Source organism: Kitasatospora sp. NPDC059408 (assembly GCF_042751525.1).
Taxonomy (GTDB): domain Bacteria; phylum Actinomycetota; class Actinomycetes; order Streptomycetales; family Streptomycetaceae; genus Kitasatospora.
The window spans coordinates 1-104,219 of sequence record NZ_JBHYWI010000030.1 but is presented as its reverse complement, the minus strand read 5'-3'; the positions used below and the strand labels follow the sequence as shown (position 1 = coordinate 104,219).

The 104,219-nt window shown below is 72.2% G+C and carries 116 protein-coding genes and 1 riboswitch; of the genes, 48 read left to right on the top strand and 68 right to left on the bottom strand.

Annotated elements, in window-relative coordinates:
• From ACFXDE_RS21490 to ACFXDE_RS21455, 8 genes are all read right to left on the bottom strand, one after another.
• Window positions 1-657, bottom strand: a 657-nt coding sequence (locus ACFXDE_RS21490; protein WP_380496449.1) for a Wzz/FepE/Etk N-terminal domain-containing protein, incomplete at its 3' end; no start/stop codon positions are given.
• A 67-nt stretch (window positions 658-724) separates the two neighbouring features.
• Window positions 725-1,840: a glycosyltransferase gene (locus ACFXDE_RS21485; protein ID WP_380496448.1), complete on the bottom strand. Its 1,116-nt coding sequence runs from the start codon at window positions 1,838-1,840 to the stop codon at window positions 725-727.
• Window positions 1,837-2,700: a polysaccharide deacetylase family protein gene (locus tag ACFXDE_RS21480; protein WP_380496447.1), complete on the bottom strand. Its 864-nt coding sequence runs from the start codon at window positions 2,698-2,700 to the stop codon at window positions 1,837-1,839. The genes ACFXDE_RS21485 and ACFXDE_RS21480 overlap by 4 nt, the downstream gene beginning before the upstream one ends.
• The gene (locus tag ACFXDE_RS21475) at window positions 2,690-4,411 is read right to left on the bottom strand and encodes a lipid II flippase MurJ (RefSeq protein ID WP_380496446.1); all 1,722 of its coding nucleotides are present in this window, start codon (window positions 4,409-4,411) and stop codon (window positions 2,690-2,692) included. The genes ACFXDE_RS21480 and ACFXDE_RS21475 overlap by 11 nt, the downstream gene beginning before the upstream one ends.
• Before the next feature lies 1 nt (window position 4,412).
• Window positions 4,413-5,720, bottom strand: coding sequence for an O-antigen ligase family protein (locus tag ACFXDE_RS21470; protein ID WP_380496444.1), 1,308 nt, complete (start codon window positions 5,718-5,720; stop codon window positions 4,413-4,415).
• 6 nt (window positions 5,721-5,726) lie between these two features.
• Window positions 5,727-7,250 (bottom strand): sugar transferase, encoded by a 1,524-nt coding sequence (locus ACFXDE_RS21465; RefSeq protein ID WP_380496442.1) that lies wholly within the window; start codon window positions 7,248-7,250, stop codon window positions 5,727-5,729.
• 333 nt (window positions 7,251-7,583) lie between these two features.
• Window positions 7,584-8,738 carry a glycosyltransferase gene (locus tag ACFXDE_RS21460; RefSeq protein ID WP_380496440.1) on the bottom strand — a complete coding sequence of 385 codons (1,155 nt, stop codon included), beginning with the start codon at window positions 8,736-8,738 and terminating at the stop codon, window positions 7,584-7,586.
• A gap of 151 nt (window positions 8,739-8,889) precedes the next feature.
• Window positions 8,890-9,330: an SRPBCC family protein gene (locus ACFXDE_RS21455; RefSeq protein ID WP_359961043.1), complete on the bottom strand. Its 441-nt coding sequence runs from the start codon at window positions 9,328-9,330 to the stop codon at window positions 8,890-8,892.
• 112 nt (window positions 9,331-9,442) lie between these two features.
• On the opposite strand from ACFXDE_RS21455, the gene ACFXDE_RS21450 reads away from it, so the two are divergent.
• Window positions 9,443-10,339 (top strand): HipA family kinase, encoded by an 897-nt coding sequence (locus ACFXDE_RS21450; protein ID WP_380496437.1) that lies wholly within the window; start codon window positions 9,443-9,445, stop codon window positions 10,337-10,339.
• Here ACFXDE_RS21450 and ACFXDE_RS21445 read toward each other — a convergent pair.
• The 4 genes from ACFXDE_RS21445 to ACFXDE_RS21430 form a co-directional block, all read right to left on the bottom strand.
• Window positions 10,336-10,713 (bottom strand): hypothetical protein, encoded by a 378-nt coding sequence (locus ACFXDE_RS21445; protein WP_380496435.1) that lies wholly within the window; start codon window positions 10,711-10,713, stop codon window positions 10,336-10,338. The genes ACFXDE_RS21450 and ACFXDE_RS21445 overlap by 4 nt on opposite strands.
• Window positions 10,714-10,890: 177 nt before the next feature.
• Entirely contained in the window at window positions 10,891-12,381 is a 1,491-nt protein-coding gene (locus tag ACFXDE_RS21440; RefSeq protein WP_380445116.1) for a S8 family serine peptidase, read from the bottom strand.
• A 220-nt stretch (window positions 12,382-12,601) separates the two neighbouring features.
• On the bottom strand, window positions 12,602-13,717 hold the full coding sequence (locus ACFXDE_RS21435) for an amidohydrolase family protein (protein ID WP_380496433.1): 1,116 nt from the start codon (window positions 13,715-13,717) through the stop codon (window positions 12,602-12,604).
• 3 nt (window positions 13,718-13,720) lie between these two features.
• On the bottom strand, window positions 13,721-15,133 hold the full coding sequence (locus tag ACFXDE_RS21430) for a glutamine synthetase (protein ID WP_380496431.1): 1,413 nt from the start codon (window positions 15,131-15,133) through the stop codon (window positions 13,721-13,723).
• 473 nt (window positions 15,134-15,606) lie between these two features.
• Between ACFXDE_RS21430 and ACFXDE_RS21425 the strand changes: the two genes are divergently transcribed.
• The 9 genes from ACFXDE_RS21425 (at window position 15,607) to ACFXDE_RS21385 (ending at window position 27,176) form a co-directional block, all read left to right on the top strand.
• Window positions 15,607-17,382 (top strand): 3-hydroxyacyl-CoA dehydrogenase family protein, encoded by a 1,776-nt coding sequence (locus tag ACFXDE_RS21425; RefSeq protein WP_380496429.1) that lies wholly within the window; start codon window positions 15,607-15,609, stop codon window positions 17,380-17,382.
• 200 nt (window positions 17,383-17,582) lie between these two features.
• On the top strand, window positions 17,583-18,503 hold the full coding sequence (locus ACFXDE_RS21420; protein ID WP_380496427.1) for a TetR family transcriptional regulator: 921 nt from the start codon (window positions 17,583-17,585) through the stop codon (window positions 18,501-18,503).
• Between the two features lie 387 nt (window positions 18,504-18,890).
• Window positions 18,891-20,228 carry a crotonyl-CoA carboxylase/reductase gene (gene ccrA / locus ACFXDE_RS21415; protein WP_380445121.1) on the top strand — a complete coding sequence of 446 codons (1,338 nt, stop codon included), beginning with the start codon at window positions 18,891-18,893 and terminating at the stop codon, window positions 20,226-20,228.
• A 10-nt stretch (window positions 20,229-20,238) separates the two neighbouring features.
• A complete protein-coding gene (locus tag ACFXDE_RS21410; protein ID WP_380496425.1) occupies window positions 20,239-22,269 on the top strand; it encodes a protein meaA in 2,031 nt (676 codons plus the stop codon).
• Window positions 22,270-22,312: 43 nt separating this feature from the next.
• The gene (locus tag ACFXDE_RS21405) at window positions 22,313-23,275 is read left to right on the top strand and encodes an HpcH/HpaI aldolase/citrate lyase family protein (protein WP_380445123.1); all 963 of its coding nucleotides are present in this window, start codon (window positions 22,313-22,315) and stop codon (window positions 23,273-23,275) included.
• 4 nt (window positions 23,276-23,279) lie between these two features.
• Window positions 23,280-23,783 carry a MaoC family dehydratase gene (locus tag ACFXDE_RS21400; protein ID WP_045704019.1) on the top strand — a complete coding sequence of 168 codons (504 nt, stop codon included), beginning with the start codon at window positions 23,280-23,282 and terminating at the stop codon, window positions 23,781-23,783.
• Window positions 23,784-23,936: 153 nt separating this feature from the next.
• On the top strand, window positions 23,937-25,139 hold the full coding sequence (locus ACFXDE_RS21395; RefSeq protein WP_380445124.1) for an acyl-CoA dehydrogenase family protein: 1,203 nt from the start codon (window positions 23,937-23,939) through the stop codon (window positions 25,137-25,139).
• Between the two features lie 479 nt (window positions 25,140-25,618).
• On the top strand, window positions 25,619-26,311 hold the full coding sequence (locus ACFXDE_RS21390) for a phosphatidylserine decarboxylase (RefSeq protein WP_329926306.1): 693 nt from the start codon (window positions 25,619-25,621) through the stop codon (window positions 26,309-26,311).
• Window positions 26,298-27,176 carry a CDP-alcohol phosphatidyltransferase family protein gene (locus ACFXDE_RS21385; RefSeq protein WP_380445125.1) on the top strand — a complete coding sequence of 293 codons (879 nt, stop codon included), beginning with the start codon at window positions 26,298-26,300 and terminating at the stop codon, window positions 27,174-27,176. Before ACFXDE_RS21390 ends, ACFXDE_RS21385 begins: the two co-directional genes overlap by 14 nt.
• Window positions 27,177-27,260: 84 nt before the next feature.
• On the opposite strand, the gene ACFXDE_RS21380 is transcribed toward ACFXDE_RS21385, so the two are convergent.
• The 3 genes from ACFXDE_RS21380 to ACFXDE_RS21370 all read right to left on the bottom strand — a co-directional run bounded on the left by ACFXDE_RS21380 (window position 27,261) and on the right by ACFXDE_RS21370 (window position 31,249).
• Window positions 27,261-28,583 (bottom strand): hypothetical protein, encoded by a 1,323-nt coding sequence (locus ACFXDE_RS21380; RefSeq protein ID WP_380449099.1) that lies wholly within the window; start codon window positions 28,581-28,583, stop codon window positions 27,261-27,263.
• 662 nt (window positions 28,584-29,245) lie between these two features.
• Window positions 29,246-30,334, bottom strand: coding sequence for an alpha/beta hydrolase family protein (locus ACFXDE_RS21375; RefSeq protein WP_380496420.1), 1,089 nt, complete (start codon window positions 30,332-30,334; stop codon window positions 29,246-29,248).
• Window positions 30,335-30,553: 219 nt separating this feature from the next.
• The gene (locus ACFXDE_RS21370; protein WP_380445240.1) at window positions 30,554-31,249 is read right to left on the bottom strand and encodes a helix-turn-helix domain-containing protein; all 696 of its coding nucleotides are present in this window, start codon (window positions 31,247-31,249) and stop codon (window positions 30,554-30,556) included.
• Window positions 31,250-31,500: 251 nt separating this feature from the next.
• Window positions 31,501-31,645, top strand: a riboswitch (cobalamin riboswitch).
• Window positions 31,646-31,746: 101 nt separating this feature from the next.
• Between ACFXDE_RS21370 and ACFXDE_RS21365 the strand changes: the two genes are divergently transcribed.
• The 7 genes from ACFXDE_RS21365 to ACFXDE_RS21335 are packed head-to-tail and all read left to right on the top strand — an operon-like array spanning window position 31,747 to window position 39,360.
• Complete coding sequence (locus tag ACFXDE_RS21365; protein WP_380496418.1) at window positions 31,747-32,709, top strand: cobalamin biosynthesis protein; 963 nt, start codon at window positions 31,747-31,749, stop codon at window positions 32,707-32,709.
• Window positions 32,706-34,226 (top strand): cobyric acid synthase, encoded by a 1,521-nt coding sequence (locus ACFXDE_RS21360; protein ID WP_380445238.1) that lies wholly within the window; start codon window positions 32,706-32,708, stop codon window positions 34,224-34,226. Before ACFXDE_RS21365 ends, ACFXDE_RS21360 begins: the two co-directional genes overlap by 4 nt.
• A complete protein-coding gene (locus ACFXDE_RS21355) occupies window positions 34,223-36,313 on the top strand; it encodes a putative cobaltochelatase (RefSeq protein ID WP_380496416.1) in 2,091 nt (696 codons plus the stop codon). Before ACFXDE_RS21360 ends, ACFXDE_RS21355 begins: the two co-directional genes overlap by 4 nt.
• A 5-nt stretch (window positions 36,314-36,318) precedes the next feature.
• Entirely contained in the window at window positions 36,319-36,924 is a 606-nt protein-coding gene (gene cobO, locus ACFXDE_RS21350) for a cob(I)yrinic acid a,c-diamide adenosyltransferase (RefSeq protein ID WP_359960992.1), read from the top strand.
• Window positions 36,925-36,928: 4 nt separating this feature from the next.
• Window positions 36,929-38,296, top strand: coding sequence for a cobyrinate a,c-diamide synthase (locus tag ACFXDE_RS21345; protein WP_380496414.1), 1,368 nt, complete (start codon window positions 36,929-36,931; stop codon window positions 38,294-38,296).
• Complete coding sequence (gene cpt, locus ACFXDE_RS21340; protein WP_380496451.1) at window positions 38,293-38,856, top strand: chloramphenicol phosphotransferase CPT; 564 nt, start codon at window positions 38,293-38,295, stop codon at window positions 38,854-38,856. Before ACFXDE_RS21345 ends, cpt begins: the two co-directional genes overlap by 4 nt.
• Before the next feature lie 33 nt (window positions 38,857-38,889).
• On the top strand, window positions 38,890-39,360 hold the full coding sequence (locus ACFXDE_RS21335; RefSeq protein ID WP_380496412.1) for an OsmC family protein: 471 nt from the start codon (window positions 38,890-38,892) through the stop codon (window positions 39,358-39,360).
• A gap of 33 nt (window positions 39,361-39,393) precedes the next feature.
• Here the strand turns inward: ACFXDE_RS21335 and ACFXDE_RS21330 are convergent, their stop codons facing one another.
• The 3 genes from ACFXDE_RS21330 to ACFXDE_RS21320 all read right to left on the bottom strand — a co-directional run bounded on the left by ACFXDE_RS21330 (window position 39,394) and on the right by ACFXDE_RS21320 (window position 42,267).
• Window positions 39,394-41,046 (bottom strand): serine/threonine-protein kinase, encoded by a 1,653-nt coding sequence (locus tag ACFXDE_RS21330; protein ID WP_380496410.1) that lies wholly within the window; start codon window positions 41,044-41,046, stop codon window positions 39,394-39,396.
• A 117-nt stretch (window positions 41,047-41,163) separates the two neighbouring features.
• Complete coding sequence (locus tag ACFXDE_RS21325; protein WP_380496408.1) at window positions 41,164-41,619, bottom strand: hypothetical protein; 456 nt, start codon at window positions 41,617-41,619, stop codon at window positions 41,164-41,166.
• Window positions 41,620-41,697: 78 nt separating this feature from the next.
• Window positions 41,698-42,267, bottom strand: coding sequence for a MarR family winged helix-turn-helix transcriptional regulator (locus ACFXDE_RS21320; RefSeq protein WP_380496406.1), 570 nt, complete (start codon window positions 42,265-42,267; stop codon window positions 41,698-41,700).
• 75 nt (window positions 42,268-42,342) lie between these two features.
• Between ACFXDE_RS21320 and ACFXDE_RS21315 the strand changes: the two genes are divergently transcribed.
• Entirely contained in the window at window positions 42,343-43,299 is a 957-nt protein-coding gene (locus ACFXDE_RS21315; protein WP_380496404.1) for an EamA family transporter, read from the top strand.
• Between the two features lie 63 nt (window positions 43,300-43,362).
• Here the strand turns inward: ACFXDE_RS21315 and ACFXDE_RS21310 are convergent, their stop codons facing one another.
• From ACFXDE_RS21310 to ACFXDE_RS21295, 4 genes are all read right to left on the bottom strand, one after another.
• Window positions 43,363-44,133, bottom strand: coding sequence for a hypothetical protein (locus ACFXDE_RS21310; protein ID WP_380496402.1), 771 nt, complete (start codon window positions 44,131-44,133; stop codon window positions 43,363-43,365).
• A 91-nt stretch (window positions 44,134-44,224) separates the two neighbouring features.
• Window positions 44,225-45,232 carry a TolB family protein gene (locus ACFXDE_RS21305; RefSeq protein WP_380445243.1) on the bottom strand — a complete coding sequence of 336 codons (1,008 nt, stop codon included), beginning with the start codon at window positions 45,230-45,232 and terminating at the stop codon, window positions 44,225-44,227.
• Window positions 45,233-45,318: 86 nt separating this feature from the next.
• Complete coding sequence (locus tag ACFXDE_RS21300) at window positions 45,319-46,629, bottom strand: MFS transporter (RefSeq protein WP_380445228.1); 1,311 nt, start codon at window positions 46,627-46,629, stop codon at window positions 45,319-45,321.
• 5 nt (window positions 46,630-46,634) lie between these two features.
• Window positions 46,635-47,540, bottom strand: a complete 906-nt coding sequence (locus ACFXDE_RS21295) for an alkaline phosphatase family protein (RefSeq protein WP_380496400.1) — start codon at window positions 47,538-47,540, stop codon at window positions 46,635-46,637.
• 285 nt (window positions 47,541-47,825) lie between these two features.
• On the opposite strand from ACFXDE_RS21295, the gene ACFXDE_RS21290 reads away from it, so the two are divergent.
• Both ACFXDE_RS21290 and cobC read left to right on the top strand, forming a co-directional pair.
• Window positions 47,826-49,052 carry a cobalamin biosynthesis protein gene (locus ACFXDE_RS21290; protein ID WP_380496398.1) on the top strand — a complete coding sequence of 409 codons (1,227 nt, stop codon included), beginning with the start codon at window positions 47,826-47,828 and terminating at the stop codon, window positions 49,050-49,052.
• Window positions 49,049-50,101, top strand: a complete 1,053-nt coding sequence (cobC, locus tag ACFXDE_RS21285) for an Rv2231c family pyridoxal phosphate-dependent protein CobC (protein WP_380496396.1) — start codon at window positions 49,049-49,051, stop codon at window positions 50,099-50,101. The genes ACFXDE_RS21290 and cobC overlap by 4 nt, the downstream gene beginning before the upstream one ends.
• A 12-nt stretch (window positions 50,102-50,113) precedes the next feature.
• Here the strand turns inward: cobC and ACFXDE_RS21280 are convergent, their stop codons facing one another.
• Together ACFXDE_RS21280 and ACFXDE_RS21275 are read right to left on the bottom strand one after the other, a co-directional pair.
• A complete protein-coding gene (locus ACFXDE_RS21280; protein ID WP_380496394.1) occupies window positions 50,114-50,929 on the bottom strand; it encodes an MOSC domain-containing protein in 816 nt (271 codons plus the stop codon).
• On the bottom strand, window positions 50,926-51,312 hold the full coding sequence (locus ACFXDE_RS21275) for a hypothetical protein (protein WP_380496392.1): 387 nt from the start codon (window positions 51,310-51,312) through the stop codon (window positions 50,926-50,928). Before ACFXDE_RS21275 ends, ACFXDE_RS21280 begins: the two co-directional genes overlap by 4 nt.
• Here ACFXDE_RS21275 and ACFXDE_RS21270 point away from each other — a divergent pair.
• Window positions 51,311-52,909 (top strand): recombinase family protein, encoded by a 1,599-nt coding sequence (locus tag ACFXDE_RS21270; protein ID WP_380496390.1) that lies wholly within the window; start codon window positions 51,311-51,313, stop codon window positions 52,907-52,909. The genes ACFXDE_RS21275 and ACFXDE_RS21270 overlap by 2 nt on opposite strands.
• A 144-nt stretch (window positions 52,910-53,053) precedes the next feature.
• Here ACFXDE_RS21270 and ACFXDE_RS21265 read toward each other — a convergent pair whose 3' ends face one another.
• The 9 genes from ACFXDE_RS21265 to ACFXDE_RS21225 all read right to left on the bottom strand — a co-directional run bounded on the left by ACFXDE_RS21265 (window position 53,054) and on the right by ACFXDE_RS21225 (window position 60,793).
• Window positions 53,054-53,275 (bottom strand): hypothetical protein, encoded by a 222-nt coding sequence (locus ACFXDE_RS21265; protein ID WP_380496388.1) that lies wholly within the window; start codon window positions 53,273-53,275, stop codon window positions 53,054-53,056.
• Between the two features lie 144 nt (window positions 53,276-53,419).
• Window positions 53,420-54,016: a hypothetical protein gene (locus ACFXDE_RS21260; protein WP_380496386.1), complete on the bottom strand. Its 597-nt coding sequence runs from the start codon at window positions 54,014-54,016 to the stop codon at window positions 53,420-53,422.
• 12 nt (window positions 54,017-54,028) lie between these two features.
• The gene (locus tag ACFXDE_RS21255) at window positions 54,029-54,205 is read right to left on the bottom strand and encodes a hypothetical protein (RefSeq protein ID WP_380496384.1); all 177 of its coding nucleotides are present in this window, start codon (window positions 54,203-54,205) and stop codon (window positions 54,029-54,031) included.
• A 58-nt stretch (window positions 54,206-54,263) separates the two neighbouring features.
• Window positions 54,264-55,319: a hypothetical protein gene (locus ACFXDE_RS21250; protein ID WP_380496382.1), complete on the bottom strand. Its 1,056-nt coding sequence runs from the start codon at window positions 55,317-55,319 to the stop codon at window positions 54,264-54,266.
• A 186-nt stretch (window positions 55,320-55,505) separates the two neighbouring features.
• A complete protein-coding gene (locus ACFXDE_RS21245; RefSeq protein ID WP_380496380.1) occupies window positions 55,506-55,883 on the bottom strand; it encodes a hypothetical protein in 378 nt (125 codons plus the stop codon).
• A gap of 159 nt (window positions 55,884-56,042) precedes the next feature.
• Window positions 56,043-56,489, bottom strand: coding sequence for an endonuclease domain-containing protein (locus ACFXDE_RS21240; RefSeq protein WP_380496378.1), 447 nt, complete (start codon window positions 56,487-56,489; stop codon window positions 56,043-56,045).
• On the bottom strand, window positions 56,479-58,338 hold the full coding sequence (locus ACFXDE_RS21235; RefSeq protein WP_380496375.1) for a DNA polymerase: 1,860 nt from the start codon (window positions 58,336-58,338) through the stop codon (window positions 56,479-56,481). Before ACFXDE_RS21235 ends, ACFXDE_RS21240 begins: the two co-directional genes overlap by 11 nt.
• 11 nt (window positions 58,339-58,349) lie before the next feature.
• A complete protein-coding gene (locus ACFXDE_RS21230) occupies window positions 58,350-59,888 on the bottom strand; it encodes a phage/plasmid primase, P4 family (RefSeq protein ID WP_380496370.1) in 1,539 nt (512 codons plus the stop codon).
• Window positions 59,885-60,793, bottom strand: coding sequence for a toprim domain-containing protein (locus tag ACFXDE_RS21225; protein ID WP_380496368.1), 909 nt, complete (start codon window positions 60,791-60,793; stop codon window positions 59,885-59,887). The genes ACFXDE_RS21230 and ACFXDE_RS21225 overlap by 4 nt, the downstream gene beginning before the upstream one ends.
• A gap of 134 nt (window positions 60,794-60,927) precedes the next feature.
• On the opposite strand from ACFXDE_RS21225, the gene ACFXDE_RS21220 reads away from it, so the two are divergent.
• Window positions 60,928-61,125: a hypothetical protein gene (locus tag ACFXDE_RS21220; protein ID WP_380496366.1), complete on the top strand. Its 198-nt coding sequence runs from the start codon at window positions 60,928-60,930 to the stop codon at window positions 61,123-61,125.
• A 160-nt stretch (window positions 61,126-61,285) separates the two neighbouring features.
• Here ACFXDE_RS21220 and ACFXDE_RS21215 read toward each other — a convergent pair whose 3' ends face one another.
• The 19 genes from ACFXDE_RS21215 to ACFXDE_RS21125 all read right to left on the bottom strand — a co-directional run bounded on the left by ACFXDE_RS21215 (window position 61,286) and on the right by ACFXDE_RS21125 (window position 75,441).
• Window positions 61,286-61,690, bottom strand: coding sequence for a hypothetical protein (locus ACFXDE_RS21215; RefSeq protein WP_380496363.1), 405 nt, complete (start codon window positions 61,688-61,690; stop codon window positions 61,286-61,288).
• The gene (locus tag ACFXDE_RS21210; RefSeq protein WP_380496360.1) at window positions 61,690-61,869 is read right to left on the bottom strand and encodes a hypothetical protein; all 180 of its coding nucleotides are present in this window, start codon (window positions 61,867-61,869) and stop codon (window positions 61,690-61,692) included. Before ACFXDE_RS21210 ends, ACFXDE_RS21215 begins: the two co-directional genes overlap by 1 nt.
• Window positions 61,866-62,042 (bottom strand): hypothetical protein, encoded by a 177-nt coding sequence (locus tag ACFXDE_RS21205; protein WP_380496358.1) that lies wholly within the window; start codon window positions 62,040-62,042, stop codon window positions 61,866-61,868. Before ACFXDE_RS21205 ends, ACFXDE_RS21210 begins: the two co-directional genes overlap by 4 nt.
• 3 nt (window positions 62,043-62,045) lie before the next feature.
• Window positions 62,046-62,345: a hypothetical protein gene (locus tag ACFXDE_RS21200; RefSeq protein ID WP_380496356.1), complete on the bottom strand. Its 300-nt coding sequence runs from the start codon at window positions 62,343-62,345 to the stop codon at window positions 62,046-62,048.
• An 86-nt stretch (window positions 62,346-62,431) separates the two neighbouring features.
• On the bottom strand, window positions 62,432-63,184 hold the full coding sequence (locus ACFXDE_RS21195; RefSeq protein WP_380496354.1) for a hypothetical protein: 753 nt from the start codon (window positions 63,182-63,184) through the stop codon (window positions 62,432-62,434).
• Window positions 63,185-63,268: 84 nt separating this feature from the next.
• Entirely contained in the window at window positions 63,269-64,066 is a 798-nt protein-coding gene (locus ACFXDE_RS21190; RefSeq protein WP_380496352.1) for a hypothetical protein, read from the bottom strand.
• A 75-nt stretch (window positions 64,067-64,141) separates the two neighbouring features.
• Complete coding sequence (locus ACFXDE_RS21185; protein ID WP_380496350.1) at window positions 64,142-64,339, bottom strand: hypothetical protein; 198 nt, start codon at window positions 64,337-64,339, stop codon at window positions 64,142-64,144.
• A complete protein-coding gene (locus ACFXDE_RS21180; protein WP_380496349.1) occupies window positions 64,336-64,887 on the bottom strand; it encodes a hypothetical protein in 552 nt (183 codons plus the stop codon). Before ACFXDE_RS21180 ends, ACFXDE_RS21185 begins: the two co-directional genes overlap by 4 nt.
• Window positions 64,888-65,011: 124 nt before the next feature.
• Window positions 65,012-65,650: a hypothetical protein gene (locus ACFXDE_RS21175; RefSeq protein WP_380496347.1), complete on the bottom strand. Its 639-nt coding sequence runs from the start codon at window positions 65,648-65,650 to the stop codon at window positions 65,012-65,014.
• Window positions 65,651-65,834: 184 nt separating this feature from the next.
• On the bottom strand, window positions 65,835-66,110 hold the full coding sequence (locus ACFXDE_RS21170) for a hypothetical protein (RefSeq protein ID WP_380496345.1): 276 nt from the start codon (window positions 66,108-66,110) through the stop codon (window positions 65,835-65,837).
• Window positions 66,111-66,151: 41 nt separating this feature from the next.
• A complete protein-coding gene (locus ACFXDE_RS21165) occupies window positions 66,152-66,394 on the bottom strand; it encodes a hypothetical protein (protein WP_380340841.1) in 243 nt (80 codons plus the stop codon).
• Complete coding sequence (locus ACFXDE_RS21160) at window positions 66,394-68,217, bottom strand: LysM peptidoglycan-binding domain-containing protein (RefSeq protein ID WP_380496343.1); 1,824 nt, start codon at window positions 68,215-68,217, stop codon at window positions 66,394-66,396. The genes ACFXDE_RS21165 and ACFXDE_RS21160 overlap by 1 nt, the downstream gene beginning before the upstream one ends.
• A gap of 88 nt (window positions 68,218-68,305) precedes the next feature.
• The gene (locus tag ACFXDE_RS21155) at window positions 68,306-68,827 is read right to left on the bottom strand and encodes a hypothetical protein (protein ID WP_380496340.1); all 522 of its coding nucleotides are present in this window, start codon (window positions 68,825-68,827) and stop codon (window positions 68,306-68,308) included.
• Window positions 68,824-69,999, bottom strand: coding sequence for a hypothetical protein (locus ACFXDE_RS21150; RefSeq protein WP_380496338.1), 1,176 nt, complete (start codon window positions 69,997-69,999; stop codon window positions 68,824-68,826). The genes ACFXDE_RS21155 and ACFXDE_RS21150 overlap by 4 nt, the downstream gene beginning before the upstream one ends.
• A complete protein-coding gene (locus ACFXDE_RS21145) occupies window positions 69,999-71,159 on the bottom strand; it encodes a hypothetical protein (RefSeq protein WP_380496335.1) in 1,161 nt (386 codons plus the stop codon). The genes ACFXDE_RS21150 and ACFXDE_RS21145 overlap by 1 nt, the downstream gene beginning before the upstream one ends.
• A 14-nt stretch (window positions 71,160-71,173) precedes the next feature.
• A complete protein-coding gene (locus tag ACFXDE_RS21140) occupies window positions 71,174-72,184 on the bottom strand; it encodes a phage distal tail protein (protein ID WP_380496332.1) in 1,011 nt (336 codons plus the stop codon).
• Window positions 72,185-72,386: 202 nt separating this feature from the next.
• The gene (locus tag ACFXDE_RS21135; protein ID WP_380496330.1) at window positions 72,387-74,552 is read right to left on the bottom strand and encodes a hypothetical protein; all 2,166 of its coding nucleotides are present in this window, start codon (window positions 74,550-74,552) and stop codon (window positions 72,387-72,389) included.
• A gap of 50 nt (window positions 74,553-74,602) precedes the next feature.
• Entirely contained in the window at window positions 74,603-75,139 is a 537-nt protein-coding gene (locus ACFXDE_RS21130) for a hypothetical protein (RefSeq protein ID WP_380496327.1), read from the bottom strand.
• Window positions 75,100-75,441: a hypothetical protein gene (locus ACFXDE_RS21125; RefSeq protein ID WP_380496325.1), complete on the bottom strand. Its 342-nt coding sequence runs from the start codon at window positions 75,439-75,441 to the stop codon at window positions 75,100-75,102. The genes ACFXDE_RS21130 and ACFXDE_RS21125 overlap by 40 nt, the downstream gene beginning before the upstream one ends.
• Window positions 75,442-75,794: 353 nt before the next feature.
• On the opposite strand from ACFXDE_RS21125, the gene ACFXDE_RS21120 reads away from it, so the two are divergent.
• The gene (locus tag ACFXDE_RS21120; protein WP_380496323.1) at window positions 75,795-76,007 is read left to right on the top strand and encodes a hypothetical protein; all 213 of its coding nucleotides are present in this window, start codon (window positions 75,795-75,797) and stop codon (window positions 76,005-76,007) included.
• Here ACFXDE_RS21120 and ACFXDE_RS21115 read toward each other — a convergent pair.
• The 6 genes from ACFXDE_RS21115 to ACFXDE_RS21090 are packed head-to-tail and all read right to left on the bottom strand — an operon-like array spanning window position 75,992 to window position 79,100.
• Window positions 75,992-76,591 (bottom strand): hypothetical protein, encoded by a 600-nt coding sequence (locus ACFXDE_RS21115; RefSeq protein WP_380496321.1) that lies wholly within the window; start codon window positions 76,589-76,591, stop codon window positions 75,992-75,994. The two genes, ACFXDE_RS21120 and ACFXDE_RS21115, sit on opposite strands and share 16 nt — an antisense overlap.
• 20 nt (window positions 76,592-76,611) lie before the next feature.
• Entirely contained in the window at window positions 76,612-77,040 is a 429-nt protein-coding gene (locus ACFXDE_RS21110) for a hypothetical protein (RefSeq protein WP_380496319.1), read from the bottom strand.
• Window positions 77,037-77,294: a DUF5403 family protein gene (locus ACFXDE_RS21105; RefSeq protein ID WP_380496316.1), complete on the bottom strand. Its 258-nt coding sequence runs from the start codon at window positions 77,292-77,294 to the stop codon at window positions 77,037-77,039. Before ACFXDE_RS21105 ends, ACFXDE_RS21110 begins: the two co-directional genes overlap by 4 nt.
• A 10-nt stretch (window positions 77,295-77,304) precedes the next feature.
• Window positions 77,305-77,688: a hypothetical protein gene (locus ACFXDE_RS21100; protein WP_380496314.1), complete on the bottom strand. Its 384-nt coding sequence runs from the start codon at window positions 77,686-77,688 to the stop codon at window positions 77,305-77,307.
• Window positions 77,685-78,113, bottom strand: a complete 429-nt coding sequence (locus tag ACFXDE_RS21095; RefSeq protein WP_380496311.1) for a hypothetical protein — start codon at window positions 78,111-78,113, stop codon at window positions 77,685-77,687. Before ACFXDE_RS21095 ends, ACFXDE_RS21100 begins: the two co-directional genes overlap by 4 nt.
• A 9-nt stretch (window positions 78,114-78,122) precedes the next feature.
• Entirely contained in the window at window positions 78,123-79,100 is a 978-nt protein-coding gene (locus ACFXDE_RS21090) for a P22 phage major capsid protein family protein (RefSeq protein WP_380496450.1), read from the bottom strand.
• A 228-nt stretch (window positions 79,101-79,328) separates the two neighbouring features.
• Between ACFXDE_RS21090 and ACFXDE_RS21085 the strand changes: the two genes are divergently transcribed.
• Window positions 79,329-79,487 carry a hypothetical protein gene (locus ACFXDE_RS21085; RefSeq protein WP_380496310.1) on the top strand — a complete coding sequence of 53 codons (159 nt, stop codon included), beginning with the start codon at window positions 79,329-79,331 and terminating at the stop codon, window positions 79,485-79,487.
• Window positions 79,488-79,526: 39 nt separating this feature from the next.
• Here the strand turns inward: ACFXDE_RS21085 and ACFXDE_RS21080 are convergent, their stop codons facing one another.
• Window positions 79,527-80,000, bottom strand: a complete 474-nt coding sequence (locus tag ACFXDE_RS21080) for a hypothetical protein (RefSeq protein ID WP_380496307.1) — start codon at window positions 79,998-80,000, stop codon at window positions 79,527-79,529.
• 230 nt (window positions 80,001-80,230) lie between these two features.
• Between ACFXDE_RS21080 and ACFXDE_RS21075 the strand changes: the two genes are divergently transcribed.
• Complete coding sequence (locus ACFXDE_RS21075; protein WP_380496305.1) at window positions 80,231-80,419, top strand: hypothetical protein; 189 nt, start codon at window positions 80,231-80,233, stop codon at window positions 80,417-80,419.
• A gap of 82 nt (window positions 80,420-80,501) precedes the next feature.
• On the opposite strand, the gene ACFXDE_RS21070 is transcribed toward ACFXDE_RS21075, so the two are convergent.
• The 3 genes from ACFXDE_RS21070 to ACFXDE_RS21060 are packed head-to-tail and all read right to left on the bottom strand — an operon-like array spanning window position 80,502 to window position 84,434.
• Window positions 80,502-81,392: a hypothetical protein gene (locus tag ACFXDE_RS21070; RefSeq protein ID WP_380496302.1), complete on the bottom strand. Its 891-nt coding sequence runs from the start codon at window positions 81,390-81,392 to the stop codon at window positions 80,502-80,504.
• The gene (locus ACFXDE_RS21065) at window positions 81,313-82,773 is read right to left on the bottom strand and encodes a phage portal protein (protein WP_380496300.1); all 1,461 of its coding nucleotides are present in this window, start codon (window positions 82,771-82,773) and stop codon (window positions 81,313-81,315) included. Before ACFXDE_RS21065 ends, ACFXDE_RS21070 begins: the two co-directional genes overlap by 80 nt.
• Window positions 82,773-84,434, bottom strand: a complete 1,662-nt coding sequence (locus ACFXDE_RS21060) for a terminase (protein WP_380496298.1) — start codon at window positions 84,432-84,434, stop codon at window positions 82,773-82,775. Before ACFXDE_RS21060 ends, ACFXDE_RS21065 begins: the two co-directional genes overlap by 1 nt.
• A 149-nt stretch (window positions 84,435-84,583) precedes the next feature.
• Here ACFXDE_RS21060 and ACFXDE_RS21055 point away from each other — a divergent pair, with 149 nt between their 5' ends.
• Window positions 84,584-84,796, top strand: coding sequence for a hypothetical protein (locus ACFXDE_RS21055; protein WP_380496296.1), 213 nt, complete (start codon window positions 84,584-84,586; stop codon window positions 84,794-84,796).
• A 261-nt stretch (window positions 84,797-85,057) separates the two neighbouring features.
• Here the strand turns inward: ACFXDE_RS21055 and ACFXDE_RS21050 are convergent, their stop codons facing one another.
• The 3 genes from ACFXDE_RS21050 to ACFXDE_RS21040 are packed head-to-tail and all read right to left on the bottom strand — an operon-like array spanning window position 85,058 to window position 85,971.
• Complete coding sequence (locus ACFXDE_RS21050; protein ID WP_380496294.1) at window positions 85,058-85,288, bottom strand: hypothetical protein; 231 nt, start codon at window positions 85,286-85,288, stop codon at window positions 85,058-85,060.
• Window positions 85,289-85,300: 12 nt separating this feature from the next.
• Window positions 85,301-85,651 (bottom strand): hypothetical protein, encoded by a 351-nt coding sequence (locus ACFXDE_RS21045; protein WP_380496291.1) that lies wholly within the window; start codon window positions 85,649-85,651, stop codon window positions 85,301-85,303.
• Window positions 85,648-85,971: an HNH endonuclease gene (locus tag ACFXDE_RS21040; protein WP_380496289.1), complete on the bottom strand. Its 324-nt coding sequence runs from the start codon at window positions 85,969-85,971 to the stop codon at window positions 85,648-85,650. The genes ACFXDE_RS21045 and ACFXDE_RS21040 overlap by 4 nt, the downstream gene beginning before the upstream one ends.
• Before the next feature lie 574 nt (window positions 85,972-86,545).
• Between ACFXDE_RS21040 and ACFXDE_RS21035 the strand changes: the two genes are divergently transcribed.
• The 16 genes from ACFXDE_RS21035 to ACFXDE_RS20960 all read left to right on the top strand — a co-directional run bounded on the left by ACFXDE_RS21035 (window position 86,546) and on the right by ACFXDE_RS20960 (window position 93,847).
• Window positions 86,546-86,827 carry a hypothetical protein gene (locus ACFXDE_RS21035; RefSeq protein WP_380496287.1) on the top strand — a complete coding sequence of 94 codons (282 nt, stop codon included), beginning with the start codon at window positions 86,546-86,548 and terminating at the stop codon, window positions 86,825-86,827.
• A 31-nt stretch (window positions 86,828-86,858) separates the two neighbouring features.
• On the top strand, window positions 86,859-87,089 hold the full coding sequence (locus tag ACFXDE_RS21030; protein WP_380496284.1) for a hypothetical protein: 231 nt from the start codon (window positions 86,859-86,861) through the stop codon (window positions 87,087-87,089).
• On the top strand, window positions 87,086-87,919 hold the full coding sequence (locus ACFXDE_RS21025) for a hypothetical protein (RefSeq protein ID WP_380496282.1): 834 nt from the start codon (window positions 87,086-87,088) through the stop codon (window positions 87,917-87,919). Before ACFXDE_RS21030 ends, ACFXDE_RS21025 begins: the two co-directional genes overlap by 4 nt.
• Before the next feature lie 52 nt (window positions 87,920-87,971).
• Complete coding sequence (locus ACFXDE_RS21020; protein ID WP_380496280.1) at window positions 87,972-88,151, top strand: hypothetical protein; 180 nt, start codon at window positions 87,972-87,974, stop codon at window positions 88,149-88,151.
• A gap of 46 nt (window positions 88,152-88,197) precedes the next feature.
• Window positions 88,198-88,506, top strand: coding sequence for an antirestriction protein ArdA (locus tag ACFXDE_RS21015; RefSeq protein ID WP_380496278.1), 309 nt, complete (start codon window positions 88,198-88,200; stop codon window positions 88,504-88,506).
• Window positions 88,507-88,606: 100 nt separating this feature from the next.
• Entirely contained in the window at window positions 88,607-88,939 is a 333-nt protein-coding gene (locus ACFXDE_RS21010) for a hypothetical protein (protein ID WP_380496276.1), read from the top strand.
• A gap of 92 nt (window positions 88,940-89,031) precedes the next feature.
• Window positions 89,032-89,451 (top strand): hypothetical protein, encoded by a 420-nt coding sequence (locus ACFXDE_RS21005; protein WP_380496274.1) that lies wholly within the window; start codon window positions 89,032-89,034, stop codon window positions 89,449-89,451.
• Window positions 89,452-89,513: 62 nt separating this feature from the next.
• A complete protein-coding gene (locus ACFXDE_RS21000; RefSeq protein ID WP_380496272.1) occupies window positions 89,514-89,759 on the top strand; it encodes a hypothetical protein in 246 nt (81 codons plus the stop codon).
• Window positions 89,756-89,989, top strand: a complete 234-nt coding sequence (locus ACFXDE_RS20995; protein WP_380496270.1) for a hypothetical protein — start codon at window positions 89,756-89,758, stop codon at window positions 89,987-89,989. The genes ACFXDE_RS21000 and ACFXDE_RS20995 overlap by 4 nt, the downstream gene beginning before the upstream one ends.
• Entirely contained in the window at window positions 89,986-90,135 is a 150-nt protein-coding gene (locus ACFXDE_RS20990; protein ID WP_380496268.1) for a hypothetical protein, read from the top strand. Before ACFXDE_RS20995 ends, ACFXDE_RS20990 begins: the two co-directional genes overlap by 4 nt.
• Window positions 90,136-90,173: 38 nt before the next feature.
• Window positions 90,174-90,644 carry a hypothetical protein gene (locus ACFXDE_RS20985; protein ID WP_380496266.1) on the top strand — a complete coding sequence of 157 codons (471 nt, stop codon included), beginning with the start codon at window positions 90,174-90,176 and terminating at the stop codon, window positions 90,642-90,644.
• A gap of 89 nt (window positions 90,645-90,733) precedes the next feature.
• Window positions 90,734-90,916, top strand: coding sequence for a hypothetical protein (locus ACFXDE_RS20980; RefSeq protein WP_380496264.1), 183 nt, complete (start codon window positions 90,734-90,736; stop codon window positions 90,914-90,916).
• A gap of 50 nt (window positions 90,917-90,966) precedes the next feature.
• A complete protein-coding gene (locus ACFXDE_RS20975) occupies window positions 90,967-91,458 on the top strand; it encodes a hypothetical protein (protein ID WP_380496261.1) in 492 nt (163 codons plus the stop codon).
• Window positions 91,459-91,550: 92 nt separating this feature from the next.
• Window positions 91,551-92,240 (top strand): hypothetical protein, encoded by a 690-nt coding sequence (locus tag ACFXDE_RS20970; protein WP_380496259.1) that lies wholly within the window; start codon window positions 91,551-91,553, stop codon window positions 92,238-92,240.
• Between the two features lie 75 nt (window positions 92,241-92,315).
• Window positions 92,316-92,795, top strand: coding sequence for a hypothetical protein (locus ACFXDE_RS20965; RefSeq protein ID WP_380496257.1), 480 nt, complete (start codon window positions 92,316-92,318; stop codon window positions 92,793-92,795).
• 221 nt (window positions 92,796-93,016) lie between these two features.
• A complete protein-coding gene (locus ACFXDE_RS20960; RefSeq protein WP_380496255.1) occupies window positions 93,017-93,847 on the top strand; it encodes a hypothetical protein in 831 nt (276 codons plus the stop codon).
• A gap of 712 nt (window positions 93,848-94,559) precedes the next feature.
• On the opposite strand, the gene ACFXDE_RS20955 is transcribed toward ACFXDE_RS20960, so the two are convergent.
• Entirely contained in the window at window positions 94,560-95,114 is a 555-nt protein-coding gene (locus ACFXDE_RS20955) for a GNAT family N-acetyltransferase (RefSeq protein WP_380496253.1), read from the bottom strand.
• Window positions 95,107-96,366 (bottom strand): hypothetical protein, encoded by a 1,260-nt coding sequence (locus ACFXDE_RS20950; protein WP_380496250.1) that lies wholly within the window; start codon window positions 96,364-96,366, stop codon window positions 95,107-95,109. The genes ACFXDE_RS20955 and ACFXDE_RS20950 overlap by 8 nt, the downstream gene beginning before the upstream one ends.
• Window positions 96,367-96,662: 296 nt before the next feature.
• Between ACFXDE_RS20950 and ACFXDE_RS20945 the strand changes: the two genes are divergently transcribed.
• The 5 genes from ACFXDE_RS20945 (at window position 96,663) to ACFXDE_RS20925 (ending at window position 100,790) form a co-directional block, all read left to right on the top strand.
• Window positions 96,663-97,187, top strand: coding sequence for an ATP-binding protein (locus tag ACFXDE_RS20945; RefSeq protein WP_380496247.1), 525 nt, complete (start codon window positions 96,663-96,665; stop codon window positions 97,185-97,187).
• Window positions 97,188-97,473: 286 nt separating this feature from the next.
• Complete coding sequence (locus ACFXDE_RS20940; RefSeq protein ID WP_380496245.1) at window positions 97,474-97,611, top strand: hypothetical protein; 138 nt, start codon at window positions 97,474-97,476, stop codon at window positions 97,609-97,611.
• A gap of 81 nt (window positions 97,612-97,692) precedes the next feature.
• Entirely contained in the window at window positions 97,693-99,504 is a 1,812-nt protein-coding gene (locus ACFXDE_RS20935; protein ID WP_380496243.1) for an albusnodin/ikarugamycin family macrolactam cyclase, read from the top strand.
• The gene (locus ACFXDE_RS20930; RefSeq protein ID WP_380496241.1) at window positions 99,491-100,231 is read left to right on the top strand and encodes a lasso peptide biosynthesis B2 protein; all 741 of its coding nucleotides are present in this window, start codon (window positions 99,491-99,493) and stop codon (window positions 100,229-100,231) included. Before ACFXDE_RS20935 ends, ACFXDE_RS20930 begins: the two co-directional genes overlap by 14 nt.
• Window positions 100,221-100,790: a GNAT family N-acetyltransferase gene (locus tag ACFXDE_RS20925; protein WP_380496238.1), complete on the top strand. Its 570-nt coding sequence runs from the start codon at window positions 100,221-100,223 to the stop codon at window positions 100,788-100,790. The genes ACFXDE_RS20930 and ACFXDE_RS20925 overlap by 11 nt, the downstream gene beginning before the upstream one ends.
• Before the next feature lie 82 nt (window positions 100,791-100,872).
• Here the strand turns inward: ACFXDE_RS20925 and ACFXDE_RS20920 are convergent, their stop codons facing one another.
• Window positions 100,873-101,148 carry a hypothetical protein gene (locus ACFXDE_RS20920; RefSeq protein ID WP_380496236.1) on the bottom strand — a complete coding sequence of 92 codons (276 nt, stop codon included), beginning with the start codon at window positions 101,146-101,148 and terminating at the stop codon, window positions 100,873-100,875.
• 199 nt (window positions 101,149-101,347) lie between these two features.
• Between ACFXDE_RS20920 and ACFXDE_RS20915 the strand changes: the two genes are divergently transcribed.
• Window positions 101,348-104,179 (top strand): ricin-type beta-trefoil lectin domain protein, encoded by a 2,832-nt coding sequence (locus tag ACFXDE_RS20915; RefSeq protein WP_380496234.1) that lies wholly within the window; start codon window positions 101,348-101,350, stop codon window positions 104,177-104,179.
• The last annotated feature ends 40 nt before the right edge of the window (window positions 104,180-104,219 follow it).

Below are 104,219 nucleotides of genomic sequence, written 5' to 3'. Positions count from 1 at the left end.
GGCCGTCCGGGCGGGGGCCTCCTCGGTCCGCGGGCGCGGAGCGCTCGGACCGGTAGCCTCCGGGGCTTCCGGGACCCCGGAGGCGACGGGCGCCTCGGCGTCGCCGCGGCGGCGGGTCATCATCACCAGCGCGCCCAGCAGCAGCCCGGCCGCGCCGCCGACCGCGACGTCCAGGCTGCCGGACGGCGTGGTCGGCTTGTCCGGCGCGGCGGCCGGTGCCAGCGTGACCAGCCGGACACCGGTGTCCCTGCTGCTCGTGTTGGCGAAGGAGACCAGCGAGCGGGCCACCGCGTCGGCGGTCTGGGCGGCCTCCTGGGCCCGGGTGCCGGTCCCGGTGATCTCGATCATCGGGGCGTCCGGCGAGGTCGTCCCGTGCACCAGGTTCCCCAGGTCGGTGAGGGTGTGCCCGGTCTCGGCGGCGGCCGCGGCGAGCACCTGCGGCTGGCCGGCCAGCCGCCCGTACGCCTGGGCGAAGTTGGTCGCGGTGGCGGCCTCCCCCGCGTTCTGCGGCACCACGAGCACGTAGGCGCTGGCGGAGTACGAGGGGTGCGCGACGACGGCGTACCCGGCGCCGGCCGCGGCGCCCAGCGGCACCGCGAGCGCCACCGGCCACCAGCGGCGGACCAGGCGGCGGGCGCTTCGGCGCGGTGTGGTCATGGGTGTGACTCCTTGGAGATCAGGGCCGCACGCACGGCGGCCCTTCGGTGAGCGGGCCGGTGGGCCGTCAAGCGCGCGCCAGGCGGTCGTAGAGGGCACCCAGGTCGGCGGCGACGCGGACGATGTCGTAGTGGCCGACCGCCGGGGGGTGCGGCAGCGGGCCGGCGGTGTGGTCGTTGAGGTGCCGCAGCTCGCGCAGCGCGGTCGCGAACGCGGCGGGCTCGGACGGGATGCGGCGGGCCTGCGGGGCGGCGCTGGGCGGCAGTTCGTCGAGCGCGGGGCAAGCGCTGTGCCGCACCGGCAGGCCGGCCGCGAGCCCCTCCAGGACGCCGAGGCCGAAGGTCTCCTCGGTCGAGGGGGCGGCGAGCACGTCCAGTGCGGTCAGCAGCTCCGGCACGTCGTCGCGTTCGCCGGTGAGCACCAGCCTTTCCCGGACGCCCAGTTCGGCGGCCAGCCGCTCCAGGGCGGCGCGCTCCGGGCCCTCGCCGATCAGCACCAGCCGGGCGTCCGGGTCGAGTTCGGCGAGCGCCTCCAGCAGGACGCCGAAGCGCTTGCCCGGTACCAGGCGGCCGATCCCGCCGACCACCCAGCTCCCCTCCGGCAGGCCGAGTTCGGCGCGCAGCCGGCGCCGGGCGGTGGCCCGCTCGCCGTCCGGCCGGCGGAAGCGCGCGGCGTCGATGCCGTTCGGGATCAGCTCGACCCGGGCCGGCGGGACGCCCCACGCGTGCAGCGTCTGGGCGACCTGGCGGGAGACCGCGACGGTGGTGGTCCCGAGCCGCTCGGCCACCAGGTAGAGGCCCTTGACGCCGCGCGTGACCGGGCGGCCCTCGATCACCCCGGCGTGCAGCGAGTGCTCGGTGGACACCACCGCACGGACCCCGGCCAGTCGCGCCGCGAGCCGGCCGTACAGCTGCGCCCGGTAGAGGTGGGTGTGCACGAGGTCGTAGCGGCCGCTGCGCACCAGCCGGACCAGCCGGGGCAGCGCGCCGAGGTCCCGGTTTCCGCGCATGTCGAGGTGGTGGACGGTGAAGCCGTCGGCGCGCAGGGCGGCGGCGACCGCGCCGGGGTTGGTGAGGGCGAGCACCTCGCACTGCTGGTGCGGCGGCAAGTGCCGTAGCAGCAGCTGGAGTTGGCGCTCGGCACCGCCGGAGGCGAGGCCGGTGACGATGTGCAGGACCCTCACCGTGCCGCCCTCCGGAGGGCGAGCCGGGCGCGGCGCAGCTCGGTGACGGTGTCGCGCAGCCGGTGCCGGCCGCGCTTGGCGCGCAGCCGCCAGGCGCCGTCGCGGTCGCCGACGTAGCAGCGGGGCAGCGCGAAGCGGCCGGTGAGCGGGGAGTGGGCGATCGCCACGGCGTAGTCGTAGCCGGCGTCGCGGACGGCCAGGGCGGCGGGCAGGTCGACGTCGCCGTACGGGTAGCAGAAGCCGGTGACCGGGCCGCCGACGACCTCCTCCAGGAGCCTGCGGCTCTCCCGGGTCTGGGTCGCGAGGACGTCGGCGGGCAGGCCGGGCAGCGACTGGTGACCGAGGCCGTGCGAGCCGATCTCCCAGCCGGCGGCGGCGAGTTCGGTGACCTCCTGGACGGTGAGGAGTTGCTTGCGCGGGCCTTCGGCGTCCCAGTCGTTGGCCCGGCCGAGCAGGTCGGCGACGACGTACGCGGTGGCGGTGAAGCCGTACGCCTGCAGAATCGGTACCGCGTGCCGGGCGAAGTCGGCGTAGCCGTCGTCGAAGGTGAGTCCGACGAGCTTGTCGTCCCGTCCGGCGGCGCGGGCCCGCATCAGCTCGCGGACCGAGACCCCGCGCCGGCCGCGCCGGTGCAGCCAGGCGATCTGTTCGGCGAACCGCTCGGGGTTGACGGTGAGCCGGTAGGGGTCCTCCTCCTCGACCGCCACCGAGTGGTACATCAGGATCCACGGCGAGGTGGAGCCGGGGCCGGGCGGTTCGCCGATCGGGCTGCGGCTGCGGGGCAGTCGCGCCCGGTGCGGTGGGGCGTCGGTGGCGCCCGCCTGGGCGGCCGAACGGACGGTTCCCCGTTCAGTGTCCATGGGGAAGCTTCCCTTCATCGGCGACGGTTGGCGGGTTCAGGACCCGGACGGCGGCGAGGACCGGACCGCGGACCTCCCTGGCACCGAGGCCGGTGCCGAGGGCGGCGAAGGCCAGCGCCACGGCCAGCCCCCCGAACACGGTCGAGAGCAGGGGGTCGGCGGTGAGGCCGGCCGCGCAGGTGCCGAGCGCGGTGGCGCCGGCGGCGGCTGCCAGCAGCCGGCCGTGGCCGCCGAGCACCCGGCGCAGCCGCAGCGGGATGCCGCGCAGCACGAGGCCGCGCAGCAGCAGGGCCGCGGTGGTGGTGATGCCGGCCGCGTTCCCGGCGGCGAGGCCGAGCGCGCCGAAGCGGGGTGTGGCGAGCAGGCCGACGGCCACGGTGACGGCGAGGCCGAGCAGCATCGCGGCGACCGGGTACCAGTCGAGCAGGCGCCGCCCCCCGTCGTCGGTGCCCGGCTCGTCGGCCCGGCGCACGACGGGGCGCAGCGAGAAGTACGGGCGGATCATCACGCCGATCAGCGCCTGGGCGGGCAGCCCGAAGCTGTAGACCCGGATGACGGCGGCGGTGGCGGCGGTGTCCTGCGGGCCGAAGGCTCCGCGCTGGAAGAGCAGTGAGACGACCGAGGGCGCGCAGGCCATCAGGAACGCGGTGCCGAGCAGGACGACGGCCGCGGCCTGCCCGAGGTCCTTCTCCACCCGGTCGCGGGCGGTGGTGAGGTCGCCGGCCGCGAGCGCGCGGGCGACCAGCGGGAAGGTGACGGTGCAGATCAGGATGCCCGCCGTCATGGCGAGTTGGGAGACCTTGGCGGCGTAGTTGAGGTGCGAGATGGTGCCGGGCGGAAGTGCGGAGCCGAGGTAGCGCTCGACGAACACCTGGGACTGGCGGGTCAGGGTGAAGGCCGCGACCGGCAGCAGGGCGAACGGCATCAGGACCAGGGCGTGGCGCGAGCGGCCGGAGCGCGCGGCCCGGCCCGTCCGCAGCCGGCGGGCGAACGGGGCGACGAGCAGGACGGCCATCAGGGCGCTGCCGACCGCGACGCCGACGGCGGCCGAGCGGACGCCGAGGAAGGCCTGGCAGCTCAGCATCACGGCCAGGATGCCGACGTTGTAGGCGACGTAGATGCCGGCCGGCGCGGTGAAGCAGTGGTGGGCGCGCAGCGCGGCGGCGAGGTAGCCGGCCACGCCGAACGGCAGCACGGTGATCGCGGTGATCCGGGTGCAGGACACGGCGAGGGCGGGGTCGCCGAGGCCGGGGGCGAGCAGTTCGACGAGCTGGGGCGCGCCGATCGCGGTGCCGAGGGCGAGGGCGCTGAGGGCGAGCAGCAGCCACGGCAGGGTGGCCCGGACGAGCTGGCGGACCGGGTCCGGGCCGTCCGGGCGCTCCTCGCGCAGCACCAGGGCGAGGGCGAACGCGGGCACCATGAGGAAGGACATGGCGTCCTCGATCAGCAGCGGCGCGGCCGTCTCGGGCACCGTCCAGGAGACCAGGAAGGCGTCGGTGCCCTGGTTGGCGCCGAAGTAGCGGGCCAGCAGGAGGTCGCGCAGGAGCCCGAGGGCGGAGCCGGCGGCGCTGAGCACGGCGGTGATGCCGAAGGCCTTGGCGAGGAAGCCGCGCCGGGGGGCCGGGCCGGGGCCGCCGGGCACGGCCTCGGCGGGCGGGGCCTGGCGGGGCGCGGGCAGCGTCGGGACGAGCGCGGGCCGGTCCGTCGTCATGTCAGGCCTCCGGGGTCGCGGCGCGGGCGGCGAGGCCGAGGACGACGGAGGTCAGCACGGTGGTGGTGCCGCCGATGTCGGCGTAGAGGAAGTCGACGAGCACCCAGGTCAGCAGCGCCAGGGCGGCGAGGCCGGGGCCGCGGGAGCGGCGCAGGCAGCCGAGCAGCAGGCCGAGGAAGAGCGCGGCGTAGGCGACGATGCCGATCAGTCCCTGTTCGCTGAGCACCAGGAAGTACATGTTGTGCGGGGAGAGCAGCGGCTCGCGCTGGAAGCCGATGGTGGGGTCGGCGGCGTCGCTGCCGGAGGACAGCCGCAGTGGGGCGTGGCTGTCGCGCAGCTGCTGGAAGGCCTTGGGGCCGGCGCCGTGGACGGGGTGGTCCTGCCAGATCCGGGTGGCGGTCGACCACAGGTCGTAGCGGTCGGAGACGGACTGGTCGGGGGCGGCCTCGACGGAGCCGATCGAGCTGAGCCGCTCGGTGACCCCGGAGGCGCCGAGGCCGAGTCCGCCGACGAGGACGACGGCGGCGGCCGCGCCGAGCACGACACCGCGCACGAGCAGCCGGGCGTCGGCGCGCAGCAGCAGGACGGTGACGGCGACACCGGTGGCGATCCAGCTGCCGCGACTGAAGGAGACGGCGAGCGGGAAGGCGAGGAAGGCGGCGGAGGCGTACATCGCGCGCCGCAGCCGGACGCTGCCGCCGGGTCCGCGTTCGGCGAGGGCGAGGGCCAGGGCGGCGAGCAGGCCGTAGCTGACGACGGTGGACATCGCCATGATGTCGAGCGCGCCGAACGTGCCGACGGCGCGGATCGGCTGGCCGGTGTACGAGGCGCCGGTGCGGGTCAGGTACTGGTCGGCGCCGACGGCGCCCTCGATGAGCGCGGCGGCCACGAAGGAGCCGAGGACGAGCCGCTGGTCGGTGCGGTCGCGCAGCGAGCAGAGCACCGCGGCCGGGACCAGGACGAAGACCTGGACGAGCCGGACGAAGCCGGTGACGCTGCCGGCCGGGTCGATCGAGCCGACGGTGGCCACGGCGGCGGCGAGCACGACCGCGGCGAACTGCGCGCAGGTGGCGCGGGCGACGACGGGCAGCCGCCCGCGCAGCAGGTTGTAGGCGGTGAGGGCGACCAGCGCCAGCGAGGCGAGGTCGGCGGCGGTGACGTGGACGGCGGCGGTGACGTCCTTCTCGCCGGTGGGCACGCACACCAGGAGCACGGTCGCCGCGGCGAGCAGGCTCGGCCGGTCGGCGAGCGCGGGCAGGGCCTTGCGTAAGGCCGGCGGCCGGGCCGCGGCGGGGAGGGTGAGGGCCACGAAAGGTCAGCTCCCGTCCGGGTGGAGCATCAGGGCCGCGGTCCGGCAGAGGATCTTGACGTCCTGCCAGAGGCTCCAGCTCTCGATGTAGCGGTTGTCGAAGCGGGCCCGGTCCTCGATCGAGGTGTCCCCGCGCAGGCCGTTGACCTGGGCCAGGCCGGTGAGGCCGACCGGGACGCGGTGGCGGTCCGCGTACTCGGGGTAGGCCTGGCTGAACCGCATGACGAAGTAGGGGCGTTCCGGGCGCGGGCCGACGAGGCTCATGTCGCCGCGCAGGACGTTCCACAGCTGCGGCAGCTCGTCCAGCGAGCTCTTGCGCAGCAGCTTGCCGACGGCGCCCATCCGGTGGTCCTGGGAGATGTTCCAGCGGGTGGCCGACTCGTGCTCGTTGCTGGGGCGCAGGGTGCGGAACTTGAGGACGGTGAAGACCCGGCCGTCCAGCCCGGTGCGCTGCTGGCGGAAGAGCACGCCAGGGCCGGTGTCGAAGCGGACGGCGAGCGCGCACAGCACGAGGACCGGGGCGAGCAGCAGCAGGCCTAGGCCGGAGGCGGCGACGTCCAGGGCGCGCTTGGCGGCCCAGCCGGGGCGGCGCATCGCGGGGCGCCCGACCTGGAGGCAGGGGAAGCCCCAGAGGTGGTCGCCGGCGGCCGGCGGCGCGGTGGGCAGCGAGCCGTACTCGCGCAGGGCGGGCACCAGCCAGACCTGGCAGCCGAGCCGGACGGCGTCGCGCAGGGTGGCGGCGGTCTCGGCCTCGTCGGCGGCGCCGGCGGTGGCGACGACGTGCTGGACGCGGTGGCGGCGGACCTCGCGCTCCAGGACCTCGCGGCCGCCGAGGACGGGCAGGTCGGTGTCGCCGGCCAGCAGCGGCGGGTCCGCGTCGAGGAAGCCGACGGGGCGCATTCCGTACTCGCCGCGCGCGTTGAGGGCGGCGGCGACCCGGTGGCCGAGCCGGCCGGCGCCGAGCACCAGGACGGGGCTGGGACGGCTGCGGCGGATCCGGCGGACGAGGTGGTAGAGGACGGCGCGGCCGACGACGGCGATCAGCAGCTGGGCGCCGAGCAGCGCGGTGAGCCGGGCCGGGGTGGCCGGGCCGCAGTCGGGCCAGCGGCCGTCCAGGCAGCCGGTGAGGGTGACGGCGAAGGCGGTGGCGACCGCGGCGCGCACGGCCAGCGCGGGCAGTTCGTCCAGGACGGACAGGGTGAGCCGGGTGCGGTAGAGGCCGCCGGCCAGGTTGAGGACGAGCAGGAGGGGCAGGACGGCGGCGACGCCGAGCAGCGGGGCGACCCGCACCGCGGAGTCGAGGAAGCGGTTGGCGATGCCGGCGGCGGCGCACAGCGCGATCGCGTCGACCTGGACCAGCGCGAGCGGCAGTGCGAGCCGGGAACGGACCGCCCTGCGGTGCCGGTGCCCCGGCGCCACCGCGCGGGCCCGCGCGGCCCCGGCCGGCCGGTCGAGCAGCCCGGTGCCGGGTCGCCGCGGGCCGGACAGGGGCCGGCCGGATCGCGGCACACTGTCGTGGTCAATGGTCATCAGCGCACGAACTCCCCTGCTGTGTGCCCGGGGTGGCGGAGCCCTGGCGCCGGTTGGCGCGGGGCGGCCGCCCGGGCCCGGTGGGCGCGGTCCTGACAGCACCTGCTGCCGCCGGCGGCTCTCGATTCTCTCGCGAATTCCCGGGGAAAAATCGAAACGAAGCAGGCAAAATCAGACAATACCGAACCGGGACTTGCGGGCCGGAGGATGACTTGCCATTTCATTCCAGCCGCCCATTAATAGGTATTTCTGATTTGACGCCTCGTCCTTATCCGGTTGAGGGTGCGAATACGCCAGTGCCTCGTCAGCGGGCATTCACGGCATGTGAAACGATCAGATCCGCTCTGGGACACGGGTGCGGCGGCGTCCGGCGGCCGGACCGGCACCCAGCAGGTGGCGGTACAGGACGTCCACCTGTTCGACCACCGTGCGGACGTCATGACGGGCGACCACGTGGTCGCGCAGCCCGGCGCCGCGGCGCTCGCACTCGATCGGATCGGACAGCGCTTCGGCCATTCGGGTGGCCAGCGCCGCCGCGTCCTCCGGCGGGACGACGGCCTGCCCGTGCGCGGCGGACGGCAGGCACTCGCGGGCCCCGGACACGTCGGTCAGCAGCACCGGACGGCCCGCGGCCATCGCCTCCAGCGGGGCGAGCGCCATCCCCTCCCAGCGCGAGGGCAGCACCACGAGGTCGGCCGCCGCGAGCCACGGCCGCGGATCCGGCACGTCCCCCACCATCCGCACCCGGGACGGCTCGGCCGACGCCCGCACCGTCCCCGCGAGGGCCTGCTCGTCCGGCCCGCTGCCGACCAGTGCCAGCCGCGCCTGCGGCACCCGGCGGACCACCTCGGGCCAGGCCGCCAGCAGCACGTCCTGCCCCTTCTGCCGGCACAGCCGCCCCACGCAGACGGCCAGCGGGGCGTCCAGGTCCAGGCCGAGCGCGATCCGGGCGGCCCGGCGGTCGGCGGGCGCGTAGTGGCGGACGTCCACGCCGTTGGGCACCACCGCCCAGTCGGCGTGCACCCCCGCGGCGACGCCGTCGGCCCGCTCCTGGACGCTGACGCACAGCAGCCGGTGCGCCCAGCGGGTCGCGAAGCGCTCCCAGCGCAGGGTGGCGGCCGCCAGCGGGCCGTCCACGGCGGCGAAGGACCAGGCGTGCGGCTGGAAGACGGTCGGCACCGCGCCGCGCACGGCCAGCCGGCCGGCCAGCCCGGCCTTGGCACTGTGCAGGTGGACCACGTCGGGCGCGGCGGCCCGGACGATCCGGCGCAGCCGCCAGGCCTCCTTGGCCGTCCCCGGCCCGGGCGAGCGCTCGGCGGGCCAGTCCTGGACCAGCGCGCCCACGGCGGCGGCCTCCTCGGCCAGCCGGCCGCCGCGCGGACAGGCCACCAGCACCCGGTGGCCGGCCTCCCGCTGGCCCCGGACCAGATCGACGACGACGCGGGCCACCCCGCCGTCCACCGGCTGCGAAATGTGAAGGATCGTCATATGCACGGCGGCGAGCCTAGGGTGGCATCGCCGTGCCGGACGGCCCCCGTCACCCGCAGGTGGCGGGCCGTCCACCCGTACGGCTCGCGGCTCGTACGGGTGGTCGGACCCCTCGAAATCCCGGGCGATTTCCCGGGCCCCCCGGGGTGGTTCAGCGCACCTCGGCGGCCAGGTTCGCGAGCACCTCGTCGTGGATGCGGTTCAGGCCCTTCGGGGCGAAGGTGCGCTCGAAGAAGCCGCCGATGCCGCCGGCGCCCTGCCAGGTCGCCGAGACCGTCACCTTCGACCGGCCCTCGCCCGCCGCCGAGACGGTCCAGGTGATCACCATGCTGGAGTTGGCGTCCTTCTCCACCAGCTGGTCCGGCTTCGGGGCCGAGACCGTGAACAGGCAGTCCCGCACGCGCTTCTCGGTGGCCTGGAGCTTCCAGTGCACCTGGGTGCCGGCCCCGGTGCCGCCGGCCCGGACCTCGTACTCGCTGTACTGCGCGGGCAGCAGCTTCGGGCGGGTCACCTGGTAGTCGGCCAGCGCCTCGTACACCCGCTCCGGGGCGGCGTCGTAGACCCGCTCGGTGGTGGCCAGCACCTGTCCCATGACCTGTACTCCTCGTGTGGTGGTTCCGATCTCAGCGGCAAGCCAACCACAGGGCCGCGGACCGGGCCTTCCGGGGCTCGCGCCCGGACGCGGAGGCCGTAGGGTGGCGGATGTGCTCGAACTGGTGACAGCAGTGCGCTACGTGGACCCGCTGCGGGCCGGCGGCTCCGTGCCCGGCGTCGTGGAGACCGACGACCTCGGCACCTACGTCGTGAAGTTCACCGGCGCCGCGCAGGGGCGCAAGGCGCTGGTCGCCGAGGTGATCGTCGGCGAGCTCGCGCGGCGGCTCGGCCTGCGCGTGCCGGAGCTGCGGCTGGTGGACTTCGACCCGGCGGTCGCCGCGGACGAACCGGACACCGAGATCCAGGACATGCTCAGGGCCAGCGCCGGACTCAACCTCGGGATGGACCTGCTGCCCGGCGCGCGCGACTACCGGCCCGGACTGGTCCCCGTCGGCTCCGCCGAGGCCGGCCGGGTGGTCTGGCTGGACGCCCTCACCGGCAACGTCGACCGCACCGTGCACAACCCCAACCTCGTGGTCTGGCACGGGCGGCTCTGGCTCATCGACAACGGCGCCGCGCTGATCTTCCACCACCGCTGGTCCAGCGCGGAGGCGGCCGTCGGCAAGCGCTACGACCTCAGCGCGCACGCGCTCGGCGGCTGCGCCCCGGACGTCCGGCTGGCCGACGAGGACCTGGGGCCGCTGGTGACCGTCGGGCTGCTGGAGGAGGTGCTGGCGCTCGTCCCGGACGAATGGCTGGCCGACGAGCCCGGGTTCGACTCGGTGGACGCGGTGCGGCACGCGTACGTCACGCACCTGGCCGCCCGCGCGGTGCTGTCCGCCGAGTGGCTGCCGGAGGGCTTCGCCACGCCCGAGCAGCTGCGCGAGGCCGAGCGGCGGCGGGCCGCCCGGACGAGGGCCGGCCGCCCGGCCTGGCTCCAGGAGGTGCCGGACCTGCACGGCAAGCCGTCGGTCGAGACGGTGTGGGAACACCACTTCGAGAGTTAACGCACCGCGGGGTGGATCCAGTCGAGGTACTCGATCGTGGTGCCGGCCAGCAGGCCGCCCATGAGCAGGGCGAAGACCGCGGCGCCGTTCCTCCGGCGGACCTTCGCGGGGATCAGGGCCGCGCCGAGGCCCGCCACGAGCAGGCCGGTGAGCGGGCCGGCCGCGAGCATCGCGATCAGCCCCGCCACCGCGCCGACGGAGGCACCGGCCGCGAGCCCCATCACGCCGCACATCAGGCCGACGACCACGAACTGCGCCAGCATCGGGCCCGCGGCGAGGAGTTCGGCCCCGCCCAGGACGAACCAGGGCCAGCTACGCCCGCCGCCGGCCGACCGGGCCGGGACCGCGTTCCAACCGGTGTCGGTGTGTGCCATGCCGCTCAACTCCCCTGATGCTTCCGTTCGGTACGGATCCATCCTGGCGAGCGGGCCACCGGCGGACCTGAGTACGGGTACTCAAAAACGACCGGGGAGCGGGACCCAGTGGGCCCGCTCCCCGGTGCTCAAGTGCTCAGGTGCTCAGATGCTCGGCTGTTCCACGCGGTCGGCGCGTCAGCGCCACCACTGGACCGCCTTCTCGGCGTTGATGATGCCCGCGCCGTAGAAGCCGTTGTCGTTCTCGTCGCCCTCGCAGGTCGCCTTCCACTGGCCGGCGCCGCCCGGGTTGAAGTCCCCGGTCGGGCAGGCGTGCGACTCGGCCTGGTTGGTCAGCAGCTCGGTCAGCTCCTCGGGGCTGGCCCACGGGAAGGTGCTGGCGAGCAGCGCGACGACACCGGTGACGTGCGGGGTGGCCATCGACGTGCCCTGCATGTAGCCGTACTTGTTGCCCGGGATGGTGGACAGGATCCGGCCGTCCTTGTCCGGGGTGTCCGGGATCTGGTAGCGGCGGTCGCCACCCGGCGCGGCGACGGTCACGACGCCCTTGCCGTAGCTGGAGTAGTACGACTTCTCGCCCTTGACGCCGACGGCGGAGACGGCGACGACGCCCGGCAGCTCGGTCGGCAGCGACAGGCAGTCGTTGGTGACCGGGCGGGTGCCCGGGGTGGTGTCGTCCGGGCTGGAGACGTCGGTGGTCTTGTGGGCCAGGTCGATGTTCTCGTTACCGGCCGCGGCCACGTTGAGGACGCCCTTGCGCTGCGAGAACGCGACCGCCTTGCGGACGGCGGCGGTGATCGCCTCCTGGTCCTTGTCGTTCGGGCAGTTGAACATCCACGGGTCGACGTAGTAGCTGTTGTTGGTCACCTTGAAGCCGTGCTCGCCGGCCCACACGAAGCCGCAGACCGCGTTCTCCGGGTAGATGAAGCCGCCGTCGTCGACGACCTTGACCGCCGCCAGCTTCACGTTCGGCGCGATGCCGACGATGCCCTTGCCGTTCTTGGCGGCGGCGATGGTGCCGGCCACGTGGGTGCCGTGGTCGCTGGTGGTCGGCTGCCAGGCCTTCCAGTCGGTGTTCGGCTTGCCGTCGACGCAGGAGACCGACTGCGAGGCGTCCACGTTGGGGGCCAGGTCCTCGTGGGTGGCGTCGATGCCCGAGTCCAGCACGCCGACGGTCACGTTGCGGCTGCCGAGCGAGATCTTGTGCGCCTTGTCGACGCCGATCTGGCGCATGTCCCACTGGTTGGCCTCGTACGGCTCCTGACCGGCGGCGGGGGCCGCGGCGGGCTCGGCGGCGACGTCGGCCTTGCCCTGGTCGGCGGCGAGGATGCCCTTGGTGCGGCTCGCGCCGACCGAGTCGACGCCCTTGACCTGGCGCAGCTTCTCGGCGAACGCGGTGTCGTTCGAGCGGGCGACCACGACGCCGATCTGCTCGTAGGAGTACACCACCGTGCCGCCCAGGGTGGTGATCGCCTTCTCCACCTTCTGCACCTGGCCGTGGTTGGCCTTGGTGTTGACCACGTAGCTCAGCAGCGGGCCGGTGGTCGAGCCGGCCGCGGGCGCGGGCGCCGCGACGGCGGTACCGGCCGGGAGCGCGAGGGCGCCCGCCGTGGCGAGCACGAGGCCCACCGCCGCGTACCGGGTCCGGCTGATCCGAGAAACACGCATAGGGGTAGACCCTCCCGAGTCGTCATGCAACAGCTGCGGCAGCAGGTGCGATGGAGTGATCGGGACGCTAATGAATATTTACTAAGAAAAGCAAGAGGTAGTCATCTAATCGTCACAACTAGACCAACAGCGGAGCCCAGGAGTCCGCAGGTCAACCGGCAAACAGTCGGTCATAGTGTTAAAAAGTGATGGTCCACGGGCCGGTTGGGACGCCTACCACCTAAAGGGTGTACAACCGGCGAGCATTGTCCGCGGCGACCATCCGGGCCAGCCGCTCCGCGTCGGCCGCCGAGCAGGCGCCGGCGGCCCGCCACTCCGCGAGCAACTCGCCCAGCCCGTAACGGAACTGGGCGGCGCCGACCAGGTACAGCTCGGGCAGGCCGTACGCGTCGGTGGAGAACAGCAGCTTGCCGAACGGTGCCAGCTCCAGCATCTCGCCGAGCACCGCCGCCACCCGGGGGCCGGTGTACGAAGCCGTCAGACCGAGGTCGGCGTACACCGTGGGGAAGGCCTGCGCGAGGAACGCGGCCTGCCGGTGGTACGGGTAGCAGTGCAGCAGCACGAGCGGGACGCCGCTCGGCTCGGCGGCGCGGACGAAGGGGGTGAGCAGGGCCGGGTCGGCCAGGTGCAGGGTGAGGTCGGGATCGCCGAAGCCGGTGTGGAGCTGGATCGGCCGGCCGAGCTCGGCGCACACGTCGACGGCCGTCCACAGCAGGTGGTGCAGGAGCACCGGGTCCGTCAGCCGGCCGCGCCCGGCGCGCTGCCAGGCCCCCGCCGCGGCCACCACGGCGGCCCGGGCGGGCCGTTCGGGCGGGACCGCGAGGCCGTGCCGGTAGGCGATGACGGACTTGACGGCGACGGCCCCGGCGGCGGCCCCGGCCAGGGCGTCGCGGACGGCCTTCGGCCAGCCCCCGGCCGTCGCGGGCACCGCCTCGGCGACCGTCTCCAGCCGGATCACCTCGCGCACCCGGACCCGGGCGGCCTCGGCGAACTCGCCGAGCGGGAGCAGCGGGCGGCCCGCGGCGGCGGTGAGCCCGGTGTCGATCAGGCAGGTGTCGAGCGCGGCGGCGGCCAGCAGTCGGCCGGTGGCCTCGGCGGCCCCCAACTCCCTTCTGCGGGCGAGGTATTCGTCGGCCGGCGCGTGGGCGGGCAGGCCGAGCGCGGGCGGGCACCAGCGCCGGACGGCGAGGCCGAGGGCGCTGTCGAAGGGCGTGGTGCCGGGCGCGGGCGGGCGGTCCGACTCGGTGAGCAGCCCGGCCAGGGCGTCGTCCGGGAGGTCGGCCGCCACCACGCTGTGGCAGTGGTGGTCGACCAGCGCGGGGACGTCGAGGAGCACCGGTCAGTACCGCCAGCGGGTGGCGGCCACCATGCGTTCGGGGGTGGTGTCGGCGTACTGCTCGGCCTCGGCCCGGCGGACCGCGAGCACCGCCTGGTAGAGCGGTTCGCCGAGGGCCTCGCGGAGCACCGCCGAGCGCTCGTAGGCGGCGATCGACTCGGCCGGGCGGGCCGGCAGCCGGGGCACCGTGCCGGGCGCGGCGGCGGCCGGATCGCCGGTGAACTCCGGCGGCAGGGCGAGGCGCTGCTCCATGCCGGCGAGTCCGGCGGCGAGCACGGCGCCGACCGCGAGGTAGGGGTTGGCGCTGGCGTCGAAGCACTTGACCTCGGCGTTGGCCGCGGCGGAGCGCTCCCCCGCCGAGCCGGTGACCAGGCGCAGCGCGGCCTCGCGGTTCTCCAGGCCCCAGCACTGGTAGGCGCCGGCCCAGTGCGAGGGCACGAGCCGCAGGTACCCGGCGGGGCTGGAGCAGCCGAGCACGAGCAGCTCGGGCAGCGCGGCGAGCACGCCGGCCAGGAAGCCCTCGGCCTCGGCGGTCAGGCCGTGCGGGCCGGAGCCGCCGCGGCCGAGGTTGCGGCCCTCCCGCCAGAGGCTCAGGTGGAGGTGGCCGCCGTTGCCGACCGTGCCGGCCTCGACCACGGGCGCGAAGGAGACCCGCAGGCCGTGCCGGTTGGAGACGGCGCGGATGGTGTGCCGGACCAGGACCGCGGTGTCGGCGGCGGCGACCGGGCCCTCGGGGGCGACGGAGACCTCGAACTGGCCCGGCGCGTACTCGGGGTGGATCTGCAGGACGTCGAGCCCCTGCTCGCCGAGGGCGCGCAGGACGTCCCGCAGGTAGTCGGAGAGGTCGGTGAGGCGGTGCATCCCGTACGCGGGGCCGTGGGTGGGGTACTGCGGCTCGTCCGCCGGGGCACCGGCGAGGGCGGCCACCCACTCGACCTCGATGCCGGCCTTGAGGCCGATGCCGCGCGCGGCGGCCGTGGCCTCCATCCGGCGGGCGAACAGCCGCTGGCAGCCGGGGTGCGGGGTGCCGGCCTGGGTGTGCCGGTCCCCCGGGGCCCAGGCCCAGCCGGGCTGGGCGGCGAGCGGGACGACCCGGTCGAGGTCGGGGTACAGGCGCAGGTCCCCGGTGGGGCCGCCGATGATCGGGCTGGTCGTGATGGCGTCGTCGGCGAGGAACACGTCGAAGCAGGGGGCGGCGCCGACGCCCCACTGGGCGGCGTGCACGAGGCCGCCGAGCGGCACGGCCTTGACCCGGGTGATGCCGGCGTTGTCCACCCAGGTGACGGCGACCGCCTCGACCCCGGCCGCGCGGAGCCGGTCGGCGGCGGCCTCGGCCTGCCGGGCGCGCTCGGCGCGCGGGGGCAGTTCGACGGCGGCGTGGGCGTCCACGGCGACGGCGACGGTGTCAGCAGTCATGCCTTCATGCTGCCCCTCGGGGTGGGTCCGCGTAACTCCTCGATCGGGTGGTTGGAACGGACGCGCGTCCTCCCGTTCACCCGTTCGGGGTGGGGCGGTTTTGCCGCCGTCCGCCCTCTTCCTACTGGGCAGTAGCTTCGCTACAGTGGCCGCACGCACCACCGTCGGGCTTCGGGAGCCGCACCGACGGGTGCCGTGCGTCCTTCACCGGCCGGTGCCGCGAACCGCGGCGGGCCGGGTTTCCCTCCTCGCGTCAGCGCCGCTCCGTTCACCTCCGAGCGCCTGAGCACGACGGCACACCCGCAGTTCGGCCGGAGCGGACCGGCCGCTGCGCGGGTGGGCCGCACCCGTCATCCCTCCAGCCCCCGCGCGCGGACCCTCCTCCGGCGGGCTGCCGCCCCCTGCGTACGCACGGGCGCGGCGGCACGTCCGCCGGAGCGCGCGCGGGCCCTTCATGACTAGGAGTCAGGACCATGCAGCGTCCCTTCCCCACGGTCGCCGTGGTCGGCCTCGGCACGATGGGTGCCGGCGTCGCGGTGGCGGTCGCCAAGAGCGGCCGCCGGGTGATCGGCATCGAGGCCACCGAGGACTCGGCCGCCCGGGCCCTGGCCCGGATCGAGGAGGCCACCGCGCACGCCGTCGAGCGCGCGCGGATCACCGCCGAGGAGCGCGCGGCCCTGCTCGCGCAGATCTCCGTCGGCCACGAACTCTCCGCCGCCGCGGACGCCGACCTCGTGATCGAGGAGGTGCCCGAGCAGCTGGAGCTCAAGCGTGAGGTCTTCGCCGAGCTGGACCGGATCTGCCCGCCGGAGACGGTGCTCGCCACCGGCACCACCGCGCTGTCGGTGACCCGGATCGCCGCCGCGACCGCCCGCCCGGACCGGGTGCTCGGCCTGCACTTCTTCAACCCGGTCCACACCATGAAGCTGGTCGAGGTGGTCCGCACGGTGCTGACCGCCCCGCAGGTCGCCGAGGACGCCGCCGGGTTCGCCCGGGACCTCGGCAAGGAGCCGGTCGCGGCCGGCGACCGGGCCGGTTTCGTGGTGAACGGCCTGCTGTTCGCGTACCTGAACCAGGCCGCCGCGATGTACGAGTCCAAGTACGCCTCGCGCGAGGACATCGACGCCGCGATGCGGCTCGGCTGCGGCCTGCCGATGGGCCCGCTGGCACTGCTCGACCTGATCGGCGTGGACACCGCGCGGACCGTCCTGGAGGCGATGTACGAGCAGTCCAGGGACCGCCTGCACGCGCCCGCGCCGATCCTCGGCCAGCTGGTGTCGGCCGGTCTGCTGGGCCGCAAGTCCGGCCGGGGCTTCTACGCCTACGAGGCGCCGGGCTCCTCCAGGGCCGTGGACGCGGCCACCGGCCCGGCGCGGCCGAAGGTGGCGGGCCGCGAGGTGCGGACGGTCGGCGTGTGCGGCTCGGGCACGATGGCGACCGGCATCGCCGAGGTGTTCGCCAAGTCCGGGTACGCCGTGCTGCTGGCCGCGCGCAGCCAGGAGAAGGCGGACCGGGCCAAGGCGCAGCTGGCGAAGTCGCTGGAGCGCTCGGTGGCGAAGGGCCGGATGGGCGCCGAGCAGCGGGACGCGGCGCTGGCGCTGGTGACGCCGGTCGGGCAGTACGCGGAGCTGGCCGAGGTCGACCTGGTGGTCGAGGCGGTGGCCGAGGACCTGGCGGTCAAGCGGGAGCTGTTCGCGGCCCTGGACAAGATCGTCCGGCCGGGCGCGGTGCTCGCCACCACCACCTCCTCGCTGCCGGTGATCAGCTGCGCGACCGCCACCTCGCGGCCGCAGGACGTCGTCGGCATGCACTTCTTCAACCCGGCGCCGGCGATGAAGCTGGTCGAGGTGGTCTCCACCGTGCTGACCGCGCCGGACGTCACCGCGACCGTCCTGGACCTGTGCGCCAAGGTGCGCAAGCACCCGGTGGAGTGCGGGGACCGGGCCGGCTTCATCGTCAACGCGCTGCTCTTCCCCTACCTGAACGACGCGGTGCGGATGCTCCAGGAGCACTACGCGACGGTGGACGACATCGACACCGCGATGAAGCTCGGCTGCGGCTACCCGATGGGCCCGTTCGAGCTGCTGGACGTGGTCGGCCTGGACGTCTCGCTGACCATCGAGCAGGTGCTGCACCAGGAGTTCCGCGAGCCGGGCCTGGCCGCCGCGCCGCTGCTGGAGCACCTGGTGGCGGCGGGCTGCCTGGGCCGCAAGACCGGCCGCGGGTTCCGCGACCACGCGCGCCGGTGACCGTGCCGCAGCCCGGCGGCGCCGCTCCCCGCGGGGCGGCGCCGGCCGGGAGCGCGCCGACGGCCGGGCAGCCGCGCTCGGCCTGGAACCCCGGGACGGTGTCGGCCCGCTGGCCGCGCCCGGCCGTGACCGGCCCGGTCTCGCCGGTCCGCCGGGGAAGGGCCGCCGGGGCGCAGCCGGGGCCGTGTAGCGTTCCGGACATGGATCGGGTTCAGTCAGCCACCCCGCAGCAGTCCGCCGCACCGCGCGCCGCCGACCGGCCGGCCACGTCGGCCGGGGGCACCGGCCCGGACGCCGGCCCGGGCAGCCGCCGGGCCGCGGCGCAGCGCCTGCAGATGCGCCAGGACCTGGCCACGGCCGCGATGGACCTGTTCGCCTCGCAGGGTTACGAGGAGACCACCGTCGACCAGATCGCGGCGGCGGCCGGGGTCGCCCGGCGCACCTTCTTCCGGTACTTCCGGTCGAAGGAGGAGGCGATCTTCCCGGACCACGACGACACGCTCGTCCGGGTCGCGGACCTGCTGGCCAGCGCCGAGCCCGAGGAGCACCCGCTCGACGTGGTCTGCCGGGGCATCAAGGAGGTGCTGCGGATGTACGCCTCCACCCCGGGGGTGTCGGTGGCGCGGTACCAGCTGATCCGCCAGGTGCCGGCGCTGCGCGAGCGGGAGATCGCCGTGGTGGCCCGGTACGAGCGGCTGTTCACCCGGTACCTGCTGGGCCGCTTCGACACCGGCGAGGACATCCCTTCGGGCTGGCAGCGCGGCGGCGAGGACGACTCGATGCTGGCCGAGGTGTCGGCGGCGGCCGTGGTCGCGGCGCACAACCACGTGCTGCGGCGCTGGCTGCGGGCCGGCGGCCGGGGAGACGTGGAGGCGCAGCTGGACCACTCCTTCGAGGTGATCCGGCGGACCTTCTGGGCGTCCAGCGCGCCCGGTGCCAGGCGCCGCGGGTCCCTGGTGGCACCCGGTGCCAGTGGGGCGCCCGGGGACGTGCTCGCCGAGAGCGCACTGAGTGCCAGCCCCGGAGGTGAGGTACTCATCACAGTCGCCCGGACGGACGCTCCGCTGGACGTCGTGGTGGACAGCATCCGGGCCGCACTGAGCGGCTCCGGGCACATCTGACGGGAGCATTTCCGCAGGTCACGGAGGAAACGAAGGTCAAAAAGGGCCCGCGCCGAGGAATCGGCGGCGGGCCCTTTTCGTCCCCGTTCGGGTGTCCATGACAGCCGCCGGAAGTCGGCCAAATTCCTGACACCCGGTGTCTTTACGGCTGGCACAGGGTGCCACTACGTTGTTACTCACCAGTCGCGGCGCCGCGGCTCCCCACCTCGGCGCGCCGTCGTCCGGTGTTCCCACACCCCGGGAGCAGAGCGAGTACCACCCGGCCCACGGCCGGGCCGACCAGCCTGACCCCGCCCACCACCCACCACAGCGAAGCCGGTGTCCGCTCCCGGCCTTCCCCAGACGCCCTGTGCGCCCTCACACAGGTACGCCTCCGGAGGCAGAGCCATGCAGCAAATCCTCGACGCGATCCTCAGCAACGACGCCACGGCGGAGGACTTCGCAGCGATCCAGCTCCCCGAGTCCTACCGGGCGGTCACGCTCCACAAGGACGAGGAGCAGATGTTCGCCGGCCTCGACAGCCGCGACAAGGACCCCCGCAAGTCCCTCCACCTCGACGACGTCGCCCTGCCCGAACTGGGCCCGGGCGAGGCCCTCGTCGCCGTCATGGCCAGCGCGGTCAACTACAACACCGTGTGGAGCTCGATCTTCGAGCCGGTCTCCACCTTCGGCTTCCTGGAGCGCTACGGCCGGCTGTCGCCGCTCACCAAGCGCCACGACCTGCCGTACCACGTCCTCGGCTCCGACCTGGCCGGTGTCGTCCTGCGCACCGGTGCCGGCGTCAACGCCTGGAAGCCCGGCGACGAGGTCGTCGCCCACTGCCTCTCGGTCGAGCTGGAGTCCCCGGACGGCCACAACGACACGATGATGGACCCGGAGCAGCGCATCTGGGGCTTCGAGACCAACTTCGGCGGCCTGGCCCAGCTGGCCCTGGTGAAGACCAACCAGCTGCTGCCCAAGCCCAAGCACCTCACCTGGGAGGAGGCCGCCTCCCCCGGTCTGGTCAACTCCACCGCCTACCGCCAGCTGGTCTCGCGCAACGGCGCCGGCATGAAGCAGGGCGACAACGTGCTGATCTGGGGCGCCAGCGGCGGCCTCGGCTCGTACGCCACCCAGTACGCGCTGGCCGGCGGCGCCACCCCGATCTGCGTGGTCTCCAGCCCGCAGAAGGCCGAGATCTGCCGCGCCATGGGCGCCGAGGCGATCATCGACCGCTCGGCGGAGGGCTACCGGTTCTGGAAGGACGAGCAGAACCAGGACCCGCGCGAGTGGAAGCGCCTGGGCTCGAAGATCCGCGAGTTCACCGGCGGCGAGGACGTCGACATCGTCTTCGAGCACCCGGGCCGGGAGACCTTCGGCGCCTCGGTGTACGTCACCCGCAAGGGCGGCACCATCGTCACCTGCGCCTCCACCTCCGGCTACATGCACCAGTACGACAACCGCTACCTGTGGATGTCGCTCAAGCGGATCGTCGGCTCGCACTTCGCCAACTACCGCGAGGCCTACGAGGCCAACCGCCTGGTCGCCAAGGGCAAGATCCACCCGACCCTGTCGAAGGTCTACTCCCTGGAGGAGACCGGCCAGGCCTCCCTCGACGTGCACCACAACAAGCACCAGGGCAAGGTCGGCGTGCTGTGCCTGGCCCCCGAGGAGGGCCTGGGCGTGCGCGACGCGGAGTTCCGCGCCACGCACCTCGACGCGATCAACCGCTTCCGAAACGTCTGAGGCCGATCCGATGACCGAGCCGCAGAAGCGCGACCGGCCCTGGCTGATGCGCACCTACGCCGGACACTCCACCGCGAGCGACTCCAACGCGCTCTACCGGCGGAACCTGGCGAAGGGCCAGACCGGCCTCTCCGTCGCCTTCGACCTGCCGACCCAGACCGGCTACGACTCCGACCACATCCTCGCCCGCGGCGAGGTCGGCCGGGTCGGCGTGCCGGTGGGCCACGTCGGCGACATGCGCACCCTGTTCGACGGCATCCCGCTCGAACAGACCAACACCTCGATGACGATCAACGCCACCGCGATGTGGCTGCTGGCGCTCTACCAGGTGGTCGCCGAGGAGCAGGGCGCCGACGTCGCCAAGCTCACCGGCACCACCCAGAACGACATCGTCAAGGAGTACCTGTCGCGCGGGACGCACGTCTTCCCGCCCGGCCCGTCGGTGCGCCTGATCACCGACATGATCGCCTACACGGTCGGCAACATCCCCAAGTGGAACCCGATCAACATCTGCAGCTACCACCTGCAGGAGGCCGGGGCCACGCCCGTCCAGGAGATCGCCTACGCGATGTGCACCGCCATCTCGGTGCTCGACGCGGTGCGCGACTCCGGGCAGGTGCCGGCCGAGCGCATGGGCGACGTGGTCGCGCGGATCTCCTTCTTCGTGAACGCGGGCGTGCGCTTCGTCGAGGAGATGTGCAAGATGCGCGCCTTCGCCCGGCTGTGGGAGAAGGTCACGCGCGAGCGCTACGGCGTCGAGGACCCCAAGCAGCGCCGGTTCCGCTACGGCGTGCAGGTCAACTCGCTGGGCCTGACCGAGGCGCAGCCGGAGAACAACGTCCAGCGGATCGTGCTGGAGATGCTCGCCGTCACGCTCTCCAAGGACGCCCGCGCCCGGGCCGTCCAGCTCCCGGCCTGGAACGAGGCGCTGGGCCTGCCCCGGCCGTGGGACCAGCAGTGGTCGCTGCGGATCCAGCAGGTGCTCGCCTACGAGTCCGACCTGCTGGAGTACGGGGACATCTTCAACGGCTCCGAGGTCATCGAGGCCAAGACGGCCGAACTGCTGGCCGGCGCCGAGGCGGAGATCGCCAAGGTGCTGGAGATGGGCGGGGTGATTCCGGCCGTCGAGTCCGGCTACCTGAAGTCCAACCTGGTCTCCTCGCACGCCGCCCGCCGGGCCCGGATCGAGTCCGGCGAGGACAAGATCGTCGGCGTCAACTGCTTCGACACCACCGAGGAGAGCCCGCTCACGGCCGACCTCGACACCGCGATCATGGTCGTCGACCCGGCCTCCGAGCAGTCCGTCCTCGCCGCCCTGGAGGCCTGGCGCGGACAGCGCGACGAGGCCGCCGCCCAGGAGGCGCTGGCGGAGCTCAAGGCCGTCGCCGCCACCGACGCCAACCTGATGCCGGCCACGCTCGCCTGCGCCCGGGCCGGCGTCACCACCGGGGAGTGGTCCTTCGCCCTGCGCGAGGTCTTCGGCGAGTACCGCGCCCCCACCGGCGTCGGCGGCGCCCCGGTCGCGGTCGCGGCCGAGCCCGGCGGCGAACTGGCCGCCGTGCGCGCCGCCGTGGCCGCCACCGCCGAGGAGCTGGGCGCCGGCAAGCTGCGCCTGCTGGTCGGCAAGCCCGGCCTGGACGGGCACTCCAACGGCGCCGAGCAGATCGCCGTCCGGGCCCGCGACGCCGGGTTCGAGGTGGTCTACCAGGGCATCCGGCTCACGCCGGAGCAGATCGTCTCCGCGGCCGTCGCGGAGGACGTCCACTGCGTGGGCCTGTCGATCCTCTCCGGCGCGCACTCCGAGCTCGTGCCCGACGTGCTGCGGCGCCTGCGGCGGGCCGGGGTGGAGGATGTCCCGGTGATCGTGGGTGGCATCATCCCGGCAGCGGACGGCGAGGCCCTCAAGGCCGCCGGCGTCGCCGCCGTGTTCACCCCGAAGGACTTCGGCATCACGACCATCATCGGCCGGATCGTGGACGAGATCCGGCTGGCCAACAAGCTCCAGCCGTGGACGCCCGCACCGGCCCCGGCCACGAACTGACCAGCTGACCAGCTGACCACTGGGAAGGAACAGAACCACCCTCATGACCACTGTCAACCGCCTGCGCCCGCGCCGCTCCTGCCTCGCCGTGCCCGGCAGCAACCCGCGCTTCCTGGAGAAGGCCCAGGGCCTGCCCGCCGACCAGGTCTTCCTCGACCTGGAGGACGCGTGCGCCCCGCTGGTCAAGGAGAGCGCCCGCCACACCATCGTCGATGCCCTCAACAACGGCGACTGGGGCGGCAAGACCCGCGTCGTGCGCGTCAACGACTGGACCACCCACTGGACCTACCGCGACGTGATCACCGTCGTCGAGGGCGCCGGCCCCAACCTCGACTGCATCATGCTGCCGAAGGTCCAGGACGCCGAGCAGGTCAAGGCGCTCGACCTCCTCCTCACCCAGATCGAGAAGACCATGGGCTTCGAGGTCGGGAAGATCGGCATCGAGGCACAGATCGAGAACGCCAAGGGCCTGATCAACGTCGACGCCATCGCCGAGGCCTCGCCCCGGCTGGAGACCATCATCTTCGGCCCCGCCGACTTCATGGCCTCGATCAACATGAAGTCCCTGGTGGTCGGCGAGCAGCCCTCCGGCTACAACGCCGACGCCTACCACTACATCCTGATGCGCATCCTGATGGCCGCCCGCGCCAACGACCTCCAGGCGATCGACGGCCCGTACCTGCAGATCCGCAACCAGGAGGGCTACCGCGAGGTCGCCGGGCGCTCCGCCGCCCTCGGCTTCGACGGCAAGTGGGTGCTGCACCCCGACCAGGTCGCCGCCGCGAACGAGATCTACTCGCCCTCGCAGGAGGACTACGACCACGCCGAGCTGATCCTCGACGCCTACGACTACTGCACCTCCGCGGCGGGCGGCGCCAAGGGCTCGGCGATGCTCGGCGACGAGATGATCGACGAGGCCAGCCGCAAGATGGCCCTGGTCATCTCCGGCAAGGGCCGGGCCGCCGGCATGGAGCGCACCACCAAGTTCGAGATCCCGGAGGCGTAGCACCATGCAGTTCGGACGCACCTACGAGGAGTTCGAGGTCGGCGCGGTCTACAAGCACTGGCCCGGGAAGACCGTCACCGAGTACGACGACCACCTGTTCTGTCTGCTCACCATGAACCACCACCCGCTCCACATGGACACCAACTACGCGGAGAAGACGACCGACTTCGGGAAGAACGTCGTCGTGGGCAACTACATCTACTCGCTGCTGCTCGGCATGTCCGTCCCGGACGTCTCGGGCAAGGCGATCGCCAACCTGGAGATCGAGTCGCTGCGGCACGTCGCGCCGACCTTCCACGGCGACACGATCTACGGCGAGACCACCGTCCTCGACAAGTGGCCCTCCAAGTCCAAGGACGACCGGGGCATCGTCTACGTCGAGACCAAGGGGTACAAGCAGGACGGCACGGTCGTCTGCATCTTCCGCCGCAAGGTGATGGTGCCGACCGAGACGTACATCAAGGAGCGCGGCGGCGAGCAGCCCGGCCGTCCCACCCCTCTTTCCTGAACCGCTTTTCCCCTCCCAATGCCCCGGAGGGGCAGGCCGCCGTCATCGGCCGACCCCCACCCGGAACGGGGGCCCTGCTGCCGCAGCCACGCCGGCAGGGCCCCCGGCAATCCCCCCCCCCCCCGACTTTTCACGACAAATCGGAGCCGCACGATGGGACGCCTCGCACAGACCGACGGCCTCACCGAGATCCAGCGGGACATCCTCGCCACCGTGCGGGATTTCGTCGACAAGGAGATCATTCCGGTCGCGACCGAGCTGGAGCACAAGGACGAGTACCCGACCGCCATCGTCGAGGGGATGAAGCAGCTCGGCCTCTTCGGCCTCACCATCCCCGAGGAGTACGGCGGCCTCGGCGAGTCGCTGCTCACCTACGCCCTCGTGGTGGAGGAGATCGCCCGCGGCTGGATGTCCGTCTCCGGCATCGTCAACACGCACTTCATCGTGGCGCACATGATCAACGCCCACGGCACGCAGGAGCAGAAGGACTACTTCCTGCCGAAGATGGCGGCCGGCGAGATCCGGGGCGCGTTCTCGATGTCCGAGCCCGGCCTCGGCTCCGACGTCTCGGCCATCTCCACCAAGGGCGTCAAGGACGGCGACTTCTACGTCCTCAACGGCCAGAAGATGTGGCTCACCAACGGCGGCACCTCCACCCTCGTCGCGGTCCTGTGCAAGACCGACGAGGGCGGCAGCAGCCCGTACAAGAACATGACCACCTTCCTGATCGAGAAGACGGCCGGATTCGGCCCGAACCCGACCGTCCCCGGCCTCACCGTGCCCGGGAAGATCGAGAAGATGGGCTACAAGGGCGTCGACACGACCGAGCTGGTCCTCCAGGACGTCCGGATCCCGGCCGACCGGATCCTCGGCGGCGTCCCCGGCCGCGGCTTCTACCAGATGATGGACGGCGTCGAGGTCGGCCGCGTCAACGTCGCCGCCCGCGGCTGCGGGGTCGCCCGCCGCGCCTTCGAGCTCGGCATCTCCTACGCCCAGCAGCGCTCGACCTTCGGCAAGAAGATCGCCGAGCACCAGGCGATCCAGTTCAAGCTCGCCGAGATGGCCACCAAGGTCGAGGCCGCCCACCAGATGATGGTCATGGCCGCCCGCAAGAAGGACAGCGGCGAGCGCAACGACCTCGAAGCCGGCATGGCCAAGTACCTCGCCTCCGAGTACTGCAAGGAGGTCGTCGAGGACGCGTTCCGCATCCACGGCGGCTACGGCTTCTCCAAGGAGTACGAGATCGAGCGCCTCTACCGCGAGGCCCCGATGCTGCTCATCGGTGAAGGAACTGCGGAGATCCAGAAGATGATCGTCGGACGCCGGCTCCTGGAGGAGTACCGGATCGCCGAGTGACCTCCGGGCCACCCCGGCTCGACGGGTGGCCCCCGGAACAGCCGGCCGACGGGCGTGCGGGCCCGTCCCGGCATCCCGCCGTGCCACGACGGCCCCGGCCTGGTCCGCCTGGGGTCCGGCACGGCCCCGGAAGCGGCCGCAGGGCGTAGAGCTGCAGCTACGCGCCCCGCGGCCGCTTCCGCACGCCGTCGCGGCGCCGTCCCGGGGCGTCCGGGAGCGGATGGCGCGGACGCGGCGTTCCCCCGGCGCACCCGCTGAGACAAGAGTCACCAGGCCCGTCCGGGCCCTTGGGAACCGGACGGGGCCGAGCTACGGTCGTATGAGTAGGCGTGACCTCGCGCCTGCGGAACGAGCAGGCGGGTTGCCCACCCACCGTGTGCTCCCGATAGCATCCACCGGGACAGCAGCCGTCCCTCTCTTACCCGATCCCGCGGTGGCCCCCGTCCAGCGGCCATGATCCCCCGCGACAAAGGTCTTCGATGCCCATCAGCCCGTCCCCTCACACCTCCGTCACGGACCGCGATGCCCTCGCAGCCACGACGGCCGGTCGGCGACCCCGCGTGACCATCGCGCGCGGAGCCACCCCCTGGTTCGTCCCCACCCTCGCCACGGCCGCCGTGACCACCGCCCTCACCCGGCGCAGCGGCAAGTGGGCCCTGGCGGCGGTACCCGCCTGCGCGCTCGGCGCGGGCATGCTGTGGTTCTTCCGCGACCCCGAGCGTGAGATCGGCACGGGCAGAGTGATCTCCCCCGCCGACGGCGTGGTGCAGAGCATCGACGCCTGGCCGGACGGCCGCACCCGGGTCGCCATCTTCATGAGCCCGCTCAACGTCCACGTCAACCGCGCGCCGCTGCCCGGCACGGTGACGTCGGTCGAGCACGTCGCGGGCGGGTTCGTGCCCGCGTTCAACAAGGACAGCGACCAGAACGAGCGGGTCGTCTGGCACTTCGACACCGAGCTCGGCGACATCGAGATGGTGCAGATCGCGGGGGCCGTGGCCCGCCGCATCGTGCCCTACGTCGACGCCGGCACCAAGGTCGCCCAGGGCGACCGGATCGGCCTGATCCGGTTCGGGTCCCGGGTCGACACCTACCTGCCGGCCGGCGTCGAGGTCGGCGTCGAGGTCGGCCAGAAGACCACAGCCGGGGTGACACGCCTTGACCGTGACTGATCCTGAGACCATCGTCGGCCTGGACGACGAGGAGACGGCGCTGCGCCGTCGCCGCTGGGCACGCGACCGCGAGCTCCGCGCGCCGCGCTCGCCGCAGCACCTGTCCACCGCCGACTTCCTGACCCTGGGGAACGCCGTCTGCGGCTTCCTGGCGATCTACTCGATCACCACCGGGGTCCTGATCCCGCACATCACCAACCCGGACGTCGCTCCGGACCGGCACAGCGCCGCCACCGCGGTGACGCTGCTGCTGATCGGCTCGATGTGCGACCTCTTCGACGGCCTGGTGGCGCGCAAGCTGCGCTCCTCCGCCCTGGGCGCCGAACTCGACAACCTGGCCGACCTGATCAGCTTCGGCATCGCGCCGGCCTACTTCGTCGCGGTCTGGGGCATGGTCTCGCAGGGCTCCAACCGGCCGCTGTCCGCGCTGATCGCGCTGACGGTGCTGCTCGCGGTGGTCCTGCGGCTGGCCCGCTTCTCGGCCGTGAAGATGCGGCCCGGGGTGTTCCAGGGCATGCCCTGCCCGATGGGCGCCATGACGGTCATCGCGATCGTGCTGCTCGACCCGCCGTTCCTGCCCGGTCTGGTCGCCATCTTCGGCGCCGCGTACCTGATGGTCAGCCGGATCGAGTACCCGAAGCCGCAGGGCCTGCTGGCCACCGCCACGCTGTGCTGGATCGTGGTCTCCATCGGCTGCCTGGCCGCGTGGGCCACCGGCCTGCCGGGCGGCGACCTGCTCCTGCACGTCGGCGCCTTCGCCCAGATCGCGCTCGCGGCCATGGCGCCGCTGCTGGTCATCCGGCGCAAGGTCGGCCAGAAGGTCGGCGACGTCCGCGCCCGGCGGGCGGAGTCGCGGCTCGGCTGAGCCTCCCGCGTACGAAGCGCTATGACGAAGGGGCCCGGATCCACTGCGGATCCGGGCCCCTTCGTCATACGCGCTTCCGGGCGCTCACGCCCCGCCGGTGTGGACGCTGAACGCCGAGCGACGGGCCGCCCGGGCCACGCCCGGGTCCGGGTGCACGCCCGACACCGCCGTCAGCACCGAGGCCGCCCGCGGGTGCCCCGACTGCCGGGCCCGGGCGAACAGCCGCACCGGGTCGCCCGCCGAGGCGCCCTCCACGTGGCCGACCAGCAGCTCGGTCTCGCCGTGGTCCAGCACCGCGGCCGCCGTGTCCACCCAGAGCCAGGCCGCGTCCTCGGCGCCCAGCACATCGGCCGGGGACACGCCCTCGTCCGACTGCTCCGCGAGCCACAGCAGCGCGTACGGGCGCAGCACCGGCTCGTCCACGGCCGCGCGCACCGCCTGCTCGGCCGTGCCCCCGGCCACCCGCAGCGCCTCGAAGGCCAGGCCGCGCACGAGCGCGTCGTCGCCCTGGGCGGCGTCCAGCAGCTCCGCCACGGCACGGTCCGCCGGGCGGGCCGCCACCCAGGCGCGGTACTCGGCCCGGGCCGGGCCCGGCGAGTAGTCGGCGCAGGCGTTCAGCAGCTCGTAGGCGCTCTGCTCGATGTGGCCGGCCGCGGTCTGGGCGACCGTGCAGATCTCCTCCAGCTTCGCCCGCACCGCCCAGTGCCCGAGCGGCGACAGCTCGGCGGCGTCGTTCCTGCGCACGACGGCGCCGACGGCCGCGAGGCCGTCCAGCATCCAGTCCAGGACGGCGGCGACGTCCGCGGGCGCGGCCGGGGTGTCGATCTGCGGCTCGCGGCAGGTGCCGCGGACCGCCGACACGGCGGAGGCGGCGTGCGGCACGGGCGACAGGCCCACGCCCCCGCTGCCGCCGACCCGGCGCTCGTCCAGGCCGCGGCGCAGCAGCTCCAGGAGCTCGCTGTCGGCGACCGGGCCGGCCACCAGGTGCAGGAAGGAGAGCAGCTGCGGGGCCTGGTCCACGGCCTGGCCGGCCAGCACCGTGAAGACGCCGCGCAGGGCGGCCGGCGGGACCGGCGCGAGCAGCGTCCAGGCGTCGAACAGCGCGGACCAGCCGCGCACCACGGCCTCGTCGTCGTGCTCCCAGGCGTGCAGCCGCCAGCCCGGCCCGGCGCCGCCGTCGCGGGCCTCGACCAGGCCGACCAGCAGCGCCTGGCCCCAGGCCTTGGCCGCGGCGCCGACCGTCATGGCCAGCGCGCGGCCCGCCGCGCGGGCGTCCTCGGGGAGCAGTTCGCCCCGCTTGTCGACCTCGCCGAGCTCCCCCGCCCAGCGGGCGATCCGGACGGCGTCCACCAGCATCCGGCGGGCCAGCGGAGCCAGCTCGGCGGGGGCGGGGAAGCCGTCCGGCACGGGGACCCGGCCGCGGCCGGGGGCGGGTGCGGGGCCTCGTCGGCGGGGTACGCCGCCCCCGCCCGGCCTGGCCCCGACGGGCCGGTGGGCCGTACCGGGGAGGCGGGTCACCGTCGCACCGGTACCGATCGTCGGTGGGAGCGGGGCATCACGGTCGCGCGGGTTCCGAGACGTCACGTCGAGCAGTCTTCCCCTTGTACCGGCCTTCTGTCACATCCGGTTGGTTGTACGGGCGGGCGGGTTGTGGCAGCACCTCCGCAAGATCGGGCAACAGCGGCAAACCGCCTGGCCGGAATCGTGTGGCGGGCTCATGCCAGGCCCGTTTGCGGTGGTCACGGGGGGTGTTCGAACGGATACGGAAAGGGCTGCGGCGAGGGGCGAATGGCCGACTCTCGCGGTGTCGCCGACGGATGGAGGCGGGAATGCGCGCACCGGGCACGCCCGCCGGGAGTGCTCCGGGTGGATGCGGATCGGCCAGGTCGGCGAGCGCGGGACCGGTGGCGGAAATCGACCGCGCCGACTTCCCGTTCCGGCGGAATCGGCTTCCGGTTCCCGGGTGGCGCGCGATGACGGGTGGGGGGAATTGCAAGAACGGAGGAGGCGGGGACCGGACCGGGGAATGACCGGCCGGAATGCCCCGGATTAACGGCAGCCGGTCCGGATCAGAGGAGGGGGGTGAGCCAGCGCCGGAGGAGTTCCGAGTAGTGCGCGGGGTCGGAGTTCCAGAGGGCGGTGTGGTCCGCACCCGGGAAGGCCCGGAGGCTGACGACGTCGGGACGGGCCGTGGCGAGGTGCCGGGCGGCGCGGAACGGCGCGATCGGGTCGTCCGGGCTGTGCAGGACGAGGGTCGGCACGCGCAGGTCGGCGCCCTCGGCGAGGCGCGCGAAGTCGGCCAGGTCGACCCCGGTGCGGCCCTCCGCGGCCAGCGCGCCGAGCTCGGCGACCGGCCTGGAGTAGCCGGCCCGGACCGCGTCGCGGCGGGCGGTGGCGGGCAGGTCGAGCACCGGCGAGTCCAGGACGATCCCGGCGATCGCCCCCGCCCAGGCCGAACGGGCCGCGGCGTGCAGGCACATCGTGGCGCCCACCGACCAGCCGTAGAGGATCACCCGGCCGGCGCCGCTGTCGAGGGCGAGCCGCACGGCCGACTCCACGTCGCGCCACTCGCTCTCGCCGAAGTGGCCGAGCCCGTCCGGCGAGGCGGGGGCGCCCTGGTCGCCGCGGTAGGTGACGGCGAGGGCGGGCAGCGCCAGGCGCTGGAGGACGGGCAGCACGGGGAGCGTCTGGGCGCGGTCGGCGCCGGGACCGTGCACGAGGACCACCCAGGTGCCGCGCTTGCCGTCGAGGCGCCAGGCGGGCATCGCGCCCAGCTCGCCGGCGACGGCGGTCTCGGTGAACGGGAGGCCGAGGGAGGTCGTCGGGTCGCCGAGGTGCACGCGCGGGGTGAAGCGGACCTCGGTGCCGGGCGTCAGGGTGCCCCGGTCGGCGCGGACCAGGCGGCGGGTGACGCCCTGTTCGTCGCTGTGCAGGATGTCGTCGACGACGGCGTGGCCGTCGCCGTCCCACTCCAGCGCCCAGCGGCCGGGGTGGAGGGCCGCGGGCGTCCGGTTGAAGGTGATCCGGCCGGCGGCGAGGCTCTGCACCAGGACGGGGCCGGACTCCAGCACGACGGTCTCCGGCCGCACGAGCCGCTCGGACGCCCGCCGGCCGACGACCAGCACGGCGACCCCGGTGCCGACGGCGGCTGCCGCCACGGCGGCTGCGGTTCCCCAACGCATATCGCTCCCCGCTCTGTGAGTCTGCTGGGGACAAGTTCACTGGCGGGTGGGGGCGGGGGCCAGTGGGATGGGCTGGACGGGGGACGGGGTGGGGGTGGCGGCTCCTGCGGAGGGCGGGGAGGCGGGAGGCCGAACCGGAGCCGGGGACGGGGTGGGGGTGGGGGTGGGAGCCGGGGACGGGGCGGCCGGGACGGGTCAGACCGGGATCTCCGTGTGGAGGCGGCCGAGGAGTTCCCAGAAGCGCGGGGCCAGGGGCCGGTCGCGCGGGGGCAGGGTGGGCGTCGCGGCGCCCCAGTGCGGGGAGGACACCTGGTGCTCCTGGTGCAGGGCCGTCAGGACGGTCGCGAGGTCGTCCTCGTGGACCGGCACGAGCCGCGCGACCGCCCGCAGGTGGGGCTGCCAGCGGCCGTCCACGCACCTGCGCAGCCGCTGGTCGAGCTCGGCGCCGCGGCCGGTCACCTCGACGAGTTCGGTGAGCCGCAGTCCGAGCACCTGGGCGAGCGCGTGCGTCCGCTCCTCGTCGCCGTCCCACGTCCCGGTGAGTTCGGCCTCCTGGTAGACGCGCAGGGCGACGCCGATGCGACGGGCGGCGGTGTCCTGGCTCAGTTCGCGGGCCACGCGGTGGTCGCGCAGGCGGGCCGGGCGGGTGCCCATGAGCTGCGCGGGCGGGCACCACAGGGCGCGGGCGAGGGCGATGAACTCCTCCTCGGTGGGGCGCAGCTCGCCGCTCTCCCAGGCGATGACGTGCGTGGGCAGCAGCCGGACGCCGTGCGCGGCCATGCCGCCGGCGACCTGTTCGGGGGTCAGGCCGAGCCCGGCGCGGTGGGCGCGGGCCGCGGCGGGCGAGAACGGCACCGGGGGCAGGGCGGGCGGAGGCTGTCTTCGTCGCATGTGAACGAACGCTAGGGCCGGTACGAACGGGCCCCCAGCCGCCGAACGCACGAAGCGCCGGGGAGGGCGCGCGCGGACCGCTGGAGGATCACACAGGATGTCATGCCCCTGCGGCGGCAGTACTCGGAGGTAGTGACGGGGGCGTTCGGGGGCGCGCGCCGGGCCTCCCTCGTGTGACCAACCCCTCCGTGACCTCGGTTGACTCCCGGTTCGGCCGCGTGATGGGATCCCAGGGCCAAACGGAGGCATGCAGAGGAAGCCGGTGCGAGTCCGGCGCGGTCCCGCCACTGTCACCGGGGAGCACGGCCGGAACGACGCCACGGCGGACCGTCAGTCTTCGCTGACGTACTGCCGGAAGGCTCCGGGGGTGCGTTCGACCCGGAAGCCAGGAGACTCTCGCCCCCGGTACGTCGATCCAGGGCGCGGACCCTGAGTGAGGACTCGCACGCGATGCAGGCTGCCCCGACCCGCCGAGCCCTCCCCTGTCCCCCTCCGTCGTGCGCCCGCTGACCCGCGCCGCCGCCTTCGCGGTCGGCGCCGTCGCGGGCTACCTGGCGGACGCCCGCTACGCCGATCCGCGCCGCGGCCACCCGGTGGCCGTCTTCGGCGGTGCGGCGACCCGTCTGGAGCGCCGGATGTGGCGCGACGACCGGGCCACCGGGGCCGTGTACACGGCGCTCTGCGTGGGCGCCGTCGCGGCGGGCGCGGTGGCGCTGGAGCGGACGGCCGGCCGCCGGCCGCTGGGGCGGGCCGCGCTGGCCGCCGCCGCGACCTGGACGGTGCTCGGCGGCACCTCGCTGACCTGGGAGGCGCGCACGATCGGCCGGGCGCTGGCCGCGGGCGACCTGCCCGCCGCCCGGGAGCGGCTGCCGCACCTGTGCGGGCGCGACCCGAGCGCGCTGGACGGGCAGCAGATCGCCCGCGCCGTCGTGGAGTCGGTGGCCGAGAACACCGCGGACGCCGTCGTGAACGCGCTGGCCTGGGGCGCCCTCGCCGGCACGCCCGGTCTGCTGGCCTTCCGCGCCGTCAACACGCTGGACGCGATGGTGGGTCACCGCTCGCCGCGCCACGCCCGGTTCGGCTGGGCCTCGGCCCGGCTGGACGACGTGGCGGGCTGGCCTGGCGCCCGGCTGACGGCGCTGCTGACGGTGGCCGCCGCGCCGCAGCCGCGGACGGCCTGGCGGGTGTGGCGGCGGGACGGTTCGGCGCATCCGAGCCCGAACGCGGGGCAGGCCGAGTCGGCGTTCGCGGGCGCCGTGGGCGTGCGGCTGGGCGGCACGCTGCGGTACGGCGAGCGCGTCGAGCACCGGCCGGTGCTGGGCGCGGAGCTGCGGCCGGTGACGGTGGACGACATCGAGCGGGCCTGCGCGCTGTCGCGGCGGGTGGGCGCGCTGGCGCTGGGTACGACGGTCGCGGGGCACGTCCTGCTGCGATCGCTGCTGAGGAGGGGAAGGGCATGACCAACGCGCTGCTGGTCGCGGGGACGACCTCGGACGCGGGCAAGAGCGTCGTCACGGCGGGCATCTGCCGGTGGCTGGCCCGCCGGGGCGTCCGGGTGGCGCCGTTCAAGGCGCAGAACATGTCGCTGAACTCGTTCGTGACGGCCGACGGCGCCGAGATCGGCCGGGCCCAGGCGATGCAGGCCCAGGCCGCCCGGGTGGAGCCGGAGGCGGCGATGAACCCGGTGTTGCTCAAGCCCGGCGCGGACGGCCGCAGCCAGGTGGTGCTGCTCGGCAGGCCGGTCGCCGAGGTGGGCGCGCTGGACTACCGCGAGCGCAAGCCCGTCCTGCTGGAGCGCGCCCTGGAGTGCCTGGCGGACCTGCGCCGCCGCTACGACGTGGTGGTGTGCGAGGGCGCGGGCTCGCCCGCCGAGATCAACCTGCGCGACCGGGACATCGCCAACATGGGCCTGGCGACGGCCGCCCGGCTGCCCGTCGTGGTGGTCGGCGACATCGACCGGGGCGGCGTGTTCGCGGCGATGTACGGGACGCTGGCGCTGCTGTCCGAGGAGGACCAGCGGCACGTGGCCGGCTGGTTCGTCAACAAGTTCCGCGGGGACGCCCGGCTGCTGGCGCCCGGTCTGGAGATGCTGCACGGCCTGACCGGCCGTCCGGTGCTCGGCACCCTGCCGATGCTGCCGGGGCTGTGGCTGGACGCCGAGGACTCGCTGGACCTGTCGACGGTAGTGGACCGGGTCGACGGGCGCGGGCCGCTCGGGGCGGACGTGCTGCGGGTGGCCGTGGTGCGCTTCCCCCGGCTGTCGAACTTCACCGACCTGGACGCGCTGGCGCAGGAGCCCGGCGTGCTCGTCCGCTGGGCGACCCGGCCGGAGGAGCTCGCCGACGCCGACCTCGTCGTGCTGCCCGGCACCCGGGCCACCGTGGCCGACCTCGCCTGGCTGCGCGAGCGCGGGCTGGAGCCGGCGCTGCGGGCGCGGGCGGCGGCCGGGCTGCCGGTCCTCGGGGTGTGCGGCGGCTACCAGATGCTGGCGGGCTCGATCGTCGACGACGTCGAGTCCAAGGCCGGTGCCGTCGACGCGCTCGGCCTGCTGCCGACGCGCGTGCGGTTCGGCGTGGAGAAGGTGCTCGCCCGGCCGGTCGGCGAGGCCTACGGGCACCGCGTCGAGGGCTACGAGATCCACCACGGGGTGGTCGCCGTGGACGGCGGGGAGCCCTTCCTGGACGGGTGCCGGGTGGGCTCGGTGTGGGGCACGACCTGGCACGGCGCGCTGGAGAACGACGGGTTCCGCCGGGAGTTCCTGCGCGAGGTGGCCGCGTTGGCGGGCCGCGCGTTCGTCCCGGCGCCGGACACCTCGTTCGCCGAGGCGCGCGAGGCCCGGCTGGACCGTCTGGGGGACCTGATCGAGGAGCACGCGGACACCGACGCGCTGTGGAAGCTGATCGAGGGCGGGGTGCCGGCGGCCGGAACGCTGCCGTTCCTGCCGCCCGGTGCGCCTGAGGAGGCTGGCAACGCATGAGTGACGTCCGCTACCCGTTCACCGCGGTCGTCGGGATGACCGACCTGCGGCTCGGACTGCTGCTGAACGCGGTCTCCCCTGCCGTGGGCGGCGTGCTGGTGCGCGGCGAGAAGGGCACCGCCAAGTCGACGATGGTCCGCGCGCTGGCCGGCCTGCTGCCGTCCATCGCCACCGTCGACGACTGCCGCTTCTCCTGCGACCCGGCCGCGCCCGACCCGCAGTGCCCGGACGGACCGCACGCCTCCTCGGGGAGCAGCGAACGGCCTTCCCAGCTGGTCGAGTTGCCGGTCGGCGTGGCCGAGGACCGGATCGTCGGCTCGCTCGACCTGGAGCGCGCGCTCGCCGAGGGCGTCAAGGCGTACGAGCCCGGACTGCTCGCCAAGGCGCACCGCGGGGTGCTCTACATCGACGAGGTGAACCTGCTCCAGGACCACGTCGTCGACCTGCTGCTGGACGCCGCCGCGATGGGCCGCTCCTACGTCGAGCGCGAGGGCGTCTCGGTGCGGCACGCGGCCCGGTTCCTGCTGGTCGGCACGATGAACCCGGAGGAGGGCGAGCTGCGGCCGCAGCTGCTCGACCGCTTCGGCCTGACCGTGGAGATCGCCGCGACGCGCGACCCGGCCGAGCGCGCCGAGGTCGTCCGGCGGCGGCTCGCCTACGACGCGGACCCGGCCGGCTTCGCGGCGCGGTTCGCCGGCGAGGAGCGGGCGCTCGCCGAACGGATCACCGCCGCACGGGAGTTGCTGCCCAAGGTCGAGCTCACCGACGTGGCGCTCCGGCAGATCACCGCCGTGTGCGCCGCGTTCGAGGTGGACGGGCTGCGCGCCGACATCGTCATGGCGCGGACGGCCGTCGCGCTGGCCGCGTGGGACGGGCGCGCGGAGGTGCTGGAGGAGGACGTCCGCAAGGCCGCCCAGCTCGCGCTGCCGCACCGGCGCCGCCGCAACCCGTTCGACGCGCCCGGACTGGACGAGGAGCAGCTGGACCGGACGCTGGAGGAGCACGCGCAGCCCGAGGACTCCCCGGAGGACTCCCCCGGGACCGACGGTGACGGTGACGGCGACGACCCGGACGGCCCCGGCCCCGGCGACGACGGCGGCCCCGGCCCGGACGGCGGCGGCGCGCCCGAGCCCGAGAGCGGTCCGCAGGCCCCGGAGGCCGCCGCCTCCGACGCCGCCGCCCCGGACCTCCCCGAGCAGCAGCCCGTCCCGGCCCAGCACCCCGCCCCCGCGCGGGAGTCGGCGCCGGTCGCGGCCGGCGACCCGTACCGCACCCGGCTGTTCGCCGTGCGCGGCACCGGCCACGGCGCGCAGGGCCGCCGCTCCCCCGCCGAGACCGACAGCGGGTACACCGTCCGCGCGCGACGCCCCCAGGGCGCCCTCAGCCGCCTGCACCTGACCGCCACCCTCCAGGCGGCCGCGCCGCACCAGGTGGCGCGCGGGCGCTCCGGCGCCGCGCTCGTGCTGCGCAAGGACGACTTCCGCGAGCAGGTGCGCAAGGGCCGCGAGTCCAACCTGGTGCTGTTCGTCGTCGACGCCTCCGGCTCGATGGCCGCCCGGCAGCGGATGACCGCCGTCAAGGGCGCCGTGCTGTCGCTGCTGATGGACGCCTACCAGCGGCGCGACAAGATCGGCATGATCACCTTCCGCGGCGCGGGCGCCGAGCTGGCGCTCCCGCCCACCTCGTCCGTCGAGGTCGGCGCGGCCCGGCTGGAGTCGCTGCCCACCGGCGGCCGGACCCCGCTGGCCGCCGGCCTGCTGCGCGCCCACGAGGTGCTGCGGATCGAGCGGCTGCGCGACCCGGCCCGCCGCCCGCTGGTCGTCGTCGTCACCGACGGACGGGCCACCGGCGGCCGCGACGCGCTCGCGCAGTCCCGGCGCGCCGCCGGGCTGTTCGCCGCCCAGGGCGTCGCGAGCGTCGTCCTGGACTGCGAGTCCGGCCCCGTCCGGCTCGGCCTCGCCCGCACCCTCGCCGGACACCTCGGCGGCACCGCCGTCACCCTGGACGAACTGCGCGCCGAGGGCGTCGCCTCGCTCGTCCGCGACAGTCGCGACAACCGTGCAACCACCATGCGAAAGGCGGCCTGAGCAGCATGCCCAAGGGTGTTCCCGAGAGCGTTCCCGACGACGGCCTGACGACCCGCCAGCGCCGCACGCAGCCGATCACCGCCGTGCACACCGGCCCCGGCAAGGGCAAGTCCACGGCCGCGTTCGGCATGGCGCTGCGGGCCTGGAACCAGGGCTGGTCCGTCGGGGTGTTCCAGTTCGTGAAGTCCGCCAAGTGGAAGGTCGGCGAGGAGAACGCGCTGCGCGTCCTCGGTGCCTCCGGCGAGGGCGGCACCGTCGACTGGCACAAGATGGGCTCCGGCTGGTCGTGGATCCAGCGCTCCAGCGAGATGGAGATGGACAGCGAGGCCGCCGCCAAGGAGGGCTGGGAGCAGGTCAAGCGCGACCTCGCGGCCGAGACCTACCGCTTCTACGTGCTCGACGAGTTCACCTACCCGATGCACTGGGGCTGGGTCGACCCGGAGGAGGTCGTGTCCGTGCTCAAGGACCGGCCGGGCAGCCAGCACGTCGTCATCACCGGCCGGTACGCCCCCGAGGCGCTCACCGGCTTCGCCGACCTCGTCACCGAGATGACCAAGGTCAAGCACCCCATGGACGCCGGCCGCAAGGGCCAGCGCGGCATCGAATGGTGATTCCTTGAGCATCCCCCGCCTCGTCGTCGCCGCGCCCTCCTCGGGCGCGGGCAAGACCACCGTCGCCACCGGCCTGATCGCCGCGCTCGCCGCCCGCGGGCTCGCGGTCTCCCCGCACAAGGTCGGCCCGGACTACATCGACCCCGGCTACCACGCGCTGGCCGCCGGGCGACCGGGCCGCAACCTGGACGCCTTCCTGTGCGGGCCGGAGCGGATCGCGCCGCTGTTCCTGCACGGCTCGGCCGGGGCCGACGTCGCCGTCGTCGAGGGCGTCATGGGGCTGTTCGACGGGGCGTCGGGGCGCGGGGAGCTGGCGTCCACCGCGCACGTCGCCAAGCTGCTGCGCGCGCCGGTGGTGCTCGTGGTGGACGGCAGCTCGCAGTCCCGTTCGGTGGCCGCGCTGGTGCACGGCTTCGCCTCCTGGGACCCGGAGGTGCGGCTCGCCGGGGTGATCCTCAACCGCGTCGCCTCCGACCGCCACGAGCACCTGCTGCGCGAGGCCCTGGAGGAGGGCTCCGGCGTGCCCGTGCTGGGCGCGCTGCGCCGCTCCACGGCCGTCGCGACGCCCTCGCGCCACCTCGGGCTGATCCCGGCCGTGGAGCGGTCGGCGGAGGCCCTGCAGGCCGTCGCGGACATGGGCGACCTCGTCGCCGCCTCGGTGGACCTGGACGCGGTGCTGGCGCTGGCCCGGACCGCACCGGCCCTGGACGCCGAGCCGTGGGACCCTGCGGCCGAGGTCGCGCCGGTCGCCGGCCGGCCCCGGATCGCCGTGGCGGGCGGCGCCGCGTTCTCCTTCTCCTACGCCGAGAACGCCGAACTCCTCGGCGCCGCCGGGGCGGACGTCGTCCCGTTCGACCCGCTGCACGCCTCCGGGCTGCCCGAGGGCACCGCCGGGCTCGTCATCGGCGGCGGCTTCCCCGAACTGTACGTCCGGGAGCTGAGCGGGAACGCGGGACTGCGCTCGGCGATCCGGGAGTTCGCCGCCTCCGGCGGTCCGATCGCGGCCGAGTGCGCCGGACTGCTCTACCTGGGGCGGGAGCTGGACGGGAAGCCGATGTGCGGCGTGCTCGACACCACCGCCCGGATGACCGAACGGCTCACCCTCGGCTACCGGGAGGCCGTCGCCCTGCACGACTCCCCGCTAGGCCCGGCCGGCACCCGGCTGCGCGGCCACGAGTTCCACCGCACGGTCTGCGAGCCGGCCGCCGGCGACCACCCCGCCTGGGGGTGGCGCCTGCCCACCGGACCCCGCACCGAGGGCTTCGCCGGCGGCAACGTCCACGCGTCGTACCTGCACCTGCACTGGGCCGGCACCCCGGAACTCGCCACGTCCTTCGCGGGCGCGGCGGCGGCCTACGGGGGTTCGCGCTGAACGTCGTCGTCCTCAACGGTGGCTCCAGCTCGGGCAAGTCGAGCATCGCGCGCCACCTCCAGGAGCTGCTGCCGGAGCCGTGGCTGCACCTCGGCACGGACACCCTGGTCGACGCGCTGCCGCCACGGCTGCGCGAGGGCGGCGAGGGGATCGGCGGCATCGGCGGCCCGGACGGCGGGGGCGAGGACGCCGACGGCGTGGTGAGCGTCGGACCGGCGTTCGCGGCGCTCGACGCGGCCTGGACGACCGGGGTCGCGGCGATGGCGCGGGCCGGCGCCCGGATCGTCGTCGACGAGGTGTTCCTCGGCGGCGCGGCCTCGCAGCGGCGGTGGCGGGCGGCGCTGGACGGCTTGGACGTGCTCTGGGTCGGCGTGCGGTGCGACGCCGCCGTCGCGAGCGCCCGGGAGGCGGCGCGCGGCGACCGGGCCGCCGGGATGGCTGCGGCGCAGGCGCAGGCGGTGCACGTGGGTGTGACGTACGACGTGGAAGTGGACACGTCCCGGACGGATGCGGTCGGCTGCGCCCGAATCGTCCTCGGCCACCTCCCCGGGTGCGATTGACTGTCCGCCAGGACCGTCCGGAGAGGCTCGCACATGCCCAAGCTGCACACGTACACCACCGAGGTCACCTGGACCGGCAACCGGGGCACCGGCACCGGCGACTACCGCTCCTACGGCCGCGACCACGACGTCGCCGCCGACGGCCGGCCGACCATCCCCGGCTCGTCCGACCCCGCCTTCCGCGGCGACCCGGCCCGCTGGAACCCCGAGCAGCTGCTCCTCGCGTCGATCTCGCAGTGCCACCTGCTCTGGTACCTGCACCTGTGCGCCGTCAACGGCGTCGTCGTGACCTCGTACGTCGACAACCCGGTCGGCACGATGGCCGAGACGCCCGAGGGCGGGCACTTCACCTCGGCGGTGCTGCACCCGCGGATCGAGGTCGCGTCCGCGGGCATGGTCGAGAAGGCGCTCGCCCTGCACGCCGACGCGCACCGGGCCTGCTTCATCGCGAGCTCGGTCAACTTCCCGGTCCGGCACGAGCCGGTGGTGACGGTCGCGCCGTAGTGCCGTGGCCGGACAGGTCCACGGCACTAGCCGTCAGAGGGCCAGGGTCTGCCAGCCCCGGGTGATCTGGTCGTGGACGGCCGCCGGGTCCGGGGCCGCCTGCCGGGCCTCCCGCTGGGCCGCCGCGAGCGCGGCCAGCAGGGCCGCCCCGTCCGCCGGGCGCTGCGCGGGGTCGATGGCCAGGGCGCGGGTCACGACGGCGGCGAGCCCCGGGTCGAGGTCCCGGACCGCCGCGACCGCGGCCGGTTCGGGCCCGGTCTCCACGATCCGGCGGATCACCGCTCCCGTGCTGGTCGCCGCGAACGGGCTCGCGCCGTGCGCCGCGCACACCACGCAGCACGCCCACGCCCACACGTCGGCGGCCGTGCCGACCCGCTCGTCGCCGAACTGCTCCGGCGCCATGTACGTGAGGGTGCCGGGCCCGCCGCCGGTCATGGTGAGCCGGGTGCCGTCCACGATCGCCGCGATGCCGAAGTCGAGCAGGCGCGGACCGGCCGTCGTCAGCATGATGTTCGCCGGCTTGAGGTCCCGGTGCACCAGCCCCAGCCGGTGCACCCCGGACAGCGCCACGGCCAGCGCGAGCGCCAGGGCGCGCAGCGCCTCGGCGGAGCGGATCGGCCCCTGCTCGCGCAGGTGGACGTCGAGCGGGCGGCCGTCCAGCAGCTCCATGGCGAGGTACGGGCGACCCTGGTCCACGCCCGAGTCGAGCACCCGGGCGGTGTAGGCGCCCGGGACCATCGCCAGCACCTCGGACTCGCGCTGGAAACGGCGCAGGAGCTCGGCGTCGTCGAGGAGTTCGAGGTTGATGGTCTTGAGCGCGACCTGCGTCGCGGAGCCCTGCCGCTGGGCGAGGTACACCGTGCCCATGCCGCCGGAGCCGATCCGGCCGAGGAGCTGGTAGCCGCCGATGACGCGGGGCTCGTGGGAGCTCAGCGGCTGCCCGACGGCCGGGACGGGCAGGGCCGGCGGGGTCGGCGGAGTCGCGGGGGCGGGCGGGGCGAACTGCGGGGCCGGGGGAACGTATTGCGTCTGAACGTACCCCTGCTGCGGCGGCACGGTCGCTCCGTACGGGTTCGGCGGCGGTTGCTGTGCCGCACCGGTGCCGACGGGCTTGGGCCGGCGACTCGTGATCACGGCCACGATCTGGAAGACCAGCGCGGCCGGGACCAGGATCACCGGCAGGACGAACACGGCGAGCACGGCACGGAGGACCAGCAGTCCGACGACCCTGAGCTGAGTCCGCCTGGAGCGCCACGCCTGCTGCGGCAGGCCGGTGGCCAGCACGTTGCGCTGGGTCAGGTAGGAGAGCCCCAGCCAGAGCACCAGGCACACGACGAAGACCGTGATGTACCAGGTCCTGGCCAGGTGGACGGCCAGGTGCACCTCGAAGGAGATGTACCGCGCGTTGGCCGTGTCGAACGGCCGCACGAGCAGCCTGTCGCCGAAGACGAACATCGCGGGGGTCACGGCCACCACCCCGGCCGCGGTCAGCACGGTGACGGCGGCATCACCGATGGCCGCCCCGATGCCGCCCGGGGCGCCCGCGCCCGCGTCCTCCCCGAGGGCCGTCAACGCCCTCCGGCGCATTGCCGCCTGGGCGCGCACCAGCAGTGGGAGCGTCGCCAGTCGGATCACCAGCACCGCGCCGAGCAAGGCGAGCAGCGCCACCCAGAAATTGTTCAGCATGCTTCCCCCAGCCTCATCGAGCACAGGGAGTATAGGGGGCCCGGGGCCGGCGTGACCGACGGCGAGGAGGTCAGTCCCGATCCCGGCCCCCAGGCAGCTCGCCCACCCACCGGCCCCCTACGGCCGGCCGGCGGCGAAGGTGCCGCGGAGGGGGTCGGCCTGGTGGCAGGCGGGGCAGCGGAGGCGGGTGTAGATCGCCACGGGGCCCATGCAGACGTCCTCGCGGCCGTCGGCGGGGGAGGCGGAGGCGGCGGGGCGGCCGCATTCCAGGCAGCGGCGGGTGGGGCGTTCGGCGGTGGAGCAGGCGCGGCAGAGCATCCGTTCCGGGGCCTCGGCGTGGACGACGACGGGCTGGGGGCCGCCGGCGCAGAGGTGTTCGCAGAAGGTCCAGGTGTCGTCGGCCTCGGCCGCGAGCATCCGGGCGCGGGCCTCCTGCTGCCAGCGGGCCGCCTGCTGGATCGGGATCGTCACCGGCGGACCCCAGCCGGCGGCCATGAGCCACTCCCTGCCCTCGGCGCCGGCGGCTCGGAGCTGGTCGTCGACGGCGATGTCCCTGGGTGTCCTGTCCTTCATCGGCGTTCTCCTCCGGCACGGTTGTGCCGGGTCTAACGCGACCGGGGATCGGTTGGATACGTCGTCCCGCCCGGGGCACTACACCCGCTCGACGTCTCCGTGGGCGACGAGCAGCTTCTTCAGCAGCGCGTCCAGCTGGGTGCGTTCGCCCTGGTCGAGGGGGGCGAGGAGGCGCTCCTCGTTCCGGACGTGGCCGAGCAGCAGCGTGTCGACGAGCTCCTTGCCCTCCGGGGTGAGCCGGACCAGGACCGCCCGGCGGTCGCCCGGACAGGGGTGCCGCTCGACGAGGCCCTTCGCGGACAGCCGGTCCACGCGGTTGGTGATCGCGCCCGACGTGACCATCGCGGACTTGAGCAGCGCGCGGGCGTTCAGCTCGTACGGCTCGCCGGCCCGGCGGAGCGTCGCGAGGACGTCGAACTCCGAGGTGTCCAGGCCGTGCTGGGTGAAGTACTCGCGCAGGGCGGAGTCGACGCGGAGGTTGAGCCGGCGCAGCCGGCCGATCAGGGCCATCGGGCCGCTGTCGATCTCGGGGCGGGCCCGGGCCCACTGGTCGACGATGTCGTCCACGGTGTCGCGCTGCTGCACCTGCTCCTGCATGGCCTCCGCCTCCTCCGGCCGCTGTCCGTACCCGTTTATCTTAACCTTCACATACTTGACGTTCACAGATCCTCGGCGCACAATTTATCTCAACGTTCAGATAATCAACGTTGAGGGGAACCCGCCATGGACCGGAACCGCCTGGGAATCGCCGCCACCGCCGCCCTCGCCCCGGCCGCCTGGGGCACGACCTACCTCGTCACCACGCAGCTCCTGCCGGAGGGCCGTCCGCTGCTGCTCGCCGTCGTCCGCGCCCTCCCGGCGGGGCTGCTCCTGCTGCTCATGGGGCGCAGACTGCCCAAGGGGCGCTGGTGGGGGCGCGCGGCCGTGCTCGGGATGCTCAACATCGGGCTGTTCTTCCCGCTCGTCTTCGTCGGCGCGTACCGCCTGCCCGGCGGGGTCGCGGCGACCATCGGGGCGATCCAGCCGCTGCTCGTCGCCGGGTTCTCGATCGGCGTGCTCGGCATCCGGCCCGGGCGGCGGACCGTCCTGGCCGGACTGGCCGGGGTCGGCGGCGTCGCGCTCCTCGTCCTCAAGAGCGGCGCACGGCTGGACGGCGTCGGCATCGCCGCGATGGTCGCGGGGATCGGGCTGATGGCGATGGGCACGGTCCTCACCCGCCGGTGGGGCCGTCCCGAGGGCGCCACCATGCTCGACCTGACCGCGTGGCAGCTCCTGGCCGGCTCGGTCTTCCTCGTCCCGCTCGCCGCCGTCGTCGAGGGCGCACCGCCCGCGCTGACCGCCACCAACCTGGCCGGGTTCGCCTACCTCGGGCTGTTCGGCACGGCGCTCGGCTACGTCCTCTGGTTCCGCGGCATCGAGCGCCTGGGCGCCGGCCCGGCGTCCTTCCTCGGCCTGATCAACCCCGTCGTCGCGACGATCGGCGGCCTGGTCGTCCTCGGCCAGACGCTCACCCCGTGGCAGGTCCTGGGCCTGCTGATCGCCCTGGGCGCCCTGGTGGCCGGCCAGTCCCCGGCCCGCACCCCGAAGCCCGCGGCGCCGGCCCCGATCCCGGTCCCGGTCCCGGCCCCGAAGCCCGCGACGACGAACCCGGCCCCCGAAGCGGCACCAGCCGCCCGCTGACGTCCCGTGCCCCCGCCGAGCCCGCTCGGCGGGGGCACGGCGTCGGGGCGGGAGAGGAACGCGTCAGCCGGTGGCGCGGACGTAGATGTCGGCGGCGCCGGGAAGGCCCCCGGGGATGGTGGAGACGTAGATGCGGCGGCCGGCGGTCGTGGTGGGGGCGGCCGAAGCCGCCGTCGGAGTGGCCGCGGGGCTCACGGTCACCGTCGCGGTTGCGGTCGCGGTCGCCGTCGCCGTCGGAGTGGGCGGCGGCGGGGTGTCGTCGTCCTCGTCCTCGTCCCCGTCGACGGCCGCGGGCGCGGGCACGGGCACCGGGTCCGCCGGGGCCATCTCCGTGGTCAAAGTCGGGGACGGCCCGGGGAGTTCGGGCGCCGACGGGGACGGCTCGGGGACTTCCGGGGCCGTCGTGGGTTCGTTGCCGCCGAGGGCCGTGGAGAGGTCGGGCGGGAGCGGGGCGGCGGGGCCCGGGTCGGGCAGGTCGTAGGCGCGCAGGAAGTCGGCGAGGCCGACGTCCTTGCCGCCCGCGACGCGGTAGTGGAGGTACGCGACGGCGGACCCGTCGGGCGCGTGGGTGTAGACGGAGCCGACGGGCACGAAGGCGCGGCCCGCGCCCGGGTGCTGGGACGCGTGGAGGCCGGCCAGGCGTTCGGCGCGGTCGCGGTCGGTCTCGCGGCCGCCGCCGCCCAGGGTGAGGGTGTTGATGCCCCGGACGAGCAGGGCCGCCGCGACGGAGACGAGCAGCACGAGGCTCACGGCGACGGTGCGGCGCAGCACCGGCCGGCCGTGCAGGGCGGGCCAGGAGTCGGTGACCACGCGCTCGGGCGGGATTCCGTCCACCGTTGTCGCTCCCCCGTTCGATCGAGCCGTCACCGTGCTCGACGAGGGACCGCGGCCGAGAGTTCCTCGACGTGCTCCGCCGCCCCCTCGCTCACCCCACGTACGCGGGGGCGACCGCGGCCGTGGTGACCCGCCGGGCGGCGCCGGTGCCGTCGGCCGGGACGGTCCACAGGTCGGCGCCGTAGTCGCCGGGGAGGGCGTAGAGGAGGGTGCCGGTGTCGCTCCAGAGTGCCTGGTCGTCGATGTTGCGCTGCTCGGCGGTGGCGGTCTCGGTCATGGTGGCGAGGTCGAGGACGTAGAGCCGCCAGGGCGAATCGGCGGGCAGGCCGGGCACGCGCTTCTTGTAGGCGACGCGGGTGCCGTCCGGGGAGAGCGAGGGGCACTCGACGTCGTCGTGGAGCGTGGTGAGGGTGCGGGCGGCGAGGTCGCCGCGGACGAGGTGGGTGGTGCCGCCGGAGGCGAGGGTCGCGTAGAAGGTGTTGTCGTCGGCGAAGGTGACGCCCCAGATGTTGACGTCGTGCGCCCGGAACGGCTGCCCGTCCTTGATGACGTCGAAGGTCTCCAGGTTCTCGCGGAGGTTCCCGTCGCGGACGTCGACGATCGAGGTGCGGGTGGAGAAGTCGGTGCCGGCGTAGGAGTCGCCGCTGACGAAGACGGTCCAGGCGGCGAAGTGGCCGGAGGGCGAGACGCGGGCGCGCGTGGGGATGCCGGCGGCCGGGAAGGAGCGCGTCTCCTTGAGGTGGTCGTCGAGGACGACGGCGCGGTAGGTGTCCTCCAGGGCGCCGTGTTCGGCCTGGAGGCAGATGCCGGTGCCGCCGGCGGTGTGGAAGCGCAGGCACTTGACGCCGGAGGCGGTGCGGGGGCCGTCGGCGCGGTCGGCCGGGACGGTGGTGAGCTCGTCGCGGTGCGGGCCCCACGCCATGTTGCGGAACACCAGCCGCCGGCCGTCCGGGGCGGCCTTGAGGGACACCGTCCCGGACGAGACGGCCGGGCCGCCCGCCTGCGGCCGGTCGCGGCGGGCGGTGCGGTCGGAGGCGTGGAGGACGGCGCCGGTGCCGACGGATCCGAGCAGCAGGACGGCGACCAGCAGGATGAGCACCCTGGCCCGGTTCCCGAGGGTCCGGCCCTGGACGGGCCGGTCCGGAACGGGCTCGTCGAGGAGCGGCTGGTTCTGGAGGGGCTGGTTCACGAGGACACCTCACGGGCGGGTTCGCGGAGCACGACGGCCGCGCCGACGACGCACAGGGCGAGCGCGCCCGCCGACCACGCGAGCGCGGTGGAGCCGCCGGTCGCGCTCCACAGCGCGCCGAACAGCAGCGAGCAGGCGAACCGGGCGAGCGCCTGCCCGGTGCCGACGAGGGCGAGCCCGGCGCCGCGCTGCTCGGCGGGCACGGTGTCGGCCGCGGCTGCCGCGAGGACGCCGTCGGTGGCGGCGTAGAAGGAGCCGTGCAGGACGAGCACGCAGATCACCGCGGGCAGTCCGCGCAGCGGCGAGAGCAGCAGCCCGTACGCGAGGAGCAGCAGCCCGTGCCCCGCGAGGAACAGCGTGCGGCGGCCGATCCGGTCGGCGAGCAGGCCCATGGGCACGGCGAGCAGGAGGAAGGCGGCGGCGGTGCCGAGCGGCAGCAGCGGGAACAGGGTGATGGACAGGTCGAGGCGGCGCTGGACGAGCAGGTAGACGAACGAGTCGCTGACGGTGGTGAGTCCGAGCAGGACGGCGCACACGGTGAGCCGCCGGAGCCCGGGCAGCCGCAGCAGCCGCAGGCCGTCGCGCAGCGAGGGGGCGGCACGTGAGGGCTCGTCGCCGGTGAGCCGGTTCGGCACGAACAGCAGCAGGACCAGCACGCCGAACACCGCGACGCAGGCGCTGACGGTGAACACCGCGTCGTAGCCGTGCCGTTCGCCGCCGTCGGCGAGCAGCGGGCCGCCGGCCAGGCGGAGCACCAGGAACGCGGTGAGCGGCCCGAGCAGCGCGCCCGCCGTGTCCATCGCGCGGTGCACGCCGAACGCCCGGCCGCGGTGCGCGGGGTCGCTGGCGAGCGAGATCATCGCGTCGCGCGGGGCGGTGCGCAGGCCCTTGCCGGTGCGGTCGACGGCGATGACGGCGCCGATCAGGGGCACGGTGTGGGCGAACAGCAGCAGCGGCTTGCACAGCGCCGACAGGCCGTAGCCGACGGCCGCGACGGCCTTGTGCCGGGGCGCGCCGCCGGCGCCGCGCCGGTCGGCGAGGTGGCCGCCGGCGAGGCGGACGAGCGCGCTGAAGCCGTTCTGGATGCCGTCCAGCAGCCCGAAGCCGAGCGGCGAGAGGCCGAGCCCGGTCAGCAGGTAGAGCGGGAGGACGGCGCTGACCATCTCGGAGGAGATGTCGGTGACCAGGCTGACGGTGCCGAGGGCGATGACGGCCCCGGGCACGGCGCGCAGGGCGGCGCCCCGCCGCCCCGGCGTTTCGGCCGGGGCGGCGGGGGCCTTCGAGCTGCGGGATTCCGCGACGTACACGGGCGTCAGTTCCAGATGCCGGTGATGTCGTTCGCGCTCGCGGAGTTGCCGGCGTGCGCGCTGAGGCCCGCCAGGTCCTCCAGCGTGTGCAGCACGTCGTAGTGGTTGTAGCTGGTGGAGGTGCTGCTGCCGGGGGCGACGTGCGCGCCGTAGACCACGGTGGGGATGCGGTTGCCGGAGAGCTTGTTGTCCTCGTCGAAGGTCATGACGAGCAGGCTGTTGTGGCTCCTGGCCCAGTCCGCGTAGGCGGCGAGGTTGGTCTGGATCCAGGAGTCGCCGGTGCCGACCGAGCAGTCGTGCATGTCGTCGCAGAGGTCCGGGACGACGAACGACACCTTGGGCAGGGTGGTGAAGTCGGCCGGGAACGCGTCCATGCCGTACGCGCTGGAGGTCGGGACGTTGCCGAAGCCGAACCAGGGGTTGTGCTTCTGCGCGTAGTTGTCGACGCGGCAGTCGGTGGCGCCGACGCCGGGGATGCCCTCGTTGTAGCTGGCGAAGGTCTGGCCGGCGTCCAGCAGTTCGGAGGCCAGGTTGGGCGCCTGCATGGTGCCGACATCGACGCAGCTGTCGTCGGTGACGCCCTGGGAGCTGCCCGAGAACAGCATGTAGTAGTTGGGCTGGCTGGGGTGGGTGAGTGCGTAGGACTGGGTCAGCGTCGCGCCTCCGGCCACGAGGGTGTTGTTGACGTAGGGCGCGCTGGAGCTGCCGACCACCTGCGAGTAGGCGTGGTTCTCCATGACGACGACCACGATGTGGTCCGGCGTCGGCAGGGCGGCGGCGGTGTCGGCCGCGGCGTCGCCGGTCGCGGCCCACAGGCCGAGCGAACCGGCCGAGAGGCCGAGGGCCGCGGCGAGCGCGGTCAGGGTGCGGCGGCGAGGAGTGCCGGGGGTACGGAGTCGTGCGAAGGCCATGGGGGTCCTCCGGGCGTCGAATGTGCTTCGGGCTTGATGGGGGTTGAGCGCCGAAAACAGTAGGATCGCCGCGGTGTCGTGTACCGCACAAGACAAGTGAAGAACAGACGAACAGCTGCCGCCCGCGCGCGGGCCGCCCCACCGACGTCACAGCCGCCGGCGATTGACCCGTTCCGGCCGGGCGTGGTGGGATCACCTGGGCTTTTGGCCGTCGGGGCGGGTCCGGACGGGGCCGGCCCGAAGCCGGGTCAAACCCTGGTCAAGGAGCGAGCTGAGGAGCTGGACGTGATCGGGCTGGTCGCCGTCAACGGGTCGCTGCGGCCACTCGCCGCCGAACTGCACGCCGCCTGGCCGGACAGCAGCAAGGTCTACCGGGCCTCGGCCGGCAACTGCTTCGGCCCGCCCGAGGCGATCACGCTGGCGCTCGTCGAGTGCGAGTACGTGATCTGCTTCGCCCCCCTCCCGGGGGCCGCCCGCCTGTTCGACTACGCGGGCCACCTGAGCAGCAAGGACAAGGGCCTGCTCTGCGTGGACCCCCTGCGCCGATACGTGATCCCGCTGAGCAGCGACCCTGCCACCGCGGAGCTGGCCTGGGAGGTGGCGGCCGTGCTCGGCGTCCAGCCGGTGATCACGGACCGCCGGGACCCGCGCGAGACCGCGCTCGCCGAGCCGGCCCGGCAGGCGACCCCCGGGACCGGCGGCCCGACAGCGGCACCCGCGGAGGAACCCGTCCTGCGGATCCCCGACCCGCAGGACCCGGACGACCCCGACAGCGACCTCGCGGTCCTCCCCCGCACGCTCGTCCTCGGCATCGGCGCGGGCAGCGGCACCGAGGACACCGAGGCGATGCGGCTGCTCATGGACGTCCTGCGGGAGACCGGACTGTCCCGCCAGTCGATCGCCCGCATCGCCACCGTGGCCGGCAAGGGCGACCACCCGGCCGTGAACTGGGCCCGCTGGTGCCTCGGCCGGACGCCGGTGGACGAGCACCCGGCGGACGTGCTCGCGGCCGTCCCGGTGCCGAACCCCTCCGCCGCGGTCGGCGCCGCCGTCGGCACCGCGAGCGTCGCCGAGGCGGCGGCGCTGGCGAGCGCGCCGGGCGGCGAACTCGTCGTCGCCAAGCGGAAGTCGGCGCACGCGACGATCGCGATCGCGCGGACGGCGCTGCGCGGACGGCTGACGCTGGTCGGCCTCGGCCCCGGGCCGCACGACCTGCTCGTGCCGCGCGCCCTGGAGGCGCTGCGGAGCGTCTCGGCCGTGGTCGGCCCGCCGGACGCGGTCGCGGCGGCCGCCGGACTGCTGCGCCCGGCCACCCGGCGGATCGCGACGGACGACAGCGCCGGGGCCGCCGCCACCCTGGCCTCGCACGGCCACGACGTCGCCCTCGTGGCCCTCGGCGACGGCGCCGCGCTGAGCGTGCCGCCCGGCGCGTACGACGTCCTGCGCGTCCCCGGTCTGCCCCTCGACGTCCGGGACCAGCCCCGGGAACAGCACCAAGGAGACCCGGCGTGACCCGAGCCGAACCCGACCTCCGCCACCACGGCGACGCCGAGGTGCGCGCCGACGGGCTCGGCCTGGTCGACCTCGCCGTCAACGTCCGCACCGGTACGCCCCCGTCCTGGCTGCGCGAGCGCCTCGCCGCCACGCTCGGCGAACTGGCCGCCTATCCGGACCAGACGGCCGCGCGCGCGGCCGTCGCCGCGCGGCACGGACGGCCGGTGGACGAGGTGCTGCTCACCTCGGGCGCCGCCGAGGCATTCGTCCTGCTGGCACGCGTGCTGACGCCACGTCACATTGCCGTCGTGCACCCGCAGTTCACCGAGCCGGAGGCGGCACTGCGCGACGCCGGGCACGCCGTGCACCGGGCGCTCCTGTCGCCCTCGGACGGCTTCCGGCTCACCGCGGGCGCCGTCCCGGAGGAGGCCGACCTGGTCGTCCTCGGCAACCCGACCAACCCGACCTCCGTCCTGCACCCCGCCGACGCCGTGGCCGCGCTGGCCCGCCCCGGGCGCACCCTGGTGGTGGACGAGGCGTTCATGGACACCGTGCCCGGCGAGCGCGAATCCCTCGCCGCCGCCCGGGACCTGCCCGGCCGGGTGGTCGTGCTGCGCAGCCTCACCAAGACCTGGGGCCTGGCCGGGCTGCGGATCGGCTACGTGCTCGGGCCCGCGCCGCTGATCGCGGAGCTCGGCGCCGCGCAGCCGCTCTGGCCGGTCTCCACCCCGGCGCTGGCCGCGGCCGAGGCGTGCAGCACGCCGGCGGCACTGGCCGAGGCGGAGGAGGCCGCCGCCGAACTCGCCCTGTGGCGCGCGAACCTGCTGAAGGGCCTGGCCGGTTTCCCGTCCCTCCGGGTGCACGGGGAACCGGCCGCGTCGTTCGTCCTGGTCCGGCTGCCGGGCGCGGCCGCCGTGCGGGAGCGGCTGCGGGCGCGCGGCTTCGCCGTCCGCCGCGGGGACACCTTCCCGGGCCTCGGCGAGGAGTGGCTGCGGATCGCCGTCCGGGACGAGCCGACGACCGCGCGCTTCCTGGACGCGCTGGCGGCCGTGCTGGACGAGGCCTGACCGGGCCCGTCCTCAGCGCAGCGTGACGACGTCCCCCACCGCGATCGGCCCCGGCGCCAGCACCTGCGCGTACACGCCCGCGCAGGGCAGCTCCGGCATGCCCTCCAGCGGCACCAGGCGGTTCTCCGCGGCGAGCACCCGCAGGGCGTCCGCGCTGCGCGGCAGCGGTCCGTGCCGCAGCGTCGGCACGGCGCAGCGCGGGGTGGGCACCAGGACGCGCAGGCGCAGGCTCGGCCCGATGCCCAGTTCCCGCCCCACCCAGCCGTTCTCGACGTAGCCGGTGCCGCCGGTCCGGATCACGGCGTTCGGCCGGTAGCGCTCGGCCTGCGCACCCGCGGCGCCGAGCGTCGAGGTGGTCAGGAGGTGCAGCGGCGCGAAGTCGAAGAACGTCCCGTCCGGCGCGGCCCGGCCCAGCTCGTTGACGGTGAAGGCGACGTCCTCCCCGATCCCGCGGGCCAGCACCTCCTCCGGCACGGCCCGCTCGATCGTCGCCCCGGGCGGGCGCTCGGCGATCAGCTCCACCTTGCGGCCGAGCGCCTCCGACAGCGCTGCCTCGTCCACGCCCCGGCCGTCCGGGCCGGTGATCGCCACCGTGCCGTCCGCCGCCGTCCCGGCCTTGAACCCGAGCAGGCCGGCCCAGAGCCGCGGGTGCTTGGCGCTGGCGATCCGGCCCGTCCCGATGTCGCGCAGGGCGCGGACCCGGTCGCCCGCGAGGCCGCGCCCGGTGACGTCCGCGCGCGGCAACTCCTCCCCCAGCAGCGACTTCACCGGGTACCGGCGCAGGCGCTCGACCGTCCCGACGACCGTCCCTCCGGCGTCCCCGCTCACTGCCCGGCCTCCACCCGCTCGCCGTCCTCCGCCCACTCCCGGAGCGCCGCGAAGTGCAGCTCCCCGAGCCCCGCCCGGGGGTCGACCCAGAGCGGCAGGGCCGGACCCGGGTGGTGGGCGGCGATCCACTCGATGTCCTGCGGCCCGAGCTCGTCGTCCAGCCAGACGAAGGGCCGGCCGGCCGCCCAGGCGACGAGGTCCCGGGTCTTCCAGTGCAGGCCGTCAGGGTCCTCGCGGAAGACCTCCGTCCAGCGGATGTACGGGAGCTCGGGCAAGCCGATGCGGGGGCCTATGAAGGTGTTCGCCTCGTCCATCCAGAGCGACGGGTCGCCCTTGCACCTTCCGGGTGCGGGCCCGCGCTGCTGACTGGAGAGTGGAACCATGGCACGCAAGGTATCGGTTGCGGAGCCGACCCGGTACGTTGACCTGCTGCTTCGCAAGTCTCAGGTCGTGCGGGGCACGGCTACCCGGGACATCCTGTCGCTGAAGGCACAGGAGGTGAAGGGCCGGGCCTGGGCGAAAGACAACCGGTACGAGATCCGCCGGATCTGGCGGGAGAACCTTTCGGCCTACAAGAAGGGCGTGAAGCGTCCGGAGTTCGACGCGGCGGTGCACGCGCTGCTCGAAGGCGACTCGGACTGCCTGTGGGTGTACGACTCCTCGCGGTACAGCCGTCAGGGTGCGGGCGACGTACTCAAGATCCTCGACGTGCCCGGCAAGCGACTGGTCTTCGACCTGGACCGGCTGGACACCGAGATCCCTGCCGACCGCTCCCGCATCGTCGGCAAGGCGGAGGACGCCCGCGAGTACAGCCGTGTCCTGTCGGAGAAGGTCCGCGACACCAAGGCCCAGCAGCGAGAGGAAGGCAAGTGGCTGTCAGGGCCGCCCATCGGGTTGAAGGTCACGAAGAAGCGCAAGCTCAAGCACGGCAAGCTCTGGCCGATGATCGAGCGCATGCACAACGAGGCCGCTGAGGGCTCCTCGAACCGGAAGATCGCGCTGGGGCTGACCGCCGACGGCTACCGCTCGTCGCGGGGCGGCCCCGTCCGATCGAACACTGTCGGCAAGATCCTGCGGAACCCGGTCTACCTCGGATGGCAGATCTTCACGGTGAACGGCCACCACCACCTCTACCTGAACGCCAAGGGGAAGCCGGTGCGGGTGTTCGCCAAGGGAGTGGAGGGCATCCCGCAGGCGACCGTCGACAAGCACCGCAGGATCGCGGCCGGCTTCGAGCGGCGCACGAACCTCCCCACCGTGGAAGAGCAGCAGAAGACCCCCGAGCGGTCACCGGCCAGCGGGCTGATGTGGTGCGACGGAGGGGGCCGTAACCCGAAGAACGGGCACACGGCGACGATCCACGGCCAGTCGTTCCGGTGCGGGCGGCTCAACCTCGGACTGGACGACTGCCCCGACCCGGTGTCCGGCATGCGCCCCACAGTGGAACGGGTCCTTGCGGAGGAGTGGCGGAAGAAGCTGACCACCGCGGACCGGCTGGACCCCGTCATGCTGGCCGTCGCGGAAAACTGGGTGGTCCTCTCCCAGCCGGAGGAGAGCCAGAAGGAGTCCGAGGCCCGGGGGCAGATCAAGCTGGCGGAGGAAGCGGTGGCGCGCCTCGACCGCCTCAACGCGGGCGGAGCCTACACGGGCCGCGACGGCGAGCAGACGTTCATCGCGCTGCGCCGAGCGGCGGTGGAGGACGTGGAGAGCGCCCGCGCGGAGTGGGAGGCGGTAGCCCAGCCGATGGGCGACATCTCGGTGCTGACCGATCCCGAGCGCTGCCTGAAGCTGTGGGAGACGTCGGACGCCCACTTCCGGGGGCAACTCCTGCGGCTGGCGATCGAGCGGGTGTACCTGAAGAAAGCCCCCTACCAAGGGGCGCGGCTGAAGGCGGACCGGCTGGACATCGTATGGAAGAAGCCGCGCGGGTTGAAGCCACCGAAGGAGAAGGACGAGCAGCCCAGGGCGGGCGGGTCCTGAAACACAAAAATGGCCCCCGGTCAGCACTGTGTGAGCAGTGCCGGCCGGGGGCCTTGGTGTGGGTGGGGATTCCGTGGTGAACGGCTCTCCGCCCTGGCGCGGTCTCTGTAGGTATGTGCCGGGGGCCCTGGCTTAGATCAGTGCCTAGCTGTTCTCCGTGCCGGGGAGATCCTTGGGGTTGGTCGGCGTCGCGTCCAGCGGAATGCTGAGCGGCTTTCCGTCGGGAGTAAGTTCGTGGCGAAGGTTGTAGAGCCTGCTGTCCAACTTATCCCAGTGAGCGAGAATGTCGGTATTCAAAGGTGCAATGAAACCTTCCGGCATGTCGTCCGGTCGGCCCCCAGGGGTTTTGGAGGTATCTGAAGTCATTGGGAGTCCTTTCAATGATGCAAGATTCAATTATCGGAGCCTCTAATTCCGACTGTCGCACAGTCAGATACCTTCTGTCCAGGGTGTGATGGAGGCGAGGCTCACGGCGGAACCCGCTCAGTGAACCGGGGCATTGACGGGGGATCATTGCAGGCCGCCTTTAAGCAGGTAGTTCGCCATGGCGATGCGGGCAGCCACCCCGGCATCCGGGCCAAGGAGTTCGCTCGCTCGTAGGAACGCGCGCTCGCGCTGGGCGGTGATGTCACTCGCGGGGAGCAGCACGTCCGCGAATGTCGACTGCGGGGCGGACGGGGCGTCGGACTGCACGGCTAGCGGGGCGGCGAGCGCGTCGGTGAAGGCAGGATATTGAACGGCGCTCGGCGAAGTCGATCCACCGGCCACCATGTAGGGCTGCCCGGCCTGACGCGCCGCTTCGGCCTGTAGGGCGGCCTCCATCTCACCGAGGCGTCGCGCGGCCTCGGCCTCCTCCCGACGGACACGCTCAATCTCCTTGGCGAGGGTGCGGGACTGCGTGGCTCCCTGTACGAGAGTGTTGCCCAGTGACTCGGCGACTTCCGGGTTCAGGTAGATAGATGCCATGGCCTCGCCGGAGCGAATGAGCAGGCCGATGTCGCCTGCGGCGTCCACGTGAGTGCGGGCGAAGTCGGCGGGGCCGTCGTACTTGCAGGAGAACCTCTGTTCGTCCACGTACGCGGTCTGCTGCTCAGGGGCGGTCGTCATGATCTCTCCTTATCAGGTCAACAGGGCCAGGAAGGCGTGGACTTCGCGGGCGGAGTGCCCGCCGTCGTAGCGGACGGTTCGCTCCCCGTCGGTGATCTCCAGGCTGTAGCCGTCGCTGTCGCCGTGGTCCGCGAAGACGCGCAGGCGCGCGCCGCCGCGCAGCTCGTAGGTTCCGACTGGGGACTTCATCGCGTGTTCCTTCCGTGGGGGTTCGGAAGGGTTGAGCTGGGGCGGTTAACAGCGGTGCTCACGCGGCACCCCGGAGCTTTTTGCGGGCGCGCGACCAGGTGGCCTTGACGGTGCCGGGGGTCTTGCCGAGTGCCTCGGCTATCGCGGTGGCGTCGAGCCGGCCGTCTTTGGTGAGCATGGGGGGCTCGCCGTCGAACCCGAAGGCCGCGCGGGCGATGGCGGCCTCGGCCGGGGACATGGCGGCCAGCAGCTCGTTGGCCTTGACCTTGGCGGCGGCGGTGAAGCGGGCGCTGGTGTCGGCGTCGGCGGTGCGGTCGATGATCGCTCCGGTGGCGTGCTTGCCGCGCTTGGTGCCGGTGACGCGAACACCCTTGCAGCGCACGGCGTCGCGGCTGAGGGCGATCGGGTTGAGGGCCAGGGAGGGCTGGAGGTCGGTGCACCAGCCTGCGGTGGTCGCGCCGACCAGGATCTCCCGGCCGTCCTTGACGACCGTGTGGGGGCGGGCGGTGCGGGGGGTAGTGCCGAGCGGGGTGTACTCGACCAGGCGGTCCGGGTCCTGCGCGGTGGAGGCGTCGAGTGCGTTCTCCGGGACGCTGTCCAGAGGCAGGGGCCGGGTGAAGGCCGCGGCGGCGAGGTCGGCCTGTTCCGGGGAGAACCTGCGCTTGACGACTGGGTGGTTGACCAGCTCGTCCTTGGCCGCCTCGAAGTCCCCGCCACTGCGGGAGAGAGCGCCCATGAAGGCGCTCGCGGCATCGCGCGAGGTGACGGGCGCGATCTCGCGGGTGGCCGCCGCGAGGCCGTCCAGCTTGGCGCGCTGGTACGCGTAGCTGGTGAACTCGGCGCGGTTGTCGGCATCGACATCCCACGCGTGGATGGCCCGCCAGAAGCTCAGCCGCATCTCCTGGGCAATGTCCTGGGCGGCCTGGTGGCTGTCGCCTTCCATCTGCTGGGCGCGCTTGCGGGAGACGGACAGCGCGATGCCCTCAAGTCCGTTCAGGATCTCCTCCGTTGCGACCCGTCCCCGGTCAAGCTTGCCCACGCCGGTCAGGGCGGGCAGCGGCTTGGGGGTCTGGGCCAGAGAGATCAGGGAGGGCGTGATGCAGGGGGAAGACATGGAGGTTCCTTGGCATGTACAGAACAATGAATGGCGCGCACGGAATCGCGGATCGGCGGGTGCGTCAGGGCATGGCGAAGCCCCGGCCGGCCTGGGTGGCCGTGTCGGGGCATGGAAAAGGCCCCTGCCGGTTCGGGCTAGCCGAAGGGCAGGGGCCTGCTACGACCTGTCGTCAGGACAGGTCGGTCAAACTCCCGGTGCACTGCGGCAGATGGCCGCAGGACCCCACATCGCAAGGTGGCGCGTGAACAGCGCCATGCAGCGGGATAGGCGAAGGTGTAGGAGGCGGGCTACGCGGACACCGAGGCGGTCTTTCATCACGGATCGGTGCACGTGCAGGAGCGCTAACACCCGCAAGTCCAGGCGGATGGACTCCATTTCATCGAACTCGCGGGCAAACAGCTCCACATCGAGCGAGCTGCCATCGGTCACGCCCATGGCGCGGCGGATGTTCAGCGCCGCGTCAGGGCTCGTCAACCTGGCAAACTGCCGGCGCAGCCGGGCCTGGTATGCGAGAAGGCGACGAACGCCGCAATAGGCCGCCCAACCACGACGACGCATCACGACTCCCGTTCACCGACTGCGCACTCCTCTGTGCGCCAGGTGAGCAGAGCTTAGGTTGTGGAGATTGTGCACACAAACATCCTTTTCGCTACGTATTGTCACGATCAAGGCAATGACCTGGGGCTTCTTTGGTAAAGCTTAGGTAATGTGTCCTAGGTCTCACTTGCCATGGCCTCGCAGGTAGGCGGCTCCCCGATCGAGCCGGGAGGAGGAGTCTCCGAAGCCGCCCAGCGCGGCGTTCTCGCCCCGGCAGAGCAGTCTGCGCACGGCCTGACCGTGGGGTTTGTCGTGGTCGTGGTCCACGACCAGGCGCTCCCCAGCGACCGCCTTCTGTCCGCAGATCGCGCACCGCCACCGCTGCTGCCGGCCCATGCGCTCGTAGTCGGCCAGGGTGATGCCGTAGACCCGGCGTAGGCGGGCGTCCCGCCTTTTGCGGACGACAGCCGGGTCGCGGCTGGCCCGGTTGTTCGCGGCCTTCACGCAGGCCCGGCAGACGTTCGTCCGACCGTTGGGCGACCGCTTGCGCCTGCCGAACTGCCCGAGGGGCTTCTCGTCGTCGCACACCTCGCAGAACTGCGTGTGCGCGCTCTCCGGCTCACGCCGCATAGGCCCACTCCTTCGGCAGACCGTAGCCGTCGGCCCAACTCGGCCCGTACACCTCGGCGTCCGTGTCCAGCGGCACGCCGAGCAGGGTCATCTTCATAGCGTCGGCGCACGCTCGGGCGACCTCCGCGGCCTCCCTCTTCGGGGCAGTTCCCACGACCTCGTCGTGCACCCACATGGTCAGGTAGGGGGTCAGGCCCTGCTCGTCCATCGTGATGAGCGCCTGGCCCATGGTGTCGCGGGCGGTGGACTGGCAGGCGTAGGCGACGGACTTGTACAGCTTGTCGCGGTCCAGGTGGAGCCTGCGGCCCACGGCTGTGGTCATCGTGCAGCGCTCGGCGAGTGCCTGACGCTGCATCTTGCGTGCCCACCGCTTGATGCCGGGGAAGGCCCTGCCGTAGCGCTGGAGGGTGTCCCGCATGACGTCCACCGGCTGACCGGTCTGCTTGGCCAGCGTCGCCGCGCCGCCCTGGTAGGCGGTGCCGAGCCCGGCGATCTTCGCAAGGGTTCGCTGCGCCTTCGTGTAGTCGTCGCCGAACATCAGCCGCGCGGCGTAGCCGTGCAGGTCGTGGCCAGCGGCGATGGCCTGGGTCATCCGGGATTCCCCGGAAAGGGCGGCCAGCACGCGGAGTTCGACGGCCTGCTGGTCCACCGAGAAGTAGACGTTCCCCTGCTCGGCGACCACGCACCGTCGTACCTCCCAGCCGTGGGACGGCAGTTGGGCCATCGCGGGGTCGGAGTGGGAGGCGCGGCCGGTCTGGGCGCCCAGGGGGTTGATCTTCGGGTGGATGCGGTCGAAGTGGTCGCGGTTGTTCAGCATCGCCTCGGCGTAGCTGGTGGACCACTTGCTGGCTCTCTTCGCCCGCAGCACGGCGTCTGCGAGCACGTTGGGCTCGCGCATTCCGAGCCGCTGCCAGTCCGGGTCCAGGTCGGCCAGCGGTAGCAGTACCTCCTTGGCCACCGACAGCGCGCCGCTGTCGGTCTTCTCGGTCAGTACCTCGCCCATGCCGAGCAGCGCGCCGGCCACCTGGTCGGGGCTGTTCACCGAGGAGACCCCGAAGCGCTCTGCCACGGCGGAGAACCGCTCCTTGTCCCGGCCGAGTCTGCCGATCAGGCCCTCGGTGTACTCGGGGTCGATCAGCATGCCCTTGCGCTGCAACTTCGCGCAGACCAGGGCGAGTCGGTGTTCGTAGGGCAGCAGTGCGGAGCGCAGGCCCTCGGCCTTGTAGCGGTCCAGCAGCTTGGGCAGCAGCCGGGCGACGAGCAGGGCGTCGAGGCCGGCGTACAGCTCGTAGACGTGGTGCGAGAGGCTGATGCCCGCCCACCCGGTCGCCTTGGTCAGGCCGAGCCCGTTGAAAACCCGAGTCAGGTCGCCCTGGGTGTCGGGTGCGGTCGGATCGACGTACCAGGCCGAGAGCGGCTTGAGCGACAGGCCCACGCCGCCTTCGTAGTCGTGGCGGCTGTCGAGAAGATGGGCGGCCACCCGGGAGTCCTGGGCGCGCGGGTAGAGGTCTTCGAGCCGGATGCCGAACTCGGTGTCCACCTTCAGCGCGTCGAAGGCCAGGTTGTGGGCGACCAGGTTCGGCAGCGCGGCCAGGGCCTCGATCGCTGCCTCGCGGAAGGGGCTGCCGAGTTCGACGGGGATCACCCACGCGGTGTGGGTGTCGCCGAACTGGACGAGCCGTATTCGGTCGGTCCAGGCCAGGCCGGTGGTCTCGGTGTCGAAGCCGATCAGCGTGCCCGCGTTCGCGTGGGCGGTCCACCAGGTGCGGAACTCCCGCAGGTCGTCACCGTTCTCGGCGACCTTGATCTCGACTGGCTCTCCGGCCAGCCGGTACGGGTGTACCCGCATGTGCTCTCTTCCTAGTCGTTGGTCGGGTCGAAGACCCCCGGCCCGGCCGGTGCCGGCTGCTGGGCGAAGCGCACGCCCAGCAGGACGCGGCCCTTGTTCATGCGGTGTTGGCGGATGCCGCGCTCGTCCAGCGCGGAGACGAATCCGCGGCGGGTCCACGCCTTCTCGCCCTGGGCCTCGCACCAGTCGCGGTAGGCGTTGTAGGCGTCCTGCGCAGGGACGTACTGGGCGTCGCTGTCGGTCTTCACCAGGACGTCCGTCAGGAACTCGGCCAGCGCGTCCGAGTTCTCCTTGAAGTTGGAGGTCGCGGCCTTGATGCAGTCGGGCTCCTTCAAGCCCTCGGCGTACCACTCGACCGCGCCGGCCACCGCCCACGCGGCGATCCCCTCGGCTTCCTCGCGCAGGTCGGCGAAGATCCCGTGGTCCCGCTCCTCCGGCTTGAAGTAGCGGTCGAACTTGATCAGCTTGACCCTTCGCCACAGGCCGGTGTCCTGCGACCGGAAGGCCGGGGTGTGGTTGGACGCCAACCACAGAAGGAAGGTCGGCTGGTACGTGAAGTAGTTCTCGCGCATGAAGCGGGCGGTCAACTTGTCGCTGCCGGTCGCGCGCTTCAGCACGGACTCCGACATCGCCTTCCCGGCCTCGCCCTCACTGGCCATCACCATCCGGGCCCCGCGCAGCGCGGCCAGGTCGGCGGGGATGCTGTTGCCCCGGTCCTCGAACGTCTCGAAGCGCGTGGTCTCGCTGAGCGCGTCGAACACGTACGACAAGCTGTCCAGGAACACCGACTTGCCGTTCGCGCCGACACCGACCAGCACCGCGAACGCCTGCTCCGCGGTGCTCCCCGTGATGCCGTACCCGCACAGGCGATGGATGTACGCGGGCATCGACGGTTCGGAGGGGAACACCTCGTCCAGGAAGCGCAGCCAACGCGGGGCCTTTGCCCGGGGGTTGTAGTCCCACGGCAGCGCCTTGGTCAGCATGTCCGCCGGATCGTGTGGCTGGAGGCTGCCGGTGCGCAGGTCCACTGTCCCGTTGGCGAACGACAGCAGGTGCGGCTGGTGGTCGAAGTCGTCCACCTCGCAGTGGACCCCACGCACCGAGGCCAGTTCGCGGATCAGGTCGTCAATGCGCCGGGCCATCGTGAAGCCCTTCGCGGCCTTCGCCAGCGGCAGCGCGGCGACCTGCTTCTCGTACTCGGCTTCCAGCGCGTCCCCAGCGAGCTTCAGCGCCAGGGCCTCGCGGATGACGGCCTTCTCCCGGGCCAGCGTCTCCACCATCGCGGCCCCGAGGTCGTGGGCGGCCTGGCGCACCAGCACCTCGTTGCGCACCCAGTGCGTCCCCGACCAGACGTGGAAGCCCACGCCGTCGGCGTACTTGATGCCGCCCTTGGTGTACTGCACCAAGGCGTGGGCGTTGACGATGTCGCTCGCCCCGTAGCGGGACGCCGCCTCGCGGTAAGCCGCCACCGCGTCGGCCGGCGGCAGCGTCAGCGCGGGCCGGTCGGGCTCGTAGGGGGTGGTCAGGCTGTCGATGGCGTATGCCGTCATCGGATCTCTCTCCATACTGCGTAGTCCTTGAAGCCCGCGGGCAGCGTCAACTGCCGTGCGTGCAACCCCCGTTCGTGGAGGGCGGTGAGGATGGTGTGGGTGAACTCCCTGCCGGAGCGGTCGTTGTCGCCGCACACCCGCACGTCGCGGCCGGCCAGTCCGGCGGCCAGCGCGTCCAGCGTGGTGGGGTCGTTGTTGAGCAGTGCGGCCCCGCGCACGCCCACCGCGTTGTAGCCGTCGGCGACGACGGCCAGCGGGTCCGACAGACCCTCGGCGACCACCCACGGCGCAGCCTGGTCCGGGCCGGGGAACACCCCGAACCGCTGCCACTCGAAGCCGTCCGGGTTGGCGAGCGAGATCCACCGGCCGGGGCAGCGCCCCGAGAGGTCCCGGCCCTGCGCGCCCCTGGCCACTCCCGCGAAGTCGTGCATGGGCACGACGAGGCGGGGATACCGGACGAACGAGGTCGGCACCCACTCGGGGCACGGCTGCGGGCCGGACCACCAGCGCAGGCCCAGCCGGTCCTGCTCGGCCACCGGCAAGCCGAATCGTTTCTGCGCGTAGCCCACGGCCGGGGCCGCCGCGTCACCGGCCGACAGGCCGTCCAGCCACACCCGCAGCGTCGCTGTCAGGTACGGAGAGACCGGCTCCGGGCGCGCCTCGGCGACGGCGGCCAGGCCCTCGGCGTCCACGTTGAACAGGTGCCGGGGCAGCAAGCCCATCCCGGCCACGATGTCCTCGAAGGCGCACCCGGCCCGGCAGGCCAGGCCCACCATGCCGGACGTCTTCAGGTTGATCCACAGCGACGGCTTCCCGTCGTCGTGTGCCGGGCAGCGGGCGACCCACTCACCGGGCTGGTAGTCCCACCATTCCTCCAGGCGGTCCAGGATCTCCTGCATGCGCATGGTCCTCTCCTCGCAGTGTGTCTCGGCTGGTGTCAGCGGATGCGGCCTTCGTGACGTTTCGGATCTACAGAGGTGGGCGCCATCGCTATGGCATGATCTGGACAGTCAGATTCGGCTAATCAAGGGGAGTTGCCGTGAGTGGGGAGACGTCAGCCAATGGCGGTCTGTACGAAGTGATGCAGGTTCTGAACAAGATCAACGAAAACAAGAGCGACAACCCGCTCGCAACGGCCCGCCAGGTCGACGCGAAGGGCGGAGATGCGACTCAGGAAGACATGACCCAGTTGCTGATCGCCGGAGAGACCATCAAGAACATGACCTCTGGCACTTAGGGTCTCTTCGACCAAGTGCGCAGCGCGCAGTCGAAGGCTGCGGAGAGCATCAGGGGCGACGCGTAGCGTTTCGCTCGCTGAACCCGTAGGGCCCCCTTGGTCAACAAGGGGGCCCTGTCGTATTCTTGTAAGATCCCACGGGCTCCCTGCTTCCTCTTCCCTAGTGACCGGCCTCCCGCAGGGCCTTGACGATCGCCGCGTGGGTGCGGATGGACGTGACGGCGTACCCGTCCTCGGTCTTCGCCCGGGGCCGCTTCACGTACGCGACCCCGAAGGGCTGGCCGGCGTTCTTCGCCTCGGCCTCGGCCTGGCGGACGTAGGAGGCGAGGTCGAACTGCTTCTCCGCCTTGCACTCCCCGGCGAAGGGGCGCACCCCGAGGTCGCCGATGTCGGCCGCGCCCTCCTGGACGTTGCGGCGGACGTTGTCCGGGTCCAGTGGGTCCTTCCAGCGGACGGCGCGGTCGTCGTCCTTCCACAACTCCCGGTACTGGCCGAGCTGTTCGTTCAGGTAGTCGGCTACCGCGGACTCCCAGGCCGTGCCTTTCGCCTTCGAGCGGTTGGCCACTAGGCGGTCACCGCCGTCAGGGCCGCGCCCCGGAAGACGGCCAGGCCGGCGGCCTCCCAGTAGCGGGAGAAGTCGGGGCGCTGCCGGGCGTCGTGCAGGAACAGCAGCCGGTCACCCGGGCCAGCGCGGCGCAGGTCGCCGAGCGCCGGGGCGATACCCGCCCCGATGCGGTACGTCATGTCTCCTCCGGCGGTCGGGGCTCGCGGAAGTCGGCGGTGTGCGCGGCGTCCGAGGCCCGCAGCAGGCGGCGCGGGGATGCGCCGTCAGCGGCGAGCGTCCGCGCTCGGGCGTGCAGGAAGTCCCGCCGGTGCTCGGGCGGGACCTTCCACAGCGGGGTGGAGTAGTCGGCCACCGCTCAGCCCCTCTCCGGGAGATGGGCCCAGGAGGTCCGGCGGGCGATGTGGCGGCAGGCGCGCTCCGAGATGTTGAATGCCTCGGCGAGCGCGGACAGGCTGGCGCCCAGGTCGGCCGCCTTCCTGATGGCGTAGACCTTGCGCTCGGTCAACTTGGCCTGGCTGTTGCGGGTGCCGGCCGATGGCGGCCAGGGCCGCTCGCGGAACGCCGAGCGCATGATCTCCTGCGCGCGGTCGGTGGCGGCCAGGACGTTGACGAGGCGGGCCGGGATCGGCTCGGCGACGGTGGGGGCGGCGTGCACGGGGTTCTCTCTCCAGGGAAACGGGAGCGGGACCGGCCTCCGAAGAAGCCGGTCCCGCTGGTGTGGTGGTGCTGGTGGAGCGCCGGTTAGAACGGCGGCTCCTCCTCGATCGCGGCAGCCGGGCTGTCGGTGATCGCCAGCTCGTACGGCTTGATCACCTTGACCACGGCCTTCTGGTAATCGACGTCCCGGCCCGCCTTGCTCGTGTACTGCACGCGCTCGTTGATCAGGTGGGCCAGCGACGGGCCGCCGGACCTGGCCAGCGCGCCCTTCAGCGCCGGGAGTTCGGGGATCAGCGACCAGCCGGACGACTTGTAGCGGAAGCGGCCCAGCTCCAGCGCGTGGGGCAGGGTGAAGTCGATCTCGATGCTGGGCTTGGGGCCCCGCTCCGCCTTCGCCCGGTCCTTCAGCTCGGCGACGGTGCCGGGGCAGCGGCACGGCACACCGACGTCCTCCGGCGGCGACAGGAAGGTCCGGGTGTCGCAGTGGTGCGCCAACTTGCCGTTCACCCACTGCTTGAAGTCCATCGTCACGGCCTCGGGGCCGTCGATCACGATCTCCACCCGCTCGGCGTCGGTCTTGACCGCCATGGCGTCCTCGGCCTCGGTCTCCCGCTCGTACGGCTCGCCGCCCAGCAGCTCGGCCACGGCCTCGGCGGTGGTCGGCAGCGCGGTGGTCACCATCCACTGGTGCTGGGCGATCGGGAAGCCGCCGTCGGGGGCCGCCTCGTAGTTGCGGAAGACGCCGGCCAGGTCCGGGCGGGAGTTCGCCTCGGCGCGCTCCGCGCGCTCGGCCAGCTCGGGGTCGCTGGCGAAGATGTTGTCCAGGGCGTTGCTCAAGGTCTCTCGGTTCTCTTGGGGACGGCGGACCGGGCGGTCCGCCGGGTTCACTGGTGTTGAGCCGGGGCGGTTAACAGGCCCAGGTCAGGCGGCGCGGCGGGCGGTGCCCGTCTGGCGGCCGGCCTCGTTGGACCAGGCGACGCGGCCGATGATCCCGGCGTCCGAGGCCCGGTCGTCGGTGAAGCGGCGGCGCAGGGTCAGGAACCGGTCGAACACCTCACGGTCGATCTTCACCGGGCGGAACTCGGCGCGGGCCGGGGTGACGTGCAGCACCGCCCCGGCGTCCACCGTCGGGAACGCCTGGATCTTGCGGTCCACCGTGATCAGGTCGTCCGCGTGGGCGTAGGCCGCGAGCTGCGAGGCGACCGAGGTGTACACGCTCTTGCTGGTCTTCAGGTCGCCCAGGATGGTCTTGCCGTTGATGCGGACGAGGAAGTCGAAGCTGCCCGCGTACTCGTGCTCCCGCGACCAGGCGACGTCTTCGGCGTGCAGCAGCTCGGGCTGGTACCGGTCGAGCCACGCTTCGATGTGCGGGACGTACGGCTCGACGTCGTGGTGGGGGTAGGGCACTTCTTCACCGCGCAGCCGGAGCTCGAAGTAGTCGTGCACCAGGCTGCCGACATCGGCGCGGACCTTGGTGTACCTCTTCGCCGCGAACTTCAGGAAGTCCACGGCGGCCTGGCGGTCGCGGGCGGCGATGCGCTGGACCACCTCCAGGTCGGTCACCGCGGCCTCGGCCGCCATGCCGGCCGACCAGTCCTGGAGGAAAGGCTTCGCCTCCATGTTCAGGATGCTCGTCACCGATGGGGCGAGGTCGCCTGTCTCGGGGTGGACGTAGTAGCGGCTGCCCTTCTGGTGGATCGTGCGGACGCCGTCGGACATGGGCTCTCGTTTCTGTGGCTGGGCATGGGAAAGGCCCGCCCCGGGGTCGGGAACGGGCCGAAGGGTGAGAGGCCGTCAGGCCGCGGGGGCGAGCGAAGGCAGGGTGTCCGAGAAGTCGGGCACCTCCGCCTCGACGCGCGCGTTCGCGGCGTGCTCGTCGGCCTCGCGCTCGTCCGGGGTCAGCAGGTCCGGCACGGGGGTGTAGATGAAGACGACGTTCTCGATCGCGGTTGCGGTGCGGTCGATCGCGTCGAATCGCTCGCGCAGGGTCATTGGGCCTCCAGGGCTTCGCGGATTCGGGTGTGGAAGTCGAGCAGGGCGGCGGTGTTCGGGACGATGAGGTCGGCGTGCTCGGGGCCGAGTTGTTCACTCGGGTGGTCGCCGTCGGCCCCGCCCCGGTCGATGAACCAGACCGCGAACCCTGCCTTCCGCAGGGCGGCCACCTCGTTGTCGAAGCGCACGTCGGTGACGACGACGGGCCGGCCCGATGCGGCGGCGGCACGGCGGCACTGGTCGATCCAGAAGTCCGGGTCCACGTGGCGGCGGACGCCCTCGGTGCCGAGCCGTTGCAGGAACCGTCGGGCGGCGGGGAACCGGTCCTTCACCGTCTCCCAGCCGTAGCGGTCCACCGCTTCGGCCAGGTGGACCGGTGCCGGGGCGTTCACGCCCAGCAGCTCGGTGCCCACCATCGGGTCGATGTCGTAGGCCATCTGTTTCAGCGGGTCGGCCAGCGCGCGCCGGGTGAACCCGTACTCGCGCAGCACGCCGGCCGCCGTGTCCTTGCCGGACCTCGCCCGGCCGATCAATGCGATGTTCTTCAAGGTCGCCTCACTCCTTCGCAACCGTTAAGCCGTGCCGGTTAACAACTGCGTAGACGGCCCCAGGACGCGAAAAGGCCCCGCCCTCCCGGCATCGGGAAGGCAGGGCCTGGGGGTGGTGCCGGTGTCAGCTCAGCGCGTTCTCCAGCGCGAGCAGCGCCGCACGGGTCTCGCTGAGTTCCCGGCGGAGCTGGTCACGAGTCTGCGAGTCAAGCCCCTCGAAGGACGCCGGGGTCAAGGCTGCGACGGCGCGGTGGACAGTGCTGACCACCTCGGGGCTGCGAGTTGGCGGGACCTCGCTGTCAGGGGCGAGCACAGCGGCCCCGATGGTCTGGAGCGCAGCCCGGCGGTGGTAGTCCTCAAGCCGAAGCTCGCTCTGTGCTTTCGGCTTGATCTTGTAGTACTCGAAGATCGCATCGGAATCACCGAACCCGGAAAACCTCCGCTCGCGTTCGGCGGCGTCATCGTCCATGCCCCGGACGTAGGCGACTCGGATCGGAGACATCGCCGCGCGAACACCCTGCAAGACAGCCTGTCGATCAGCGGCCAGCTTCTCTCGGCGCTCCTTGGAGTCTCCAGGCACAGGCTTGAATCCCCCGGCGTCCAGCAGGTCAGACATCCACCGCTTGGCATCGTGGCTGCTCCGGCTCAGGTCAGGAAGGCCGTCGCTGTTCGTGAAGAGCAGTGCGCCCTCGAACACGACCGCCGCGAGGGGGCCGTACTCGCGCGCCCGCGCGGACGCCAGCAATGGGAGAGCCTTGTCCATCAACTCCTGCGCGCCGGGGACCTCCTGCCAGTGGGGCGCCGTCTGCTTCCTCGGGGGCATGGGTTCCTCTCAAGTTGACCGGGGACCGTTTTGTAACCAACGGTGCCCGGCTTACATTCCACCATGCCGGCCCCGGGACGAGGCAAAGGCCCCGGCCCGTCCGAAGACGAGCCGGGGCCCGGGGTCACCGCTTGCTCTTCATGCCGTCCTCGCCGACCGCGACGGGGGCAGGGTGGGGGCACGTGCAGCACTCGGCGAGGGCCGCCGTGCGGGCGGCCTCGGTGTTGGCGGCATCGGTGGCGTGCGTGACCACTCGCTTACCCGCGGAGTGGCCGGCGGCCATCGTGGCGATGGTCAGCAGCAGGCCGATGACGGCCTCGTTGGTCTGGATTCCGGCGAGCTTGGGCACGACGGTGCCCAGCGCGGTCAGCGCGGCGATGACGGCCGACCGCGCCTTCACCGGGTTCTCGGTGATCCAGATCTTGAGATCTTCGATGGTGGTCAGCCCTTCAGCCGTGCGACGACATCAGTGATCAGTGCGGTGCCTCCGGCGAGCCCGGAGGCGACGACGCCGTAACGCCAGCGCTCCAACGCGCGGACGCGGTCCTCGTGGTCTTCCAGGACCGCGTCCACGGTGTCGCGGCTCTGGGCGAGCGAGCGGACGTCCTCGCGGACGCCCACCAGCTCGTCGTAGATCTCGCGCGGTCCGATCACCACGCCGCCGAGCTGTTCATCTCGGGCCATCAGTAGCCCCCTTCGTTCCAGGCGATCGACTCGAAACTGCCGTAGGTCGCGTTCGCGTAGCGGACTCCGGCGATGATCGAGTCGACGGGGTTGAGGATGTCGCGGTGGCCGGGCAGTGAGTAGGTGTCGAAGGTCGGCCGGATGGTCTGGAGGAGGCCGAAGGTGCCGCCGTACATGGCCTCGTTCGAATCCCAGTGGTTTTCGGCCTTCGGGTTGCCGCCGGACTCGACCATCGCGCGGTGCTCGATCGCGGCGACGGGCGGGACGAGGTCGCCGTTCGCACGCAGGATGTCCCGGGCCTCCTCGATCCACCCGGCGAGGTCGGCCGAGTAGCTGGTGCTCGGGGTGGCCGGCGGCTTCTCGACCGACGGGGCCGGTGCAGGTTCGGCCGGTGCGGGCGCGGCAGGCTCCGGCGTCGGAGCAGGGGCCGGAGCCTTCGGGGCCGGGCGCGGGACGGGGGCGGAGCCGTCCGGGATCACGATGGACTGGTCGGGGAAGATCAGGTCCGGGTTCGCCACGGTGGACGCGTTGGCGGCGACCAGGGCTTCCAGGGTGACGCGGCGGCTGGCGGCGATGTCCCACAGGGTGTCGCCGGGCACGACGGTGTGGACCGGCGGCGCGGCGGCCCCGGCGGTGGCGGTCGGCAGGCTGATGACCTGGCCGACCTCGATCCGGTCCGGGTCGGCGATCTGCGGGTTGGCGTTGACCACGGCGTCCAAGCCGACGCCGTAGCGGGCGGCGATGGCGGACAGCGTGTCGCCCGCGACGACGGTGTGGGTGGCCGCGCCCGGGGCCGGGGTGGGCTGCGGGGTCTCGGTCGGCGTGGGCTCGACCGGGGCCGGGTTCTGGCTCGGTTCCGGTGCGGGGGTTGCCGGGGCGGCCGTCGGCGAGGCGGCGGGGACGGTGATCTGCTGGCCCTCGGTGATCCGGTTCGGGTTGTCGATCTGGGGGTTCAGCGAGAGCAGTCCGGCGACCGTGGTGCCGAGCGCCACGGCGATGCCGCCCAGGGTCATGCCCCGGCGGACGGTGATCGTGCGAGTGGCCGGCGGCTGCGGCGCGGGGGCGTCGCCGAAGTCGGCGAGGAGGCGGGCGAGCTGCTTGGGGCCGGGGATGCCGTCGGCGCTGTCGGTGTCGCCGATCTTGATCTGGTAGGCGCGCATCGACTCGGTGTCCGCGTTGCCCCACACCGGGCCGGGGCCCTCGCTGTAGCGGGAGCAGCCCGCGCGGACGAGGGCGCGGCCCATGGCGGTGATGTGCTCGCCTCGGGCACCCGGGCCGTAGGGCTTGCCGTTGATGGTGACGGCCTGGCCGCTCGGGGTGGTGGTGCCACCGTTGCCGCTGGTGCCGCCGGAGGTGAAGGCGGGGCGGCCGACGCCGAGCACGACGGAGCGGGGGCGGGTCTTGCGGGCGACGTAGCCGCCGGAGCCCTGGCCCGCGCCGTCGCCACGGGCGGTGTTGCCCTCGACGGTCTTCACGCTCTGGCCGGGGGCGGAGTCCTCCAGGACGATGCCGACGTGGTCGGCGACGCCGTTGTTCGACCAGCTGAAGAAGATGACGTCGCCGCGCTTGAACGCGGCGGAACTTCCGTACCACTGGCCCTTGTTGCGGAACGCCTGAACGTGCGAGGGGCAGTAGGCGTACCGGCCGACCGCTGCGGCCTCGCCGCCCTGGTCAGCGCACCAGCTGACGAACATGTCGCAGTACGGCTCGTGGTTGAAGCCCGGGGCGTACCACTTCCCAAAGGGGGCGTCGTAGTACTTGCCGTTGGGGCTGAGGCCGCCCCGGTAGTTCTGGTCAGCCCACTTGGTGGCCTCGGTGATCATTGCTTCGCGGGAGATGAATCGGTCCTTTCAACAGGGAAGCCCTGCCCGGGAGTTCGGGCGGGGCTGCTGCGCGGGTTGCAGCTTTGGATCAGGCGTAGCCGGGCGGGATCGGCACGGGGGTCCAGGTGCCGGCCTCGGTGGCCGCGGGGGCCTGGTTGAGGGGCAGGGCCATGGCCACGCCGGGATCGACGGTGCCGCCGCCGGTCACGTCGGTGCGGGTCTGGAGCAGGAGGCGCTGCCATTCGCCGGGCTGGCCGCCGCCCATGGGCAGCACCCAGTCCAGGCGGACCCAGCCGTTGTTCAGCGCGCCGCCGGTGTACTGCCACTCGGCGGTGACGGCGCGGGCCTTGTCCACGTCGAAGAGCCGGAGCCAGACGTTGGCGCCCTGCTTGGAGGAGACGCGGCAGTCCAGGCGCAGGACCGGGTGGGCGATGCCGGCTGTCGGGATGGTGGCGGCAGCGCGCCAGGCGGTCTGCACGTCCAGGCCCTGGCGGTAGGGGGTCATGGGCAGCACCGCGCCGAGGGCGCTTGCCGTTCGCTCCATCGCGGACAGGCGGGTGTCGATGCCCTGGAACTCATCCGCCAGGGTGGGGCGGCCGTAGACGGTCATGCGGCCTTCACCAGCTCTCCCTTCACCCAGTCGTCCACGCGCTCGAAGATCGTGACGGGGACGAGGGCGAGGGTCGTCTCCTCGCCGGCCTTGGAGACCTTGGCGCTGATCTCCTGGATGACGTACTGGGCGTCGATGCCCGGCCAGTTGGCGGTGCGGGCGCGAACCCGGATCTTGTGGCCAACGCGCAGCTCGGCCGCCGAGTACTCGCCGCCGGGGTGCAGCCGCACCTCGGGGACGACGATGGGAAACGCGCCGACGGCGGTCATGCGCTCGGCCTGGGAGGTCAGAGTCTCGACTCGGACGACGGAGTTGTTCGTCTCTACGGCGGACAGGCGCGGGATGCGGCGGCCGTCCTCGGTCTCCAACTGGCCGTTGTACCACCAGCTTTTGAGCTGCGACCAGCCCTCGCCCGCGCCGTTGACGCCGGTCTCGGTGCACATCTTGTCGCCGTCGCTGGTGACGCTGGTGACGTCGCAGTTGGTGCCGTGCTCCAGGACGATGCCGGTGTCCACGCCTCCGGCCGGGGCGAGGAAGCGGAACCGGTTGCGGATGACCCGGGCGTCCACGTCCCAGTCGTGGTCGATGCGGAAGTCGAATCCCTTGATCACCGAACCCAGCTGCTCGACGGCTTCGCCCACTGATTTCCACTCGAACCAGGGGTACGTTCGCTCGCGCTTCATGGTGTCGAGATCGGGCTCGAAGGTGAGCGCGCCGGGTCCGTTGCTGCCCCAGTAACCGGCCTGGCCGGGGGCGACGGGCGAGGGGTTGTCGGCGAAGGTCTGGATCAACTCGCGGGCGATGGTGGTCTGCTCGCGCGGGGTGGTGCCGGTGGAGTACCCGAGGTTGATGATGTTGCGGCGGTAGTACTCCCACAAGCCCACGCAGTCGAGCGTCATCTCCTCGGCGGACAGGTCCACCGACCAGGCCAGCAGGGGGCCACCCCACAGGACGCGGCTGCCGCGCTGGACGTGGGCGATGATCCGCCACGGCGAGATCAGCGACCAGTCGAGCCCGGCGAGGGGTTCGGCGGCCAGCGGGACCGTGAAGGAGGCGGAGCCGGGGGCGTTGAGGATGGAGCGGAAGGACAGGCCCGAGACGGGCAGCTCGGCGAGCAGCCGGCCGCCCTTGAACTCGGAGAGGATCACGCGGTAGCCGTTGTCCTCCGCCATCAGGCCGCCTGCATGACGATGGCCTCGGCGTACGAGGTCCACGCCGCCTTGAACTTCACGTTGTTGTTCGCGGTGTTGTCGGGGCGGCACGTGGTGCTGACGCTCATCGGCGTCCCGGCCGGGACCTTGACGGTGCCCGCTCCGCGCGCGTCTCGGGCATCGCCCGCGCGAACGTACTGCGGTCGGCCGGCGCGACGGCTCTCCCCGTGTCCGAAGACCACAGGGACGATCCACCCCTCGCCGAAGTCACCCTGATAGGTGCACTCGAACGTGACGGTCACCAGACGCGGGTACGGGGTGGCCGGGGCCGTGAAGGTGTGCCACGCCTCGCCGCCCCAGGTGTTCTCGGGGCCCTGGTAGGAGGCGTCCTGGCGGACCGCACCGGGCACGACCGGGGCGGTGGTGCCGGGTCCGGTGACCTTGTGGAGAGCGGTGCTGACCGAGTCGTAGACCAGACTGCCGGCCGGAGCCCCGGCGGCGGCCTGGGCGATGCCCTGGGCTCCGGCGGTGCGGACCTGGCGCAGCGGGGTGGTGTCGAGCTGCCCGGCGACGACGAAGCGCTGGTCCTCGATCCCGGTGATGCCGGTCTGGGCGATGTTCACCAGCGCGAGGCGGATGCAGTTGGATGGCACCGGCCAGTCCTTTGCGCCTGGTGCGGACTCGGCGAGCACGGCGATGGACCAGCCACGCGCGCCTTCCTTGGTCACCTGTGTGCCCGTGGCCGCCGGGGCGGCGGCGAGCGCGTACGGGGTGCCGTCGGCGGCGTAGGTGACGGACTGCATGTAGCGGTCCGCGGTGGTGCGGATGTCGGCGAGCTGGGGGCCGGCGGGGGCGCTGTCGGGGTCGGCGAAGGCGACCACCAGGTCCTGGCGGGCGGCCTCCCCGGGCTTGGGGGTGGAGCACTGGAGCTGAATGCTGGCGTCCAGGTTGGCGAAGTGGACCGCTCCCTTGTGGGACACGGCCACGTCGTCCGGCAGCCACACGGACCCGGCGGCCACGGAGACGCGGGGGGTGGGGTTGTCTACCTTCTCGACCAGCAGGGCGGTGGGACCGGCGACGCCGACGTGGGCGCCCCGGGTTCCGCCGATCATCGTGCGCAGGTCCAACGCGTCGTAGCGGCCCTGCTGGACGAAGAGCGGGGCGCGGAGTTCAACAGCCAAAGGGAATGGGGTCCTTACATCCAGGCGGAGCGCCACAGCACGTCCGCCGTGACCCCGTCGGGGCCTTCGAGTACGTCGAGTTGGACGGTGCTCGCCCCGGGCGGGAGGGCGAACCAGGCGGAGCCGGGATCGACCTGCCCGAAGCGGGAGGCACCGTTGAGGGTGATGCGGCGGCGGCCCATGTCGATCACCAGGGCATCGCCGCGGCCGACCCGAAGTCCACGGGTGGCGAAGCGGCGGCGGACCCCGTCGTGGACGAGGATGAGCGACGGGTCGCGGATCTCGCCGGTGGCCGGGGTGAGCCGGACGACGGGCCAGGTGTCCACCGAGCCCCGGTTGTCGATGTCCGGAGCGGACCGGCTGGTGGGGCCGTTGCCCATGTCGAACGGGAAGGTGAGCGGGAAGATTGGCCTGCCGCCCCGGGGGACGGCCACCGCCACGGTCGCCCGTGCCTGGTCAGCCGAGTACAGCCGGGGGTCGGTCGCCAGCAGCTCGATGGTGACGCGGCGGCGGCCGGCGTGGAAGTCGCGGTCCACGGTGACGTTCCGCTTGCGAACGCGGGCCAGCAGCCGGGAGCGTCCGCCGGCCACCCCGGGAAACGCGAACTCCAAGGGCCGCTCGTCGCCCCCGGGGGCGAAGGCGGCCAGCAGATCGGGAAGCTCGTGGTCGTCCAGGGCCAGCATGGTGAGGGTGATGGTGCGGGCGCCCATGTAGTCGGTGCCCGGGGTCAGGCCGTCGCGCTGAAGCAGCTCGGCGTCCGAGGTCCGGACATCCGGAGCGTCGAGAAGGCCGGCCACCTCCTCCAGCACGATGGAGGAGTTCTCACCCAGCAGCAGGCCACCCCAACGCGCCGTCCACGGCTGGCCGGTGTAGGGGTTGCGGGCGCTGGGCTGCGGGCCGATGTCCGGGCGCTTCGGCGGTGGTAGGTCCGGCAGGGTCCGGAAGATGACCGGCTCCGACCAGGAGTCCAGGCCGGTGCCGGTGGTGTGGTAGCGGACCCGGTACTCGGTGTCCGGCTCCAGCACCGGGTCGTCGCCCAGCGGGCCGCCGTCGCCGACCAGGGCGGTGCCCGGCCAGGAGGGGTCTTCGGCGTCGTAATGCGCCTTGCCCGTCTTGGTGTTGGTGGTTTCGACGTCCGTCCACGCGCCCGGAGTCTTCGTGTAGAAGACCCGGGCGGTGTGGGCGGTGACGTCGCCGATGAAGGGTGGGGGAAGAGCCCCGATCGCGCTACCTCCCGGAGGTCTTCAGCTCCCACGCGATGGCCTTGCCGATCTCGTGGGGGTCCGCGTTGGTGCGGGCGGTGACGGTGATGTTGGGGCCGTAGCGCTCCCGGCCGGCATCCTTCGACGCGATGTCCGGGTGGCGCAGACCGGCGGCGGCGCGCTGGCCGTAGCCGTAGGAGTCCAGCGAGCGAAGCCCGGAGGCGACCGGGCGAAGAGCCTGCTCCAGCGGGCTCGCGTACGCGGCGGCGGGCATGGCGGCGAACGCCATCGGGGCGGCCATCAGGGCCCGCGGGGCCGCCATCGGGGCGGACGCGGGAGCCGAGCTGAAGGGGTTGATCTTGTCGATGATCCCCGAGGCGATGCTGCCGACGTTGATCGACTTCATGCCGTTGATCAGGCCCTGGACCGCCGACTTGCCCTTGTCGTAGAGCAGCGAGCCCAGGTCGCCGATCGCCGAGAGGATCTTGCCCGGCAGCTCCGAGACGTACGAGACCACCGCGGCGATTCCGGACGAGACCCCGCTGGAGATGTTCGACCACGCCGAACTCACCGCGCTGGTACAGGAGTTGCACGCTGACGACGTCCACGAGGTGACGTTCCGCCAGCCTGCGGCCACGGCAGAGCCCGTGGACGAGACCGCCGACGACACTGACGACGTCACGGACGACCAGGACGAGGAGGTCCAGGACGTCACGTCGCCCCAGGTCGAAGACGTCCACGAAGAGACGTCGCGCCAGCCGGAGGCCACGGCAGAGCCCGCAGACGACGCCGCGTCCGAGACCCAGGACTTGACGGACGACCAGGTGGAGGCCGTCCCCGAGGACACGGACCCCCAGGCTGAGGCCGTGCCGGACGTCAGTCCGTCCCAGGCGGCTTGGACTGCGTGCCAGGCGGCCACGGCTCCGGTCGCCAGGGCGTCCCAGGCTTGCATGGTGACCGAGAAGCCGATCACCAGCGCGCGCAGCCCGAGGTCAACTATCCGCATCAGAGCGGCAGTTGCCTGCGCATTGTCCTTGAAGACGGCGAAGAACTGGCGCAGTGTGTCTGCGAACCAGCTGATCGACACGGCGATCTCGGGCGCGAAGGCGACCGCCAGGGAGGCGATCCCCTGGAGGAAGGCGTCGAGCAGGCCGACCAACGGGCCCAGGATCAGCTTGAGTTGGTCGCCCCCATTGGACAGGGTGAGGAAGAAGTCACCGAGGGCGGCTCCGATGCCGACGAGCGCAACCGGCAGCTCGTCGGTGAACGCCTTCATCCCCGGCGACTGCATCGCCGCCGTGAGCTTCGGGAACAGCGTGTCCGTGAAGTCGGTGATCGACTTCACCATGGGCCGGACGTACTGGGCCCCGGCGTCGAAGAACGCCTTGAACTGCGGCTCGGCCTGCTTGAACCAGGCCGTTACGTCGCGTACCGCACCGCCAAACTCCGTACGGATGGCGGCAGTTGCAGGCTTCAGCGCCTCACTGGCGGCCTGCATCGCCTCCTTGGCCTTGTCGCCAAGGGCCTTCATGTCGCCGGCCGCTGCGACGGCCGCAAGGCCCAGCGGCAGGACCGGCAGGGCCGCCAGCGCCAGGACGCCGATCAGCCCCGAGGCGACGACCGTCACCCACGTGGCGATCGCGGTGACCGCGATGAGCAGCGGCGCTGCCGCAGCGGCGGACTGGGCGAACCCGGCCGCCATGCCCAGCGCCCCCTGGGCGGCCGAGCTGATGCCCGACCCGATGCCCTGAAGGGCAGAGGCCGTCTGCTCGATCGAGAGCGTGAACAGCCGCCCGAAGGACCGGGCAACCTCCGCGGCCCCTGAACCCAGGTCGCGCAGACCGGACTTGACCCGGTCCAGTCCGCCTCTGGCGAGGTGGACGTTGATACCCAGCCGCCAGCGGCGGCCGGTGAACGCGCGGACCCGAGCTTCGGCCGGCGCGGTGTCGGCATCGACACCGACCCGGGTTCGTCGCTCCCGGGTGAGGGCGGCGATCCGGGCGGCAGCCTCCGCCGTGTCGGCGAAGACGTTGACCCGGACGCTGCGGTCGTGGGTCAGCTCCCGCAGCCGGGCGTTCACGCCCGTGGTGTCAAGGTCCAGCTTGACCTTGAGCTTGGTGTACTTCTCCAGCATCTCCAGGTACCGCCGCAAGCGGTCCCGGAAGCCGTCGGTGTCCGGCAGCACCCTCACATGGAGGCGTCCTACCTCTTTGCCGCCGGGGCCGGCCATCGGCTCACCTCCTACGTGAGTCGGACCGGCGCGGACCGAACCGGCGCGGAGCGCGCGAGCACGGCCGCCGGTAGGCGGAACGTTTCTGCAAGGGGAGCTGACGCCTCGGCGAGCATCGGGCCCCCACCCTCGCCGACCTCACGCTGGAGCGCGGCGGCGAACGGGCTGGTGCCGGTGGGCCTGCGGGACTTCTTGGCGTACGGGCGGGGGTAGGGCGTCGGCCGCTCCACGCTGCGGGGGTTCTTCGACGCCTTGGCGACCTGGACGTGGGTGAGCGCCTGGACGGCGTCCACCAGGTCTGCCAGGACGTACGTCCCGGCGTCCCAGCCCAGCGCCTCACGGCCACCGCGGAATGCGGCCAATGTCGCGGAGTCGTCGGGGAAGGTCCCGATCAGGGCGAGGATCAAGCGGGCGGAGTGCCGGCCCCGGAGCCAGTCCAGGACGTCCACGCCGCAGAAGCGGCGCAGGTCGGCGGTGATCTCCGCGCCGTGCTTGTCCAGCAGCCTGATCAGGCCGCCGCTTCCCCCGGCGCGGCCTCCTCCATCCACCGCTCGACCACGGTCATGGTCTGCTCCAGCGGCAGCGCGTCCACGCTCTCGCGCATCGCCTTCTTGTCGGAGGCGACCGCGACCAGCAGGCCGGTCATCGCGTCGATCCGCTTCTCGTTGCTGACCTTCTGCGACTGCACGACGTCCAGCAGGGCGAGCGCGGCCTTCAGGTCACCGCCGGGCAGGGCCTCGATCCGGCGCAGGCGCAGCTTCTTGCCGTTCTTGGCAACGAACTTGGTGCCCTTGCCGGTGTGCTTGCGCTCGGCCTCGGCGGCGAGGGCGGCGAAGTCCAGGGTGGTCAAAGAGGTGCCTCCAGGCGGTTTGACAGATCTGACGAATGTTCACAAAACTACTGGCGTGAGGATGGCTACCTCACGAATCGACCCGCTTCAACCGCCGGGGTGTAGGGCAACGCACCCTGCCTTCGGGCACAACCGTTCGACAGCCGGTGCTCTCGAACGGTTAGCGCGAGGCAAAGAACCGACTCTCACCAGCAAGGACGCATCTCCCCCAGGGGAAACTGGAGAGGATCTCCAGCAACTTCCGAGCACCTGCACCGGCAGGTCTCGATTCACCTATCCACTTGCGGTAGGTCGGATCGAGCCTGCCCAAGACAGGCCGACTCCCGATCTACCGTCAGATTAAGGGAGTTGTAGTGCAGGTTCCTGACTGGCTGGCACCTATTGTCCTCGGTGCCGCTGCGGTCGTTGCCGTCCTTCGCGTGGCGCTCAGGCGTTGGATTCCGTCGCTGAGCGAGGACGCAATCATCTCGATTCGCGCGATCCGCAAGGTTCAGGCGGAGCTGCGGAAGGGCCGGGCGGCGGTGCGGCCAGTACTGCCTGAGGAAGAAGATCAGGCAGCGGTCTGAAGGCCGGCGGCCAGGTCGAACACGGGCGTGACGGTGCCCAGCGGTGCGGACTGGTTCAGGGCCACGACGGTGGCCTTGACCGGCATCTCGCCGAGCGCGGCGGGGTCCATGGTCACCGCGTCCGCGCCGATGATCGACGTCTTCGGGTAGTGCCACACGACGGCCTTACCGCCGTCCACGGCGGCGATCATCAGCGCCCGGTTCTGCGCGGTGGGGCTGGTCGGGATCGAGAACAGGCCCTTGCTGTCCAGGCCCTTGTCCGTGCCGTAGTAGAGCTTGTACGACTCCGCGGTGAAGTCGGACAGGTTGATCGTCACCGCGTAGGTCTTGCCGGGGTCCGTGGTCTTCAGGCTCTTGTTCTGCCAGGACCCCAGCACCTCGGGCTCGTCGCCATCGACGCTCATCTCGATGCCGTTGTCCAGGCTGGTGTTGCCGATGGACTTCCATGTCAGGCCGCTGGGGCCCCACTTGGTCGAGTCCTTCGGGTCGAAGCCCTTGCTCAGGTCCGGCAGCGCGGTGCCCGGCGGGGCGACGTAGATGTATCCGGTGCCCGGTACCAGGACCGGGGCGTCGTCAGCAGCCAAGCCGACTCCTTTCCGGCCCGTCAGCGGGGCCGTGTAGCGATCATGTAGTTGGCCGAGAACCGGAAGAAGCCGGCCTGGGCCTCGGTCATGGGGTCGGTGGTCATGAACGGCCCCGTGGCCTCGCGGAAGCGAGACAGGTAACCCTCGGCGTTGCCGAACTGCTCGAAAGTCAGGCGGACCAGGCCGGCGCGAGCGCGGCGGGCCAGCAGGGAGGCGTCCGCGCGCGAGGTGGCGTAGGTCTGGACGGTGAACATGCCCTCGTCTATGAACCGCTTGTCCTTCATCACCCCGCCCACCCGGCGGGCGATCACCAGCCCGCCCGTCTTGCGCAGTGCGAGCTGCCAGTCGGTGGGCAGGTAGACCGCGCAGCGGTGTTCCGGGAGGACGGTGCGCAGGGCTTCCAGGAGGATGCGCTCGGAGTCGGGCATCAGGTACGGCTCGCGGGTCACCACAGGGCGGCCTCCATCGCGTGGATGCCGTCCACGTGGCGGTTCGCGCGGTGGTTGAAGCCGCCCCAGTTCTTGTGGGCGGCCAACGGGTCCAGGTTGACGATCGCGTAACCCTTGGCGTGGCGGCGCACCTTCAGCCCGGCGATGAACTCGCCGGTGTCGATGTGGAGCGCGGCCTTCGCGGCGACGCGGGCCTTGCGCTCCTCGGCCTCCAACTTGAGGGCTCCCATCACACCGGGCAGCCCGGAGACCACGGCGTCAATGTCAGGACGGATCTCCGCCACTTTGGCCACCGCCCTCCACGATCACGGTCACGAAGCGCATGCGGTCGGAAGCGCCGTGGTGGGCGCGCGGGGCGTCCACCACGGCCCAGCGGGTGCCGGGGTCGCCCTCGTCGGCGAACTCCAGCGACGACCACTTGTCGATCACCACGTCCGGTGGAAAGACCACCTTGCGGCGTACGGGCGGGGACCAGCCGACCTGAGCGCCGACCGGGGCGCGCCAGCCTGCGGCGTCGCCGACCGGTGCGACCCAGGCCGAGTAGGTGGTGCTCGGCCCGGGTGCCGGCCGACGGTCGCCGTAGCCGTCATCGACCATGACCACGGTGTGGACGCTCACGCGGGTGCGGCCCCGCTCCAGCAGGCTCACGCGGCACCCCAGGAGTCCTCGGGGTCCGGGAACGGGTAGCCGACCCGCAGGCCGCGCGAGGCGACCTCGCGGCGGGCCTGCACGGAGCGCAGACCACCGCGGCCTGCCACCCGCTCGATCAGCGCTTGCTCACCCCGGGTCAGGGCCAGGCCCATCGGGAAGCCGTCCGACATGCGGTAGCTCACCTCTCCGGCCTGCTCCTGCACGTACCCCTCGGGGTTGCGGAAGCGGCGGTCGGCGACAGCCAGGGCCAACGTGCGGATCACCTGGGGGTGGCGCTGCGGGGTCCACGCAGGGTGGCCGGTGGCGGCGATGACCCAGAAGGCGTCTTCGATCGCGGCGTTCGCCCGCTCCCAGTCCGGGGTGCCGGTGGAGGGAGCGGGCTTGCCCAGGCGCTTGAACAGGTCGGCGACGTCGAGCGCCACGGCGACCCCTTACTTGGCGACCGGGGCGGCCGGCTCGCCGGTGAAGGTGACGCGGATGCCTCGGACCTTGACCAGGTTCTTCGGGTCCTGCCAGTTGGTCTCGTTCTTCTTCAGGTCGGTGACCAGGGTCGCGCCCCAGTAGGAGGAGAGGAACGAACGCTCCATCGCGGCACCGCTGTTGTAGTCCTTGATCCAGCGCAGGGCGAAGCCGTCGGCGGTCTGCCGGCCGCCCTTGGCGGACTCCGGGACCGACGGCGCACCCGACACGAGCTGGATCGCGGAGCGGTGGAAGGCGTAGACGCCGAGCGGGGCGAGGACATCGTTGGTGGACTCCACGATGTCGAAACCGTAGAGGTTGCCGATGGTGGCCTGGCGGATCGCCGCGCCGCCGTTGGCGGACTCGTTGGCCCGGGAGATGTTCGGGTCGTTCAGCACGTAGTACGCGGCCTCCGAGCCGAGCACGGCGGTCCGGCCCTCGGCGGGGATGTTCTCCTTGTTGAGCTGGACGCGCAGGCGCGCGAGGCTCTTGCGGATCATCTGGCCGGCCTGCTCGTCGCTGGTGGCCTTGGTCAGGTCCACCGGGATCTTCGCGGTGGCGGCGACGTCGGGGAACTCGTTCATCGCGCTCGCCACCTTGTCCTCAAGGCGCTCGGTGATGGAGTCCACCTGCGGGACCATGACCTGCTCGCCGAAGGACAGGAGGTCGAGCGACAGTTCCGCGTCGGAGAGGTCCACCGCGGAGTAGGCGTGGGTGTCGAACTTGACCGTCAGCAGGCCCTCGTTCAGGTTCTCCGACTGAATCCACGTGGTGGCGTCGTTGAACTTGCGCTTGGCGTCGATCCGCTCCTCGGCACCCTTCAGGCGGGCGGGGCGGCGGATCGAGAGCACCTGGCCGGTGGCGTTGACGAACTCCTCGGCGGCCCGGCGGTCGAACTTGTGGGCCAGCTGGACGCTGTCCTTCAGGTTGGCGATGGCCTGGACGACCAGCTTGTCGGGGTTCTGGAAGGCGTTGGCACGTGCGGGGTTGAGAGAGATGGCGCTGTTCCTCGGGAAGACGGAAGGCCGCCCCGGGGCAGGGCGGCCTCAGGTTCGGGTGATCATTTCAAGCCGACAGGGGCAGACCGCTGTCTCGTAGTCGTCCGGTGACAACGGGTGTCCCCGGATGGGAACATGCCAGAGCACGAACCCATCGGACACGGAAGAAGGAGACAGGACATGGCAGAGGGCAAGCAGCGACTGGAGACGAAGCAGATCACCGGGCAGGTCATCACGCACACCATCGTCAAGCCGATTGAGGGCGATTACCTCGATGGCAACGAGCTGGACGGTCAGCGTCTCGCCGCGCTGAAGCAGAAGGACACCACCTCGGAGTGACGGTGGACGATGCCTGACCCCGCCCGCCCAGCCCTTCGGTCAGATGCCGAAGCGGCGCTGGCGCAGCTTCTCGGCCAGCCCCTTGTACGGATCGGGCTCGGAGTGTGGGGTCAGCCCGCCCGCGCCCAGAAGCGGCTTCGGCGCGGCGACGGCGGCCAGCTGCTCGGCGTGCTGGCGGACGGTGGCCTCGTCGCCGCCCTGGACCAGGGCGGCCAGGACCGGCGGCAGCGCGTACTCGGCGGCGATCCGGTCTCGAAGCGCCTGCTCCTGGAGCTGGGCGACCTGCGCGCGCAGCTCGTCCGCCTCGACCCCGGCCTCGGTGGAGCGCTCGCGGGTGGCGTCCAGGTCGGCCTGCATCTTCTCGTAGAGTGCGCGGTAGTCCGGCTCCACCGGCTTCGGGGCGGCGCTCTCCTCGCCGCCCGCCGGGGCCTCGGGCTGCGGCTCAGCCGGCGGGGTGGCCGGGTTCACCACGCCGCCGGGGATCGCCTCGGCCGGGGTCGGGGTCTCGGACACGTCTCTCCTAAGTGGTTGGATTCGGCACTTCTTTGAGGGTTGATCAAGCTGCCAGCGCGACAGAGATCCGGTTCCACTGGGCGCTCCCACCGTGGTCTGGCGTCCTCTGTCGGGCAGAGATAGTGCAATCGGCCGCGAGCCCGTGTCGTCCAATCTCCGGCTTCCGTTGAATACCCGAGGGCGGGTTCCATAGGGCGCCCTGCGTGACTTCGAGAAAGGGACACACGACTGTGATCAAGAAGGCAATGGTCGCGCTGGCGGTGGCTGCCGCAACCACGGCAGGGGTACTCGCCGCAGGCATTCCAGCTTCCGCAGAGATCGCCACGGGCTCCAGCCAGGACAGCACCACTTCGGTGGGCACCAGCCACGACACCATCCATCAGGAGAACGTCTCCGTCACCTACACCAACGTCTGGTAACTCCTGCGGTGCAGCTCTGGGGTCAGTGCCGGGCTGTGCTGTCGTCAGCGCGACGGCAGTGCAGCCGTGGTGCACGGATCTGTTAAGTCTTGGTGTAGTGGGTGCGCCAGTCGGCGAGCGAGCCGCCGCCGAACTCGCGCCACATCCGCTCGAACCGCGCGTTGGCGTCGGGGAGCTGGTAGCGGCGCGAGAAGATCGGGACGGCTTGGCAGTGGCAGTGGGGGTGAGCGCCGAAGGCGGCGGTGCGCTTGGACTTGTAGACCGCGCCTCGGCCGGCCATCAGCGCGCAGAAGTAGCAGGGCGAGCCCTCAGTGGCGCGGTAGTAGCCGATCGCCCCGGGGTCGTCCTGCAGCGCGTTGTGGATCATGTCGCGGCCGCCGTCCTGGACGATCTGCCCTCCCGCGCCGGAGCCGCCGGTTTTCAGTGACTCCAGGAACTCGCGCTCCCAGGCGATCAGTTCGGCGGCGTCCAGCGCGGCTGAGCCCTTCCGCTCGGCGTGCTCGCGCTCGTGCTTCTCCACGCGGTCGGCGATCTGCTGGCGGAACGTCTCCTCGGCCCTGCGGGCCTCGCGGTCGATAGCCTCGGCGGGGAAGGGGTTGCGGGTGTCCACCGGCAGGGGCTCGCGCGCCCCTGTGCCGGTCCGCTTGCCCGTGGCCGTGTTGAAGTCGGCCCACAGGGAGCCGAGCGAGGCGCCTGGACGGTAGCCGGGGCCTCCGATCACGCGGCCGGTCTCCAGAGCGCGCACCAGCCGGTAGAAGGCGACCGACAGCGTCCGGGAGGCCGCCGCGGACTCGCGGATCGCCGCCCGGTACTCAGTCCTAAGCGCGGTCAGCGAGGCGGCCAGCTCGCGGGCCTCGACACCCGCCAGTACCTGGGCCCAGCGGGCGGCGAAGTCAGCGGCCAGCGCTTCCTGCGCGAGCTGGTACGCGGCCACCGCCCGCAGGATCTCGGCGGTTCTGGGAATCCACGCCACCGCTCGCCTCCTTCTGCTGCTTCAGGGCCTCGGCCTCGGTGGCCTCCGCCTTGCGGGCGGCCTCCTCGGCGGCTTTCACCGCCTCGTCAATGTCGGCCTGGCTGAATCCGGGCACCTTGCGCAGCGCGACCGACAACGGGACGCCCTGCTGCATCAGCTTGACCATCGCGTCGGCGGCCTGGGCCAGCGAACGCGTTGCCTTCTCCGCCCATTCGACCTGGCTCTCGTCCTGCTCGATCTCGCCCCGGCCGGCCGCGACCGAGCACAGCCGGAACACCGACTCCCATGACTCGCCCAGCGAGTCCTGGAGCGTGGACAGGAACCGCTTGAACGAGGTCTCCGCTGCGGCGAGGGCGTCCGCGCTGAGGTTCACCAGGTTCGACCCGGCGAGGTAGTGGGGCGGCACGTCGGCCAGGCCCATGATCTCCTCGACGGTCTGACGGCGGGAGGCCAGCAGATCGCCGGTCGGCATCGCCGGGAGCTGCCCGAACCTTGCGTCCGAGTTGGGCGCCATCAGCAGCGTGGACGGGTCCAGCGAGGGGACGTCGTACACCGGCTCGCCGGTCTCCGGATCGCGCAGCGGGTCACCCGTCTCCGGGTCCAGCCGCTCGGCCGGCGCGAGGCCGGTGGCCCACCTGATCGCGTGCGCGCCCCAGTGCTCGTTGAGTAGCAGGGACAGGGTCTGCTGGTTCAGGCGGTCCTGCGAGGTGATCAGCGGCTCGACCAGGCCCCGGGTCCGGCCCCGAAGGTCCACGGACGGGGAGAACCGCACCACCGGGCACAGGCCCATGCCGTGCGGCTCGACGGCGAGCACCGCGGAGTCGGGCTCGGCGTCCAGGTTGACGGTGTACTTCGCCACGTCGTCCCACAGGAAGCCGACGGTACGGTCCTCGTCGGGCTGCTGCTCGGGCACGTGCAGCGCGTACACCGGGAACTCGTCCCACGCCGGATCGGCGTAGACGGCAACCGTGCTGATCGCGTCGTACGCGCGGATCACCGGCTCCTTACGGCCCTTGCGCGGGTCGGGGGTGACCACGGTGTACGCGGCCCCGCTGGTGAGCGCAGCACGGTGGACGGCGTTCTGGCGCTCGTCCAGCCGGTTCTTCTGCCAGAACGTCCACTCGTTGGCGTTCTCGCCGCTGCCCGGCTTGCGGAAGCCCTGCACGCGCAGGGCGTTCAGCGGGGCCTCCACCGCCAGGGCGGAGACGTTCACGATGGAGCGCTTCACCAGGTCTTTGAACTCGCTGTTCGCCTTGGCCGGCATCCACGGAGCGCGGTGCAGGCCGCGGGCGTACCGGTCAACCAGGTTCAGCCGCTCGGAGTCGCGGTCGATCAGCGACTTCGCGTGCCGGGCACGCTTGATCACGACGGGGAGGGACATCAGAACCCTCCTCGGGTCTGTAGCGTTCCGGGCCGCTTCTGCGGCTTGAGCTTGCCGCTCTCGGTAAGGCGGCGGTGGGCGATCCAGGCGATCACCATCGCGGCGTAGAGGTCCACCTTCAGCTTGGACTCGCGCGACTCCTTGCCGAACGAGATGCCGTACTGGTTGGGCCTCTTGCGGGCGTTGAGGGTGTGGCGGGTCAGTGAGTAGTCACGCACGTGGGGCAGGGCCACCGTCTCGATCGCCCCGACGAGCGCCATGTGCTCGGTCGTGATTTCCCTCTGGTTGGCGCGCATGTCGAAGCCGACCGTGGACTTCCCGGATGCCTTGATCAGCAGGTGCTTGCCGTACTTCTCCGACCAGTCGGCGACGTAGGACTCCCACCCCGCGACGTCGGCGAAGAACCCGACCACCGTGTACTTCTGGAAGACGTGGCCGACCATGTCGTTGACCTCCTGACCGTCCACTTCCCAGTGCTTGCCGGCCGGACCGTCGGGCTTCTCCCACAGCGCGATTTTCTGGACCAGCTTGTCCCGAACGCGCATCGCCAGCAGGCCGGTTGAGTCATCGGTCTTGCCGCCGTCAAAGGCGAGCACGATCCGCTCGCCCGGCTTGATGCCGTCGGCGGGCTCGACCGTGGCCAGGTCCCAGGTGTCCCGGTCCACCAGCGCGTCGTCGTGTGAGCTGAGCTGGTTGAGGTACTTGCGGCGGCTCTCGTCCTCGGAGGTGCTGGCGGACCAGATGTCCTTCATCACCCGCTCGGGGTTGATCCAGACCGAGTCGCCGCGGGCGCACAGGATCGCGGCGCGCAGCTGGTCCTCGTCGGCGAGATCGACCCCAGGCGGGGCCTCCACCGAGTCGTAGTAGATGCCGGCGTTCCTGTTGATTCCGTCGCGCTGCTTCTCGAAGGCGTACCAGGTGCCTTCGGCGACGCTTTCCTCCCCGATAACCGGGGCGTTGGTGATCTCCATCGTCCGGCCCGACACCTTGGTCGCGTTGGGGCGGATGGTGGCGGCGAGGCGCGGGCCGTGGTTGCCCTCGACCCAGTGCCAAGTCTCGTTGAGCAGCGCGAAGGACGGGCGCCCGCCCTCGGCGGCGCGGAAGGACGATGCCTTGGCCTCAAGGCGGCACTGACGGCCGTCGGTGTCGGTCTGCGAGGCGTAGCAGACCTCTTGGCCGAGCTTGATGGCGTACCGGTCGACCGCGGCTTGGCTGAAGATCGTGCTGAACGCCGACATCGTGTTGACGTTCTGACCGGCCGCCGTGGCGAAGATCTGCACCCAACTCTCCTGCGGCGGGCCGCCGATCGGCGATCCGTCGGCGCGAAAGCCCACCAGGCGACACGGGCCGACGAACTCCATCGCGGCGACGCTGGCCATCTTCGGGTCCTTGCCCCAGCCCTTGAGGCGGCGCAGGGTGCCGGACTCGTAGCGGAAGGCCCTGCCCCAGGTCTCGGGGTCGTTCGGGTCCTCAGGGACCGCGTCGTCGCGCAGCTCGTACCAGCGCGCGAGGATGCGGCACTGCTCAGGGGTGTACTTCCAGTCCGGCCGGAACGCACGGGCACTCCAGCGCAGCAGCTCGCCCGCGAGCGTGCGGTGCGGGTGCGGGACGTCGTCCGGGATCGTGCGGACCGGTTCGTAGACGATGGTCAGAACGGCCACCTCCCGAAGCAGGTCTGGACGAGTTAGGCAGCGGACGCCACGGAGTCACGGCTCTGGCCGGGTGCGGGATACAGGGAGCCAATGACAGGGAGATCGCCAGTGTGGTTTGCTCAGTGCGCCGCATCAGGCTGGCAAACGAAAGGATGGACATGGATCAGGCGTTCAAGGACCAGGTTTTCGCCCTCTTGGAGCAGCTCTACGCAGACAATGAAGGCCCCGTCGACCTGGATGTCTTCAAGTCGATTGCCGGGCAACTTGGTAAATACCAGAAGGAGTTCGTGTCCTTCGTGGAGCAGGCCGACCTCGACAAGGACGGCAAGCTCAGCATCGAAGAGCTGCGGAACGCGATCAACGCCGCGTGAGCACAGGAGAAGAACTGAAGCCAGTTATCGGCTGAGCCGATAGCTGGGCGGCCGACTTGGATACGACTCAGAGCCGGTCCATGTTGGCCACAAAGGCCACATCGGGGACGGTGTCCGCGATGGTGCGGACCGGCTCGTAGGTGAGGGGGGTGATTCACGCGTCGCCTCCCTCGTACGGCTCGGCTCGGCGGGCCGTTCCTAGGAAAGTCGGACCTTGCGGATAAGAACCACAGGCTGTAGCTCTAATTGCTCGCTGTCGGTCTACGGCTGGGCTGCCTCCCTGTGGGCGCGCTCCTCCAGCAACCGGGCCGCCTCCACGGAGACGTGCTCACCAGCCGCGAAGGGCGTAGTCATGTCGTGGGCCCACAGTTCGCGGGCGACGGCGTGCGGGACCTCGGAGTCCAAACACGCCTCGTAATAGACGATCGTCCGCGCGATGCGCAGCGACTCGTCCGAAGGGCCGGCGGCCCGGGTTGCCTTGCGGCGTGCCACGACGGCCCCCTCTCAGACTCGGTTGCCCCAGCGGGCGGCGATGGCGTCGCGGGCGTTGTGGCCTCGCTTAGGACCTTCGCCTTCACCGCGGATTTTGGAGAGGTGGCCGGCGGCCTGGGTGCGGTTGAGCTGGGCCTGCGCGATGCCGGGGTGCAGGACCATCATGTCCTTGCGGTTACCGCCCTCGATCATCTGGCCCTCGCGCTTCACCACGGCGTCGAGCTGGGCGGCGCGGGCGAGCATCGGCGCGGCGATGTCGATCAGCGCGAGGTCGGTCGGCTCAAGGTCGAGTTCCGTCTCGTACAGCTCGATCAGCGCGGTGCGGATCGCTGCCGGGTTCTTCTCGGTCGGATCGACGTTCAACGGATCTCCCCGGGGTGCGGTCGGCGGGTTCGGGCGGGCTGCCAGCGGTCCGCGGTGGCCCGTCGGCGGGCTCTGCCGGCGTCGGCCGCGTCCTTGCGCAGAACGTGCCAGTCGCACAGGGCACGGAGGTTGGCGGGGTCGTCGGAGCCGCCTTCGGAGGCGGGGACGATGTGGTCGCAGTGGCGGGCGGGCTCGGCGCACGGCTCGCCGGTGTCGTAGCGGATGTGCTGGCACATCCAGCCGTCGCGGTTCATCACCGCGCGGCGAAGGCGGGCCCAGTGCGGGGGAAGAGGGGTCGTCCGGCGCGAACTCGCGGACACGGAGACCTCCTTGAAGCGCAGGCCCCCGCCAGGTGCTCGACCACGACCGGGGAGAGAGGGCCGATCGGGGAGCGTTGCCCTGGCGGGGCTGCGGGAGGAGGCCGGCCGGGGTGCCGCAGCAACAGGTGCGCGCACGCGCGCGGAGCGGCCTCCACATGTATTAAGCCGGGGTGGTTAACGCCACCAACGCCCGCGGCCTCACTCTCCGCAATCAGTGCGTGGCAGAGTGTTCATCCCTGCTGGTCACGCTGTGTAGATGATCCAGAAGAAGGAGTCGGCCGGCGTTCGTATCGGATCTCGACTGCTATGACGCTCCGGGCAATAAAGGAACGCGCGCGGGAGGCACCCCCCGGATCACCCTGCGACGACTGGCAAACCGATGGCAGACGGTCGCCAATTCGCTTGTACAGCAAGGGAATTAGCTTCGCTTCACGCGAGCGCGCGTCTTCCGACTTGGCGAGATCGAGCACTCGACTATGTGTGATGCGCATCACTCAATCACCGTTGGACTTTCGGTGGTGGTGTGCCGCAGTGTTGGTCCTGCAAACGACGGACCAACCGAAACGAGATCACGATGCGTAACCACCTCACCCCCGCCGCCCTGGGGCTGGTCATGCTGCTGGCCGGGTCGCCGTGGCAGACCCACAACTGGGGTGGCGGGCTCGCGGCGGCCCTCCTGGCGGCCCTTGTCGCCCACTGGGTCCGGCAGGTGCCCGACCTCGTGAAGCGAGCCGTACAGGGCCCGGCACAGGCCGCCGAGCCGGAGCCCGTGACCGTCGCCCCCGCCCCGGCGAACAGCTACGACCGCGACCGCGCCGAGATCACCGGCCGCCGTCCGCGCCGCAACCGCCGCTAACCGCCCCGGCTCAACCCTCGGAGAACCCGCGATGAACCCCCGCCTCGCCCTCGCCGCGCTCACCCTGTCCGCCGCAACCGCCGTCGGCGGGTGGCTGGTCGGCCACTCGACCGCCCAAACGGCCGTGCCCGAATCCGTGCAGGTCGAAGCCTTCAACGACGGGTGGGCAACCGGCATGCAAGACGCCTGCGACCAGGGCGCGGCCTACGCCTGCGACTGGCTCGCCACCACCACCCGCACCACGGCAAGGAACGCACCATGAACGCCACACTCGCCCCCGAACTCGCCGACGCCGTAGACCAGTTCGGAGCGCGGTACGACACCGCGCGGAACCTACTCGAAGCAGCCGAAGCGGGCGGCTGGGCCCGGATAGCCCTGGTGATGGACGTCTCGGGGTTCCTGGAGGACGGGGACCACTGGTACGCCACCGAGGCGGAACAGGTACTCGCGGCGTCCAACTACGCAGCCGCCAAGCGCTGGTTCGAGGAGGAGTGCGGGCCGATCGGCGAAGCGTGGGACGACACGGGTTGGCTCATGTACGACGCGGACAACCCGGCCGCCGTCGCGGTGGCCGAGCGCGTCACGGCAGCGCTGCACGGCTACCCGATCTTGGACGAGACGGACCACGGCGAACGCGAGTGGGAAGCCATGGTGGAGGAGGTGGAGGGGTCACCCCTCACCCTGCCCGACGGGGTGGACGGCGCGGACGTGCTGCGCGAACTGCCCTGCCCCCAACTCGGTTGCATCACCATGGACATGGTGGAAGAGGCCCTGTCCGGCATGGGGTACGCGCAGTGCTCCGACTGTGACGACTGGCTGACCCCGATGACCGCCCGGAGCGGCGAACCCCTGTGCCGTGACTGCGCGTTGGAAGTGACGCGCCCGGTCGAAACCTCCGTCTGGGTACCGGCAGACGGCGACGTGACCCGGGCCCGCACCCTCTACGGCCAGGGCAAGCCGCTGACCGCCGTTCTCCTGCCCTACCTCGACGGCTACGCCACTCAGCAGGGGGCCGCGTACCGCGAGGACGTCCGGGCCATCGTGCGCGGCTCCCGGCAGGGCTACCGCGCCGTGTACGGCCGGGCCGCGTAGGCAACAGGCCCCACCCCCTCCAACTACCGCACCACAGAACGGAAGTACCACCATGACCCGCGCCGACATGATCCGCCTGTCCGGCTACTGGCCCCGTCTCGCCAAGCTCGGGATGGACCACCCCGAGGACGTGCACGCGATGTTCGACGCCTTCCGCGACATGCGCGCCGAAGGGGAGACCGGCCTAGACCTCCTGCTCGATGAGCTTTTCGACGGCCCGCACACGGTCTGACCGCCCCCGCCCCGACTCCCACCGCACCGACCCGAGAGAGACCCCCGTGAGCCGCACCGCTGACTACCTGACCGAGCTTGCTGAAGACGCCGGAGTCGTCGCAGAGCTCGAAGCCCTCACCGCCTACGCCGCACTCGTCGGCAACGCCGAGTACGCCGTCGAGACCTTCGAAGACGCCTACGCGGGCGAGTGGGAGAGCCTGGAGGACTTCGCCCATGACCAGCTCATGGAGATGGACGACGAGTACCGCGCGGCGATGGAGAGTTGCCGGGGGTGGCGTCCCGAGCTGGACATGATCGCGTGGGAGTGCGACTACTCCCACACCGCCAGCGGGCACGTCTTCCGGACCCTCTGAGCTGTGCCCCCTTGGTGAGGCCCAGCGCCCCCGCCGGGCCCCCGCCATGGGTGCACAGACACCAGGCGCCACCCCCTCACCGCCACTCCTGGAGACAGCCATGCCCGAGAACACCCCGAACCCCACCCCCGCCAACGTGGACGAGACGTTCACCTCGCTGGTCGCAGACCTCCCCGACCCCGAAATCTACGCCACCACCGACCAGTTCGCGTGTGAGGAGTGCGGCGGCCTGATCGAAGCGGCAGCGCCCCTGTGGTTCAACGTCACCCGCCGTGCCGACGGAACCCCCGCCCTGGACGTGTACGGCGTCGGGATCGAAGCAGCCACGATCAGCTGCGCCGACTGCGGCCGGGACGCCGGGGACCACCTGAACCGGCTGATCACCAACGCCATGAGCCCGATCGACGCCGCGTTGACTGGCCTGGAGGTCTGAGCCGCTTCGGTAGCGGCCGGACACCCCGGCCCCTGCCGTGGCCGCTCTGGCACCAGAGCCCACCCCCCACCCGAACTGAAGGAAGCGCCACCGTGAGCACCACCACCTACACCCTTGACCTGTTGGAACCCGCCGGAGACTGGGCCGGGTTCATGCGGTCCGGCCGCAGCACCGTCCACCCGGCCGCGCGCGGTGCCGCGTGGGACGTCCTGGAGGAACTGGAGGACACCGACCGGGCCGCCGTGGTCTACACCCTGGCCCGGGACCTCACCACCGCCCCCTACGCACTGGTCATGTGGCAAGCCGGACAGCCGGTCGCGCTGGTTGCCGACACGGCCAACGGCGGGGACTACGTCGTTTCCTGGCAGGACACCGGGACCGGCCGCCGGTACTGCCGCACCTACCGCCACCCGCGCGACGCCATGGCGGCGGTAGGTGCCGCCCGGATCTACGCCAACCTCCGGCTGATCGGCTACAGCCCCAACCTGGACGGCCTGGAGTGGCAGCGGTGAACACGGTCCGCGCCCGCTGACACCAGGCTCCACCCCCTCACCCGAACCGAAGGAACAGCGCCATGTCCACCGCCCAGCTGCAATCGCTCGTTGACCGCGTCCGGCGCAACGAAGCCGACTGGGAAGCCACCTTCCACGAGTGCATCCCGACCTACGACCCGGACTGCGACGACCAGCCCGCCGAAGACCGCTACATGGGCGACTACGACGAGATGGACACCGACCGCGCCCACAACTGCCGGGAACTGCTGCTCGACCTCACCGCCGAACTCGAAGCTCTCATCTGCGAGATGGAGGGCGGCCGGTGATCAGCCCCAAGGACTTCGCGCTGCTCTCCCACTGGGCCTTCCTCGACCAGATCGGGGCCGACGTCGCCGACCCCGACGGCACCGACGCTCGGCGACTCGCCGAGGCCGGATACCTCACCCCCGGGGCCGTGGCCGAGTACTGGCGGGTCACCCGCGCCGGACAGGCCGCCCGCGCCGAGTACACCAGGGCCCACCCGATCGGCCGGCGCGTCGGCGGCATCCCGCTGTGACTGATCCGGACGACTTCGAGATAGACCCCGCCGAGCTGGACGAGCTGCGCGCCCGCGTCGCCGCCGTCACCGCCTCGAACACCACGCTGCGCGCGGAACTCGCGGACATCAGGACGGACGTGCTCCGCCTCCTCCTGAGCCGCTGACACCAGGCCCCACCCCCTCTCCACGGAACGGAACACCGATGAACACCCGCGACCAGTACGAAGCCCTTCAGGTCCAGCTCGGCGACCACGCCGCGATGACCGGCGCGAAGGCGTACGCCACGGAGGACGACAGCCCGAGCACCAGCCCGCACGTCCTGGCCCAGCGGCTCGCCCGCCACTCCGTCCACCACGGCGCGACCGTCACCCCGGAGGCGGGCGGAGCGGTCACCGTCGAGTGGCCCCGCCCCGGCCGCACCGTCCGCGTGGTGTGGCGGCCGGTGATCCGGGCTCAGTGGGTCAACCTCGCGGAAGAGATGCCCGGGTGGACCGCCGACAGCCGGGCCTACGGCAAGGGAGCCGAGGACGCGAGCCGGATGCGCGGCTGGCGGCTCAGCCGCGCGGGCTACCGGGCCTGGGCCGAAGCCGTCGGCCTGAGCGGCGACGACGGCGAGTGGTTCGCCTACGCGACCGGCCACACCGACTGGTGGATCTCGCACGAGGGCCGCTGACACCAGGCCCCACCCCCGGCCGGCATCGAGCCGCCCCGATGCCAGCCGGACCCCAGCCCCCACCCCCGCACCACCCGCAGGAGACCGCTGTGCCCCGCTTCACCGTCCACATCGACAACACCGAGACCTTCCGCTTCGTCGTGGAAGCCGACGACTACGAGGCCGCCGAGGCCGAAGCCCTCGCCGCCTTCGAGAGCGACGCCCGCAGCGACGCCTACATCCACGGCCACGAACCGACCGTCTACGACGCGGAGTTGCTGGAGACCGTCTGACCTCACCGCTGACACCAGGCCCCACCCCCGCACCACCGCAGGAGACACCAGTGCCCGCCCCCGCCGCCCTCACCACCACGCTCCGCCTGCCCGGCGAGAAGAAGCCTGTCGTCGTCACCACCCCGGCCAACCAGCGCGGCGCGCAGAACAAGCACACCAAGGCCGTGCAGCTCGCCCTGGACGTGCCCACCGCCAGCGGGCCCGGCAAGGCCGTGAAGATCGGGGCCGACTCCCGGCGCATCCCGCAGCCCAGCAAGGTCCGCAGCAAGGGCCGGGGCTGGCAGCGCTGGACCGAGGCCAACGGCCGGGTGCGGTACGGCGTCGCCAGCGAGGTGAACCCGCAGCAGGCCGGACTCGGCTGGGCCGGGCTCACCGCCCGCTCCGTCGTCCCGGCCGATGGAGGCGAGGCGTTCGCCATCTACCGCACCGGTCCCGTCGGCTCGGACTGGGCCCGTGAAGGCGACCACGTCCGGATGGTCCCCGCCCTCCTCCAGGACTGCCTGCCCGGCCTGCTCGTCAGCAGCACCGAACTGGCGGCCTGACCCGCCCCGGTGCGGCCCGGACGATCGTCCGGACCGTGCCGAGGCCCGGCCAGACCCCAGGCCCCACCCCCGACCACCGACGAACGGACCCTATGACCGCGCACAACCCGCAGGACGCCCTGGCCCCCCTGCGCGCCGAGTTGCTGACGCTCGCCGAAGGGCTTGCCCAGGCCCTCGGTGCCGCCGAGTGGACCGTCGAACCGCGCCGGATACCCGACTGGCACCCCTGCGTCGAACTCGTCCGCACCGAAGACGGGGCCCGCATCCTGATCCAGCAGGAACGCCTGCGCCAAGGCCGGTGGTGGGTGCACGGCGTGCTCCCCGACGCCAACACCTACTACTACCGCCACGACTTGGAGGCCGGGGACATCACCGTCACCCGGGCCAAGACCCCGGCCCAGGTCGCCCAGGACATCCAGCGGCGGCTGCTGCCCACCCTGGACGCGGCAGTCGCGGAGATGAGCACCAGGCAGCATCGGCACCTGGCCGACGTCCACGAGGTCACCACCGTGGCCCGCCGACTGAAGGCCGTGCCGCTCACCATCGGCCAGCCGCCCGGCGAAGCGACCCGGCGCAACGGCGAGGACAACACCCGCACCCTGCGGTGGAACCAGGGCCCCGGGACCTCTTGGACCTCGCCCCACGCCGAGGTCAAGGTCAGCCGCGCCCGTTTCAGCGGCATCGAGATCACGTGCTCGCACCTCACTCCCGACATGGCCGAGGCCGTCCTGCTGGCCCTGGTCGCCTCGCTGCCCGCCGAGAAGCCGGTGAAGGCCGCGTAGGCACCAGAGCCCACCCCCGCCAGCGGCCGGCCGCTGGCACCAGGCCCCACCCCGAGCCCCCAGGAGAACCGCAGCATGCCCAAGTACATCGTCGCCGTGGACGTGATCGACGTGCACCTGGTGACCGTCCTCGCCTCCAGCCCTGAAGCCGCCGAGGCCGAGGCCGAGCGCATCATCACGGCCGACCGGACGAAGTGGTTCGACCACACCGAGCCCGTGCTCGTCAGTGACGCTCTGACCGAAGCCGAGTGGGACGCCCAGGAAGAGGCCATCAACCGCCGCAGCAACGGGCACCAGGCCCCGCCCCGCGCCCGCCGGCCGAAGGACACCACCCCCGCGGCCAAGTTCAAGGCTCCCCGCACCGACCACCACGCCGACGGCTCCGAGTGCCCGCCCAGTCACAAGCACACCAGCACGGGCAGGCCACTGACCGAAGGGTGCCCCGGGCGGGCGTACTCCACCGCCACCTGCACGTGCGGGTGGACCACCCGCAACACCGCCAAGGGCTACACCGACGAGACCCGCAAGCGGCACCTGGCCACCGTTCACGGCTGAGCCCGCCGACACCAGGCCCCACCCTGCCCCCCCGGGGTGGGGTCGGTGTCGAAGTGCCGGGTGTCAGAGCCCGGTTGGCATTGAGTTCCACCGTAAGAGTGCTGTTTATAGATCTTTTTAAGAGTGTCAAAAAAAATGACACTAACGACACCACCCTTCCGCCGTACTACCCCCCCTCCACCGCCCAGCCTGACCACAGGCCCCACCCCCAGGAGACCCCAGTGACCACCCCCGCCCGCGCCCCCTGGATACCCGGAGGCGGGACCGCCCTGGAGTGGGGGCTGCGCATCGCGTGCCCGGTCGGCGTCGGCCCCGCCGGCCTCTCCGGTGGGGGTGGGGCAGTCTGGTGCCTGGACTGCGGCGACCGGTACGCAGGGCGCCCCGCCCAGGTCGGCGACGACCACCACCACCGCGACGACGACGCCCACCACATTGCCCGCCTCCACGCCGACGAGCACGAAGGTGAGTTCCGCAGGTTCGTCGCAGCCGAGCGCACCCGCGAAGCCCGCGAGAACTCCGGGTGGACCACCCGAGTACACGCCCTCGTCGCAGCGGCCACCGGGGAGGACTACAGCGGAGTGTGGTGGGACGGCAGCGGCTACCGCCTCGTCCCCGCCGGGGCCCGCATCGACGCCAAGGGCCGCCGAGTACGCCGCCGCGTGGTCGAGCTGGTGATCGCCGCCGGGTTCCTCCGCCAGGAGGAGAACGGGGACGTGGTCGCCACCGCCGACGGCCGCGCCATGCTCACCATCTGGCGACACCACCGCACCCACCTCGCCGAGCCGTGGCCCGCCCGCCACGAACCCCAGGCCCTACCCCCGCTGCCAGGTGGCGAGGAGGACCAACGGCGCAAGGAAGCCGCCCGTCAGCGGCAGGTGGAGATGGAACGCCGCCACGCCGAGACCAGCGCCGAGCTTCAGCGGCTCCGCGAGCGGGCCGAGCGCGAGTACCAGGTCGAGCGCGCAGCCAAGCGCCAGCTCCGGGCCGACGAGCAGGCTGAGCGCGAACGCGCTGAGCGGGCCCGAAGCGGACAGGACATCGACCTGACGTAGTCCGCGGTGGGTGCCGGCCACGACCGCCGACTCGTCGTCACCCTCAACACCACTGACTTCCCGGCCGACACGTACGAGATCCGGGAGAACGGCCACTTCCACTCCCGCCACCAATACGATCACCACGCCGAGGCCGCCGTGCGGCAGTTGCTCGCCGACGGAGTCGAGATCGGCGAGCGGACACCAGAGCCCACCCCCGCGGCCTCCGCTCACCACTGCTCGACCGGCCCTGCCGGCCGCTGGCACCAGACCCCGCCCTCACCCTCAGCTGCCCGAACGGAAGGACACCCCGCTGCAACCCCACCCCGCCAATCTGCTGCCCGACGGCCAATGGGACGACCGAGTCTTCGACCTCACCTACGAGGGACGGCCCGGCCACTACCGAGTCGTCCGGGGCCTGGGCGAACAGATCGGTACCGTTCAACTCCGCGGTGGCGCGTGGATACCGAAGAGCACCGAAGGCACCCCGCCGGGCACCCTCCCGCACGGGTACGGCTACCAGATCAGAGCCATGGCCGGCATCGAGCTGTCCGTCTCCGTCCCGCTCCCGCCTCCGGAGGAAGAGGAGAAGTACCGGGTGGCACCAGGGCCTACCCCCTCGTAGTCCTGCTGGTCGGGCGCTCTTGCTGGTCAACCCACCATCGAGCAGGCGAAGCTCAGCAGTCTGAACGGTTCGGCCCCCGGATTCCTCCGGGGGCCAGCCCCGTTGCTGCTATTTCAGCGGTTCCTTCATCATCACGGAGAAGACCGGCGAGTCGGAGAAGGGCTGCTGACTTCCGGCCTCGGAGTACCCCCACGACTCGTAAACGGCCTTCAGCTTGCCGTCAGCGGCGTTCGGATCGACCAGAAGCGTTGCCCGCTCCTCGGTCCGCCCGCTCATCACTTCGTCATGCAGTTGCTTCGAGACACCCTTCCCGCGCCAGGCACTTCGCACAGCGATCTCGTTGAACGCCAGGGTGCGCTGACCGGTCTCGGTCGTGAAGCCCTCGGGGACCGGGGTGATCATCGAGGACCACCACTGCGTTGTCGGACCGAGCGGAACCACATAGCAGAAACCAACCGGCTCGCCCCCGTCGTACCCGATCACGGCTTCCCACCCGTCCCGGGACGAGTGGCCCGTCAGACGCTCGCCGAAGCGCTCAACCGAGTAGAACGGCAGGTGCATCAGGCCGAAGTCGCCGCGGACCTCCACATGCAGATCAAGGATGGCCTGGCGGACTTCCTCCACATTGGTGGCGTGGCGGAAGGTCAAGGTGGTCTCAGACATTCGCTTCCCTCCGATGAGCAGTCCAGGCTCGGGTGTGCGGACTACCTGGTGCGACCTTAGCGAGGCCCGCACTGAAGCGGTTGAGTAGATGCCCAGTTCGACCACGGGCCGCAGAAGCCGGCACCTGCTGTGCAGTCGCCACGGCCGCCTCGATCTCGTTCTGACGGAGCTGCGCGTTCGCCAAGTAGGACAGCGAGAGGTTCCTGTTGCGCTGCATCGACGGCCGGAGTAGCGACAGGTTCCGGTGAGCGTGCCCTTCAGCCTCTGCCCACAGACCGCTTTCGAAGGTAGCGATCAGAGAGAGGAGTTCCAGTTCGGCTTCATCGTAGAAGGCCGTCCAGGTCGGTCGTGGGGCATGCATATCGGTACGGCCGTATGCGTCCTTGGCGAACCCGATACTCCGGGCCATTGCGGTGACGTCGCCGGCGTTCGAGTGGTGGATGGCCATCCGGGCGTGAACCAGGGACGCGTAGAACGGGTCACGACGGATGATCGACGTTGTGCGGGCCGCGTCTTCTGCCGCCATCGCGGCCGGGAACCTACTGGTCTGCCGGTAGAGGGATGCAGCGTGCCCCCAGACCCGGACCTGCGTAGACGGATCTCCAGAGAGACCAGCCAGGGTCACAGCCTGGTTCAGGTGCAGCTCTGCGGCTTCAAGGCGGCGACCGTCGATCGCGGCCCACATCGCTGAGGACGTCAGCGAAGCGGCAGTCGAGTAGAGACGGCCGCGAATGCGCTGACTCACACTTCCTTGTTGCTGAAGTACGAGCGCTTGCTGCGCCAGGCCAGCAGCTCGCCGTTCGAGGTCTTCAGTCCCTCCGCCCTGATCATCTGAGGCGATGATGGCGGCAAGCTCTCGGTCCATCTGGTCGGCGTCGGAAGCGCCTACTCGGTAGCGGGTCGCACCGCCGGGCGTGGCTGCCGCGACGGCGGCGATGGGAGCTGTGGCAAGGAATGTACGTCGCTTCACGCGGCCCTCCGGGGACAGCGCCGACCGGATCACGGCTGGCGCGGTGAAGCCCAGTTCTTCGGCTGAGCAGTCAAATACTGCCTCTAACGCGACACACGTGGCAGCCTTCGGCCGCTTCACCCTCCCATGTACAAGATCGGACACCGTTCGATCGCTGAACGTCCCCCGCTTGCCCGTCAGCTCTTCGAGCCTGCGGTTCATCTCCGTGGCCAGCTCGCGGAAGCTGTAGCCGTCCCGTTCGACTCTCTGAGCGAACGTCATGTCGGATGAGTGATCCACCATGCACGTACCGTACAGCTGGACCTGGAGCAGCGCGCCGAGAAGTACCAAGGAAGTGCAAAATCCTCCGGTGCCTTGCAGACAGGAAGCACGGATTCTTCGGTTCTCCCGCTTCCCAAACGGTCGTTGAATGGTCGTCAGTCAAGCGGCACAGCGGCTCCCCCGGGCTTACGCCCTTGGCCTGCCGGCTGCCGCAGGTGTCCATCGGTCAGCATCTGCGGCAGCCAGGCACCAAGACCACCGACGACTGAAACGCGGTCGCCCAGACGAGTTTCGAGCAAGCACCCACAGGAGTTCGCGTGTCCCCCGACCTTCTTCCGGCCCCCGTCGAGTTCCACATCACCTCCCAGGACAGTAACCCCGTGTTCCAGGCCCGGGAGACCGTCGAGCGGATCATTCAGGACTGGGGCGTGCCGCTGTCCCGGGCCGGCATCTCGGACCTCAAGCTCTGCACGAGTGAGGTTGTCGCCAACGCCCTCAAGCACGCCGGCTCCGAGTGCTGGATCAAGGTGATCTGGACGGGCGAGCATCTGAAGATCGAAGTGCAGGACCGCTCGCTCCGCCTGCCCCACATGCCCAAGGCGGGCGAAGACGACGAGTCCGGTCGCGGTCTGCTCCTGGTGGAGTCGTTCGCGCAGTCCTGGGGCTGGGAGCCCAAGGGACTCGGCAAGACCGTCTTCTTCCTCATTCGCCCCGACGTGCTTCCGGACGATCAGCTCCTCGCGCGGCTGGTCCGCGTTGCCGCCGCAGATCCGGCCCTGACCGCCGACCCCGTGGCCTCCGAGCCTCAGGTCCTTTCGGCCCGGGGCCTGGTACTCGCGTGAGCAAGGCCGCGAAGCCGGGCGGGTGCAAGACGTGCGAGGGCCTGCGTGAGCTCGCTCTGACTGAGGGCCAGAAGTTCACTTCGCTGATCCCCTCCATCGAGCGGTGCAAGGCGATCCACCGCCCGTCCTGCCCGCTCAGTCCGCAGAAGACACGGCGCTGAGGCGCCCCACATTCTCCCGTGTTCGGGGAGGCGTTCATTTGCTTCCCTCGTCCCCCGGCATGGGCTCAAGCTCCGTCGGCATCTCCGACGGGTTGTTGCACCACCCAGCAGGAAGGAACCGAGAGATGAACGTGAACGAGCCCATCATCGCGGCCGACGAGGACGACGACGTGACCGTGATCGGCGACGCGGCGGCCCTCACCATGGGCGGCCAGGCTGACGGCGGCGAGGGCAAGCGGTTCGTGTACCAGTACGCCGGCTGATCCTCCCTCTGTAACTGCGGTGCGGCCCTTCGGGGCCGCACCGCTCCGCTTTCTGCCAATGACGCCAAGGGAAGGACCACCATGGCCTTCGGGGGCTTCAGCAGCTCCGCGACGGGCACGCCACACCCGTTGGGAGCAACACGGCTGCATCCGCAGTCGAGCGTATGGAAGGACGGAATGACGCCGACTCAGCTCTACGTCACGGAGAGCGGCCCGGCCCGCCGACTCTTCGTCCTCGGGCTGAGCGGTGCGCGGCCGGCGGATCTGAAGGCGTTGGGCGCTGGGCCCCTGCCGGCCGATCTGGCGTGGCGGTGGCCGGGGGCCTACGCGGTGGTGAGCGAGGCCGAGCACGAGACCGTGATCTTCACCGACCCGGCTGCCGCGCAGCCGGTCTATGTTGCCCGGTTCGGCTCGGGGTGGGCCTGGTCGTCGTCGGCGCGGCTCCTCGCGGGGCTCAGCCGGGCCCCGGTCGATACGCGGCGGCTCGTGACGGCGGTGTTCACGCCACTGCTCCCGGCTCTCGTTGCGGGCCGGTCGTACTTCTCCGAGGTCGAGCAGTTGCCGCCGGGCGCGCGCATCCGGCTCGCTCCGGGCACGGCACCCCAGCTCACGAATCTCTGGCTACCGCAGCCGGGCCCCGAGCCAGTCGGCCGCCTCCGGGTCGAGCTTGAGAAGGCGGTGGGCCTGGGCTTAGGCGACGGCCCGTTCAGCACTGACCTGTCGGGCGGGCTCGACTCATCGTCCGTCACTCTCCTGGCGGCCCGCCAAGCACCCGACAGCATGCGCGTCGTTGCCGTGACGGTCCACCCTGAAGGGGATGAGTCGGGGGCCGACCTCCGGTTCGCCCGGCTCGTGGCGGACTCCATGCCCGGCAGGATCGAGCATCACCTACTGCCGACGAAACGCGAGCACCTGCCCTACACCGGGATCACCGACGTGCCCGCCGGCGATGAGCCGGCCCCATCCACCATGGCCTGGGCCGGGCTGCTCCGGCAGTTGGAATGGATGGCCGAGAAGTTCGACACCAGGCTCCATCTGACCGGCGACGGCGGAGATAGCGTCTGCTCGCAGCCGCCGGTCCACATTGCCGATCTTGTTCGGCACCGACAGCTCCGGGCCGCCTTCCACCAGGCCGCAGGCTGGGCCCGGCTCCGGCATCTGCCTCTCTCGAACATCCTCCGGCAGGCGGTCGCCGCGGCCCGTCTCTCCCGGGCCGACGCACTGTCCGTACTCGCCGCGCAGATCGGTCAGGGACCATCCTTGGCGGCCGGCACCGTCCACTGGTTCCCGGCCGTGCAGATCCCGGCATGGGCAGGTGCCGAAACCCTGCCGCTAGTGCGGGGGGAGATTGAGCGGGTGGCCGCCGCCCCTGACCCGCTCAAGGGGCTCGATGCCGGGGTCCGCACTGTCATAGATGAGGTGCGTGAGGTGGCCCGGACGGCGCAGGCGGATGCCGCGCTGGCGAAGGATGTTGGTATCCAACTTCGAAACCCGTTCTTGGACGCCAGCGTGGTCAACACCCTGCTGCGCGTCCCCCTCGAAGCCCGTGCACCCGTGTACGCCTACAAGCCGCAACTGGTGCGGGCGATGGGTGACCTGCTGCCGGCCCCGCTCGCCGCTCGCAGTACCAAGGGCTCGTTCAACGCCGACTTCTACACCGGCCGACGGGAAAACCTGGATGCCCTGCTCGGCCTGGCGGACGGATTCCTCGCCGCCCTCGGCCTGGTCGAGCCCCGGGCCCTTCGCCGCGTGCTGAAGCAAGCCGCAATGGGCATGCCCGTGCCGATGGGGGTTCTGGACCGGACGCTTGCCGTCGAGGCGTGGCTTCTGTCGCTGGACCGCGAGCCGGACCCGCAATGGGTTGAGGTACAAGAGGGGGATGACCGTGGCTGACTCGGCTCCGTTCGTGACCATGCCTGGGCACGTCCGTGGTGTGGACTTCGGGCATGCTGTCGTCCTGGTGAACTACCGCGACGGCCACGTGAGTACCCTTCCCGCGTCGGCCGGCGCGGCTCTCCGCCAGGCGGCCAGGTTCGGCAGCGCCCGACATCTCCCGGAGAAGCTGTTGGCCTCGCTGTTGGGCGGTGGGCTGCTGGTGGAGTCCGACCGGCCCCGTCCGTGGCGGGCCGTCCGCGAGGCGCAAGCGCCGAAGGCAAGCTGGGGCGGCGACGAGTTCCGGGCCGGTCTGACTCCGCTCCCGCCGGTTCCGCGTGTCCAGACGCTGGCGGCGGCGGCCGCCCTCGCTGTGGTCCACGCCGTCAAAGCCGCGGGCCCGGAGCATGAGGCGATGGGCCGCGTTCTCAAGCTGGTTCACTCTGCCGGCACGACGCGGCGGAGAACGCCAGCGACCGCCGGTGAAGCCGAACTGGCCGTTCATGCCGCACGTAGCGCGGGCTGGTACTCGCCCGGACGGACCAACTGCCTGGAGGAGTCGGCCGCTGCGATGCTGCTGCTCCAGCTGGCGGGTAGGGCTGCGGTTTGGCGTCACGGAGTCGCGCCCGACCCGATACGGTTGCACGCCTGGATCGAGACCGTGGACGGCACGCCCGTCGCCGAATCCACGTCAGTTGGCTTGTTCACAGCGATTCTTAGCATCCCCGGAGCACACCATGTCCGTTGAACAGATGATCTGGCTGTCCGCTGGCACCTGCGGGCTCGGCCCCCTTCGATCCGACCTGGCTGAGCAGTACTGGCGCTGGGAGGAGGACCCGAGTTCCCTGATCGGGTTCGGCCGTCCGGTTCCCGAGTCGCTGGCGAGCCGGACCCAGGGCCTTCAGCAGCAGCTCGCCGGTAGGAACATCAGGTTCACGGTCTACGACCTCACGGACGCCGAGAATCCGGTGCCCGCCGGCATGACCACGCTCCAGCCCGACAACTACGCGCGTACCGCCGAATACATCCTCGTCATCGCGCCCGAGGCGCGCGGCAAGGGCCTCGCTGCCACGGCAACCCGGCTGACGCTGGACTTCGGGTTCCACGTGGCAAACCTTCGGTCCGTCTGGCTCAAGGTGCTCGCGCCCAACGAGGCCGCCGTCCACGTCTATGAGAAGGCCGGCTTCAAGCACGTCGGCGCGATGCGCCAGGCCGGGTACTGGCGTGGCGCGGTGTGCGACGAGCTGATCATGGACGCACTGGCCTCGGAGTTCTCGGGCCCCAGTGTTCTGGCAGCAGCAGACTGACTCGCTCAGGGCTCCCCAGCGCGCCCCGGAGGCGCGGGGAAGGAAGGGGCCACGGCATCGTCGTGGCCCCTTGCACCTTCGCTCATTTCCGCAGGTCGGGAACAAGGTGCAAGCTCGGTGCGTTCTCCCAGGTGGTCGCCCACACCAGTTCGTACGGCAGGGCCAGCAGCTCCGGCCCGTGCAGCGGGTTGAGCCACACCCGCAGCGGCTCGACCCGCTCGCCCGGCGCCGGCCGGCGGCGCGCCACCCAGGAATCGGGCAGGACGTGGTGGGTGTCGTAGCCGTCGGGGCGCTGCTCCCCGGGGGCTGCGTAGGGGTTCAGGGGCCCGTCGACGTCGATGAGCAGAAGGGGCGTCATACCTGTTCATCCTGACCGTCCCCGGCCGGGTTGACTACCGGGTTTCCGGCCCCGGGGTGCTAGCGTCGCGGCGGCCCGGAAGAACCTGCCCGGGCCTCCACACGACAGAGCGTAAGGTCGGCAGACTCCGTTGATTTCCATACCGAGAGCGGCACAGCGCCCGCTCGCCCCGCGCGGCAGACGGGCCCTCGGCGCCACCGTGGCCACCGTACTGGCCGGCGCAGCCTTCGGGTTCGTCCCGGCGGCCGCCGCCGCGCCCGCGCAGGGCTCGCTGCAGGATCAGTTCCGGGCGGCGGCAACCGAGTTCCGGGTGCCGGAGGGCGTGCTGCTCGCGCTCTCCTACCAGGAGACCCGCTGGGACTCCCACCGGGGCGCGCCGAGCACGACCGGCAACTACAACGTCATGGGCCTGACCCAGGTCGACGTGGCCGCGGTCCGCGCGGCGCTGGCCGCCGGTCCGGGGCCCGACACGGCCGACGGCCGCGGCGACGACCTCCCGCCGCGACCGGTCTCCGGCACGCCCACCGCGCCGGCCGTCGAGGACGGCCCGGAGCTGCACACGCTCGACGCGGCGGCGGCGCTGATCCACCGTCCGGCGGACGACCTCAAGCGGGACGCCGCGCAGAGCGTCCGCGGCGGTGCGGCGCTGCTGGCCGAGTACCAGCAGGAGTCCCTGAAGCAGAGCGGCCGGGCCGCCTCGGCGGACCCGAGCGCCTGGTACCAGGCGGTGGCCCGGTTCAGCCGGTCCGGGGACGCGGGCGCGGCGAACCCGTTCGCCGACCGGGTCTTCGACACGCTGCGCAAGGGCGTCTCCCGGCAGACCGCCGAGGGCGAGACCGTCACCCTCGCGCCGGTCCCGGTCCCGAGCGTCCCGTCCACGGCGGCCCGGGCCGCCGCGTCGGCCCCCCTCACGGCCACCCGCGCCGCGTTCGTCACGACGGCGGCCGACACCGCGCCGGCGGGCACCGCCCCGGCCACCACGGCCACCACGGCCACCCCCGCCGCGGCGGCGGCCGACGGCAGCGTCGAGTGCCCAGCCTCGCTCGGCTGCGACTTCCAGCCCGCCGCGTACGCGCTCACCAACCCGAGCGACCCGACGTCCTACGGCAACTACACCAAGGCCAACCGCCCGGACGACGGCGACCGGATCCAGTACATCGTCATCCACGACACCGAGGGCGGCTTCGCCGGCTCGATCTCGGCGTTCCAGAACCCGAGCAACCAGGCCAGCGCCCACTACATGGTGCGTTCCTCGGACGGTCACGTCACCCAGCTGGTCAACACGAACAACGTGGCCTGGCACGCGGGCAACAAGACCGTCAACATGCACAGCATCGGCGTCGAGCACGAGGGCTACGCCTTCCCGACCGACCGCCCGACCTGGTACTCCGAGCAGCTCTACCAGTCCTCGGCCGCGCTGGTCGGCTACCTGGCGACCCGTTTCGGCATCCCGCTGGACCGCCAGCACATCATCGGCCACGACGACGTCCCCGGCCCGCTCCAGGCGAACGTGGCCGGGATGCACTGGGACCCGGGCACGTTCTGGGACTGGTCGCACTACATGGACCTGCTCGGCGCCCCGCTCAAGGCGGGCATCGGCGGCCTGCCGGCGGTCGGCGGCAAGGTCACCATCACCCCGGCCTTCGACGCCACCAACCAGCCCCCGGTGACCGGCACCGCCGACCGCCCGGAGAACTTCGTCTACCTGCGCACGGGCCCGGACCCGAGCGCCCCGCTGATCAACGGCGGCTCCACCAGGGCCGCCGACTGGAGCGACAAGGCCGTCACCGGCGCCTCCTACGTCGTCGCCGACCTGAGCGGCGACTGGACGGCCATCTGGTACGACGGCCAGAAGGCCTGGTTCTACAACCCCGGCGGCCAGAGCGCGACCGCCGACACCCGGCCCGGCCAGACCCTGCTGACCCCGAAGTCCGGCGCCGCCTCCATCCCGGTGTACGGGCGCAGCTACCCCGAGGCCTCCGCGTACCTCCCGTACCCCGCGATCACCGCGCAGGCCGTCACCCCGCTGAACGCCGCCGTGCCGGCCGGGCAGTCCTACGTCGCGGCGAGCGCGGCCCCGGTGCAGTCCGACTTCTACTACGGGCAGAACATCGACGGCAGCGCCCCCAACGACCGTACGCTGGTGGTGGGTTGCGACACCTACTACCCGATCCGCTACAACCACCGGCTGGCCTTCCTGAAGGCCTCCGACGTCGCGGGCGCCCCGGCCGCCGGGCCGTGCACCCAGCCGCCCACCCCGAGCGCGGGCGTGCTGCGCGGGGCGGGCTCCGGCCGCTGCCTGGACGTCCCGTTCGCGAGCCAGGCCAACGGCACGCAGCCCGACATCTGGGACTGCAACGGCGGCGCCAACCAGCAGTGGACCTACACCCCGGCCGGCCAGCTGACCGTCTACGGCGGCACCAAGTGCCTCGACGCCTACAACAACCAGACGGCACCGGGCACGGCCATCGACATCTACGACTGCAACGGCGGCGCCAACCAGCAGTGGCGTCGCAACGCCGACGGCACCGTGACCGGCCTCCAGTCCGGCCTGTGCATCGACATCACGCAGGCCGCCACCGCCAACGGCTCCGGCATCGCCCTGTGGACCTGCTCCGGCGCGGCCAACCAGCAGTGGCTCCGCACCGGCGCGCTGCTCGGCACCGCTTCCGGCCGCTGCCTGGACCTCCCGTTCGCGAGCCAGGCCAACGGCACCCAGCCCGACATCTGGGACTGCAACGGCGGCGGCAACCAGCAGTGGACCCACACCCCCGGCGGCCAGCTGACCGTCTACGGCGGCACCAAGTGCCTCGACGCCTACAACAACCAGACGGCACCGGGCACCAAGATCGACATCTACGACTGCAACGGCGGCGCCAACCAGCTGTGGCGGCTCAACGCCGACGGCACGGTCGTCGGCGTCCAGTCCGGTCTGTGCATCGACGTGACGCAGGCGGCGACCGCCAACGGCTCCGCGCTCTCGCTGTGGACCTGCTCCGGCGCGGCCAACCAGAAGTGGACCCTGGTCTGACCCCCGACCGGTAGGCACCGGAAACGGCCGCAGGCCCTTC

Bases quoted from the DNA above. Each gene is read 5' to 3' on its own strand.
- ACFXDE_RS21480 (WP_380496447.1), bottom strand. From the start codon at position 2,700: ATGGACACTGAACGGGGAACCGTCCGTTCGGCCGCCCAGGCGGGCGCC.
- ACFXDE_RS21475 (WP_380496446.1), bottom strand. From the start codon at position 4,411: ATGACGACGGACCGGCCCGCGCTCGTCCCGACGCTGCCCGCGCCCCGC.
- ACFXDE_RS21465 (WP_380496442.1), bottom strand. From the start codon at position 7,250: ATGACCATTGACCACGACAGTGTGCCGCGATCCGGCCGGCCCCTGTCC.
- ACFXDE_RS21460 (WP_380496440.1), bottom strand. From the start codon at position 8,738: ATGACGATCCTTCACATTTCGCAGCCGGTGGACGGCGGGGTGGCCCGC.
- ACFXDE_RS21455 (WP_359961043.1), bottom strand. From the start codon at position 9,330: ATGGGACAGGTGCTGGCCACCACCGAGCGGGTCTACGACGCCGCCCCG.
- ACFXDE_RS21445 (WP_380496435.1), bottom strand. From the start codon at position 10,713: ATGGCACACACCGACACCGGTTGGAACGCGGTCCCGGCCCGGTCGGCC.
- ACFXDE_RS21440 (WP_380445116.1), bottom strand. From the start codon at position 12,381: ATGCGTGTTTCTCGGATCAGCCGGACCCGGTACGCGGCGGTGGGCCTC.
- ACFXDE_RS21430 (WP_380496431.1), bottom strand. From the start codon at position 15,133: ATGACTGCTGACACCGTCGCCGTCGCCGTGGACGCCCACGCCGCCGTC.
- ACFXDE_RS21425 (WP_380496429.1), top strand. From the start codon at position 15,607: ATGCAGCGTCCCTTCCCCACGGTCGCCGTGGTCGGCCTCGGCACGATG.
- ACFXDE_RS21420 (WP_380496427.1), top strand. From the start codon at position 17,583: ATGGATCGGGTTCAGTCAGCCACCCCGCAGCAGTCCGCCGCACCGCGC.
- ccrA (WP_380445121.1), top strand. From the start codon at position 18,891: ATGCAGCAAATCCTCGACGCGATCCTCAGCAACGACGCCACGGCGGAG.
- ACFXDE_RS21410 (WP_380496425.1), top strand. From the start codon at position 20,239: ATGACCGAGCCGCAGAAGCGCGACCGGCCCTGGCTGATGCGCACCTAC.
- ACFXDE_RS21405 (WP_380445123.1), top strand. From the start codon at position 22,313: ATGACCACTGTCAACCGCCTGCGCCCGCGCCGCTCCTGCCTCGCCGTG.
- ACFXDE_RS21400 (WP_045704019.1), top strand. From the start codon at position 23,280: ATGCAGTTCGGACGCACCTACGAGGAGTTCGAGGTCGGCGCGGTCTAC.
- ACFXDE_RS21395 (WP_380445124.1), top strand. From the start codon at position 23,937: ATGGGACGCCTCGCACAGACCGACGGCCTCACCGAGATCCAGCGGGAC.
- ACFXDE_RS21390 (WP_329926306.1), top strand. From the start codon at position 25,619: ATGCCCATCAGCCCGTCCCCTCACACCTCCGTCACGGACCGCGATGCC.
- ACFXDE_RS21370 (WP_380445240.1), bottom strand. From the start codon at position 31,249: ATGCGACGAAGACAGCCTCCGCCCGCCCTGCCCCCGGTGCCGTTCTCG.
- ACFXDE_RS21360 (WP_380445238.1), top strand. From the start codon at position 32,706: ATGACCAACGCGCTGCTGGTCGCGGGGACGACCTCGGACGCGGGCAAG.
- ACFXDE_RS21355 (WP_380496416.1), top strand. From the start codon at position 34,223: ATGAGTGACGTCCGCTACCCGTTCACCGCGGTCGTCGGGATGACCGAC.
- cobO (WP_359960992.1), top strand. From the start codon at position 36,319: ATGCCCAAGGGTGTTCCCGAGAGCGTTCCCGACGACGGCCTGACGACC.
- ACFXDE_RS21335 (WP_380496412.1), top strand. From the start codon at position 38,890: ATGCCCAAGCTGCACACGTACACCACCGAGGTCACCTGGACCGGCAAC.
- ACFXDE_RS21330 (WP_380496410.1), bottom strand. From the start codon at position 41,046: ATGCTGAACAATTTCTGGGTGGCGCTGCTCGCCTTGCTCGGCGCGGTG.
- ACFXDE_RS21325 (WP_380496408.1), bottom strand. From the start codon at position 41,619: ATGAAGGACAGGACACCCAGGGACATCGCCGTCGACGACCAGCTCCGA.
- ACFXDE_RS21315 (WP_380496404.1), top strand. From the start codon at position 42,343: ATGGACCGGAACCGCCTGGGAATCGCCGCCACCGCCGCCCTCGCCCCG.
- ACFXDE_RS21295 (WP_380496400.1), bottom strand. From the start codon at position 47,540: ATGGCCTTCGCACGACTCCGTACCCCCGGCACTCCTCGCCGCCGCACC.
- ACFXDE_RS21270 (WP_380496390.1), top strand. From the start codon at position 51,311: ATGGCACGCAAGGTATCGGTTGCGGAGCCGACCCGGTACGTTGACCTG.
- ACFXDE_RS21275 (WP_380496392.1), bottom strand. From the start codon at position 51,312: ATGGTTCCACTCTCCAGTCAGCAGCGCGGGCCCGCACCCGGAAGGTGC.
- ACFXDE_RS21265 (WP_380496388.1), bottom strand. From the start codon at position 53,275: ATGACTTCAGATACCTCCAAAACCCCTGGGGGCCGACCGGACGACATG.
- ACFXDE_RS21260 (WP_380496386.1), bottom strand. From the start codon at position 54,016: ATGACGACCGCCCCTGAGCAGCAGACCGCGTACGTGGACGAACAGAGG.
- ACFXDE_RS21255 (WP_380496384.1), bottom strand. From the start codon at position 54,205: ATGAAGTCCCCAGTCGGAACCTACGAGCTGCGCGGCGGCGCGCGCCTG.
- ACFXDE_RS21250 (WP_380496382.1), bottom strand. From the start codon at position 55,319: ATGTCTTCCCCCTGCATCACGCCCTCCCTGATCTCTCTGGCCCAGACC.
- ACFXDE_RS21240 (WP_380496378.1), bottom strand. From the start codon at position 56,489: ATGCGGCGTGAGCCGGAGAGCGCGCACACGCAGTTCTGCGAGGTGTGC.
- ACFXDE_RS21235 (WP_380496375.1), bottom strand. From the start codon at position 58,338: ATGCGGGTACACCCGTACCGGCTGGCCGGAGAGCCAGTCGAGATCAAG.
- ACFXDE_RS21230 (WP_380496370.1), bottom strand. From the start codon at position 59,888: ATGACGGCATACGCCATCGACAGCCTGACCACCCCCTACGAGCCCGAC.
- ACFXDE_RS21225 (WP_380496368.1), bottom strand. From the start codon at position 60,793: ATGCGCATGCAGGAGATCCTGGACCGCCTGGAGGAATGGTGGGACTAC.
- ACFXDE_RS21210 (WP_380496360.1), bottom strand. From the start codon at position 61,869: ATGACGTACCGCATCGGGGCGGGTATCGCCCCGGCGCTCGGCGACCTG.
- ACFXDE_RS21190 (WP_380496352.1), bottom strand. From the start codon at position 64,066: ATGTCCGACGGCGTCCGCACGATCCACCAGAAGGGCAGCCGCTACTAC.
- ACFXDE_RS21185 (WP_380496350.1), bottom strand. From the start codon at position 64,339: ATGACCCTGCGCGAGCGATTCGACGCGATCGACCGCACCGCAACCGCG.
- ACFXDE_RS21175 (WP_380496347.1), bottom strand. From the start codon at position 65,650: ATGGACAAGGCTCTCCCATTGCTGGCGTCCGCGCGGGCGCGCGAGTAC.
- ACFXDE_RS21165 (WP_380340841.1), bottom strand. From the start codon at position 66,394: ATGGCCCGAGATGAACAGCTCGGCGGCGTGGTGATCGGACCGCGCGAG.
- ACFXDE_RS21160 (WP_380496343.1), bottom strand. From the start codon at position 68,217: ATGATCACCGAGGCCACCAAGTGGGCTGACCAGAACTACCGGGGCGGC.
- ACFXDE_RS21155 (WP_380496340.1), bottom strand. From the start codon at position 68,827: ATGACCGTCTACGGCCGCCCCACCCTGGCGGATGAGTTCCAGGGCATC.
- ACFXDE_RS21150 (WP_380496338.1), bottom strand. From the start codon at position 69,999: ATGGCGGAGGACAACGGCTACCGCGTGATCCTCTCCGAGTTCAAGGGC.
- ACFXDE_RS21085 (WP_380496310.1), top strand. From the start codon at position 79,329: ATGGCAGAGGGCAAGCAGCGACTGGAGACGAAGCAGATCACCGGGCAG.
- ACFXDE_RS21065 (WP_380496300.1), bottom strand. From the start codon at position 82,773: ATGTCCCTCCCCGTCGTGATCAAGCGTGCCCGGCACGCGAAGTCGCTG.
- ACFXDE_RS21055 (WP_380496296.1), top strand. From the start codon at position 84,584: ATGGATCAGGCGTTCAAGGACCAGGTTTTCGCCCTCTTGGAGCAGCTC.
- ACFXDE_RS21035 (WP_380496287.1), top strand. From the start codon at position 86,546: ATGCGTAACCACCTCACCCCCGCCGCCCTGGGGCTGGTCATGCTGCTG.
- ACFXDE_RS21030 (WP_380496284.1), top strand. From the start codon at position 86,859: ATGAACCCCCGCCTCGCCCTCGCCGCGCTCACCCTGTCCGCCGCAACC.
- ACFXDE_RS21025 (WP_380496282.1), top strand. From the start codon at position 87,086: ATGAACGCCACACTCGCCCCCGAACTCGCCGACGCCGTAGACCAGTTC.
- ACFXDE_RS21020 (WP_380496280.1), top strand. From the start codon at position 87,972: ATGACCCGCGCCGACATGATCCGCCTGTCCGGCTACTGGCCCCGTCTC.
- ACFXDE_RS21010 (WP_380496276.1), top strand. From the start codon at position 88,607: ATGCCCGAGAACACCCCGAACCCCACCCCCGCCAACGTGGACGAGACG.
- ACFXDE_RS21000 (WP_380496272.1), top strand. From the start codon at position 89,514: ATGTCCACCGCCCAGCTGCAATCGCTCGTTGACCGCGTCCGGCGCAAC.
- ACFXDE_RS20985 (WP_380496266.1), top strand. From the start codon at position 90,174: ATGAACACCCGCGACCAGTACGAAGCCCTTCAGGTCCAGCTCGGCGAC.
- ACFXDE_RS20970 (WP_380496259.1), top strand. From the start codon at position 91,551: ATGACCGCGCACAACCCGCAGGACGCCCTGGCCCCCCTGCGCGCCGAG.
- ACFXDE_RS20965 (WP_380496257.1), top strand. From the start codon at position 92,316: ATGCCCAAGTACATCGTCGCCGTGGACGTGATCGACGTGCACCTGGTG.
- ACFXDE_RS20955 (WP_380496253.1), bottom strand. From the start codon at position 95,114: ATGTCTGAGACCACCTTGACCTTCCGCCACGCCACCAATGTGGAGGAA.
- ACFXDE_RS20950 (WP_380496250.1), bottom strand. From the start codon at position 96,366: ATGGTGGATCACTCATCCGACATGACGTTCGCTCAGAGAGTCGAACGG.
- ACFXDE_RS20940 (WP_380496245.1), top strand. From the start codon at position 97,474: ATGAACGTGAACGAGCCCATCATCGCGGCCGACGAGGACGACGACGTG.
- ACFXDE_RS20935 (WP_380496243.1), top strand. From the start codon at position 97,693: ATGGCCTTCGGGGGCTTCAGCAGCTCCGCGACGGGCACGCCACACCCG.
- ACFXDE_RS20930 (WP_380496241.1), top strand. From the start codon at position 99,491: ATGACCGTGGCTGACTCGGCTCCGTTCGTGACCATGCCTGGGCACGTC.
- ACFXDE_RS20925 (WP_380496238.1), top strand. From the start codon at position 100,221: ATGTCCGTTGAACAGATGATCTGGCTGTCCGCTGGCACCTGCGGGCTC.
- ACFXDE_RS20920 (WP_380496236.1), bottom strand. From the start codon at position 101,148: ATGACGCCCCTTCTGCTCATCGACGTCGACGGGCCCCTGAACCCCTAC.